The sequence below is a fragment of the Flavobacterium succinicans genome (genome assembly GCF_001662485.1).
Taxonomy (GTDB): domain Bacteria; phylum Bacteroidota; class Bacteroidia; order Flavobacteriales; family Flavobacteriaceae; genus Flavobacterium; species Flavobacterium succinicans_A.
Genome location: NZ_JMTM01000046.1, coordinates 57672 through 173014, shown reverse-complemented (window position 1 = coordinate 173014; position 115343 = coordinate 57672). Strand labels below are relative to the sequence as shown.

The following is a 115343-nucleotide window of genomic DNA, read 5'->3' as shown; positions in this document are numbered from 1 at the left end:
CCCCCAAGGATTATTTTCCGGATTTAACTTACCATCAATTAAATTGGTTACCATTTCGGGTGCAATTGCTGATTTTCTATTTGCTATATAAATGCCTTTAACTGCTAATTTTCTGCCCGAATAATCAATGGTTTTATTCATTGGGTCTTCATTTCCAAATAGTTTTTTGGCAACCGCATCTGAAATAGCAACACTAGTTTTAGAAAGACAATTCTTTGGATTTCCTTTTATAAACTCAAATGGGAAAAAATCAAAGAAGTTATTTTGCGCATCAGTAATTACAAATTTTTGCTTTTTGTTTTTGTACTGAACACGTTCTTCATAATAACCTAAATTCATATAGCAATGTGAGGCGATTTCGGTGGTGTTTTTTTGCAAACTAGCACCAACTGGCCCTGGCGAGTTTGCCCAAACAACATCATCTCCAAGAACATTAACCACTAGAAAAACACTTTCCTTATTAGGATTCCAATCGTTATAACTGTGTTCATCGTTCCAATAGAGAATCGCAAAAATCAATCCTGCAATGCCAATACTCAATCCCAAAACATTTAAAGCGGTAAAAAGCTTGTTGTTTTTGATATGGTATAAAAATATGTTTGTCCAATTTTTTAGCATGATGTATTCGTTTTTTGATTGATGATTGATGATTTTAGGAAGTAAAGACAGCTACATTTTTGTGATTTTCTTTTTCAGAAAGCACCATTCCGTCTTTCATTAAAATTGTTCTTTGCGAAAAAGAAGCATCGTAATCCGAATGGGTTACCATTACTATTGTTGCTCCCTGTGCGTGCAAATCAGTAAGCAACTCCATTACTTCGTTACCATTTTTACTATCTAAATTTCCTGTTGGTTCATCTGCCAAAATAATTTTTGGATCATTAATTAGCGCACGTGCAACAGCCACTCTTTGTTGCTGCCCTCCAGAAAGTTGTTGAGGATAATGCTTTAAGCGATGTGAAATGTTTAATCGCTCAGCAATCGCGGCTACTTTTTTCTTTCTTTCAGCTGCCGAAACATTATTGTAAATCAATGGCAATTCGATATTATCAAAAACGGTTAGTTCATCAATCAAATTAAAGTTTTGAAAAATGAAACCAATGTTCTGTTTTCTCACTTTAGATTTTTCTTGTTCTTTTAGCCCTATCATTTGTTGATTAAGCAACTCATAACTACCACTTGAGGCACTATCCAAAAGCCCTACAATATTCAATAATGTTGATTTGCCGCTCCCAGAGGCTCCCATTATGCTGACAAATTCGCCCTGATTGATTGTCATTGAAATGTCGCTCAACGCTTTGGTTTCTAATTCTTCTGTTCGGAATATTTTCGAAAGATTGGTAATGTGTATCATAGTGTTTTTGATTATTGATTTATTTATTTTTATTGACTAGTATTATTCTATGTTTAATATTTCAGCTTCAAGATAATCCTTATAGGATGATGTAATTACTTGCTCTCCAGGCTGAAGCCCTTTTAGAATTTCAAAATACAAAGGATTTTCTCTACCCATGGTAATTTTTCTTCGCTCTGCTTTATTGCCGTTGACAACAAATATCCACTTTCCTGCGGTTTCTTGGTTAAAACTTCCTTTCGAAAGTACTATAGATTTTGTCTTTTCAGATAGCGTTAATCGCACGCCAAAACTCAATCCCTGACGCAAATCCATTTTCTCCGCTTGGGCAAAATTCAGTTCCACCAAAAATTGTCCATTTTTTATTTCTGGTATCACTTTATTAATGACAACTTCAACCTCTTTACCGTTAAAATCTACTTTCCCCTTTTGCCCTTGATTAATTTTCGGAAGATAGAACTCATCTACTTGCGCCATCAGTTTATAGCCTTTCATAACATCGATTTTGGCTAATGTTTGCCCTTGCTGATAGGTTTGTCCCAAAACAGGTTCAAACGAAGACAACCGCCCTGAAACTGGCGCAATTATTAAAAAGTTTTTCTTGTTGGACCGCAAAACAGCAAGGCTTTTTTCCATAATTCCAATGGACTGATTAAGGTGCACGATCTGTATTTGATTGGCTTGTTTCTCTTTGGTCATACTTTGCTTTATAATACTGATCCGCTCTTTTTGAAAACGATAATTCTCTTGTGTTTTTTCCCATTCGTTTTGGGATAAAATATCTTGTTCAAACAACTTTTTATTCAAATCGTACAAGTTTTTTGCATCTTGAAAATCATGACTTATGGCCACCAAATCTTTGGCGAAATTTAATTCTTGATTTCTCAAATCTAATTTGGCTTTGTTCAAATTATTGATTTGTTCTATAATTGCCGTTTCTTGCTGCATATAATTCAGTTCCGTATTGGGATTATATAATCGGGCTAAAGCTTGTCCCTTTGTAACATTATCTCCATTACTCACAAATATTTCTTGAACCGAACCTCCTTCTACTATGTTTACCAACATAGAATTCATAGGCTCCACCCGAGCTTGAAAAACCAAAAAATCTTCAAAAAAATCTTGTGTCACAGTCTTAATCGTTATCTCTTGTTTTTTTACATTCAGACTTCTTTTTTTATTGATTATTGAAAAAGCGACATAACTCAAAATTACAATTCCAATTACTGCAAGGGTTAGATACTTTTTTTTGTTATTTTTACGAGTGATGATTGTGTCCATTATAATTTTATTTGTCTGGTACATCAACAATTTCGTGCCATATTTTTAAAAATAGTCAAAGCGTTGATTGTAGTGGTTTTTGAAAAAACTCAAAAACAAGTGGTGTTCATTAACGAACAGTGTTCGGTCGGAAATGAACACTTGCACCATATCAATTTTTATAAAATTGGAACTAAAAACTTTGAAACAGTAGCGTTTTTAACCGTCAAAAATGCTAATAGTAGCTTAAAATGAAAAAAACAACTGCCCGAATTTTGGTTATCGATGACCAAGAAGACATACTTTTCGCTGCAAATATGCTTTTGAAAAAACATTTCGAAACCATTTACACGGCCAATAACCCAAAAAACATTCTAAAACTACTTGCCGAAAATGAAATAGAAGTGGTGCTTCTAGACATGAATTATCGTATTGGTTTTGAAGATGGTCGTGAAGGAATCTATTTTTTAAAGGAGATAAAAAAAATTTCACCTCATACTATTGTAATTCTAATGACCGCGTTTGGCAAGGTCGAGACCGCTGTTGAGGGCTTAAAATCGGGTGCTTTTGATTATGTTTTGAAGCCATGGGAAAATGAAAAATTAGTACAAACTGTAAAACAAGCCGTTGAAACCTCACGCATTGAAACTCGAAAAAACAAAAAGAAATTAGTAAGTGACGTGACCAATAATCCCTTTTTTATTGGCCATTCAACGCTTATTAAAAAAGCCTATTCCTTGGCCGAAAAAGTAGCAAAAACAGAAGCTAATGTTTTAATTCTTGGCGAAAACGGCACAGGAAAATTTGTTTTAGCACAGTACATTCATCAACAATCCGATAGAAGGAACAATGCCTTTGTTCATGTTGATTTAGGTTCACTCAATGATAATTTATTCGAAAGTGAACTTTTTGGTTATGCCAAAGGGGCTTTTACAGATGCCAAAATCGATACCGCGGGTCGGTTTGAAAAAGCACAAAACGGAACCCTCTTTCTAGATGAAATTGGCAATGTTCCCAGTCATTTACAAGCAAAATTATTGCAAGTCATTCAAACCAAAACCGTCACCCGACTTGGAGAGTCAAAACCAAGAGCACTCGATGTTCGAATTATTACGGCTACTAATTTAGATTTAAAACAAGAAGTGCTTACCAAACAGTTTCGGGAAGATTTATACTATCGTATTAATACTATGGAAATCAAACTCCCTGCTTTACGTGAACGCCTTGAAGATAAAATTCCGTTAGCTGAATTTTTGCTAAACAAAATGATTCTTAAATACGAAAAAGGAAACATCACTTTCGACGAAAAATCCCTTCATCAAATCAAAGAACACGCTTGGCATGGAAACATTCGTGAAATGGAAAACCGAATTGAGCGCGCCATTATTCTTTGTGAAAATGACATCATCAAAGTCTCAGATTTGGATCTTGAAATGATTACTCGTTATGAAGAAAATCAGGAAGATTTACACTTATCGGAAATTGAAAAGATAACCATCGAAAAAGTATTAACCAAAAACGAATGTAATATAAGTAAATCAGCAGAAGAATTAGGTTTATCAAGAGCCGCTTTATATCGAAGAATGGAAAAATATAATATTAATAATTCGTAAATGTTCAAAACACAAAAAACACATCACTATTTATTCTTACGACTACTCGTTCTTTTTTGTGGAGTAGTTCTGAGTTTTTTTCTTTATTCAAAAAACTTAGTTTATTCTTGTTTTTTGTCCTCTCTTCTCAGTTTTTTACTCCTGATGGAACTGTATTTTTTTCTTAAAAATGCTATGCAATTTTATGACAGAATCATTTCATTAATGCTGAATAACGATTTCACCTCAGATTTCTCCAAAGTATCCGCCAACACCAACCCTAATGCTATCTACAAATTATATGAAAAACTAAAAAACAAAGAGAACGATACCTTCTCCAAAGACATAGTATATAGCAGCATTTTGAACAACATAGAAAGTGGCATCCTTATCTTAGAAAAAAGCGAAAACGATTGGAACGTTTTCTTGATGAACAACTATTTTTCCAAGCACTTTCAGGTGCCTAAAGTTACCAAATGGCACTATCTTGCAACGCTATTACCTTCACTATGTGAGTTTATCGAAGCCCAAGAATTTAAGGAAATGAAAAGTCCGATACAAATACAAGTTGACAAAAAAGAAACCCAAACTTTTGTCATTCAAACTTCTGTAACCAAAACGCTAAACAAAGAATACTATGTCATTTTACTAGATAGCATACAAAAAGTAGTCGATAAGAAAGAGAAAGAAGCTTGGATCAACCTAATGAAAGTCATTTCGCACGAGCTCTTAAATTCACTCACTCCCATACGTTCCCTTTCTCAAAACTTAAATGAACTCATTCAGCAAGATAGTTTATCCAACGAGGATTTAGAAGATATCAAACAGAGTGTAATCACAATGCATAATCGGAGCAATCATCTTCAGGAATTCGTTGAGAGTTATAGAATACTAGCCATGTTGCCGACACCTAAAAAGGAAAAAACGGAGCTCTCAAAACTAATTAACGATGCGTTACAAATCATGCTTCCTTTATTCAAAAAAGAGAACATAACCGTAAACAACACGCTACATCAAACCCTTTGGATACTAATTGACAAAAACCAAATAGAACAAGTTTTTATCAACTTACTAACCAATTGCATGTATGCGTTAGAAAACAAAGAGAATAAAGAAATAAGTATAAATGTAGAGAGGTTTGAGCAACGATTGTATGTAATAATTACAGATAATGGTAGCGGAATTGAAGCAGAGATTCAAGATAAAATTTTCCTTCCTTTCTTTACTACACGAAAAAAAGGAGCAGGAATTGGACTTACCTTATCCAAAAGTATCATTGAAGCTCACGGTGGTTATTTATCCTTTGAATGTGAAGAAAACAAAACTCAATTTAAAATTTGCCTCTTAGTATAAAAATGTTTCTTTTACTTTCTCACTTCGGGCTCCCAAAAATGAGCTTCGAAGTCCACAATTTGATTGTCTTTAACTACAACACCTTCACTTTCTAACAATTGTTGCATTAAATTCGTTCCATCAAAGTGGTGTTTACCTGTTAATAGCCCTTTTCTATTCACTACACGATGTGCTGGAACATCTTCTACATGATGCGAGGCATTCATGGCCCAACCCACCATTCGAGCAGAACGCGCAGTTCCTAAAGCTTTGGCAATGGCTCCGAAGGAAGTAACTTTGCCATAAGGAATTTGCCTTACCACAGCATAAACACGCTCAAAAAAATTGGTTTCTTCCATTTTTTATTCAAAGAGATAACAAACCATAATGCTTCATGATGTTCCAAAAAGTAACCAGCGTTACCAAACCCGTGATGGTTCCTATGATGCGATTCATATTTTGAATAAAGAAATCGGCTTTGGATTCAATTTTATTAAAAAAAGCCACATACCCATAAAACACTAAAAAAGCACCTGATACTACTCCCAAAACAAAGATAAAAATAGAAAGCAAATCAAAGGTAAATAATTGATAGGATGCAAAGGTAATTCCTAACAAAACATAATAGGGAATAGGAAAAAAATTCAAGGCAGAAAGTAACATTCCCAAAAAGAAACGCGAACTTTTACTGTACTTTTTAATCTTTTCTGCTTTTCGTTTAGGCTTTTTCGCGATAAAAAGAAAATAAATGGTGAGAATGGCAAAAATTACACATCCTATTTCTCTTAAAAGCAATATAAGTGATGGACTTTTATCAAGCACCCTTGCAAATAAAAGTGCTAAAAATGTTTGAAAAAAGATGACAACAACCGCTCCAGAGACAAACCACATCGCTACTCGTTTTCCTTCTTTTAGGTTCACTTTTACCGCAGTCATATTAATCAACCCTGGTGGCGAAATACCAACAAAAGCGCTAATAAAACCGAGAAAAAAGAGACCTAATATCTGCATAGCATGAAAGGAAAAACTAGATTTAATTAAAAATCTAGTTTATGATTTTATTTTAAAACGAATAAAAGTAATCGCTTTATTGATGGCTAAATATTGTTTTTCATAAAACGTTTGAAAAGCCGTAACCTCCTCTGGACTTCCTTCGTTTTTATAGACATTATGATTCGCATACAGCACCTCATGTCCTTCGCCATGCAAAAGGCCTAAAGTGTAACCGTGCATGAATTCCGAATCGGTTTTTAGATTCACGATACCTTCTTTTTTCAAGATTTTTTTATACAATTGCAAGAACTCTGAGTTCGTCATACGATGCTTCGTTCTCTTGTATTTGATTTGTGGATCTGGAAAAGTAATCCAAATTTCGCCAACCTCATTTTCGGCAAAAATATGATTGATCAACTCGATTTGGGTTCTTACGAAAGCTACATTGTGCAAGCCTGTTTCTACAGCCGTTTTGGCTCCTCTCCAAAAGCGCGCACCTTTAATATCAATACCAATAAAGTTCTTATTAGGATAGCGCTCTGCTAAACCCACCGAGTATTCACCTTTTCCACAACCCAATTCCAAAACCAAAGGGTTGTCATTCTTGAAAAATTCAGCATTCCATTTTCCCTTTAGAGGAAACAACTCCCCTACCACTTCTTCTCTTGTTGGTTGAAACACATTATCGAATGTTTCGTTTTCTTTGAACCTTTTTAATTTATTTTTACTTCCCACGGTATTTTTTGCTATTTCGTGCAAAAATAAGCAATTAAATTTGAAGGCTCGCTTTAGTTCACAAAAAACAAGGACCTACACTTATAAAATTTCCGCCACGAATTCACTAATAAATCAAGAATTACAATGTGTTTTAATGACACGAATTATTATAGTTGATGGTATTCGTGTCATTCAATATCAATTTCGATAGCAATTAGTGACAAATTGTGCTATTGCTTCGCCTATTCGCTATCGCTCGGGTAGTGGCTAACTTTTTTAAATGCTAATACGCTGACAAAACGTTTTATTCTTTGGCGGTTAGTTGCTTCATCACTCCATCTTCTATAGGTGTTTTGATTTTTACTACTTCGTCTACGTTTTCATTTGGAATCGTCATAGAAAGCACATAATGTTTGATTTTCCAATCCTTTCCTATTTTTTCTAGTACACCTGACCCTCTACAAATTTTCATTTGTGTACTCAACAACTCATCAAACCAAGCCAATTTGCCTGTGGCGTCCAAAAAAATATGACGCTCGATTGCGGTAAAATTCCATGCTTTTCCTTTATCGAAATAAGGCTTTGCAAAAGCTTGAAAAGCGGTTTTGTTCCAATTCTCCTTCGCGTCGGTACCAATAAAGATGGCATCATGGGTCATTAATCCAAAATAAGCATCAAATTGAGCTTGCGCAGCTGCTTTGTGCCAAGCATCGAGAGTAGTGGAAATTTTTTGTTCTTCAGAACGCTGAGCATGAGCCATAGTGGAAAAAAGTCCAGCTACCAAAAGGAGCCCCATAGAAAGTGTGGTTTTCATAGATTGTGTTTAGGTTAATTGAATAACAAAAATAACTACTTTATAGCAAGTTTTGTTTACTACCATAGTTTGAAAGTTAAAAAAACAATAAGAATCGCGCTTGGTCACTCTTTTTAATATATTTTTGAAATGTGAAACAAATCCATCAAATTATGAAAACAATCCCCACTCTTTTATTTGCTTTCCTTGTATTTTCTCTATCGCAAAGTTCATTTGCACAAGGTTTTGGTGTTCGTGCAGGAGCTAATTTTTCTTCGGCTAGCGACGGAAATTTTGGTAAAATAAAAAGCAACAACGGCTATTATCTTGGCGTTTACAAAGAAATGTCTATAGTTCCCAAATTACTTTATATTCAACCAGAGATTCAATTCTCCAAACAAGGTTTTACTACCAGCACTTCTGATTTTGATTTAAACTATGTACAAGTGCCCATTTTGGCTAAGTTGTATGCACTAAAAATTGTTAGTTTTGAAACAGGTCCACAATTTGGTTTTAAAGTCAGTGACAAAATTAACGGTTCTCAAAATCCAGATTTCAAAACTTTTGATAGTGCATGGGCGTTTGGCATGTCATTAAATTTACCTTTCGGATTAGCGATCAACGGAAGATATATTGGCAGTTTTAAAGAAGTGATCAAAGACAGTGATTCTAAAAACCAAGTCATTCAATTGGGCGCATCATTTACGTTCTAAAATCTATTTTTTTTGCATAAAAAAGGGCAATGTTTGATGACATTGCCCTTTTATTTAGAATTAGCTCAAAGCTAAAATTATTTTAATGTGCTTTTTGCTTTTCGATAGTAGACGTTAGCGAACGTTTGATTTTGTCTAATGCCCCATGAAATGCTTTTTCGATGCTACTGGCGTGTTCTGTAACCGCGAGAGGATGACTGTTGGCCACACGAACTTCAATTAAACAACGTTTGTCGTCTACACCAGATTTATTACTGTTTTCATCACCAAAATGCACTTCTACTCTAGTAATTTTATCTTCGAATCGAGCCAATGATTTTTCTAATTCACCAGAAAAGTAAGCTTCTACTCTTTCGTGCCCTTCGATATTTTTGTCGGTGTTGATTTGTACTTTCATCGTTACAATGTTTTTGAGTTATATTTCAAATTTAAATCATTCAGAAGAAAAAAGCTACTCTTTTAGCAAAAGTTTAGGACTCCGAAAACGTATTTTATGTCTTTTAAATTTATGTGTTTTTTTATTTTTAAAAAGTATTGAAAACAATGGATTCTCAGTATCTAACCTTCAAACCCTTAAAAAAAAGCGCTGCAAGAAGCAACGCTTTTTAGCATTCTATATGGACAAATGACTAGTTCACTACCTTAACTGGAAAAGTAACTGAAGCATCTGTGGCTCCACCAGCATTAGTGATGTCTCCTGTAGCCACACCTGAAGCACTTTTAGCTGGTAGGTGTCTTAAAACTACGGTAATATTACCTGTAGTAGCCGCTGTACCTGTTTTCAAAGTAAAAACCAAACCAATTGGTTTTCCGTTTTTATCAGTATCTCCGTAAGTGAAAGTTCCAACAGCTGCTGGCGCTTGATAAAACAATTGGTGGTCATCCCCTTCTTCTTTTACCTCAGCCGTAATATCGTCAGCAGGTTTAACAGTTTCGTTTAAGAAAGTAGTCGCCCCGTTATAGGTAGTATTGATTTTTAAATCTCCTGAAGCGGTCACTACTGGTGCATTAGGGCCATCACCATCTAAATCTCTTGAGGTTAGCGTAATAACAGAGCTCCCTGCAGTAAGTGTTGTGGTAACCGTAGTGATTACTTCTTCTTCATTTACTACTTCCGGATCATCATTGTTACAAGAAGAAAAAGAAAGTACCGTAAGTAAGGCTAAAGCTAAAATTTTTGAATTTTTCATTGGATTTAAATTAAGTTGTAATTAGTAATTAAATTTGATTTGTATTTGAAAATTGCGCCCTACTTCATCTGCGAAGAAGCGTTGGCGGTTGAGATAATCCCTATAATTTGTATTGAATATATTTTGAACAGAAAACCCAAGTGTAGTCGTGGTTTTGTAAAACGTATGGAATTTCATTTCACTGTAAAAATGAAGCAAATGATACCCCGCTGGCGGCGTGCTGATATCTAATAAAGCTGGCGATAGATTCCCGTCGCTATCCACTAAGTTAATGTCGAAATTGTTGTTGGGAAACGACTGTTGTCTCATCACAACCTCACTCTTTAACTCCAACAATAACTCATGCCATTCTTTTTTCTTGAATTCGATGGTATTGGTAAAATGAAAAGGAGGCATATCGATCAACGGCTCGTCATTGTCTAGATCATTCCCTTTGATGTAAGCCATTGTAAAACGATGTTGCCATTGCGAAGAAATAGTCCAATTGGTTTGTACATCAACACCACCTAAAAGCGCTTTGGTTTGTTGGTATTCCCAAACGGGAAAGGCACCACGAATAGTCGTTTCGGCACCAACAGGACGAAGGAACATATAGTTTTGTACCGTATGGATGTAGGGATTGATTTCGAATGAAAAAGCTGTCCAAGCTTTTTGCAATGTAGTGGACAATTTTAGTGATTGCTCTTTCTTTAACGCCAAATCCCCCAATTCAATGATTCCTGTAGAGTGATGCAATCCATCACTGAAAAATTCCGATGGATTTGGGTTACGGGTCGCCAAACTAATATTGGTATACCAATCCCATTGCTTGTCAAACGTTTTTCTAAAACCAAGACTAGCCGATAGGTTATGGAAGGTAAAATTAGGGTGCGCCAAAATTTGGTCTCCCACCTCTCTTACCACAAATTGTGGAAAAAGAACATCATAACCTCTTTCGGTCCATCTACTTTTGAAATAAAACTTTTTGGCATCTACTTTTGAAAAGTCATAGCGCAAACCACCATCTAAAACCAAACCGTCTGATAAAGAAACACTCGCAATTCCGTAAATTCCAGCATCTAGCTTCTCATAATTTGGAATCAACGGACGAATACCCGTGGCAGGACTGGCAAAGTTATTTTGGAAACCTGCATTTATTCCTGATTTCAAATGCCAATCGTGGTAGGTTTTCTTGAAATCTACATTCAAATTGTGTGTAGACAATTCCAAATCCAAAGCCGCTAGATTATTAAAGGAACCTCTTCTTACATCAAATTCCAATCGTTTATTGAATTGAAAAGAATATTGCGAAGAAAGAGAAGCCGTTTCATCAAAATAGTACTGATAATTCAACTTTGCCAAATGGTGTTGCACCTCTTGTTTTGGATTGTCGATAGTATAGGTAAAATCATTGATTACCGAAGGTTTTTGGTTATTGATTGAGTTATACAAATCATTGATACTTCCCGTATGCGAAGCGCTCAAAATTCCAATAGTGGCATTGTAATAACTATAAAATCCTGACAGGAAATAGTGTTTTCCAGTATACTTTACATCGCCCGTAAAATTTGATTCACGGTTGCCTGTATTCGACAAAACATAATCGGGTGCTTCACGATCTCCCATATATTTGAAGGTGCCGAGTACGTTCCAACTCCAACCTAGGTCATTCCCTTTGTGTAAACTTGTAGTGACCGACCCACCTCTTCCGTTGGAAGCCAAATTGAGCATCGTTCTTCCAAACAAGGTGTCTTTTCGGACTTGAATCGGTTCTAAAATTACCAAACCTCCCACAGCGTCGCCACCGTATTGTAAGCCTGAAGCGCCTTTAATCACTGTTATTTTTCCCGCAGCATTGATGTCAAAATTGGGAGCGTGTTCTGTTCCCCATTCTTGGTCTTGCATCCGGACATTGTTATTAATGATTGGCACTCGGCTTCCGAACATACCATTTACAATAGGTTTCACCACGGTGCTTCCTGTCTTTAAACCTGAAACTCCTGCTACTTCTTGCAAAACATCGCCCAAGGACTGATTACTAAACTTCTCAATCGTGGCTGCTTTTACTTTTTGTTCCAGCACCGACTGATTGGGTGTCGTGTTTTTTTGTTTCACCAAAACTTCATACAAAGCCTCTGTATTTTGCTTCATAACAAAATTCAATTCCCTATCAGATGTCAATGTAATCACCGTGTCAATAGTTTGATAACCCACAAAGGACAGCGAAACCTTCAACGTACCAGAAGGCACGTCTTTGATTTCGTAAAACCCATTTTTGTTGGTGTTTACCGTTTTATTTCCAATGTGTACGTGACAACCTTCAAGGTTTTTTTTCGTTTCAGTAGTAATGGTACCGCTTAGTTTGTTTTGTGAAAAAACCAAAGCCGTAAACCAAAAGAACACGAAAACACTATAGCTTTTTGCTCGCATTTTGATATTCAAAAAAAATTAAAATAGGATTATCGCCATTCTCTAGTCTCGAAAATGACGTTTTGAAGTGAGATAAACGCTATTGAATTGACTACAAAATGTGCTTTAATCACAAATTATAGACTACCAAAAGGTCCGTTCACTTCCTAAAAAAGCTATACTACAGGCGGTGCCCGTAACGCAAATAAACTTCCTGAATAGAAAGTAAAGGTTGAAGATAGATAAAACTTAGTCGTTTTACTATAGGTTACAGCCTCGCTATTTTCCCAAAAAAAGGAAGAAGGCGGTAAGAAACTGTTAACAGAATAAGCACAAACCGAACAAGGTTGCGCATAATGGTGCGCGTGTGTGATTTGTTTTTTTGAAGTCGTGTTTTCGTGATGACAAATTGGAGCTTCTAGCTGCTCTATCAAATGGGCATAACTGTGCTTGGTTTGAAAAACCATCGTCGCCAACAAAATCAGCAAAAAGATCCTCGATATGAAAGCTTTGTTTGTCATCTGTTGCAAATGTAAAGAAAGAAACACGAATTTCAAGAATTGACACAAATTAAAATTAAAAGCTTGCGTCATAGCGCTAAAAAACACGAATTTCACGAATTAAACCCTTTCGTTCTTTGCAGTTAAATGACACAGATTACACAAATTTCACAGATAAAACTTTGCGCCTTTGCGGTAAAAAGACACAGATTTCACAGATTTACACAGATTAAAACTTTGCGTCCCTTGCGTAAACCTTTGCGCGCTTTGCGGTTAAAAAAACTATTTCAATCGAAACACCACCCTCACCAACGCCTTAAGAAAAGGCACTTTTGGGCATTTCCAGATTACTTGTAGGTCCTCGAAAAAAGAAGTCTCTTCATCCAAAAATTTAAAAATCAAATCGGGTTTTCCTTTTTGGAACAGCTTTGAAAAAATGACACTTCCCAATTCGTTCGTGCGGTCCAGAATATCCAACAACAACAAATCGTACCACCAAAATTTAGTTCTTTTTCCCAAGGAGGTAAAAGGCAAATCGAGTTGCAAAAAGCGTACTAACGCATCCGATTTTTTGTCCGAATTCCTAAAAGTATAGCCCGTACTCGCTTTGGTCCAACCTCCAGCCGTGCCGATGTTCAGGACATTCTTGGTATTCGCTTTCCAAAACGGATAACAAGTCATTGGAATGCTCCCCTGCTCTTTTTCTTGTATGGTATAACTCGTCACACCGAGTTGCTGTAAGTAGTCTTTGATGGCGGTTTCATATTCGGCTTTGGGCAAGAGGTTGGCCGAAAAAAGCGTATATTCCACCAAAGCCTCGGTAGCCGAAGTCGGCAACACATACATAAAACGCGTATTCCCTTTTTGCGCCACCGAAAAATCCATAAACGTCGGTTTTTCAGCCGTAAAAACGGGCTCTTTCGTTTGCACAAACCACCCCACAAAATGCTGTTGCAGCACAGGATATTCGTTTTGATGCGCCACCAAAGTAGGATTGTAAATACTGTTCAACACGCGCTTTCCGAAATAAACCGCTTCCGTAGTTTTTACAAAAATTTGCTGTTCGGTTTCTTCTATGTCGGTTACTTTTTCCTGCACAAAAGTCACCCTCGGATGTTGCTGCAACAAAGCGAACACTTGCTGGTAAAAATCAATGCCGCGAATCATTTGATAGCGATACGGCTGCAAAGGCAAATCCCGACTGTACGCTTCCGAAGCAAACCAAGCCACGTCCCAATGTTTCGCCACAGCGCCATCCCAAATACTGGGCGAAGTACTCCAAAAACACCAAGTACGATCATTCGCCTTTTTGGCATCTTCGTCGAGTAACAAAAGGGTTTGGTCTTGGAAAGCAGGAGACGACACCATTTTGTACGCCGTCATCAAAGCCGCCAAGCCCGCCCCAGTAAAAATATAATCGTATTGAACCGTAGCCTCTGAAGTCATACGCCAAAAATAAGGAAAATAACCGCAATTCACAGCAAGCGCCCAACGGCTATTTTATCGACCTTACAAACTCTAATGATTGTTTGAATTTTTAGGAGCAGCCACACCGACTTTCCCACACGAGTCGTCCCGCTGTACGCTATATCTTGCTAGGCGAACCCCGCCTAGCAAGGATGCCGCTCCCATCGGGGCTAAGCGAGAACGTTTGGTTTTCAGAACAGAAAAAAAACAACATCAGTTACACAATAGTACTGTTTTAATGAACCGCGTTGCAAATACTATGGCTTGCGTTTAAGAACTTTCCATTTTGAAGACTTCAACTAAAAATAAACCTCGCTTAAATATTCTTAAACGAGGTTGTTTTTTAAGTTATCTTGAAATTTTACTTTTTGAAGAGAGTTGTGCAACTGCTATAGCTGTTGTGCGTTCGTTTTCAATTTTACCAAGGCCCATTTCTGTTTACATTTATAAAAGTATTGTTCTCTAAGCGATAAGCACCTTTAAGACCCACAAACCAAATGCGTTCTTGTTTATCTTGATAAATAGTAAATGGGAAAGGTTTAAATTCACCTTCTTTACTTTCAATTTTAGTGAATACTTTGTTGCTGTAACTATAAATATCACGTTTGTTGGCATTAAACCAAAGTGTACCGTTTTTATCTTCAAAAATGCAACCAATACCAATATCATTTTGGTTAAAAAGATTTTCAGTTACATTTATAACAGTCTCTCCATTGTATTTACACAACCCTTTGGAAGTCGAAATCCAAAAGTAGCCCTCTTTACTTTCAATTATTTGACCCACAAAATTAGATTTGAGCCCTTCTTTTTCAGAAATGTTGGTTAACGTAGTTCCATCATAAATATATACACCTCCGTTGGTTGCAAACCACATTTTACCTTTACTGTCTTCTATAATGGAATGAATCATTTTGGTTGTACTAATTCCCACATCGGGATTTATCTTTCCTTCAGGAATTTCAAACGGAGAAAATTTCTCTCCATCAAAGCTATAAACACCTTGAGTAGTTCCTACCCAAAGTATTCCTTTTTTATCCATTGTCATACTCCAAAGACCACCAATTCTCTTGGTTCCATTTTCATAATACATGGTAAAATAGTTCCCATCAAATTTTGCAATGCCACGATCATAACCTATCCAGATATTTCCAATTTTATCTTCAAGAATAGCATAAACTACTACTTTTTGTCCAGTAGAATCTTTAAGTACAAAATAAACAAGTCCATTCTTATCATAACGACAAAGACCATTTTGTGTGCCAAACCAAAAATTTCCTTTGCTGTCTTGAAAAACAGTTCGAATAACACCACTTATTTGGTTTCCTTGGTAATCTTTATCATGTACACTATTTCTATATTCAGGTTGCATTTCTGCCTTTAGACTAATACTATCTTTATGAATTCTTGTAATGTTAACTGGTATTGATTCTGTAATTTGTCCAATACACGAATTAAATAAAAATGATAAAACAAGCATTAAATAGTTAGCTTTGATTTTGTTATATTTAATCATAATTATTTTTTTTCTTTTTCCACGTTTCGTCAAAATGACGCACAACGTTCTTGAACCTCAGTGGATTTGGCACTAAAGTAAGCCCTATTTTCGAGTTTGTCAAAAAAAACAATTTCAATTTAAGCCTATTGCCAAAATTCGTTTTTGTTGCTGATAACTGGCACTTATTCGCTTATTATTTTTCTGTTTTCATTTGCGTTAAGAAGTAAAACTAAGCCTAAAGCAAAAACAGCACAGCTTAAAAGCATTAAATTGCCGTTTTTTAATATAAAAAATGAAAAACCGACTAATGGAGCTCCTATAATTACCATTAACGAACTTAAAGTGTGCGTTTTTATGAAATTCAATGCGTGAGCAGCCAATCCCACAAAAAGCAATGACGGACCAATAATAACAAAAGGATATAAAATTGATGGCGTATTACTTATTTGATTGCTTAATGCTGTTTTAGCCATTTCGTTATTTCCAAAACTCCACATTATGAAGTCAATTGTACAGAGACCTATATGAGCAATAACTCCTAAAGTGGTTACAAAAGACGCTACCGTATTGAGATTATTCTTTGGAAAAACTTTGTTAAAAGAAATCAGCAATACTGCTCCAATTAAGTTAAACCAATGTGCAAAATCTACTGGTTTTTGAAAGTATTCTAATCTAGACCCTTGAGAAAATAGTATATAACTTATAACAAAAAAAGACAATCCGAGTAAGCAACTATTTTTTGGCTTCATAATATATTTTTAATGAAAGACGCTTATTTTCAGAATGTGTTACATTTCTAATTTTAGTGCTGCGTATCGCTTGCTGCCAAGGTTCTGGTACCTCAACGGTTTAGAACTAAAGTAAGCCTTGTTATAGATGTACCAAAACCAGCCTTTTTTTTAGAAACTACTGTTTTGCGTTCTTTTTTTACCTACACATTGCATTGAGGTAAAAACTCATACTTTGTCCACTTTTACTCCAACTATCCATTGCTTTTTCTCTGTAAAAACTGGTTTCAGTTATTGACTTTGCTGTTGAAATGCCAAAGTATTTGCTTTTCTCATTTGCCTTTTTGCTTTCCACCCATTGAATGGTAACTGCTACATCTGCTGTTTCTTTATCCAAATATATTTCATACGGTTTCAAGTCTACCTTAAACCAACCTTTAAACTCATCTTTGATTTCAAAAACGATATCTTTTTCTACAATACGATTTGATGGCAATCCATTTTCAATTTTATAAAAATTCAACCTAAATTTTAGGGAGCTGAATTCATTTGAAGTGATGTTAAAATTCAAATCATTTATTTTGCAATCTTTCTTTAGTGTAAACTTCATTCCAACTTCTTTACTCAATCGGTCGTCAACATCTTTTTCGTAATAGGTATAAAAATTAGTATGCATTAGTCCAAGACCTTTCGAATTTCTTCCCAATACTTTAGGCTTTGGTTTTACAAATTTGACCACCACTTCATCTAATTGATTCTTCAAAGGCGTTAATTCAATAATGTTATTCGGAAGAGTAAGTTGTGATACGGCTACTGTTTTTGATTGATAACCAACATAAGAAAAAGTGACTACATCATTTTCATTGACACTTTCATCCATTTTTAAAGAAAATTTCCCCTCAGAATTTGATACCGTTCCCGTATTTTTATTGGCAATTCCAATATTCGCGTAGTGTAAGGCAGCTTTATTTTCTATATCCTTTATTTCACCGTTGATTACTTTTACTTGAGCGAAAGAATGTAAAGTAATAGCTAAAAAAAGATAAAAAGGCACTTTCATATTTTGTTTGTTTTCTGTTTTGTTTAAATGATGTAATTGTAGTAGTTCCAAAGTGTATTTGGGGCTACATCAAGCCCTGACATCAAATTTGGCAAAACTTACAAATAAAACCAACTTTCTAGCCAACCAATTGTCTTCATTCGTTGATTTACCTTTATCCCTTCGGTTTTTTAATTATTCCAATTTTCGGTTTCGATTCCCCACTTGATACTTTTGCACTATTCAACACCTTTGGAGTATGAAAAGAATCAGGTTTTCTTTGGTTTAAAATGTAAGTTTGGGTATTGTTTGTTACCAATCCCATTTGTTCCTTTTTTGTGTCTTTAACTTTTGTACTTTTTTCACTTCTGAGGCTATTTGCAAAATTATAAATACTTAATCCAAAACCAATTAGTGCAAAAGTAAAAAACCACCAAAAAGTGTAGTATTTAAATTTAGAAACCTTAAAGTCAAAAGTGTCTTTTCTGTTTTTGATTTTCTCTTCATTTTCAATTTTTTCAAAACCTCCTTTCTTTAAGAACGGTTTAGCAAACATAATTTTAGTAGAATATGTAGTAGTTATTCCAAAATAGAATTTAACTAATTCAGGATTATGCATTTCTATTTCTTTCAACAAAATAGTAATATCCTCAATAGAACATTCTGGAAGTACATCGTTTTGAATTTCTTCTGATGAAACACCTTGCGGTTGACTTCCTCGTTCTCTTTCAATGATATATTCTAAAATTAAGTCTTTCTTTTTACCTTCTGATATTTTCATATATAAGATTCTTTTTATCGGTTCTTTAAATTGAGGTATAACGGTTGGCCGCTTAGCGATGTGGCGGATTAAGAAAGCCTAAACTTTCGGTTAATGACAATTTTTCAAATACAAAACCATTTTTAAATTAAGCCTAATCCCGCCATATTGCCAAACGGCGGTTTCAGGCAGGTGTTTTTATCTTACAAGTATCTCAATAATTCTTCTGCCAACTTAAATACTGTTGTTGACGATTCTTCTTTCGCTGGATTTTTATGGTCAAATTGGTTAAAGTTTCTAGTAGCTCTTGTGATAGCTAAATCAATTCTTTTCTTTTTTGTCTTTTTATCAAATCCGTCTAATAACTCAAAAAAATGTTCGTTGACTTTTTTATTGCCATTTCCTTCATAAGTTACGCCAAAAGGTTTAAGTAATTCATTTATTTTATCGTTGTAATCTTTTCTGTGCATTCCCCCTCCTTGATGGTCGTCAAAATGAAGAATTAACCAATATTCAAAAGATTGATTGGAATATGCTACTTTAAAATTTTGAGCTTCTGCTATTTGAATTGCGTTGTTAAAATCATTTTCATCAAAGTCATCTTTGTCAAATACACACCAAACTTGGTCGTATTGTTTTTCGTTTGATAATTGTATGGCTCTATTTACTAAAGAAGTTGTGTTATATCCTTCTCCCACAGACTTTACAGTAGCAGAAGAAAGTCTGAATTGATTGAAATATGAAGGCTCTGTATTTTCGCCTTCACAGACAATCAATATCGAGGGTTTCTCAATTAATTCAGCATCGGGTCTCTCTAAATTTGGTTCAGTTCGTCTTTTAGCTATTAGTTGTTCTTTATGTTTTTGTTTAGCCGCAATTTGTTCAGCTTTTTTGTTTTTCATTTTCATATTGCGACATATTAAAATTTAAGTTATCAAAAAAGCCTAAATATGGAATAGCACCATATTTTCCTCTTATGTAATTATCTTCAAAAGGCTCATTTTTCTTAACTTCATCAGATTTAAAGTTAGCCAAAGAATATAGTTTTGCCTCACCATATTTGTCTTTATTTGTAAACCAAATCTGGTCTCGTCTAAATAAACCCGAACTTAATAAATTAGTATCGTGAGAGTTGAAAATTAATTGAGCATTTTTTGTATTGAATTCTTTTGAGTTAAATAAAGAGACAATTTTACACACTAAATTAGGATGTAACTTTGAATCAAGTTCATCAACAACTAAGATGTAGCCATTTTGAACAACATCTAAAATAGGTCCAGTTAAAGCAAAAAACTTTCTTGTTCCTGAAGATTCATCATCGTCAAGAGAAAAGTTTACTTTATCAACCACTTGTTTGTTCAAGTCGTATTTTGTATGTGTTGTTAATACATCAGCAATAAATTCTGCGTTTTCTTCTTTTACTTCTTTTAGAATTTTATCTCTAATTTCTTTTGGCATTCCTTTAGGTAATTTTTCAATATCCAATTTTTGGAGTTTGATATCTTGTATCCCAAAATCAGCCGCTTTTAACAGTTCAAGAATTTTGATTTTTTGTGTTGGATTTTCTGTTTTACTTAGCGTAAATCCTTGGTAACCTGACTCATTTAGACCTGATAAAAATTTAAGTCTCTTAAACCAATCAGTAACTGTAATTGCCGTTTTTTCATTGAACTGAGCAGCAACGGAAACTAAAAGAGCGTTATCTCTTACTAAACCTTCTTTTGCTACCGTTGTACCTTTTGCAAAATTCCTTTCGTGAGTATCAAAGTGATTTCCGTCACGATAAAATAATTCAATTTCTTTTGTTTTGGGTTTATGATATAACCATTCAGAAATAATTTTTTCTTCAGTTGCTTCAAAGCCATAACGAAATAGTTCTCCTTTAAAAAGAAAAATTATTTCAAATTCAGATGGTTCATTTTCCGTTTCTTTGCTTAAGCGGAAAGGTTCAACTTCAATACTTTCGCCTTTTTGACTTTCTTTTGAACTATTAATTACAAAATGTCTCATAAAGGCAACTGCTTCCAAAAGTTTACTTTTTCCACTAGCGTTTGCACCATAGATGACAGCACTTTTGAGCAGTCTATAGTTGAATTTTTTATCTTCAAAGACGTTTTCGACCTCTCGTGTGTCTTTGTCGTAATTTGAGGCAATTAAACTTAGAGTTGCTTTATCTTTAAAGGTTCTAAAATTTTTGATTGAAAATTGTAAAAGCATAATAATCGTACTTTTTGCTAAATTTTACACAAAGGTAGTGTTTATCTTGTAATGATAGGAAAAATAAAGGCAATTTTTAAATGGATACAGCTAAAAACAGTATTTATTTTGCTTTTAAAAATTAGTAAATTTGATTTAATTGTTTTTTGGGTGTCGTTTGGACGTACTATTTTGTACACTTGCCTGTAACTAGCAGATAGGTCTTACAAGAGTCAGACTTTAGTTTTCTCAAATATATACAATTTTCACTACAAACCTTTTACTAGTATATCGTTTGTTGTTTTTGGTTTGAATGGTCTCCCCAATTTTGGGATAGAATTCGACAAAAACACACCACCAGCCCCTATAACTCCCTATTTTATTTATTTATCGGAGTCGTTGAATCTTCGATTTCAAGAGGGGAGCAGTGCACCCAAAAATTTGGAATTTTGCCCTTCGACTGCGCTCAGGGTGACCTTCTATGGGTATTTTCTCGTTCTAACGTTCCTAGCCCTGATGGGAGTGGAAATCCTCTGGCTCGGGTGGCTATTTTGGGCAGGGCGGAAAGAGCGACTAAAAGAAGCTCCTTTGCGGCCTAGCCCAAAAAGCCACGCGAGGCGGAGATTATAACGGACAGCAGGATTAGCTCCTAAAAAATCAATACCATCACTTTAGGAGACGCTATCCCAAAACACAAAAGGCCGCCGAAGCAACCTTTTGACTAACAACAACAAAATAAAAAAACTTAACTACAATTTTAGACACTTATAGCTTGTGTTTACTGTAATTTGGCATACTCGAACGTAGGATTTCCTCTTAGTCCCGCTTCGTTGCTCATCGCGAGGAAGCGCACTTTGTAGTAGTTGGAAGCGGCATCTTTGACCACATAAAAACGGTCGGTTCTCACGCTCGGCAAGGTAGTTGGTCCGCCTCCGCTTCTCCAGTTGGAGCCTATCATTCTTTGGTCGGTTTTGGAGGTTGTCAATTTATCTTCGACTACTTTTGACAAGGTAAAATCAGCATAGCTACCACCATCGGCAACCAAAACTTGGTAGACTTGAGTGCCGCCCAATCTGTTCGTCACAATAAAATCGGAATAGCCATAGGTTACATCAGCGGTTCCTGTTGGCAAATAATTGGTGAAAGGCGTAAAATTCAAATCCCACTTGGTTTTTTGTGGCTCAACCGTTACTGTTTTGCCTTCGGCCAAACTGAAAAATGCAAAATTGAAATTGCTGTCTTTGGCAATTGTTTTTTCTGTAAAAGTAGTGGCACTCAAGTCCGCATATTGGATTTTGTAGCCGTTTCCGTTGCGTAGAATTCTGATTTTTTTCCAGCCTCTCGCTTCGCCATCAAGACTCACCGAGCCAACGCCTGCCGTGGCCGTCGAAACCGCAAAACCTAGATTGAGCAAGTAGACTTTGTTCTCAGCATCGTTGGCAGCCACCGCGGCGATGGCCGTTCCAACTCCTGCTCCCGCTCCTTCCAAAACTCCCGTTGGATTATCGACAAAACCATTGCTGGCCAAAGTTGTTCCCCCGCCAACTGCCACGGCAGCATCAGCCGTTTGAGGCAAGGTAATATCAGCTGTTTCTAGTTTTTTCACGGCCATTTTTAGAGCACCGTTGAGGATTACTCGGTATTCTGCACCTGTTGAAAATCCGAAATCCCAAGACCCTCTCGGAATCGCATCGGTTTTGCTGGTACTCAAATCTACATAGACTTGATTCGGCTGATTTGGCCCACCCACTGCAGGTTGCAAAATCGCTCCTAAGGAAGGAATTTCTGGTTTGTTTCCCTCGTCATCGTTGGAACAAGAGCTTAAGGTAGCTAAGGCTAAGGCTAAAATTAAAAAGGTTTTTTTCATTACAATTTGATTTATATTAAAGATTAAGGTTATAGGTCAGTTTTACAAAAAAGGAACGTCCGTAAGCCAGCATTACTTGGTTGGACGTGGCGTGTCCTGCGCCTTCTCCGGTTCTAGTTTGATTGATATTTTTGATGTCGAACAAGTTTCTCGCGCCTATAGTAGTTTCGAGTGTATTGCTGAAAAAATTCTTCTGAATGGTCGCGTCCAACCAATGGCTGTCGTCTATTTCGGAAATCACAAACGCAGCACTACTTTCTATGAATTGCTGGGTTTTTCCGCTGTATTTGTAGTAGGCCGAAACAATCGTTTTCCATTTGGGTACAGTATACGATACACTGGTATTGGCATTGAAGGTGAACAAAAACCGATCATCTGACACAAAAACTTGATTGTCGATTCTTTGGGAAACGCCTACCAAAGAAGCCCCCAAATTGAACAACCAATTCTTGCCCTTGAACTGATTCGTGGTCGCAACATTCCACATTTGATAACGACTGATGTTGATGTACTCGTATTCGGGATTACCCGTCTCGGTATTGAAGCGCGCCAGTGCCATATCGATACGGTCGTTGACTTTGAGATAATTGGCGGTAAACGTATGCGCCACTTGTAGCCCCGAATCCAAAAATGCCGTTTTCTTTGCACTCATTTCGTAAGACCAACTGGTTTCTGGAATCAAATTTTCATTGCCCGTAAAATGATGTCCATCAAAAATTTGTTTGGTGTACAATTCTTCGAATGTTGGCGTTCTAAAAGATTGCCCTAAAGAAGTACGCAGTTCTATTCCTTTTGGTAACAAATAACGCAAGCCCAAGGAAGTTGCATATTGGTTATCAAATTGCGATTGAATAGAATATCGAACTCCGGGACGAATAGAAAAAGAAGGCGTCGCTTTGATTTCGGAACTCATAAACCAATCGTAATTGTTCAAGCGTTTCGCTATCGGGACAAAAAGATTGTTGCCCTCTTGCACCAAAGAATAGCCCAAATTACTCACCACTTCATAACCCAATTGCACATCTATTTTCTTGCTTTTGAAAAAATTACTAAGCGTTCCAGTGCTATACAACACTTCCATAGCTTGGTCTTTTTGTCTCACGGATTCATTTTCTTGCTGTGTGAATAGATAGTACCTAAAGTTTTCGGTGTCGCGTTGTTGTTTTTGATGCGAAAGCGAAACAGTATAACTCATTCCGCTTTCTAGTTTTCCAGAAGCATTCCAATTGTGGAAAAATCGTTGCGTCCAATACCTTTTGTCCATAGCATAGCGGTAAGAACCAAGCGTTGGTGAATAGCCCGACTGCACCGTGCTGTTGTAAAAATCAACACGCTCGTTGAGCCATTGGAATTTATAAAACATTCGAAAAGCGTTCTTTTGGTAACCCAACATCGTGGTAGCATTCCATTGTTCTTTGGGCAACCAGCGATAGCCGCGTGTGGCATCATTTTCGAAATAATCCTTCCCTTTTTTACCATCCAAAAAACCCTGAAAATCATTCCGATTCAACGATGCATTAAAAAACCATCTTTCGTTGGGTGCATAAGAAAGTGCCAAAGCCTGTATATGTCGTCCTTTGTCAAAAAGAGAGAATTCGTTGTGTACCGATTCTTCTTGAGTCGTGGCACGCAAACTCCATTTGTAGCGCGACCCTTTTTTGGTAATAATGTTGAGCACACCGCTTACGGCATTGGCACCGTGCGTCACGCCCATAGAGCCTTCAATGATTTCGATTTGTTCGATGTCGTCTAAATTAATCTGAGACAAATCGGCGTTATTCCCCAAACCCGCCTCTCCGATTAATGGAATATTGTCGACCAATATTTTGAAGTATTGTCCGTCTAAACCAAATAAAGAAACGGTAGAACGCCCATCAGAACTACTAGGCCTTACGGTAATGTTCAAATATTGATTCAAGACATCGGCCAAGTTATTCGCCGCTAAATTCTTGATGTCCTGACTCGAAATCACCCGAACATTGAAAACCGATTTTCGCAAAGACTGGGGTTCTATTTGTCCGGTCACCACTATTTCTTGTAGTGGATTAACCCGAAGCGAATCTTGCACCTTTTGCTGGGAATAGCCTGTAAACACTGGCAATGACAAGATAATAACCGCTATACTCTTTTTCATTATTTAGAATTAATCTTAATTATTTTCGGCAAATATATACTTTATTTTTATTTATTCTAAATTAATATAGTATTTTTGTCCGCATAATTTTAACCCTTACTAATTAAAAAATGAAAACAAAATCAATGCTTATCTTAGGCACACTTGCACTAAGTACGACCCTAAGTTTTGGACAAAATGCCAAGAAAAAAGAAGACATCAAGGCCATACAAGCGATGTGTGGTTGTTATGAAGTACAATTCAATTTTACCGAAACCTTTGACTATCCAAAAGATAGCGCTAGTTACAAACCCTCAAAAACCAAACACGAAACAGCTTTAGAATGGGTAGAATTGGTAGAAAACACGCCCAACAAATTGGTTTTGCAACACCTACTCATTACAGGCAACAAAGAAGAAGACATTGTAAAACACTGGCGACAAGACTGGCTCTACGAAAACACCGATTTGTTGCAGTTTCACAAAGACCTTACTTGGAAGTATAAAAAACTTGACCCCAAAACCGTAAAAGGCCAATGGACACAGAAAGTATACCAAGTAGACGACAGTCCAAGATACGAAGGCTCTGCTTCTTGGGCTACGGTAGATGGCGTGACGTCTTGGAAAAATACAACCGATGCGCCTTTGCCTAGAAGAGAACATACAAAACGCAATGATTACAATGTTTTGAAAAGAAGAAACATACACGAAATCACTCCAAAAGGATGGATTCACGAACAAGACAACGACAAATTGATTCGTACAGAAGGAGGTTCGGATGTGCTTTTGGCACAAGAAAAAGGAATGGATATTTACACCAAAGTACCTGATGAAAAATGCCAATTGGCACAAAAATGGTGGGCAAAAAACAAAGACCTTTGGGCAAAAGTACGCAACGAATGGACAAAAATTTACGGCCAAAACAAAGACCTAAACTTGGAGAAAAAAGTGGATAAAAAATCATTATTCAGCATCCTATTCGATTTAAAACCCGATGCTACACAAGAAGAAGTAGCCAAAATCATTAACGCATTTGTAATTCGCTAAAACCAAAAACGATGTGCACCCTAAACATTTTAAATAGAACCAATAACGGACTGTTATTTTATTGTACGCATAGTTCGCTGTACAATCTTTCGTTTAACAATTTGACCTTCAACTTTGATGCGGTGGAATTTGATAGATTTAGGGTGTACCTCAACTCCATAGACAGTGCATACTGGGAAAAGGAATACGAAAATTCTATCTATGAAAAGAAAATTCCCATTCCAACCTTGCAAAACAACTTCATCATTTTGCTGAATCGCCACGAATTGGAGGAACTCAAAATTCTAGTCGATTTTAGTCATCGGGCTCGTTTGTTAGCCCCCGAGGAAATCAACTATAAAATGATTTACAATTAAAACCAAAAAGTCCAGCAACCACAAACAATTGCTGGACTTTTCACATATAATTTCATCCTATTTCAACAACTTCTCAAAAGCCTTTCGTGGCGCACCGCGAACCACAATCTCACCACAATAAGTATAACCCAATTTTTCGAGAATTTTCAACATCGGAAAGTTATCAAAGTTGGTATCTACTTTAATGCTAAACACCCCTTTGGCTTTACTCAACTCCTCAATTTTCTCAAATAAAAGCGTGGCAATTCCCTTTCCTTTGTACTCAGGTGCCGTAGCCACACGATGCACCACCACATAATCCGAATGGCTCAACCACTCCCCTTGCAGGTTGTTATAGGTCGGTTCCTCGCCAAAAATGATGGCCGCATAGGCTACCACCACCTCATTTTCGACCAATACGTGTGCATATCCTTTAACAAAATCATCGGTCACCGTTTCCAAATTCGGATAACCGTCTTGCCACTGTGTGCTACCGTCTTCTTTGCGTTGGGCAATCGCCGCTTGCAAAATATCCCAAATCACCGGAATATCCGCCAGACTTGCTGTTTTTAAAATCATACCTCGCTCTTTTTAACCGTAAAAATAACTTTTATCCCCAAAAAAAGAATACTTTTTTGCATTAGTTCGAGGAGCACCATCAACGTGCTCACCAGATGAGTCGTCCTGCTGTCCACTATATCTTGCTTGCCGAACCCCGTCAAGCAAGGATGCCGCTCCCATCAGGGCTAGACGAGAACGTTCCGTTTTCAGAACATAAAGAAAGAAAAAATGATGGTCTGCTAATTTCAAAACAATACATTGTATCTCGCTTCAGCGAGTGGATATAAGAATAAAATGCAGAGGTTTTAGCCAAAACTACAATAGATTTTGGCTAAAGCCTAATGTGAAACTCATTGTAAAGAATGAGCTAAAGCCCATTCCTATTGAATTTTTCCAAAAAAATAGATTCCTTAACCTGCAAGGTCTTTTTCCAGACCTTGTAGGTGTTTTAACAGAGCATACCTACAAGGTTAAAGGAAACCTTGCAGGAAATCCGATAATACATCCTTTTTTCGTAAACAGGAATGTCATAAACTTGTAATGATTTAAGATGTTTTCCTGCAAGGTCTTTTTCCTGACCTTGTAGGTATTTTAACAGAGCACACCTACAAGGTTAAAAGAAACCTTGCAGGAAATCCGATAGTACATCCTTTTTTCGTGAAGAAGGATGTCATAAACTTGTAATGATTTACGATGTTTTTCTGCAAGGTCTTTTTCCAGACCTTATAGGTATTTTGAAAGTAGCCTAAACCTACAAATCGGATATGAAATTATATCGCATCAATAAATAATGCTTATTAATTGATTGCACTAAAATCAATTGCCTCTCGCTAAAGCGAGAGGATACAATTATGAAGATGTAGAGGCTTTAGCCAAAACTACCATAGATTTTGGCTAAAGCCTCAAACTGAACTAACATTAGCAAATGGGCTAAAGCCCATTCCTATTGAATTATTTGAAATACAAAAAACAGGAATTGAACTAGATTTATAAATCCTTAAGCCCAACTTGCTTCATTATTTTGCGCGCTTCTTTAAATTCTTGTGGTGTTTTCACCTCAACCAAATCGCGTTTTTTTCCATTATTGAGTACAATGGCCAAGCGTTTTTTTCCAAAAAAGGAATATTCCTTTAGCCCTTTGATTGCACTAACAGGAATTTTTTCTAAAGTGGTATTCTCTACCGTCAAATTATACAACACCACTACCGATACCAATCCCAGAAAAAGCCAAACCAATTGCATAAACCCTACATTGCTTATACTAAAAGTCGAGACATTCAGAACCGCGTTAAGTAAATTCAAAATCATCAAAAGTTTCAGTAAAAAATGGTGATTTTTCAATCCATCTTGAATGACTAGGGTTTCATCTTGGGTGTTGTAGTGTAATTTCATTGTTGATATTTATTTTTTTAATCCTGAAGAAGTTTTCTAAAAGTTTAGAAAACTTATAATTAAGCACTTCGTTTAGAATACAAAACTAACTTTTCTTAGTATACTTTGGAGAAAGCTAAATTAGTTATCATTATTATTATTGTTGTTGTTATGGCTTAGCTGTTCTGTTATTTATAACTTCTTCTTTTAAAATTGTAACCTTCACTAAGTTTTTTATCATAAATGTATGGCGATGTTTTTGAAATAAGTAATGAATCTGTAATGTAAAATTTCTCGTTTTTTAGAATTACATAACCTGTATTTGGCTTACAATTTTTTATTCTCACACTATAATTAGAGACTATACTTGAGGTTGTATCTTTTGGAGGTTTTACGACAAAGCTTTCTATAAAATAACATCCTTTGGGCTGAAAACTATTCAATACTAAAGTGTCATTGGTAATTTTCCATTTCCCTTTTGAAATAGATTTCGAAATACAATTGTTTCGACTGTATTCAAATGTATTGTTGGAATTGATGGTTAATTGTCCGTCCAATGAATGCCATTTATGAATAAAATTACTTGAGACTACTGCATCTTTCTTTTCACAACTCAAAAAAGTAATTGAGAAAAGGACAAGAATATTTAAGTATGTTTTTTTCATTTCATCCGGTTTGGGGCTAAAGTAAGATTTATATTTCTATGAGCGATGGACTACTAAATACAAAAGCACCTTTTCATTAAGCCTTTTGTCTAAAACCATTTTATGGCTATTAGCTGAAGTGCATATTTACTGTTTTTTCCAATTATAATTTTTAGACCAATCATAAAATCTATCAAGTTCATCTTGATTTTTTTTGTACCATTTTGAAACATCTTCGCTACTTGAATCAACAAAAACAATGTATGCAAATGGTTCAATTAATTTTTTATTTTTCATTTCGATGAAATAAGGTGCAAGAAATTCCCAATAGAAACCAAAATTATCCTTTTTAGATTCTTCTAATGAAGAACAAATAGTTTCAAATTTTCGAATAAATTTCTCAACGTCAGTTTTATTATTATTTTTTTTATCGAAATCTTGAGAAGCGTCCATTGACAAAATTAAATCTGTCATTGAGAAATTATTTTCCTTCTTTTTTCCTGTATCGGTAGAATCGTTAAGCATATTTGAATCTATATTAATCGAAACAGATTGCTTTGTTGTTTCTGTTACACCTTGCATAAGCAATTTTCGCATATATTGAAAATTCTTTTTTGATCTTGCCGTCTGAGGCTCAATAATAAAAAATCTTGAAAAAGCTAAAATTGAAGGAATTCTATTTTGCTCCATTTCAAGAATTCCTATTGCATTTAACGAACCTGCGTGCTTAGGATTAATCGAAATAGAATTTTTAAAACAATTAATGGCATCATCATATTTCTTAATACTTGAATAAGTAATTCCTTTGTTAAAATGTAACTGATAATAATTAGGAAATAACTTTATTCCTTCGCTATAAACTTCCAAAGATTCATCTGTTTTTTTTAAATGATCTAAAGCATTTCCATAGCTCACATATACGTTTTTAACATCTTCTCCAGGGTGCGCTTTAATGGCTAGTTTGCATATCTCAATTGCATCATCATATTTTTCCAATGAAATTAGTGAAAATGCTTTTTCAGATAAAGCTAATAAATTGTCTTTATCTAGTTCTAATGCTTTATTATACTTATTAATTGCTCCTGAATAATCTCCTTTATCGTGATATGGAACTCCTTCAGCCACTAATTTTTCTGCTTCAATTTTATTTTGTGCAAAACTCGATAGGTTTGATATCAATAATAAAAATAATAAAGATGTCTTTTTCATAAAATAGGTTGGGTTTTAATTGTTTGTTTCTGCATTTCAGGTAACTAGTTAATAGTTCTTACAAAAATCAGACTTTATTCCCTCAAATATATACAATTTTCACTACAAAAACTTCAATTCTGTTTGTTGTTTTGGAAGTATGAGACGCTTAATTTCAAAGTCACATGATTGGAATTTAAAAAACACACCCCCATCCCCTCTCTAGAGGGGAGAAGTACCCGCAATCATTGGAATTTGTCCTTCGACTGCGCTCAAGGTGACGCTTTTTGGGATTTGGAATTTAAAAATTGGGATTTCCTCGTGCTAACGTTCCTAGCCCTGATGGGAACGGCATCCTGTGGCTCTGGGGTTCAGAGCCACAGATATAGTGGACAGCAGGATTAGCTCCTAAACATTAATCCAAATGCCATCGCAAACCCACAAAAGCACGGATGCCTTGATTGGATCCGTAGGCGTAGGTCGGGTCGAAGGTCAGCGCATAGGGATTGTCGGGAGTGGGTTGAGCGATGCCATTACTATCGAAGGTGACTTGTTTGTCGAAAGGGTCATTGGCACGCGCAATCAAAAAAGGATTTCCTCGATTGGGTGTCCAATTCAGGAGATTTTTGACCCCGCCAAACAACTCCACGTTGTGGAATTTCTTGTAGGTGATTTGGATGTTTTGAATACTGTACGGCAAGGAATACTCTCGACGCGGATCGAGTGGCGACAACAAGGGCAAACGCATACTGCCAGTATAACTCCCTGTATAATCCAAACTCAGGAACCAATTGGGGATTTCGTAGCTCAAGGCCCAAGTCAGACTTGCTTTTTCGGTAAACAGAGGTACAAAACGACGGCCTTCTTGCTCGGTCAACGGATGGAAATAACTACCGCCCAAAGTCCCTTTCACCCCAAACGGACTGACCCAATCCAAGGAAATACTACTGCCGAAAATTCTAGAAAAACCATCGAGATTGGCATAAATAATTTGGTTGGGATTCGTATCATAGTCGGCAATGATGCGGTTTTTGAAATGGGTGTACCAAGTCGAAGCTTCGAGGGTGAGCACGCCCGCTGTGTTGGTATCGAATTTTTTGAGGTAATTCAGGTTGGCGGTATACGAAGTTTCGGGGTCTAGATTGCCTTTGAGTACGACTTCCCGAGCTCCCGAAAGCGCTTGATGGTCTTCGGTAAACAAATTCACCACTCGGAATCCCGTTCCTAAATTGAGTCGTAAAATATCGGTGGCGGTGGGTTTCCATTTCAAGGCTAGACGAGGCGTGACAATCGAGCCGTGTGCTGGGTGATAATCGTAACGCGCGCCCAACAGCAAGCCCGTTTGCTTAGAAAGTTTGATATCGTCTTGGATAAATCCACTGTAAATAGCGGTTTGGGAGGAAGTGGCCGTGGCGGGCGTGTTGTCGTTATACCAAGTAAAGCGCGCCGCCGCTCCGAACAAAAGCGAATGATTTTTGAGCTCTTTGTCCCAAAGGTATTGCCCAAACGCAATTTTTTGGTTCGCCAAAAAAACGGAAGTACCATACACCGAATTTTGGTCGTGGCCCACCATCGAGAATTGTAAGCTCATTTTCTCCTCCAAAGGCAATTGGTACTTCCCTAAGATTTCGTAGCGCGAAGTGTAAATACTTTCTGCATAGACTTGATCGCCTCCGCGAAAGCTGGAATTCCACTGCATTTCGCCACCCCAACGGTCTTCATACAAATAACGGGCGACGAGGCTCATTTCTTTTTTGGAACGGCGTTCAAAATGCCAGCGGCTAAAAAAGGAAACTCTTTTCTGCAAAGCAATATCCGTAAAATTATCACCGTTGTTATCGACAGTATTGTCGTTATAAAACGTACTGAGCCCAAAAAGGGCATTGGTATTTTTGCCAATATTGGTACGATAACCCAAATTGAGACTGTTTTCCAGCCAAGAAGTAGTCATCAAGTCAGCAGTAAATTGAGGAGCGTTTTGTGGTTTTTTGGTAATGATATTAATCAATCCTCCTACTGCCTCGCTCCCATACAAACTCGAAGCGGCGCCTTTGATGATTTCGATTTTGTCAATCATCGCATTCGGAATTCCAGACAAACCATACACTGTTCCCAAAGCACTCACTATGGGCATTCCATCGATAGTGACCATCGTGTAAGGGCCGTCCAACCCATTGATCCGAATATCGCCGGTGTTGCAAACATTACAATTGTTTTGTGGACGTAAACCGTTGACGTTTTGCAAGCCTTCAAAAACAGAAGCGGTGGGATTTTGTTTCAAAAAAGTAGTCGAAATAATTTCTACTGGCACTGGATTTTCCAAACGGCGAACGGCTTTCATTGTACCCGAAACCACAACTTCGTCGAGCAGTTGCTCGTTCGTCACTACATTTATTTTTAGTAAATGCTTAAAATCCGCACCGCTGATGGACTGCGTATGTGTTTTGATTCCGATAGCAGCAACGCGAAGCGTGTAGCGTTGTAGCGGCAATTGAGGAATTTCAAAAAAGCCCAAACTATCGGTTTGAGTTTCAAAAGTAGTGCCTATAATTTCTACCTGAACTTGCGGTACGGGTTGCTTTTCGGAGATGACTTGTCCCCGCAGGGTGGCTTTTTCTTGTGCCAAAGCAACAGTTAACGAAAAGAAAAACAAATAGCTATATAATAATTTCATTAGAGTAAATAATATTTTAGACAAAGCTAAAAAATAATTTTATAATAACTTAAAAAAAAACGGCTCAATAAAATTGAGCCGTCTGCTTACCCAAAAATTAACCAAACATTCAGGATTTACAACAAAGAATAAATTATGATTTTAATGATCGCCACTATTTTCAAAACCAACAATAGATAGGCGATAAGGAGTATTGGAAACTTTTATTTTTTTGGTGGTTGCACTATTTTTTGTGCTAAAAATTTGCAATTCGCCTGTAGCAGGCGCTGTGATGTAAATGAAGCGTTGTGTAAACTCCATTTGAGGTTTTTGAGTAGAAGCTTTGTCAGTAGCTGCAATTAGATTTCTCTCAGAAGTAGCAACCGCAAGAGTTGCAAGATCATAAGCAATGAAATTACCCGAATGCAACAAGATGCCAAGCTTCTTAGTATCGTAGCTCACTTTACACTGCATAATATCTGTACTCTCAAAAATAGGCTTTACTGTTTTATTCAATACATTGATGATATAAGCTCCTTTTGCAGCTGTGTAGCCTACAAAATTTCCTTTGGTTGCCGTTTCTAAAATTGTTCCAAACCAAGCTGTTCCAAAACCATCAGGATGAGGAACAAGAAATTGTTGCCCTTTACTATCTACTACAAGAATCCCACTTGCAGAACCAAAAACAGCATAATCACCATCTGACGCATTTCCATGAATTCCTTTAGTAGCAATGCTTGATGCAAAAAGTTCTTTTCCTGTTTTATCTATAACTTTAACACGTTCTGGCAACACTCCTGGAATAGAATTGTCTTTCTCAGTGATAGCGTAGCTTCCATTAGAGAAAACGGCCATAGCCCCATGATGTGCTTTTAAACCTGTATTAATAATTTTCATTTTGGCGCCGTTAGTATGAATTTCTGATTCACTACCTACGGCCAATGTGCCATCTCCATCATTAAAAGTTAAGATTTCGCCATAATTACTTTTGAAATGGGTCGGTTTTGAAGCAACTCCCGTTAAGGCTCCAAACTTTGGAGTTCCTTTGACATCAACATGATCGCCATGAAACTCAAGACCAGTATCAAAGGTTTCTGTCAGGTCATTTTCTCTGTGAATGATACCCGCAAAACGACCCGACTCGGTTGTGTACAATGCCGACTTAGGAAATTTAGCTTCAAAAGAAGTAGTAGTATTCAAAAAAGGATTGACCAAAGTCAAAGCTTTGCTCGTTTCATCAGAAACTAGAATACGCAAATGTTTGTATTCTGTTAAGGTTTCATCTACTGTTTCAGAACTATCGTCATCTGAACAAGATTGAGCAAAAAAGGACAAGGCTACAACAAATAAAAAGCGAAATACATTAATTTTTTTCATTACAATTGATTATTTAAAATAGATTAAGGTTGATTATTCGACGGTTATATTAAAATCGACTTGAGCGTCTGTGGCTCCTCCAGCATTGGTTATATCGCCATTGGCTACATTGGGAGCACTCTTATTGGGACCATGTTTCAGTGTAACCCGAAGTACACCAGTTGCTGACCCTGTTGTTTTAAAAACAGATTGCAGACCCAGCGGCTTTCCTTTTGTATCAAAATTTGATTGAGTAGTTGCATAAGTCAACGGATTCAAATTGCCGGTGGTTTGATAAAACATTTGGTGCTCAAGCGCTTCTTGCACAATCTCGCGCGTTATGTCTATGGCGGGATTGACCAACTCATTTTTAAATGTTATTACTCCATTATAGGTTTTTGCCTTTTCAAAAGCACTGCTCACGGTTACAATTGGTGCGTTAGCCCCTTCTCCATCTAAATCTTTGAATTCTAAAACCACATTCTTTCCGCCATTTTCAGGAGTAAAAACTAAGCGTACTGTTGTTATAAATTCAACTTCATTTACGGGTACAATTGGATCATCAGTAGTACAGCCTACCAAAAGAACACTACTTAAAAAAGCAAATGCTTGTCTCAAAAAACGTTTTGTATTCGTATTCATTTAATTCAGATTTTCGTTAAAATAGCTGTAGGCGAATTACTGGTCGTGGTTCTTGGAATGGGAAAAGGGTCTTTGCTAGAGAAAAAACCATCTTGCAAGTCTCTAAGTTCATCGGGAGTACACAAACAACTGTCTAATTCTTGACGAATTTCAGTTTCGTTCAGACCTATTCCAATAAAAACCAATTCATTCAAACGGTCTCCATAGGCTCGAGTCCATCGTTCTTCAATAACCTCTTGAAATTCGACAAAATTTGAAAACGTCATGCGCTCGCTCAAAGGCATACTCGCCCACCAAACTCCCGCACCTTCGGCTTTAAGAGAACCACCCGCTTGACTCCAATTGATGGCTTGATCGGGTCGCGAAGCCATCCAAAACAATCCTTTACTTCGAATGATGCTTTGCGGAAAACGATTGGTCATCCATTCCCAAAAACGATAGGGATGAAAAGGTCGTGGGTCTCTAAAAACGAAAGACGAAATCCCGTATTCCTCGGTCTCTGGCGTGTGAATGCCTTCTAATTCTTGCATCCAACCCGCTGATGTTTCGGCTTCTTCAAAATTGAACAAACCGGTATGCAGAATTTCATGGGGTGCAATTTTCCCCATAGTCGATGTTATGATTCTTGCCACAGGATTCAACTTTTGAATGGAGGCTTTCAAAATTTCGAGTTGTTTTTGGGTAACCAAATCGGTTTTATTCAACACAATCACATTCGCAAATTCGACTTGATCTACCAGTAAATTCACGATTGTTCGTGTATCATTTTCAATATTAGTGGCTTTGATATCTTCTAAGGTTTGGGCAGAGCCAAAGTCTTTGAAAAAGTTAAACGCATCAACCACAGTTACCATAGTATCAATATAACTGAAACGAGACAAATCAATATTTTCATCCTCATTCACAAACGTAAATGTCTGCGCCACCGGAATGGGTTCACTAATTCCTGTACTTTCGATTAACAAATAATCAAAACGATTTTCTTTGGCTAATTTTTCTACTTCGAGCATCAAATCCTCACGAAGCGTGCAACAAATGCATCCGTTGCTCATTTCGACGAGTTTTTCTTCTGTTCGAGAAAGCGTCATTTCGTCTTTGATTAAACGGGCATCTACATTGACCTCACTCATGTCATTGACAATTACAGCGACTTTCAGTCCGTCTTTGTTATGCAAAATGTGGTTAAGCAAAGTGGTTTTACCTGCACCCAGAAAACCTGATAATACCGTAACCGGAAGTTTTTTCATTTTTATCATTATTGCAATTATGTTGCAAATATAAAAATAAAATCTTCTAATGCAATATTGTTGCGCTTTATTTATTAGGCATAAAAAAAGCCTCTTTTACAAGAAGCTTTTGTTAAAAAAAGAATGGTCTTTATAATTCTTCGTATACGATTACTCCAATACCCGTTTCTTGCTCGTAATTGATTTCGATAGCACCAGCCTCAAAGTCAATGGTAACAAAATTACCAACTGTATATTTCTCATCAATCTGAGATTGCATCTTCAACAAAGGAGTTTTAATGTTTTCTACCCACAATGGAGCAGAAGAAACATTAACTCGTTTTAGAGAAAGGGCGCCGTCAAATTGAGCAGCTAATGCAGCTTGCTCCTTTTCAAAATCATACTCTTCCAAAATAATGAATCCAGTATCTTCTTCATTTATTTTAAAAAAAAGTACACTTTGGTCTTCAAAATGAAGTTCTACTGTATCAATAAAAATAAATTGCTTTTCTGGTTGTACACCATTAACCCATAAATGATAAAAAACAGCCGTTACAGTTTTCTTTTTACTGTAGTGCTCCAATAAAGTATTTTCTTCCTTTGAAAAACGATAGGGTGTATTCATGTGTGATGCCATTAATTAAATAAACGACAAAAATACAGCTTGAAAGACAAAGAATCCACTAAAATCATTTTTTTTGATGATAAAAGTAATGCAACAGATGACCAACGATTATTCCAAGCCCTCCAATGGGAACCAAATAGGTTTCTTCATGCAACGCAAAATCTAAAAGCATCCCATTAAATACCAAGAACAAGGAAAACAGTAGGGTTAATATGATATAGAATGGTGCTTCCCCTTTCAGGATAGAAAAAATCAAAACAGCCGCTATGCCAAAAAAGAAAACATCAATCCAAGGGTTATGCGCAATTCCCAACGGCAATACCGAAAGCAATGGAAAAACAATACAATGTACCAAACAGATACTAGCACTCGAAATTCCCAAAACGTCTTGAACAATCAAAGTTTGCTTCTTCATTTTTTTGTATTTTTGTGATTGGCAAAGATAGCCTCTTTTTTATTTATTGCAACAATGTTGCGTTATTTATTTTTTTATGAAAACTACCCGTAACACAGCGGCCAAAACAGCCATTGCTTCTCTTTTATCCGAATCAAAAGTAGCGCTATCGCATATTGAAATTCAGCATCAGCTGAACGGTCTTTGTGATCGCGTCACTATTTATCGCGTTTTGGATCGTTTAGTAAACGAAGACAGTATTCATAAAATCGCTACTCCTGAAGGCACTGTAAAATATGCTAGTTGCCATCATACCCACACTCATGACAACCATCCGCATCAGCATAACCACGTGCACTTTCATTGTGAAAAATGCCAATCGGTGAGCTGTTTGGATGCTGTAGTCCCTCAATTTGAAATTCCTTCAGCCTATGTGGTGAAAGAAACTAATTTCACCGTAACAGGAATTTGTCCCAATTGCCAATAAACCTCTAATTATTTAGACAAGTCTAAAAAAATATTTAAAGTGAACTTTTTTGTATATATTTGGGTTTTAAAACACTATACAATTGAGTCATTCCTTAGAAGAAGTCAACCAATCGGTGACTACACAAAATAAAAAATCAACGTTTAGAAAAATCTTGGCTTTTCTAGGCCCAGCCTATCTCGTAAGTGTAGGCTACATGGATCCTGGCAACTGGGCTACTGATATTGCGGGTGGAAGTCAATTTGGCTATTCCCTATTATGGGTATTGCTGATGAGTAATCTTATGGCGTTGCTATTGCAAAGTTTGAGTGCGCGTTTAGGGATTGTCACCCAACGCGATTTGGCACAAGCCTCACGCGAAACCTATTCGCCTTTTGTGAATTACATTTTATATTTTTTGGCCGAAATTGCCATTGCTGCTTGTGATTTGGCCGAAGTACTCGGAATGGCAATTGGGATTAATTTACTGTTTGACATTCCGTTAATTGAAGGCGTTTTGATTACGGTTTTGGATACTTTTTTACTCCTCTTCTTAATCAACAAAGGCATCCGAAAAATGGAAGCTTTTATCATAGTTTTGGTAGCCATAATAGGATTTTCGTTCGTATTCGAAATGTTTTTTGCCCAACCAGAACTAGACAAAGTGGTCTTAGGATTGATTCCCTCCATTCCAAATGAAGCTGCGCTTTATATTGCCATTGGAATTATTGGAGCCACGGTAATGCCCCACAATTTGTACTTGCATTCGTCTTTGGTGCAAACCCGAAAATTTGATCGCAGTCCCAAAGGCATCCGTCAAGCCCTAAAATATAACCTAATTGATTCTACGATTGCCCTAAATTTGGCTTTTTTTGTGAATGCCGCAATTTTGATTTTGGCTGCCGCCACCTTCTACAAAAACGGACTATTTGAAGTAGCCGAAATTCAAGATGCACACAAATTTTTAGCCCCAATTTTAGGCACCAAGTGGGCTTCTATCTTATTTGCCGTGGCTTTGATTGCTGCTGGACAGAGTTCAACAATCACGGGGACTTTAGCAGGTCAAATTGTAATGGAGGGCTATTTGAATTTACGCATTCAGCCTTGGGTACGTCGTATTATTACCAGAATAATAGCGATAGTTCCAGCAGTTATTGTAATCTTGATTTATGGCGAAAGTGTCACGGGAAAACTACTTATTTTCAGTCAAGTGATTTTGAGTTTACAATTGGGTTTTGCCATTATTCCATTGATCCATTTTGTAAGCGATAAAAACAAAATGAATGGTTTTCATATCAATACACTAACGAAAATAGCCGCTTGGACCATCGCTTTGATTATTGTGTCGCTCAATGCCAAATTGGTTTTTGATGAGATTCAATGTTGGTTAACGGAGTCTCAAAACCCAATCGTGTTATGGGTAACTGTAGTTCCTCTTGCTATCGGATTCTTAATTTTACTACTTTATATTGTTATAAAACCATTCTTAGCTAAGACAAAATATACCATACAAAATCATTCACCACATAATATGGCCTTGCAATTCAATGCTACCGAGGCACATCTCCCTCAAAAAATTGCTATTGCTGTCGATTTTTCTTTTGCCGATGAAACTGCCATTAACTACGCCTTTAATATGGGTGGAAAAGAGGCTAAATATACGCTGATTCATGTGGTAGAAACTGTTGGCGCTATGATGTACGGCAAACAAACCGACGATCACGAAACTACGATCGACGAAAAATTGTTATTAGAATACAAGGAAATGTTTCAAGAAAAAGGTTTCCATGTCAAAACCCTACTTGGTTTTGGGAAGCCCAACAAAGTACTTCCAAAATTGGTTAATAAAGGTAAATTCGATTTACTTATTATGGGTACGCATGGCCATACTGGATTTAAAGATTTACTATTAGGAACCACAATCGATCATTTGCGCCACAAGATTTCCATTCCATTAGTATTGATTAATAATGCTAAAAAATAAAATACCTCATTCTGGCTTTAAAAGCTGAAAGAGGTTAAAAATTCCATTTCATATGATGACCCACTCCGAAGAAAATTACCTAAAAGCCATTTATCATTTGACGGTGCAGCTTGAAGCCGAAGTGCCTACGAACGCCATTGCCGAAATGATGGAAACCAAAGCTTCTTCGGTAACCGATATGCTCAAGAAATTGGCTGATAAAGCATTAATCAATTACATCAAATACCAAGGCGTTTCCTTGACCGATAAAGGAAGGCACGCTGCCAAAATGATTGTACGCAAACACCGTTTGTGGGAAGTTTTTTTGGTTGAAAAATTGGCTTTTACTTGGGACGAAGTACACGACATTGCCGAACAATTAGAACATATCAAATCCGAACAACTCATCAACAAACTCGATGATTTTTTGGGCAACCCCACCGAAGATCCACACGGCGATCCCATTCCAGACGCACAAGGGAAAATTGCTAAAACCGAAAAACTATTGCTCTCGGAATTGGCTGAAAGCGAAACTGCTATTTGTGTGGGAGTAAAAGATTCCTCCGCCGATTTTTTACAATACTTGAACAAACAAAAAATTGCTCTAGGAGCCGTTATCAAAGTATTGGGGAGAGAAAATTTTGATGCCTCTTTACATTTGATCATCAACGATACACCACTTACCGTTTCGTCAAAAATTGCAGGAAACTTGTACGTGAAGCGGATTTAACTTAGCGTAAGTGAATTAGCTTCTTCCATATGATTATTAGTGATATACTGAACCAAATAACGCTGGTCTCTTTGGTCAAAAAAGACATACCAAGAAGTTTTGTTATTTAGCGAAACTACTATAAAGTAGCTCCCATATTGACTCAAAAATTTAGGCGTTTTGTAGTGTTGCCTTACATCAATATATTTTTCGATTTCATCTCGAAGCGCAATTACATATTTTTCTGCATTTTCTATATAACTGAAATACTCTTCAAAAAATAGAATCGTAATTAAATCAATCAAATAGTTTTCAAATGATGGAGTATAGACTATTCTTTTTTCCAAGGCAAGGTGCGTAAATGGGTGTGAACACGTTTTACCAATTCCTCTCCTGAAATGCCCTCAGACCATTTTTTTTCAAAATTTTCTTCTTCGGATAAAGCGCCTACTTGCTCTAAAAAAAACTGCAAGGCTTCTCCGTGTTTTTGTAAATCTATCGTTACCGATTTTGCTTTACCAGAAACATCTCTTTTAAATTCAACACCTGAAATATTTTTCATTTGTAGATTGTTTAATTGTGATAGTTGACATCATTTAGAGAAACTTTCATCAGAATCTTACTTATAAGACTGCCCTTCAAGTCATTTGAATACAATACTGAGAATTGTTTTGAACAAATGACATACAAATATAGGGATTTAACCACACCCACAATTCCCGTCTCCACAGTTTTTTTTGGACTTCTTTTTCCAGAAAAACTTTCGAATGAGGAAACCAATGGCAATAGCCAATAAGGAAAAAGCGATGATTTCTTGTACCAACATAGTAGATTCACTTTAAAGAATTAAAGGTAGGCTTTATTTAAAATTTGGCACCAATACTAATGTAAAAAGTACGTCCATCATTAGGCAATACGCCAGGTCCAGGATAACCTCCAGCACGACGTGTAGCATAACTAACATTCGTAAGATTATTAATTCCCGACTTGATATTGTAATTTCCTAAAAAGTCATATTTCATAGAGAAATCATAGACGCTAAATCCTGCTAATGCCCCAGTTACACCGTTTGCTGTTGGCGTTTCGGTGTTGTTGGCATCGGTATAAATCTTACTGGTTCTACGATTTTGAAACGTGGCAGATATATTTTTGAAATCCCAACTAATTCCAAAATTATGGATGTAGCGCGGCGCGTTTTCCACTTGTTTTCCAGCCAAATTGCTTTGTGTAATCACAATATTTGGAGCCGTTCCCGATACTTGAGTCAGTCTAAAATCAGAATAAGTTGCATCAATAAAAGACATAGTCGCAAAGAAATTAATATCACCAATGGCTTCATTTACCTGAAACGCTTTGGTCACATTCACATTTACAAATCCTTCAAATCCTTTGTGAATGGTCTCTCCTAAATTGGTTCTGAACAAATAAGTGCTTTGCGTTGGATCGTTATTGGTATATTGACGAATGCTTCCCACTCGGTTTTGATATAATAAATAAAAATAAGACACATCGAAATTAACAAAACCAAAAAGCGAACCACGATAGCCTAAGTCCAAATTATATCCTTTTGCATCTTTCAAATTAGGATCAATCACATCGGTGGTTGCAGAAGGTGTCAAATCAGAGAATAAAACTGGGCGAAAGGCTTGCGAAAAATTACCGTAAAAATTGGTTCTTTCCCATTTGTATTCTACCCCTAAACCAAACAAAGCTACATTTCGGGAAATGTCTTGCGGAGTCGCTATAACATCATTTCCATTAGTAATATTAATTCTTCCCTCACTAGTAGATCGAATCGATTCGAAACGCACACCAGGAGTCACACTTAATCTTGGGGTAATTTTGAACTGATTTTCGGCAAAAGCGGCAAAATTATCTGTAGTAAAATCTAAATCGCGATTGTAACGACCTTCAATACTCAAATCAAAATCGGAACCCGTTGTGCCTCTTCCTTGTTGCACACGGTTCATATTGGCTTGGTACAAACGAACACCGAAGGCTAATTTTTGTTCTTCCTGACCTAATGTATATTTGAAAATACTTCTGGTTTCTAAACCAAAGTTTTTGTAGAAATCACGGTCCACCTGACGATTAGCATAAGCATTTGTTGCGGGATTAATTGCGTCTTCAACATTTGGAGCTGCTAGAAAACCTACTGAATTACGTTCTCCGATTAATCCAAAAAGTTTCGCATTAAAAGTCAAACGGTCACTGAATTGGGTATCCAAAATCAAAGCGCCTACATTCCAAGGCGTACCAAACCAGTTACGACTGCGAAGAGACTGTTGCGGATTAGCTTCAAACTGTGCGTCCGTCAGCCCTCCCGCTTGTTGCATATCATAATCCATATTGGTATATTCAGCAGAAAGTTTGGTTTTTTTGTTGAACTTGTACGCAAAATAAGCATGAGTATTGCGCACCGCATAGCGCCCGTTTTCTCTCCAACCGTCCCCATTCCTGGAATGATTATATACGTAATAGTCTATTTTTTTTGTGGTGCCACCAATGGCGTTATAGGAACTAAACAAGCCGTAACTCCCTACTGTGTTTTGAGTTTCGAAAGAGAAAGCCTTTTCGTTTTCGCGTTTCAATTCGTAGTTGAGCATTCCGCCAAACTGTGATCCAAATTGTAGTGAAGCGCCACCGCGAACCAATTGAATATTGGCTACCGCTTCCAATGGCGGATTGTAATACGCTTCTGGATAGCCAAATACATCCGATGAAATATCATACCCATTCTGACGTGTATTCAATTCCCAACTTCTGTTAGGACTTAACCCACGAACCCCCACATTGATTTGTATTCCAGAACCCTCATTTTCCCAAATCGAAACACCTGGCACTTTCGCAAAAATCTCTCTTGCGTTGTTGGTCACCACATTTCCGTTGGTATTTAATAATGAAATCACTTCGTTTTTCTTTCCAGAAAACAAACTATTGCCTTGCACTTCTTTCAAACGCTCTACAGGTTGTTTCTTGTAATAAACGGTTACGGGATATAGCTTTTTTACAGTATCGTTTAAGGCAACATCATTAGTGTCTTGTTGTCCGAAAGCCAAACTGCTTGTCACTAGTACAAGCGCAGAAAAGAATAATTTCATTTTTATTTAGATTAATTCTAGACTACAAATGTAAGTTCGGATTCTTATTTAGACAAATTAAAAATTACTTTTAACATTTGTTCCGCTACTTTAACTCAATAATTGATAGGTTACTAAAGCCACCGTATAAGCAAAAGCACTCATGAAAATAAGTTGACCAAGCGGCCATCTCCAACTGTTGGTCTCCTTTCGAGTGACCGCTAGTGTACTAGCACATTGCATCGCAAAAGCATAAAATAGTAGTAAAGAAATCCCAGAGGCAAAATTGAAGACTTTTTCGCCTGTCAAAGGATTGATTTCGGATTGCATTTTATTCTTGATGGTATCTTCATTGTCGGTGTCGCCAACGCTGTAAATGGTTGCCAAGGTACCTACAAAAACTTCTCGAGCTGCAAATGAACTGATAATGGCTATTCCTATTTTCCAATCGTAACCTAAAGGTGTCAAAACGGGTTCAATCGATTTACCCATGATTCCGATATAGGAATTCTCCAATTTTTGTGAAGCGACTTCGTTCTCTAACTCGGTTGCTGAAAGCGGTTTATCGGCGTGTTTGCTTACTACAATTTGCTCAGCATTACTGAAGTTTTCACCGGGACCATAGGAAGCCATAAACCATAAAATAATCGAAATCGCCAAAATGATTTTACCAGCGCCAAACACGAAGGCTTTGGTTTTTTCGATCACGTTGATACCTACGTTTTTAAACAACGGCAATTTATAGTTAGGCATTTCGACAATGAAATAAGACTTCCCTTTAATCTTCAATATTTTATTCAAAACATAAGCCGAAAAAATGGCCATTCCAAATCCCAACAAATACAATAACATTAGGGTTAATCCTTGCAAGTTGAAAATCCCCAAAATCCTTTGATCTGGAATCACCAACCCAATAATGATGGCGTAGACTGGCAAACGCGCCGAACAAGTCGTAAACGGAGTCACTAAAATGGTTATTAGGCGTTCTTTCCAATTTTCGATATTACGAGTCGCCATAATCGCCGGAATAGCACAAGCCGTTCCCGAAACCAAAGGCACGACACTTTTACCCGACAACCCAAACTTACTCATAATTTTATCCATCAAAAACACCACACGACTCATATAGCCACTTTCTTCTAGTATCGAAATGAACAAAAATAAAAAGGCAATTTGAGGGATAAAGATTAAAATACCGCCAATTCCGGGAATAATTCCCTGCGAAATCAAATTGGTCAAAACCCCAGCAGGCAAGACTTCGGCAGACCAAGCGCTCAAACTAGCAAATGAGCTATCAATAAAATCCATTGGGACTTCGGACCACACAAAAATGGATTGAAAAATACCAAAAAGGATACAGAAGAAAATCACATAGCCCCAGAATTTATGCGTCAACACACGATCCAATTGTGCTCTAAAATCTTTAGCAATAGATTGATCGATGGTCATTCCTACTTTCAACACATCATTGATGAATTGGTAGCGCTTAATGGTTTCTTTTTGCTGCAATCGTTTCAAATCCGAATGCGATTTGGTAAAAGAACTCTGGATTTCTTTGCGTTCTAAATTCAAAAAATTCACATCTTGCGTAATCACCAACCACAACTTATACAACAATTGATTCGGAAACGCTTTGCGAAGATTTTCAAAATATTCCGTGTCTATAACCGAAGCATTCATACACGGTTCATTAGAAATGGATTTGTATGAAACGATTAAATTTTTCAATTCTTCTATTCCAAATCCTTTTCTAGAACTCACCAAAGCAATTTTGGTTTTCAGTTTTTCTTCCAGATAAGGAATATCCAAACTAATCCCCTTGTATTCCATTCGATCCGCCATATTGATAACCAAAATCGTGGGAATTTCAAGGTCTTTGATTTGGGTAAAAAGCAGTAAATTACGCTTTAAATTCTCCACATCGGTAACCACAATAGCTACATCGGGATAGAGTTTGTCATTTTTGTTAAGTAATAATTCAATCACCACATTTTCATCAATCGAGCTGGCATTCAAACTATACGTACCCGGTAAATCCAGAATATTGGCTTTGAAATTATAAGGCAACTTACAAAAACCCACCTTTTTTTCTACCGTAATTCCAGGATAATTCCCGACTTGCTGGTTCAGCCCCGTTAATTGATTAAAAACAGAGGTTTTCCCCACATTCGGGTTCCCTATCAAAGCGACATTGATGTTGTGATTGCTGGTCATGATCTTTATTGGATTCGTTCCACTTCTATTTCCTGAGCCGTTGCTACTCGAATGGCTACATGCGATCCGTTAATATTCAAGTACAAAGGATCTCCGAAGGGAGCGATTTGCAGCAACTCTACTTCATTACCTGGTAAACAGCCCATTTCGAGCAATTTTAATGGAATGGCATCAATATCAAAGTCTTTGATAATGGCTTTTTCTCCTTTTTTGAGTGAATGTATCGTTGTTGACAAACCTTATTTAGATTGAATTAAGATTGCAAAAATACATATTATAATAGAAATTCAAATGATAATTATCACAATTGTAAAAGAAGTAGCCACGAATTCACGAAGCGTATCAAAAAAACTATCAAAGTAGAAATGAAGTTCCATAAATAATACAACTCGTAACTATTTTTGACTTGAAAAGGCAGAGCAAAAAAACAAAACTGAATTAGTGAAAATTAGTGAAATTCGTGTTCCCTTTTTACCAAACTAATTAGCGCACAAAAAAGTAATATCTTCTATCAATCGCGCCATATCCTCTTTTTTGGTTCCATCATAAAAACCACGAACGCGTCTTTTTTGGTCCACCAACACAAAATTTTCGGTGTGTACCATATCGTACAACTCTTCAGGTTTTCCCAACTTAACTGCCAAATACGATTTTCGAGCCATTGTATAAATTTCCTTTTTATCGCCAGTAACCAAGTTCCATTTGCTGTCTATCACGCCGTGTTTTAGCGCATATTCTTTTAAAACTGGCACACTATCGGTCTCTGGAAAAACGGTGTGCGACAACAGCATCACTTTGGGATTATTTTTGATAGCCGCTTGCACTTCGGCCAAGTTCTTGGTCATTTTGGGGCAAATAGAACCACAAGTCGTAAAGAAAAAATCGGCCACATACACTTTCCCTTCATAATCCTTTTGGGTAATCGTTTTCCCGTTTTGATTCACAAACGAAAAATCAGCAATCGTATGCGCCTTACTCACATATTGCACCGTACTGTCCACCAATTCAGGATTCACATCGGCAGGATTGTAAATAGGCAAGGTCTTTTCAGGTTTCAACGCATTGTAAAACAAGCCAATAGTAATCGCCGAAAACACCAATAAAACACCAAAAAATATACGATACTTATAAAAGAAAGCTTTCATTTGTAGGTTTTTAAAATAAAATAGAAAGACAACATTTGAATTTCGCGCAAAATTACAAAACAACGGTCTGCCTTTCACTACGCTTTTCAAAATAATTTGGGCGTGCCCCTTCGCCTCGTAGAAAAACGAGGCAAAGGGTCGGGTCTCCGTTCCCGCTTTTTTTTATCCCGCGAAAAAACGGGATAAAAAAAGAGCTCCACTCCACCCCTCACGCAAAAAAAAATAGTTATTAGACAGTAGCCATAAGTGCAATGGTAGAAATCTCACTTTTTATCAATACTTTTATAAAATCACCAAAAAATCAATAACTTATACAGAATTCCCTTAATAATGCATTTATTTTTGCAAAAAACATATCTTTTTATGTAACATTGCCTTATTTTAAAAGACCTATACCCGTAACTAATTCAAATTGTAATATGAATCCAAAACAATCCACAAGCTTATTTTTGGCTTTGCCTGCCGTACTAAGTTTTGGCTGGTGTCAAGCACAAACCGCTTCGGCCACCAAAGAGCCCGGAATCAACATCCAATACATGGATAAAACCATCAAACCAAGCGATGATTTTTTCCGCTATGTAAACGGAACCTGGTTGAACACTACCGAAATCCCAAGCGACAAAACCCGTTGGGGAAGTTTTGACGAGTTGCGTCAACGCACCGATACTGACGCTTTGGCGATTCTAAAAGAAGCCGCCAACAACCCAGCGTACAAATCCAACACCGACCAAGGTAAAGCCATCAATTTGTACAAAACCATGTTGGATACCGTAAGCCGTAACAAATTAGGTATTGCTCCCCTAAAACCTTATTTGAAAAAAATCAACGCGGTGAAAAACGTAAAAGATTTACAAGCTTTATTAATCGAAATGGAACCCACAGGAGGCATTGGTTTCTTTGGCGCTGGTGTAGGAACCGATGCTAAAAACAGTAATGTCAATGTAATTAATTTAGGACCTGGAGGCGTAGGCTTACCAGACCGTGATTATTATGTAAGTGACGAAAAGGATTCTAAAGAAAAAAGAGAAAAATACGTACTTCACGTGGCTAAAATGTTGCAATATTTAGGCGACAAACCTGAACAAGCGAAAGCCAATGCGGAGAAAATTTTAGCTTTAGAAATCGAAATGTCTAAGCCTCGTTTTGACCGTGTAGAAAGAAGAGACCGTCGTAAATCATACAACCCAATGACCGTTGCGGAAATACAAAAACTAACGCCATCTATCGATTGGACTACGTATTTTACTAAAATTGGTTTGCCTACGAATCAAACGATTATCGTGTCGCAACCAAAATATATGACGGCATTAGAAACGCTTTTTAAAGAAAACAAAGTAGACGACTGGAAAGCCTATATGCGTTGGTCTTTATTGAACAGAGCTTCTGGCCAATTATCGACAGAAATTGAAAAAGCTAACTTTGAATTTTATGGCAAAACCTTAACAGGTGCTGTAAAACAAAGACCTTTTGAAGAAAGAGCTTTACAAACCGTAACCGGTTCGGTGGGTGAAGCCTTAGGAAAATTATACGTAGAGAAAAAATTCCCTGCCGAAGCTAAAGAAAAGGCAGCAAAAATGATTAAAAACATTTTCCGTGCTTACGAAAACCGCATCAACAACTTACCTTGGATGTCTGCTGAAACGAAAGTAAGTGCGATTGCCAAATTAAACAAACTAAGAGTTAAAATTGGTTATCCTGACAAATGGAAAGACTACTCCGCTTTGACCATCAAAAGTCCAGCAGAAGGAGGAACGTTTTTCGAGAACGTAAAAAATATAGCTATTTGGCGTAATAAAGAAAATTTGGCTGAATTGACCAAACCCGTAGACAAAGACCGTTGGGGTATGGCACCACAAACGGTGAATGCGTACTACAATCCATCGAACAACGAAATTGTATTCCCTGCCGCTATTTTGCAACCACCATTTTACAATTACCAAGCCGACGAAGCCGTAAATTATGGTGGAATCGGAGGGGTTATTGGTCACGAAATCTCTCACGGATTTGATGATTCAGGAGCACGTTACAATGCCGACGGTAATTTAGTAGACTGGTGGACACCAGAAGATTTGAAAAAATTTGGTGCTTTGACGGGTGCTTTAGCTGCTCAATACAGCGCTTTGCAACCGCTTCCAGGAACGTTTGTAGATGGTAAATTTACTTTAGGTGAAAACATTGGAGATTTAGGTGGTGTGAATGCTGCTTACGATGGCTTGCAATTGTACTTAAAAGAAAACGGCAACCCAAGATTGATTGACGGGTATACACCAGAACAACGTTTCTTCATTTCTTGGTCGACCATCTGGCGTTCTAAAATGAGAGACGAAGCCCTGAAATCGCAAGTAAAAACCGATCCGCATTCGCCAGGTATGTACAGAGCCTATGTGCCTTTACAAAACGTTGATGCATTCTACGATGCCTTCAACATTCAACCGAATGACGGGATGTATATCGCTCCTGAGAAAAGAGTAAAAATCTGGTAAGATTTTCTGATCTAATAATACCAAAACCCATCAGCTAAAGCTGATGGGTTTTTTGTTGGGGTAAAACAAATCGAACTACATAACAAATGTTCCGTTCGTCCTGTATAAATACTATGTTACTATATCAATTGAAATAGCAGCTTAGACAAACTACTATACTATCGCTTAACAATACTTACAGCAGTGCCAGTTACAGTAGCAGCAATTAAGTACTCACTACTTTTTACTTCAATATCCACAAGTATCCCTACAACAGCATTCGCGTATATTTTTTCAGCATTTTGTCTGAGTTGTTCCAAGGCTTGCTCTTTAACCTCTGCAATACTCTGACTTACTCCATCGTAATATTTTTGCATATTAAAAGTCATAGTCATTTTTTGGACATTTACAGCAGTTCCTGAGACAATACCCTTGTAATCAATTATTTTATAATCTTCTACAGAGTTGGTGGTTGTTAAAATCATTTTTTTTTATTTAAAATTTAGTTACTCTGTTTGAGTACAGAATTACTATTTCGTTACACGATGAGATGTAATAAATTGGTCATTATTAGAGGAATAAGCATCCACAGATATTCAAATGATTCATCTTTTTGCAATCATTTTTATTTTTACTCAAAGTATGAACACTTTAATTTATAAATTATTAAATTTTGTAAGGTATTTATGCGAAAAAATGAATGACTTTTATTAGATTTACTTTTCAAAAAATATTTAATTGATAGCTCAAAATCAGAAGAATTTGATACAAGTTTAGCTAGTAACATTACCTTAAATTAACAAACCAAAACAATGTCAAAACCTATTTTACTTTTTTTCTTTCTTTTTTTCATCAATTTTTCTTTTGCTCAAACAATTGATGCTTCTCTCCTCGAAATTAATTTTCATGAAGATAGCGATCCACAAAAGCTGACTTCTTATCAAACCGGATTTTTTTTCACAGCGACAGATGGCTATAATAAACCATTTGGTAGAGAATTATGGTACTCTGAAGGTAAATCTGCTTCTACATTTCTAGTAAAAGACATATACCCAGGAGGAAATTCATCAAATCCATCAAATTTATTGGAAGTGAATGGCATACTTTATTTTACTGCAAATAACGGCGTTAACGGTGTGGAGTTATGGAAAAGTGATAAGACCGAATCTGGGACTAAAATGGTTAAGGATATAGACCCTGCTAATAAAAGTGAGTATAGCAGGCTCTTTAATTTTACAAACAATAACGGAATTTTATTTTTTACAGCTAATGATGGGGTTAATGGATTTGAGTTGTGGAGAAGTGATGGTTCCGAAAGCGGAACATTTATGGTTAAAAATATCAATTCTACAGGTGATAGCACACCTCAAGAATTGTTTGTCTTTAACGGAATTCTTTATTTTACAGCAGATGATGGCATTAATGGAGTGGAATTATGGAAGAGTGATGGGACTTTAGTTGGAACAACAATGGTAAAAAACATTAATCGCTTCAATTCAAGCTTCAATTATCCAAATCATTTTTTGACGTTGAAAAACCATTTTTATTTCTTTGCCAATGACGGAACAAATGGTTTTGAGTTATGGAAAAGTGATGGTACCGAAGCTGGAACAGTAATGGTTAAAAATATTGCAGCAGGATTTAATTCAAGCAACTATGGATTGAGTGGAGCGGTAATAAATGATATGATAGTCTTTGAAGCTAATGATGGCATCAATGGCTTTGAAATTTGGAAAAGTGATGGAACAGAAAGTGGAACTTCAATTATAAAGAATATTAACAATACGTCTTTAAACAGTCTCCCCTACGATTCTAAATGCACTGTTTTTAATAATCAAGTTTTTTTTATTGCTAATGATGGTATTAATGGATTTGAACTTTGGAAAACGGATGGAACTGCTTCTGGTACCTCTATGCTAAAAGATATAAGTCCAGGAAGTTATTCGATTTCAATCAATACGATTCATTTCGACAAAGTAAATAATAAACTTCTATTTTATATTGGTGACAAGTTATGGAGCAGTGATGGAACTGAACAAGGGACTATTGTATTGCCTAATGTTACTAAAAGTAATATTTCAGGTATAGAAGAAAGTTTTGTTACTACTCCTTTCGGCACTTTTTTTACAGGGCAAAATGAAAGAAATGGAAATGAACTTTGGATTACTAATGGCACGCCCAATGGCACTTCTTTATTTACGGATTTAAACTACTCGAACAGTAGTAACCCTGCAAGATTTACGGATGTAAATGGAACTTTGATAATTAGAGCTGGGGATAAAGGGTATGGAAATCAATTATATAAAAGTGACGGAACAATTAAAGGAACTACGTTGTTAAAAGACATAAGTCCATACAACAATTGCATAGATGATATTTCTGAAATTAAGGTGATGAATGGAACTATGTATTTTAGTGCGGTTAATAGTGCAAACGGATATGAACTTTGGAAGAGTGATGGTACAATATCTGGAACTAAAATGGTCAAAGACATTTTCCCTGGTTCAGGAAGTAGCATGTATAATGAAGGTATAAAGCAAAATTTTACCATAATAAATAACATACTGTACTTTTCTGCTAGAGATTCACATGGAACTGAGTTATGGAGAAGCGATGGAACTGAAGAAGGTACGTATTTAATTAAAGACATTTTTAGCGCAGGAAGCAGTCACCCTCATAACTTTGTTTTATTTAATAATGTGATCTATTTTATTGCTCAAGATGCAGAAGGTAATAATTTATGGAAAACAGATGGTACAAATGTAGGCACTACAAAAGTTATGTATTTACATGACACAAGCATTTTAAAAAAGGTAAAAAATAAGTTATTCATAGTAGCTGAAACTTCTGGAACAACATACGGACCACACGACGTTTGGATATCTGATGGAACCAGTGAAGGAACAAAACATTTAAAAAGTTTTGGTGATCATTTTAATAGCGATATTAGGATAACTACCATTTTAAATGATGAAGTTTATTTTGTAGCTAAAAACCCTGATAGCTTTCGTAGTGCTGTATATAAAACTGATGGCACTCTGAGTGGAACAGTTCTATTATTTGATGCGGCTAACCATCCAACCAATCCTGAATATAATGTATATGAACTGATTACATGTGGAAATTATGTTTATTTCACTATTGCAAAAGATTATTATTCATATGGAAAAGAAGTTTGGAGAACCAATGGAATTGTTACAGAAAAAATAGCAAGTTCCGGACCAATGGATTATAATTATTATAAAAATCTTACATTATATAAAAATAATTTATTGTATTTAGAGGGAAAATCGCTAAAAAAGATATGGGTTATTAATGATACAATGGCAACTCCTGCCAGTGTAGAAGTAAATGTAGTAAACGGTAATCAATTTGAAGAATATGAAGGTATAGAAGAATTAGGGGCAACGTCCAATAAACTATATTTTAGAGCTAGAACAGCAAAAAGCGGCAATGAATTATATGTTACTAACTTTGATTTTTCAACGTTAAGTATTGCTGATAAAGAAAACTATGAAACTATTAAAAACAAAGAAATAGTCGTATATCCTAATCCAGCAGATAAAACGGTTAACCTACAATCATTAACCTCAGACACTATCCTTAGTTATCAAATCATTGATAATGCAGGAAAGGTAGTAAAAACTAGTGTTCAAGAACCTGTAAACTCGGAAATTAATATTGACACTAGTAGTTTAACTTCTGGAATTTATTTTGTTAAAGTAAGAACTACCAAGGCTAATGTTACTACATTGAAACTTTTGGTAAATCATTAAAATTTTCAATACAAACAGATTGCAAAATCTAATGTCTTCACAAAGTGAAATACTAATCACATTACAAAATCCAATTTCATACTTTTTAACAATGTTCCTGCAAGGTCTTTTTTTGACCTTGTAGGTTTTTGGATTCAAAGAACATACCTATAAGGTTTTGAAGACCTTGCAGGAAAACAACTGGAAAATCATTTAAAAAACACGATTTTAATTAGCAGTGCTTGGCTAATGAAAAACAAAACGTTCTAGCCTAGCCCCGATGGGAGCGGCATCCTTGCTTGGCGGGGTTCGCCGAGCAAGATATAGCGGACAGTGGGACGACTCGTGTGGTGGGCAGGTCACGGGTGCTCCTTATCATACTATTACATTTACCGTTACCTTCTCCTAATAAAAAACCCACTCACTAGGAATGGGTTTTGTTGGATTATTTTAAAAGGTACTCTTGCATAAATCGGATGACGGCCAGTCGCTGGTAATCGACGTTGGCTTTTTTCTTGAAGCCGTGACCTTCGTCTTTGGCCTCGAGGTACCAAACCGTATTGCCTTGTGCTTTAAGTTTGTCACGCATTTGAAGGGCTTCGGTCACGGGAACGCGAGGGTCGTTGGTGCCCTGAATGATGAATAACGGTTTTTTGATTTTATCGGTATTGTTTAAAGGCGCCATTTTATCAAAAAAAGCGGCCATTTCGGGGATGCGTTCATCGCCATATTCTACTCTTCGCAGGTCGCGACGGTATTCCTCGGTGTTTTTGAGGAAGGTATTGAAGTTGGAAATCCCCACAATATCTACCGAGCATCGGATTTTGTCGGCATAGTGAAAGGCCGTGGCCAAAGTCATATAACCGCCATAACTTCCGCCCATAATCATAATGCGGTCTTTGTCGAGTTCGGGTTGTTGGGCAATCCAATCCAATAGCGCGCCAATGTCTTTTACGGAATCTTCGCGTAACATCCCGTTGTCTTTGGCCAAATAGGTTTTACCAAAACCCGCAGAACCTCGCACGTTCGGGAAAATCATCGCAACGCCCATTTCGTTGGTGTAAAAATTGCTTGCGCCCAAGAAAGATGCTTGCGATTGTGCCTCTGGTCCACCGTGAATCTGAATCAGCACCGGTCTTTTTCCTGTGAATTTTGAAGCGGCTGGGTAATAAAATCCTGAAATGCCCAAGCCATCAAAACTTTTCCATTCGATAAATTTTGGCAATGCCATATCAGAAGCTTGCATTTCGCCCAATTCGCTCGCGGTCCATTGCTCGATTTTGCCATTTTTTAGCGAAAGGCGGTACACATCCGAAGCCGTTTGAGCTGTTGATTGGGTGAAAAACAAACTTTGGTTGTCCTTGGTAAACTCCGCTCCGCCAATCAATCCGGTTGGAATATTTTTGACTTCGCTATAGGATTGGTCTTTGGTATTCATCAAATACATTTTGTTGCGACCCGCTTCGTTGGTGATAAACACCAGTTGTTTTTTGTCTTCAGAAAAAGAAAAGTTTTCTACATTCCAATTGATTTTAGACGTTAGATAGTTGACTTTTTTGGTCTTTACATCCAAAATAGCCAAACGCTCAAACTCATTGTCTTTATCGGTCAAAAACCAAATTTCGTTGGTCGAATTTCCAAATTTGGCACTGGTTTGAATCACGCCTTTGGTTGCTCTATCGGTTACTTCGGATAATTTGCCAGAAGCGATATCCAAAGACCAAATATGAGATTCATTGGCAGAAATATATTCGCCAATCAAAAGTTGTGAATTGTCTTTGGAAAGATCCAAAATACCCCAACCGCCTCCTTTTACTTGCAGCACCATTTTGGCTGCTGAAGGATTTTTGGGATCCATATAATAAATATCACGATCACCGCCGTTGCGTTTGGTCGAGGAGAAATAAAACCCTTTCCCATCGGCTCTCCAAGTAATGCCTCCGTTTTGTGAACGGCCGCCATCAGTCAGTAAAGTCGATTGTAGCGTTTTAAGGTCTAATTGGTACAATTGCCCAAACTCATTACCGCCCACGTCTTTGGAATAAATCAAATAATCGCCTTTGGTAGGTTCGTAGCTCACGCCACTAACAGGTTCGTCGAAAAAAGTGATTTGCGTTCTCGCGCCCAAAGGTTGCACCACACGATGCAATTGTGCTGTAGAACCAAAACGAGTCGTGATGATAATATCGTTTTTTACGGGATGAATTTCTGCCAAAGAAGCACCACGAGCCTCGGAGTATTTTTTTACCTGAACGGCTAACTCTTTGGGAATGGAAGCAATGTTCTCGGTAATCAAATTTTCGTTAGGCAAAATACCCGTGTTTTTTTGCTGTGCTTGTACTAAAGTCAAGCCGAGCAACGTCGGGATTAAAATAAATGCATTGAACTTCATATTATTTTAGTTTTTGATTAGTATTCGTTTTCGTTGGCGTTGCATAGCAAAATTAATGATGTACAAGCCCGTTAAAGTGACCGTTCCGCCAATAATGATGGCAGCTGTGAGGATTTCGTCAAACAAAAATGCCCCTAAAAGTACCGCCACAATCGGATTGATATAGGCATAGACACTACTCAATTCGGTAGGTAAATGCTGCAAGGCATAAATGAAAGCAATGAATGTCAACACCGAACCAATACCCACCAAATAGGCAATTGCCCACCAAGAAGCGGCAGGAATTTGCGTCAGCGGAATATTAGTGCCTGTAGCTCCTGTGAAAGCAAAAAGGCATACGCTAGAAATCAACATTTGTAATCCTAGACTAAAATAGGGATTAAAACTCGCAGCTTTTTTCTTGGTGTACAAGGTACCAAAAGCCCAAGTAATGGTAGCAGCCACAGACAAGACAATTCCGAACTGAAAATCCGGTCGAATAAAATCAGCCAAATGTTCGTAGAAAATAACGCATACTCCTGCAAAAGCAATGGTGATACCAAAAACAGCCAATCGGGTAATGCGTTCTCCATTGAAAAAGCTAATCATCGCAATCCAAATGGGCACCATTGCGCCAATAATCGCTCCTAACCCACTGGGAATAAATTTCACGCCCCACGTACTTAGACCATTGCTCAGCGCAAAATTAAGCATACTCAAAATCAAGATGGATTTCCATTGTTTGCCTTTGGGCCACGGTGTTTTTTTAATCAAAAAGAAGCCCACATACAAAGCACCACCCAAAAACTGACGGATGGCAGCCAACTCAAGTGCAGGCATATGCTTTACGCCTTCTTTAGACGCCAACCAAGTCGTGCCCCAAGCAATACTTACCCAAGCCAAGGCCAACATAGGCAATCCCAAGGTAGTAAATGGAGCCGTAACGGTATTTTTAATTTTTGTTCTCAAAAGATTATGGAGTTTCTACAAAAGTATACTTTAAAATCGTTTGTAGTTTATCACTACTAATCCTTTTTCCGGTTCCCGAAGAAGTTGAGTCAAAAGTTGGTGCTACCAACTGCCATTCGAGCGCTTTCTTAGTATAATACTCAGCCCTGGTAGGATGATAAGGCGATACCGCATTGAAGGTTTCGTTCCAACAATCCAATGCTATAATTTTTTGAATGATGCTGATACAATCCGTTTGGTGAATGAAATTAATAGGCGCCTTGGCATTGGGTAGATTTTCTTTGCCCGATAACATCCGTATTGGATTTCGATCAGATCCTACGAGTCCACCAAAACGAAGAATGGTGGTTTGAAAATGAGGATTGCTTTGCAAAAGTTGCTCTACGATTACCAATTGGCGACCACCTTCGCTATCGGGATTCAAAGGCGTGGTTTCGGTAACCACATCATTATCTTCTCCGTAGACTGAGGTAGAACTTACAAACAATACATTTTGAACCTCAGATTGTTCGATAAACGGAATCAAGGTTTGCATTTTACCCACAAAATCCTCGCTGTTGTTACTTCTTAATTTGGGCGGAATATCAATAATCAATATTTCGCTTCCCTTTAGAAACGTAGTGATATCGCCAGCAATGGCATTAGGTTGCAATTCCATCAAAAACGGAAAGATGCCTAGCTTTTCTAAATGAGCTAGTTTTGAAGAAGAAGTTGTGGAGCCTTTCACCAAAAAATCATTGCTTATTAAGGCTTTCGCCAAAGGCAAACCGAGCCAACCGCAACCAAGAATACTAATTTGTGTCATAGAATGTAGTTTAGAGCAAATAAAGCTCGAAAGAATTTTAAAAAGATAACTATTCAGCTTGTCTTGCTTTCGATTGCTCCAGCATTAATTGGAGTTTTGGGATTTATTGCATTCGTTATAGCCAAATAAAAGGAGCTAATTTTGGCTAAAGCCTTTAAAACTTTCAAATTTCACCCCTCCAACTAAAGTTGGAGGCAATTAATGTCCAAAAAAACCTGAATAATCACTAAAAAGATAACTTCAAAATCTTATCGCAGCTTAGTTTTTAAACTATCTTTTGCCACGGTCAATGAATCCGTAACAGGAACCACTAATTCCTTGGGAATAATCTGTTGCCCTTTTCTAATTTTTTTACGAATGACTACAGCATCGTTGAGTACAAAGGGCGTTGGCATCATCCAATTGTCTCTTGGTTTGATGTTGAATAATGGATTTTGCAATAAATCAAAAGAAGATTCAAGCAATTCCATATCAATTACGGCTGAAGCATTGATACTAAAATCAAGTACCAAAGGAGCATTGTTAACCACATAATAACTCACTATTTTCTTGCCTTTTCGTTCTAAGGTCGAACTGGTATCGCCTAAATTTCTAGCACCATTGGCTCTAAAATCATAAAACGTCATCGCTTCATTGGCAAAAATATCATAGCGATTGACTTTACGATTCGGTATAATTTTAATTTGAATATGTCGCAAATTGCCTACAAGACTATCTTTTGTAAATACAACTAAAGGTTTCTTTACACCCACTACATCCGTTGTTTCGGCATAAGTAAAACCCGAATTGTATTTGCTAAACAACGGCATATCGTTAAGCGGTCTTGCACTCTTTGGATTGGCACCCAAATAGGTTTTGGTCCAATCATCAAGATTTACATCATACGTTACCCAAAACGCTTGGTTGGTATCTGCATTGTACAAGTACACCAAACTATTGGATTTTGCCTCTCCTGCTTCATAACCCGAATTGTAATGGCCTTTAGCAAAAAACAACAACGATAACACAAACAGTCCTAAAGCCCAACTTCCTTTGCGATTGAACGCGCCAAAAACAGGCAACAATAATCCGAAAGTGAGTACCGTTAGGATAGCGCTACCAAAAAGAATTTTTAATCCCAACCCAACGGGGAACATTTGAATAAATGGCGCCAAAAGTAAAACTGCTGGAATCCCACAGATTAAATTTAATACCCAATTCGAGCGTTGCGTTAAGACAAAAGCACCAAAAGCAATCAGTCCAAAATAAACTGGGATAATCAAAAATCCAGCACCTGTTAGAGAATTAGCAATAAATCCATTAATGACCATCCAAACCAACAAAACCATTACATAATGGTTCATCGTCACTTTTTTGGCGGAGAACCAATGGTACATCAAGAAACAAATCGACAAACTCAACAGTACAAAAGCCGCTATATAATCGTGACCATTGTAAGTAAATCCGTTGAGTAAATCGTTATATTGCGGATATGCCCAAAGCAATCCTTTCCATCCAAAATACGTCAATCCGCCCGCGATACCCAAGGCACCCAAAAGCGGAATCAGTCCTTTGAACAATTCTCTAAAAGTAAAAATGCGTTTGGCTTTGCCAATGAAAAGGAAAAACACAAAAAACACTCCCGCAATAATCGTCATCGGCAATACCCAAGAAAACGGATAACTGATAAACGTAAACGGAATCGTAAAATACACCTCATCTTCGGTAGCTTTTACCGCATCTAAATTGGCATTCGAAAAATACGTTAGCAAAGGCATTAAGTAACGGCCTTGATGCGCCAAAGTGTTTTTGGCCAAATGTTGAGCGTCATCCTGCTGAGTGTGGTAATTATAATGATCGTCGATAAACGCAAAATTCAATCCCTGAATGTTTCCTTTTTCTCTAAAAACGGTCAAGTCCGTGTCGTTAGGCAACATTTTGTAAATACTGTACATCAACGAATTCGAAACAGGATACGTCACCCCAGCTTTTGAAAATTCGTTCACCAAACCAGCATTCCCCTTGTTGGTTTCCATCAACATATAACTCGGTCCCGATGAGCCACGCGCTTCAAAATTGAGTGCCAATCCCACCTCTTTAGCCCAAGGATGCTGGGTCACGAACAAAGCAGCTCCGTTTAGTCCCAATTCTTCGGCATCCGAAAAAACAATAATGATGTCGTTTTTATGCTGTTTTTTGGATTGCAAAAAAGCACGAACGCCTTCAATAATAGTAGCTACTCCAGAGGCATCATCACTTGCTCCGTGTGAAAATGAATGCGGCGCGCTATCGTAATGCGAGAGCAACAACAACGCTTTTTTTGAATTCGTTCCCTTAATGCGACCAATAATATTTTTAGACTGTACCAAATTTCCCCAATCGCTCATCGTGTAGCCTTCTTGCACTTGAGTAGCAATACCCATCGTTTTCAATTCTTGTACTAACATTTGTGCGACCACCTCGTGGTTGGCAGAACCTACATAATGCGGTTCCTTCGTCATCTTTTCCACCATTTTGAAAGCCCGCTTGGTCGAAAAATTGGCTAGATTTTGTTCTTCATATTCTATGGTTTGCGGCATTTGCAGAAAGTAACCTGCTGCCAAAACGAGCAACAGCACAAAAACCGAAAGTAAAGAGGCGTATTTTTTCATAGCAATGGGGATGTGGTATTTAAATATCTTTTTTGACTAGCATATAATAGTCATTCTCTAAAATCATATAACCTTGGTCGTACAAGAAATAGTAGGTATTTCCTGTTTTGGTATTCAAAATCGAAGTGAAAAATTCAAAGTCAAAACCCTTGCTCATCAACTTGGCTCGAGTCGTTTTCGTTTTACCTTCTACATTCAATTCTGACAAAATTCGGTAATTTTTGCGCAACTTATTGTTAATATTCCGCATATAATTAGTACTATCCTTATTTATTTTATTGTTGTAGGCATTTCGGCAGCTATCGCTACAAAATTTCTTATCCTCGCGACCTACAATTTTTTCACCACATTCTAGGCAAGCTTTCATTAGTTTACGATTTAGGTTATCACTCTATCTATTTTGAGCCCAGCAAAAGGCTTTATTGGTTATCATTAGTTCCTGCTGTCCTTCCTATCTTTTTTGCTCCGAAAAAAATCGGGTCAAAAAAGGATATTCCCTCCCATCAGGGCTAAAGAGGGAACAGGGGATTTGTGTTTGTTTTGGTTTCTTAATTTATACCTACAAGGTTTGAAAAAGACCTTGCAGGAAATCCAGTGACAAAAACTTGTTCTAGCACTACTCGACCTGCGAGGTTTTCAAAACCTTGTAGGTCTTATTGTAATCTGCGTTTCTACACCTAAAAACCAAAGTTCTATTACACATTTTTTGCGAAATTTGAATAGGAATGGGCTTTAGCCCATTCTTTACATATCGTTTTGTATTGGGCTTTAGCCAAAATTATTATACATTTTGGCTAAAGCCTATCTATAATTTACAATCATATCATCTCGCTAAAGCGAGACGCAATTGATTATTCATAATCACTCATCAATCGTTTCTTGCTACTAATCATACCTACAAGGTTTGAAAAAGACCTTGCAGGAAATCCAGTGACAAAAACTTGTTCTAGCACTACTCGACCTGCGAGTTTTTCAAAACCTTGTAGGTCTCATGGTAATCTGCAATTCTAAACATACCTTCAAGGTTTGAAAAAAACTTGAAGGAAAACCAGCAATAAACTTGTTCTAGCACTACTCGACCTGCAAGGTTTTCAAAACCTTGTAGGTCTTATTATACAATCAAAATGCTCATTCCAAAAAATCCCCTTGTTACTCTCTAACCCCGATAGGAGCGGCATCCTTTTTTTCACCTTTCGGGTGGAAAAAAGATATAGCGGATAGCGGGACGATGTTTCCTGAAATACCTTTTGTGCCTGTTCCTAAATAATCCCCTTCACTATTTCTCTCCGTTTTTTATCTTTTTTATTTCGTATAAATCGGTTCTTCGGTCTTTGAGGATGCGCACGCTGCCGTGTTCGTGCAGCTCTTTGAGCAAATCCAAATCGACGTCGACAATCAGTGTCATCTCGGTATTGGGCGTGGCTTCGGCTTTGATGCCATTGCTCGGAAACGCAAAATCCGAAGGCGTAAACACCGCCGATTGCGCGTACTGAATATCCATATTGTTGACCTTGGGCAAATTGCCCACACATCCCGCTATGGCAACAAAACACTCGTTTTCGATGGCTCGGGCTTGGGAACAATGTTTGACTCTGGTGTAGGCGTTTTGCGTATCAGTCAGGAAGGGTACAAACAAGATATTCATCCCTTCATCGGCCATTAATCGGGAGAGCTCTGGGAATTCGACATCGTAGCAAATCATTACGCCTATTTTTCCGCAATCGGTATCAAAGGTTTTGATTTCTGAACCGCCTTTCATTCCCCAATGTTGTACCTCGTTGGGCGTAACGTGAATTTTGGCATACATTTCTGAAGTCCCGTCGCGCTTGCACAAGAAACCAACATTATACAAATTTCCGCCTTCTAAATATGGCATACTTCCCGTGATGATATTGATGTTGTACGAAATGGCAAACTCCTGAAAACGCTTGCGAATTGGGTCTGAATATTTGGCCAATTCGCGAATGGCTTCGGCCTCGGTGAGGTGATTGTAATCGGCCATCAAAGGCGCGGTGAACAGTTCTGGGAACAACGCAAAATCGCAACCATAACCCGAAACCACATCGATAAAAAATTCGGATTGTTCAAACAAGGCGTCGAGATTGGAGAGCGAGCGCATTTGCCACTGAATAAGCCCTAACCTAATCACCGATTTTTCGGTGTTGATGAGCTTGGGACTTTCGTCATAATAAATGTTATTCCACTCGAGCAAAACGGCAAATTCCTTCGAATCTTCGTCGCCTACTAAATAATTTTTGATGACGCGCAACACGTGAAAATCGTTGCTCAACTGAAACGACAATACAGGGTCATGTAGTTGTTTGCTTTTGATTTTGTCGATGTATTTTTTGGGCGACATTTTATCGGCATACTGCCCATAATTGGGAATTCGTCCCGCAAAAACAATGGATTTGAGGTTGAGTTGTTCGCACAATTCTTTGCGAGCGTCATACAAACGGCGTCCCAAACGCAAGCCGCGATAATTGGGATGAATAAACACATCGATGCCATACAAAATCTCCCCAAACGGATTGTGGGTCGAAAACGAATAATTGCCTACGACCTCCAAATAATTATGGCGTTTGTCGACCAACTTTTCGTCTACAATCAACGACAAGGCCGAACCCACCACTTTTCCATCGGCCAAAATCACCAACTGTCCCTCGGGAAAAATGGCCAATAAGCGCTCAATGTCCTCGGAACGCCAATAGGAATCGGCCATTTCGGGATAGGATTCCACCATCGAGTTCTTGAGTTGCTTATAATCCTCAAACGCCAAATTGCGCAATTCTACTTTTTTGATTTTGGTTTGCATAGGGTGTGGGGTTTTAGGGGGTTAGTGAATTGGTTTTTTATAGCACGGAGTTTATGGATTAGACTACTTCAAAAAGTCATTACTTAAAATATTTTACAATGCTTTGTTTTTTTTGATATGGTGGTTTATGGGAAAAATTGGCTCTAGGTTATTAAAATATAAAAATCATCTTTTCATTAAGTTTAATCCTAAGATAAGTTGTTAAAGATGTATTTATTAATCTTAATACTCTCTAAAGTTACAAAGCTCTTCTATTGTCAATATTTGTTTTTGATACAACTCTTCAAATTCTTTATTTGTGATTCTTAATCGAATATTACCATATTTGTCAAATGGATGTGCTTCTGTTTTTTGATTTCGTTTTTCATTTATTTCTGTCCAATATCTGTTACAATGAGGTAATTTTTTTTCAATAATATTACTATTCAAATTAACTCCATATTCAGGAGAAGGCTTTGTAAAACCAAGTTTGTCGCAAAATTTATTGAACACTAAATTGTTAAAGACATTTAAATTTAATAGTGCTTTAGACGGATCTATTTTATATGATTTTATAAATAATAAAAATGAAATTTTTAATTCCTCGTATTCTAATTCATCTGTCCAAATACTTCTATTAAAAAAAGTGTCAGGATCGTTAATTTTCCATTCATATTTTAGTGTATGAATTATAATGTCCGAAGGCTGTTTAGTAAATAGATATTTTACATAATTATTTTGGTCAGAAGTTGTTTTAAAACCTTTAAATAAAACTGGGTCGTGGAATAGAAGATTTAAGCCTTGAAGAGCCAATAAGGAATTTGAATTATCTAATAATTTTGTTGAAAATATTTTTCTATAAGTTTTGTCAGCAGATGAAATATATTTATAATTATTTAACTCACGTTGAATGAAATAATTTTCATTATTTACATCAGTCAATATCAATTCTTTTTTGTCATTGCTATATAGCCAAGAAATCATATAAAAGTTTACTAGCCAATGTCTATGTTTTTCAAAAGTATAACGATGATATACTTTCTCATCAAAAGGTAATTCTGGAAAATTTTTAAATATTAATGCAACTAAATGATGAAACAAAATATCATCATCATTTAGTATTGCTTTTAGAAAGTTTAAAACATCTGTATCTTCATTAAAATGTCTTTTAAAATAATATAGAATTGCTTCGAAATGAGTTAACAAAATATTACTTTTTTCTAAGATTTTCTTTTTTACTTCTTCGTCTTTATTTAGTTTATATAAAGAAAAACCAATTACAGTTTTATCTAAATAAACCTCTTTCGAATTTTCATCAAAACAATTAATAAATCTTTCTTTAAGATTTTTATGTGTTTTAGATTTTAAAGTACCGGCTGGTTTTCCTTCATTCTCTTTTTTATATTCTTTTGTTATTTCAGAAAATTTGCTATTTTGAATTTTTAATTCACTATCAATGTCGATAATTTCTTTAATTAAAATTTTACTTCCTTGAGGAATTAAACCTAAATCTCTAGATATTAAGTCTAACGATGCAATAATTTTTTGAGAAACTAATTTTTCTTTAGTAAAAATTCTGATGTCATCAACATATCTTGAATATTTAAAATCATATTTTTTGTTTAATTTTTTAATTTCAGTATCAACATAGAATAAATATAAATCAGCTAAAAATGGTGAACTAATTGGACCTTGAGGGATACCGTGTTTGCTTTTAAAAGTTTTATGATTTGAATCTGCTGTCCAAGTTTCTAAACATTTTGAAAGTAATTCAAGAATATTTGCTTCAATTTTAAAAGTATTAGCTAAAATTTCACATAGTATATTGTGGTCAATTGTATCAAAGAAAGACGCAATATCAAATTCACTTAAATATTTATATCCATTTTCAAAATTTTCTTTAGAAACTTCATTAAACCTTTTCCATTTTCTTTTCCAAGATTTAAAGAAAAATTCTCTATCTAAAACATTAGCTGTTGAAGGATTAACTATATTTCCAAAAATTAGATTATCGTAATATGGAGCAATAACATCATAAGAGTTATCTGCAATGACGTTAGTCATCGCTTGATAAATTAGTAAATCTATAAAAGTTAAAATAGATAATGGTCTAACCAAATTATCTTTCTTTGGAATAAATATTTTATGACTTTTTTCTGGTTTGTAAATTTCGTTTTTGACTTGATTAATCGTTGATTCAATATTTTCATCAAGATATAAACCAAAAATTCGTAAATCTTCATAATAAATAGTTTTGTATAAATTTCTAGATGAAGTTTTGAGTCTTACAAAAGCAAGCTTAAAATTTTCAGGAGTTAAAAATTGTTCGTATTGTGTCATATTTAATTTATTCAACGAGATAGTTAATGCTAATTGGCAAATTTACTCTCAAATATACTCAAAAATTTCCATTTACAAACGGTTACAAACAATTACAACCGAAAGTAAATGGGATGCAACCGACTAATTATCAATCGGCACCGCATCTTTGCCCTGTCGAAATGAAACAACGACCTTGTGGCTCATCCGACACGAACTTTTTAATTATATGCCTAACTTTTAAATTTACACGCCATGAATGCAATGAAAAACAGAGTACAATTAATCGGTCACGTAGGAAACGAACCAGAAATCAAAACCTTCGACGGAGGTAAAAAACTAGCCAGCCTTACTATCGCTACCAACGACACTTACCGCAACGACAAAGGTGACAAAGTAGAACAAACCGAATGGCACAAAGTAACTGCCTGGGGAAAAACAGCCGACATCATCGAGAAATACGTGACCAAAGGCAAGGAAGTAGCCATCGAAGGCAAACTCACTCATCGCAGTTACGAAGACAAGAACGGGGAAAAACGCTACATCACTGAAGTGATAGTGAATGAAATCCTTTTGATTGGTAAATAAAATCCGAGGCTATGAATGTACAAGTATTTTCCGTTCGGGTAGATGCTCCTCATTTGGCGCAAGACCAGCAACAGCTTAATGATTTTATAGCCTCGGTAGAATTGGTTCAGTCCGATACCCATTTCATAGAATCCGATGCTAGTTATTGGTCGGTTTTGTTGCATTATAAAGAGAAAATCAATCTTGCGCCCCGTGAGAAAGAATCGCTCACCGACTTGACCCAAGACCAAGTCGATAGGTTTCAACATTTGAAGAAATGGCGCAACGAAAAAGCCAAAACGAATGGTGTGAAACCATTTATAATTTGTCACAACAGCCATCTGATTCAAATAGCGGTGCAACATCCCAAAACCATTTCCGATTTTCAATGGATTAAAGGATTTGGAGAAAAACGAACGCAACACTATGCGGATGAAATTGTTGAACTATTAGAAAACATTTATCTTAATCAGGAAGAAATACTTTAAAACATATAAGCCATTTGAGTTTTCTATAAGCAGCAGAATTTTTCAAAACCATAGAAGGTATTTAAGGACATAAAAGGCTTTGTAAAAGTTTGAGTGTTCTGAATGCCTTTTTGGTTTAATACTTTATGCTTTGTGAACTTAGCGGTTAAATTTTGGCCACGGATGTCGCGGATAAAACGGATGAAACGGATTTTCAATAGAACTTAAATGTCCTTATATGATTTATTATTTTGCGAACCTTGCGCTTGCTTTGTGAACTTTGTGGTTAATTTTTGCACTCGGAAATACGGATGAAATCAAGCAACTATTAGAGAACATTTATCTTAATCAGGAAGAAATACTTTAAAACATATAAGCCATTTGAATTTTCTATAAGCAGCAGGTTTTTTCAAAACCATAGAAGGCATTTAAGGACATAGAAGGCTGAGAAAAGCTTGAGTGTTCTGAATGCCTTTTGGGTTTAATATTATGTCAGTATAAATAAAGGGGGAGAAAAAAAATTAAGCTACTTTGTTGATCAAATCAAACATAGGACAACGGCCACAACGTTTGTTTTCGCCTTTCTCGTATTTCCCGCAACACTTTGACTTGCAGTTTTCGGCAACTTTGATTTTGGCCAAAAGCGCTTTCTTCTTTTGGTCTTTCTTTTCTTTTTTGCCTTTCTTTTTGTCCTTTTCTTTGTCTTTCTTACTCATAATTTTGAGTGTAAATTTCGCAGACAAAGATATGTTGTTTTTATCTATTCTAAATAAACTTTAACATAAAAAAGTATAAAAAAACCCGAATAACATATTCAGGTTAAAAGTCTTAAAGAAGTTTTACTTGGTTGCAGCAGCTGCGGCAGCACTGGCAACAGCAACTTGCTGAATATCGCGATCAAATAAATACAAGCCACCTTTATCGTCACCAATTAAATTGATCTTATCTAAAATTGATTTTGCGGTAGCTTCTTCCTCAATTTGCTCAGCTACATACCATTGCAAGAAATTGTGTGTTGCGTAATCTTTTTCAGAAAAAGTAATGTGCACCAATTCATTAATTGAATTAGATACAAAAATCTCATGTTTATACAATTCTTCAAACATATTTTGAAACGTATCATAAGATGATTTTGGCGCTTTCAAATCGGTGATTTGGGCATGTCCGCCGCGTTCGTTAACGTATTTAATCAGCTTTAACATATGAGCACGTTCTTCATCAGACTGGGCATACATAAACTGTGCAATGCCCTCGAGTCCATTCACTTCAGCCCAACAAGCCATTGACAAATAAATCTGTGAAGACTCTGCTTCTATTCGAATTTGATTGTTCAATGCGACTTCAATATTTTTAGACAACATGATTTTCTTTTTTAAGTTAATGACAATTATAAAAACAGCTTTCGGGAAATACTAAGATAACAATTAGATCACAATTGTAACGACAAAAAATTAAAAACCATCATAAAATTTCTGCATCACAAATTGCTTTAACTTGGTATCATAATACCCATTAATATAATAATTCTTATGCCTGAAAGTGCTTTGCAAAACGGCTTGAGGATTTTCATATGAAAATTGACTTATAAAATCGGTGGCCAAAGGCTCTGGTTTTGAGTGGAAATGATTCCCTTTTTTATCCAAAACACTTTCAAAATAAACATTCAACGGAATAAAATAAGAGTTGGTTACGAAGTCACCCCCATTAGGTGCAAACCCTGTAGATACTTGCTCAACTTCTTGATTTCCGCCTATGGTTAGCAACAAGTTTTTGGGTGTTTTATACACCGTAACTCCCAAATCAGATGATGATAATTGTTTCAAAAACTTGGCAGTAGCTTTGATTGCTTTTGGTCGTTGGTTCATAACTTGAGCGAACAAAGGGGAGTTTTTGAAAGTGATCGTGTCATTTTTTGTTACCGTATATTCTTTGATCACAGTATCGGTTTCAAAATCTTTGTAACCAAAATGGAGTTCTTCATCATTAGCCGTAAGCTGATAGATTTTGTTTTCGTGATAATAAGAATTCGACAATCCATTAAGGCGTTTCAACGGAAATTGTGGAATGTTACGCTCAATGAGTTTTAGTGTTTTAAAATCCAATTGAAACAGTTGCGTTTCATTTAAATTATGATCGAACGTGAAGAGTATATCATTTTCACGAACATAAAATTTTGATTTACTAGTAGCTTTGAACAACGGATTATAGGCACGGGTTTCTATTTTTTCTAAAGGCAAAACTGCTAAAATTAGAGACAAATTGATGGGTTCTTTTTTACTATTTAAAAACTCAAAACCAGTAAAATCAAGAAGGTACTGTGATTTTTTACCATCCTTAAAAATATATAGGACTAAAGCTTCTGCATCATTTTTTTTTGTAAGTACATAAAAATTATTGTTTTCATTAAAGGCGTGTAGTAACGTTTCACGTTGTAAGGGCAACTGAAAATAGTTAGTTGATGTGGTCTTTCCCACCATATCATAATGAACTGCAATTATGCTTTTAAAATTAGAATCGGACCAATATAGCGTAGGATTTTCATCAGCTCCAAAGGAATACCCCGCCATCAATTTGTAACCAATATCGGGTCTTTTGGTCACCATACTGTCTTTGAAAAACAAGAAAGGACTGTACTTTAGAATCGTTGTTTTTTCTTTGTCGGTAGCAAAGACAAAGACATTATCATTTTGCCTATCAGAGGTGTTGATGATTTGATGGTACTCTTTTGCTTTTTTTAATTCTAAAGGATGAGAAGCTAATCTAATTTGACCAAAAGTCAAAAAAGTACTTCCTAGAAATAAAAGAACCCATACTTGCTTCATAATGATTTATATTAAAAATAGTACAATTTCTTCCGCAAAGAGCATACCAAAAATTCGCTACTTACTCGTTCATAATTTGCTGAAAATAATCTACAAATTGTCCCACATGCAAGCCATCCATTAAACCGTGATGTACGTGCACCGACATATTCATTCGTTTACTTCCATCCTTTTCAACAACCATTTTTCCAAAAGAAATCTTAGGACAACTATCAGGAAAAGTAAAGCTACGAGCATGAGACAAGGAAGTAAAATCCAACCAAGGCAAAGCCGAAAAATGGATTAAATTATCCGAATCAAAAGAACGAGTAAACAAGCCCGTTGTGTTTTGAATGCGTTCGATTTCTTCCAGCGCATTTTTTTCAAAAACAGAAAAATCGGGATGAAATTCAATTAATGAAAATCCAAAAGTTCCATCGGGACGACCAATAGTCGCAGAACCATCAATTCTATCGTAAACCACAATGGTTTCGTTATCAATTCGGTATCTAAAATTTTCAATCGCATTGACCGCTTGTAAGGTTTTGTGCAAATAATAAATAAAGAAAGAAGATGAAATGGATTTGGCTTTTTCGTATGCCTTAGTGCAATCTATAGCCACTGTAACACCAAAAAAAGGTTCACTCATTTGTCTAAAAAAATGAAAATGCTCTTTTCTGTTCCAATTTTCAAGGTCAAACGGCTGCTTCATTAGGTTAAAAGTGGAATTATATCGGTTAATTGTTGCAAAGTCGTAAAGTTAGGATGCTCTACTTTGTGGTCTATTTTCTCGTGTGCCCAAGTCGTGTGAAACGGAATGTGTGCAGCAAAACCACCAATAGAAAGCACCGGCAAAACATCCGATTTTAGAGAATTACCAATCATATAAAACTCATCGGGTTGTATCTCCAAGCGTTTAATCAAATCCAAATAATCGGTTTCTTGTTTGTCTGACATTACTTCAATATGATGAAAATAAGGCCCCAAACCCGAATTGTGTAATTTTCGTCTTTGGTCTAATAAATCTCCTTTGGTCGCTACAACCAATTTATATTTTCCACTCAAAGCTTCTAAGGTTTCGGTTACGCCCTCTAGCAAATCAACCGATTTTTCTAGTAAATCTTTTCCGTATTGTACAATTTTTTCAATCGCTTCAATGGAAATCGTATTGTTCGAAATTTTCATAGCAGCCTCAATCATCGATAAAATATAGCCTTTGATGCCGTAGCCATACAACTTTAAATTGGCAATTTCTATTTGAAACAATTCAGAAGAAATGCCTTGATGCGAAAGATAATCTTCCATCAAACCGCAGAATTTTTTTTCGGTTTCATCAAAATACATTTCGTTCCCCCAAAGCGTATCATCGGCATCGAAAGCAATTACTTTAAGCTTTTTCATCATCTTCAATTAAAATTTAAAGTTTAAAAGTACAACATTTCATTGGGGTTGCGCTGCTTTTGAAAGTAAAAAAAGCATAAAAAAAACCGCCTCCAAGTGAAGCGGTTTAGGTTGTGTTGCGGGTTATAGTGTTTTAAACTAAGTTCGCTGCGATTAAGTATTCTGCAATTTGAATCGTGTTCGTTGCAGCTCCTTTTCTCAAGTTATCAGCAACAATCCACATATTCAAAGTGTTGGCTTGGCTTTCGTCACGACGAATTCTACCTACAAAAACTTCATTTTTTCCTTCAGCATAACGAGGCATTGGATAGGTGAACGTATCCAAATTGTCTTGCACAACAATGCCATCTGTATGATGTAAAATACTGCGTACTTCAGCCACATCAAAATCATTTGTGAACTCAACATTCACCGCTTCGCTATGACCGCCAACTACCGGTACACGAACAGCAGTAGCAGTTACTTTAATAGAATCATCGCTTAAGATTTTTTTGGTTTCGTTTACCAATTTCATTTCTTCTTTGGTGTACCCGTTGTCTTCGAAACTATCACATTGAGGGATACAATTGCGATTGATTTTGTATTTGTACACCATTTCGCCTTCAATTCCTGCTACTTCATTTTCGAATTGTTGTACTGCTTTTACACCCGTACCTGTAATGGACTGATACGTTGAAACAATTACACGTTTGATGTTGTATTTTTGATGCAAAGGTGCCAAAGCCAATACCATTTGGATAGTTGAACAGTTTGGATTCGCAATGATTTTGTCTTCTTTAGTCAATTGACTAGCATTGATTTCTGGAACCACTAATTTTTTGGTTGGGTCCATTCTCCAAGCCGAAGAATTATCAATTACGGTAGTTCCTGCAGCTGCAAATTTTGGAGCCCATTCCAAAGAAGTTCCTCCACCAGCAGAAAACAAAGCAATATCTGCTTTTAAATCTACTGCGGTTTGCAATCCTACCACTTTATATTTTTTTCCGTTGAATTCTATTTCTTTTCCCACTGATTTTTCTGAAGCAACAGGAATTAACTCTGTAACTGGAAAATTACGTTCTGCTAATACTTTCAACATGATTTCGCCTACCATTCCGGTAGCACCTACAACTGCTATTCTCATTGTATATAAATTTATAGTGTCTTATTATTGAGCCACAAAAGTACGTAATCTAATAAAGAAAACAACACGGTTCACAATTTTTAACAAATTGTTACATTTTAAACAATTTAATTGTTTTTTACTTTTGAGCCACAAAAAAAACCGCCTCGTTTTGGGAAAAGAGACGGTTAAGTTAGACACTAGTGTAGCGGTATTATTTCTTTAATAAATCTCTAATTTGAGTCAATAATTCTTCTTGAGTTGGTCCAGCTGGAGCTGCAGGGGCAGGCGCTTCTTCTTTTTTCTTCATACTGTTAATCGCTTTTACCATCAAAAAAATCACAAAAGCAATCACCAAGAAACTGATTACCGCAGCTAAAAATTTACCGTATAAAATACCTCCATCGGTTTTTAGATCCGCTAAATTTTCTACTTGAGCTGCTTTTAATGCTGGGTTTAATAAAGCTGGCGTGATAACATCTGCTACCAATGAGTTCACAATAGCACCAAAAGCACCACCAATGATAACTCCTACTGCTAAATCCATTGCGTTGCCTTTAGCAATAAAATCCTTAAATTCTGAAATCATTCCCATATTTATAATTTTAGTTATTTGATTAGAAGATAAAGATATTTAAAAATTTCCAAAACTCTAAAATTTATTCCCTGTAAAACACCCTTTTAACGCGTTGGGAAATACTAGTCAAGATTTCATACGGAATTGTATGTAGCTTTTCGGCCATTTCGATTACGGTTGGGCTTTCGCCAAAAATGATTACCGCATCGCCTTCTTGACAATCAATAGCCGTTACATCTACCATCAGCATATCCATACAAACGCTTCCAATAATGGTAGCTTTTTGATGATGAATCATCACATATCCTACCCCATTTCCCCAAAGCCGTGCGATTCCATCGGCATAACCAATGGGAATTGTAGCTACTTTGGTAGATTTCTCAGCCATAAAACGACGACCGTAGCCTACAGAATCTCCAGCAGGAATAGTTCGGATTTGGGATATAACGGATTTAAGCGTACTCACATTTTCTAATTCTTTTTGTTCTTCAGCATCATTAGAAACTCCATACAAACCAATACCTAAACGTACCATATCGTATTGCGATTTGGGAAAATTACTAATCCCCGAAGTATTCAAAATATGACGAATGGGCTGAATATTCAATTCCGCCATCAATCGGCTGGATAAATTTTCGAACAGCTCAATTTGAGATTCAACAAAAGCTTGATGATTCAAATCATCACTGGTAGCCAAATGCGACAATATACTTTTTACTCGCACCAAAGTAGTGTCTTTGAGTATCGCGATTAATTCCTCGACAGTATCTTTTTCAAAGCCCAAACGATGCATACCCGTATCAATTTTGATATGAATCGGAAAATGCTTTAGTTTCTTTTGTTCGGCTATTTTCAAAAAGGAATGCAAGCCTTTTAAACTATAAATTTCGGGTTCTAATTGATGTTGTATTATCGCTGAAAAACTTGTCGACTCGGGATTCAATACCATAATGGGCAGATGAATTCCTGCTGTTTTCAAGGCAATTCCCTCATCGGCGAAAGCCACGCCTAAATAATCTACTTGGTGGTGTTCTAATAATTTGGCAATTTCAAAACCTCCATTTCCGTATCCAAATGCTTTGACCATCACCATCATTTTGGTAGACGGTTGTAACTTAGAACGGAAGAAATTAAGATTGTGACTAATGGCATTGAGGTTGATTTCTAAAACCGTTTCGTGTGTTTTCTCCTCGAGCGCCACAACAATATCTTCGAAATGAAAACTACGTGCGCCTTTGATTAAAATCGTTTCATTGCCAAAAGTAGCATTATCCAACTGTGCTAAAAAATCGGCAGTAGTAGGATACGTAATGCAATTGACAAATTTGTGTTTAAAAGCGGTTATGGTCGTACCGATGCCAATCACGCGGTTAATTTTGTTAGAAATAACAAGCTGCGATACTTTGGAATACAATTCTTCGTTCGACAATCCACTCTGAAAAATATCCGATAAGATTACTGTTTTTTTCTTGTACTGTTTTTGACTTTCTAAGAAATCCAATGCAATTTTTAAAGACTGAAAATCAGAGCTATAACTATCGTCAATAATTGTGGTGCTATTGATACCGTCTTTAACCTTTAGACGCATTTCGACAGGATACAACAAATACATTCGGTGTTCGATAGTCACCCTATCATATCCCAAATGCAAGAGAACCATTAAACAATGAATCGCATTCTCGATAGAAGCATCATCTTGAAAAGGAATGATGATATCAAAAGCATACGATTCTAATTGAATATGCAGTTTGGTTTTATCTAAAATACTTGATTTTTGAATAAAAACATCGGCAGTGGCATCTTTAAAACTCCAAGAAAAGGTTTTCAATGTCGGTTTCAAAAATGCATCGATGGTTTTATTTTTATTATAAATCAATAAATCACAGTGCTTAAAAAGCTGTAATTTTTCTTTAATTTTTTCACCAATAGAAGAAAATCCTTCGTCGTGAGCCGAACCAATATTTGTCAAAATCCCAAGCGTGGGCTGAATGATTTTTTCTAAATGTCCCATCTCATTTACTGTAGAAATTCCAGCTTCGAAAATTCCGAAATTGTGTTGCTTAGCAATCGCCAACACAGACAAAGGAACGCCTACTTGTGAATTGTAACTTTTGGGACTACGAATGATAGAATAATCGGGGCTTAGCAAGAAATTGAGCCATTCTTTTACAATAGTTTTCCCGTTGCTACCCGTAACTCCTATTACTGGAAAATGAAACAAACTACGATGATAACTCGCCAATTCTTGCAAGGCTGTTAAGGTGTTTTGTACCACCAAGAACTGTGCTTTTCCTTCACAATGCTCAGGAATGTATTGCACTACGAAATGAGTAACGCCTTGTTGAATCAAATCATTGATATACAAATGCGCATCGTTATTGGGACCAATTAAAGCAAAAAACAAAGTATGTGGTCCGTTTTGCAAGGAACGGCTATCGATAGAAATAGCATCAATAAGTAAGGAAGCATCACCTTCGAACGAGGCATTTATATGTTTTGAAATCGTAGCAATTGTAAGATTCATCAGGCATTGGGTTTGAAAGTAAAATTAGTAAAACACAACTAATCCGAACCGTGGTTTTAATTTTATTTAACGAAGTTCTCTCATATTTCTTGCTACGTTAAAAAAAAGAAGCAAAAAGCTATTTTAGATATATTTGTAAATGAAAACCCAAATGCTTTGAAAAAAATACTTCCTTTCTTTTCGTACCTATTCCATCCGGTCTTTATTCCGCTGATGGCGACGTTGTTTTATTTCTATTATAACGAAACACTATTTCAACTAAAAGAAAAAGGATTTGTTTTACTGCAAATTACTATTTTGACTATTGTGGTTCCTATTCTTATCTATTTTTTACTCAAAGCACTCAAAAAGATAGATTCGGTGATGGCTTACGATTTGGACCAACGTAAAATTCCTTTAGTCTTGCAAAGTTTTTTATTCATTCTATTGGTAAAAAGAAGCATCACGATAGATCGTTATTTTGAATTGCATTTCTTCTTCTTAGCCGCCTTATTGAGTACTTTAATAGCGCTTTTGTTGCTTTTTGCAAAAATAAAAGCGAGTATTCATATGCTTGCTTTTAGTTCATTGACGGTATTTGTCATAGGATTGCATTTACATCATCCTAATCATTTTCCGCTACTTGTTCCTTTTTTAATTTTTATGAATGGCATTATCGCTTCTTCAAGATTAGTGATGAAAGCACATACCCCAAAGGAATTAATTATTGGATTTTTCTCTGGTGCTATACCACAGCTATTGCTTATGGTAGTTTGGTTATAAAATATAGAAAAGCAATCCAATATTTAAACTTCGTAATTGCACTTTTTCAGTACCTACCTGCCCAGTTTGAAATAAAGAATTCAACCCATATTGAATATAAACATTGAAGGTATTGTATCCGGAAGCCAAATATACTCCATAGCCTAACTTGTTTAAATCAGCATTACTCTTAATTGTAACGTTTTCAATATCATCAGTGTATACACTACGATCGTAGACTAAATAACTCAACTTGAAACCTGCATGAATACGCCAAAACTTAGTGCTTTCATAAGTTGAAGAACGCCACCTGAATTCGATAGGCAAATCGGCGGTAAGGGTAGTAAACCTATTTTTGCTATAGGTTCCACCTTCTAAAATAGCATAATTGGGTTGCTGGTTGGTGCCAAATACTCCGAAATTATTATTGTAATTATTATAGGTCGCTCCAAGTCCTACGGCTATAGCATACGTTCTGTTTTTATTTATCGGCATATCTCTTAAGACCCCTCCTGTAAAACCAATAGATATTTTGTCTTTTGAATAGTCATTGGGAGTGCTGATGAAACTATTGTAGGTAAGCCCAATATAAAACTGATCTTCTCTATACAAAGAATCGATTTTGGTTTTGGGTTTTTCTTCATTATTAGTAAAATCTTGAGCAAAAGCCAGACTTCTAGAAAAAAAAATAAAAAGAAAGATAAAAACACGCATACCTAAGGAATTAAAATGAAGACCAACATGAATCTTTGGCTTTGCCGAAGAACAAATATACTACTTTGGATTGAAAATGAATGCGATGCAAAATCATCCCCTTTTATTGGTTTACCAAAAGTTCTTTTTGTTCAAATAATCAACACTATTACATTCGGTTACCGTTTGCGTTATTTGAAATTATGGCCTACAAGTATCGTTTATTTGTTGTTCATCCCCTTGATTTGAAGTGCGCATTACATCGATTACACTTTAATTATCCTATTGTTCTTGTATAGAAAATACAGAATGCCATGCAAAAAAACAATAAACACCAACGCATGCGCTAAAGAAGCATTCATAGGAGTATTGAATAGCGGTTCTAAAAAAGTAGTATAGCAATATTTTTGGACACCAATGGTAACAGATTTATTTTCTATGCTTTCTATTTGAATCATCGCTAAAGTTCTCGGAATTATCCCCGACAGAAAAAAAACGATCATTGGATTAACCCCCCAAATTACTAATGGAGAAAACATTTTTTGAAGATTTTTAAAATCGGCTAGGTAATACAATCCGTTAAATAGTAAAATTGCTATTCCAGAAGTATACAAAACATAAGAACTAGTCCAAATGGATTTGTTAATTGGGAAATAAACCGCCATGATAACGCCTAGAAAAACTAAGACCGATCCAATGACCAATAGATTTTTCATCCGTTGGATAGCATTTGAAGTATTTAAAAGTAATTGACCAATCAAAGCCCCCATAATTCCTTGCGCTATGGCAGGTAAAGTAGAAAGAATCCCCTCAGGATCCCATGGTTTTGTTCCTGCATACACATGCTCTTTTAAAATAACTTCATCAACCCATGCTGCTAAATTGGTTCCAATTTCAAAATTTGCAACCCCAACACCTGGAACAGGAATGAGACTCATCATCGCCCAATATCCTAATAAAAGACTTAGCACTATGCCTATTTGAACTTTTGTTGTAAAAAATGTATAGGTTAAAGACGCTAAGAAATACACAATACCGATACGCTGTAGTACACCAAGGAGACGAACTTCTTGGAATTGAGCAGTTCCAAATGCCAAAACCATAAAGCAACAAAACAGCAGGATGGTTGTATATTTTTTTGTTCTGAAATTATAATTTCCCATTAAGGCAAAACCAATAATCAGGGTTAATAGTATTCTGAAAACAACCAAACTAGTTCCTTCTAAATTGAAGATTGTAATGGTATTAAAGAAGTTTAGGAACAAGCCTAAGCAAATGATTCTTAAAGAACGAATTAAGTATTTAGTACCATTTTTAACTGATTTTTCTTTGTTAGGGTTCGCCAATGGAATTGCTATTCCTAAAATAAAAATGAAGAATGGAAAAACAAAATCAGCAAGTTTACAACCATTCCACTCTGCATGAAGTAACGCAGGATAGACATTGTCCCAATCTCCAGGATTATTGACCAATACCATTGTCAAAATTGTAATTCCACGAAGTAGGTCTAAAGAAATAAGCCGTTTATTTTGCATAACCTGTCATATAAATTTTGAACTGTTTTAATCCGGAAAAGATATTTTGCCCATTGTTACCGATGGAATTCCGTTGTTCGTGCCAAAATCAGTGCCTCCTCCAGCCACGGTTTCATTAGCCAATACTGCAAAAAGAATGGCTTCCTTCGCATCGCCAGAAATGCCAATTTCATTTGTATTCTTAAACGAACAAGGCACTAGTTCTTTTAAATAATCCATCAAAAGCGGATTGTGCATTCCTCCCCCAGAAACATAAACGGTAAAATCAGCAGTCGTTGTACCAGTTTGTTGGATGGCAAATACTATTGCTTCGGCAGCAGTTTCGGCACTAAAGCGAGTAAGTGTTGCCAATACATCTTCGATTGAAAGCTGTTCTGTTTGGCTTTCAGTAATCGCTTTTTGAACATACTCTAAATTAAAAAGCTCTGGCCCTGTTGATTTTGGAAAAGGGGCTTCAAAAAAAGGATTGTTTTTTAATGCTTGTAACAAATCAGGATGTACCGTTCCTTTACGAGCTATTTCGGCATCCTTATCGAAACTTTTTTTAGGAAAATTTCGTTGTACAAACGCATCTATCAAGGTGTTTCCTGTACCTGTATCGGTGACAAAAACGCCTTCAGGATTTTGATTTTTTGGTAAAAAGGTAAAATTCCCAATACCGCCTAAATTCAACATGATTCGGTTTTCTGTCTCACTTCCAAAGAGAAAATAATCGCCATATATAGCCAAAGGAGCTCCTTCTCCACCAGCCGCAAGATGTTTTTGTCTAAAATCTGAAACGGTAGTAATCCCGGTTCGCACCGCAATATGATCACCGTCGCCAATTTGTAAAGTAGCGTTTGGAAATTGCGCTTGCTGGTGCAGTATTTTGGGAGCATGCATTACTGTTTGCCCATGCGAAGCAATCAAATCAACTTCAGTAGGAGTACAATTCCATTTCTTTAGGCAATCCAAAATGAGATCCGCGTGTAAATTTCCAATCCATTCGTTTAACAAAGCTAAATGTTGAAAATCGATGTTTTTTTTGGCAAATACTTTTCGGATTTCAGCTTTAATCGCTTCAGAATAGGGAACCGTTGTAAACTGTTCAAGAGAAACAACGGTCTTTTTTCCTGATCCCGAAATGTTGCAAAGCGCAATATCTAATCCGTCTAACGAAGTTCCCGACATTAACCCGATAATGGTTCGTGTTGGTTTTTGTGCCAATTCATATAGGGACTTGATATTCTTATTCATCATGTAGGAATTTAAAAATTATATTCTTCAGCAACGTTTTTGCTGGTCAACCACAAACCAATAAATGTGATTACAGTATTTAAAATAATTAATTCATTATCAAACACATAACCCCCAAAAAGAGTTACTGAATTCTCATTAATAAGTAAGGTTAATGCGGGAGAAAGTACGCAAACAAAAGGTACTAACTTGTCGTTTACTTTTTTGGATTTCATAAACAATCCAAAAGCGTACAATCCTAAAAGTGGTCCGTAGGTATAGGATGCGACCTTAAAAATCATTCCAACTACAGAGCTATCATTGATTGCATTAAAAACTAAAATCACTAAAAAAATAAGGGCAGAAAAACCAAAATGAACGAGATGTCTTGTTCTAACCAAATTCTTTTTCTGACTGTTTTCAACCTTATCCATGCCTAAGAAATCTACACAAAAAGAGGTGGTAAGTGCTGTTAATGCTGAATCGGTTGTGGCAAAAGTAGCAGCAATCAATCCTAATAAGAATACAATTGCTGGAATAGTAGCTAAATGATGTAGCGCAATTTCAGGAAAAAGCAAATCCGTTCGCGGTTTATTAGTAGCCAAATCCAATGGAATTTGAATATTATTTTTAGCCGCAAAAATATAAAGCAAAGCGCCTACGCTCAAGAAAAATATGTTAATGATTACGAAAATCGTGGTAAAACTGAACATGTTTTTTTGAGCTTCGCCAATGTTTTTACAACTTAGGTTTTTTTGCATTAAATCTTGGTCCAAACCTACCATGGCGATAGTGACAAACATTCCTCCTAAAATTTGTTTAACAAAATGGAATTTACTTCCCATAAAATCATCAAAGAAAAATACTTTGGAGTAGTTACTGTTCTTTACTTCTTCAAATGCGCCAACCATACTCAAATCCAAACTATTGCAGATAAAATATATGGTCATAAAAACCGAAGCGACCAAGAAGAACGTTTGTAAAGTATCGGTAATGATAATTGTTTTTAATCCTCCTTTGTAGGTGTAAGAAAAAATTAAAAGCAACGAAATTAGCACCGTAACAGCAAACGGAATTGAATAATAATCAAAAACATAGCGTTGCAATACGATTACCACAAGATACAATCTAAAGGCTGAGGAAATGGTTCGACTTATCAAAAATATGGAAGCCGCCGTTCGATAACTGTAAAACCCCATGCGCTGTTCGATATAACTGTAAATCGAAGTAAGATTCATGCGATAATAAAGAGGCAAAAGCAATTTGGCCACAATTATAAAACCAATCGCATTTCCAATTATAAACTGGAAATATTTGAATTGCTCCCCATTAGGCGAACCTACTTCACCAGGTACCGAAATAAAAGTAACTCCAGAAAGCGCAGTTCCTATCATCCCAAAGGCTACCAAGTACCATTTGGAATTTTTATTGGCGGTAAAAAAGACATCGTTGCCGCTGTCATTTTTGCTTACAGTATACGAAATAAAGAATAAAATTCCGAAATAGGTAAAAATTAAAAGTAGTATTATACTTGGAGTCATTGTATTTTTTTAAAGGTTAAAGGGCAAAAAGGATGTCTTATTTCATCTTAGTAAGTACAGCGCGTACACTTTTGTATTTTTTAAGCAAATCAACCGCTTTTTGTTCGTCGATAGCTAATTCGTCCATAATCATTTTGATGCCTCTATTCACTAGTTTTTCGTTCGACAATTGCATATCTACCATTTTATTTCCTTTTACTTTACCAAGTTGGATCATTACAGCAGTAGAAATCATGTTGAGCACTAATTTTTGAGACGTTCCTGCTTTCATTCGGGTACTACCGGTCAAGAATTCAGGTCCTACTACTAGTTCAATGGGATAATCCGCTTCTTTGGAAATTAAACAATCACTATTGCATGAAATACTTCCTGTAATACAATTGTTTTCTCTAGCTTTTTTAAGTCCACCAATCACATAAGGTGTATTTCCGGAAGCAGCTATTCCAATTACTACATCGGCACTTGAAATTGCGTGCTTTTTTAAATCTTCCCAAGCTTGATTTGCATCGTCTTCGGCATTTTCAACGGCTTTTCGTATAGCGGTTTCTCCACCAGCAATAATGCCAATCACTACGTTGTCCGAAACCCCGAAAGTAGGCGGGCATTCCGAAGCGTCTAAAACCCCAATTCTTCCAGAGGTACCAGCTCCAATGTAAAACAAACGACCTCCTAATTTAAGTTGTTGAACAATTGCATCAATTAAGGGTTCAATTTTAGGAATTTGTTTTTCAACGACATTAGCAACTTTTTTATCCTCTGCATTAATTCCTTTAAGAATTTCTTCGGTGGACATTTGATCCAAATTGGAATAATGAGATTCTTTTTCTGTATCTGGCTTATCTTTTTTCATTTGATTGAATTTAGATGAATAAAATTAAAGTCAGTTGTAGCTATTCTATCTAACAAAATTTAACACGAATGAATACAAACTTTTATGGTAGTAAAGTACTCCTTTTTTCGCGAAAATTAGTGCAATTTTATTTGCCTTTTCTTTAAATCAGAACAGGCTGAATAGTTACAATGAGTTTAAAAAAACAAGGAAGATAAATGTATACCTTCCTCGTTTTTAATATAATAGTTAATTTGCGGGGTCAGCAGGGGTATTAGGATTATTGAACCTTTCAGAATCTGGATAAGGATACCAATTTCTGTTTCTTTCTGTAGCAGGGCGATTAAAACGTCTGCTGTCCTCTAATCTCAAACCTGACATGTATAATTCAATACAGCGATTTTTGTAAATTTCGGTTAAAATACTTGCCTGATCCAACGTTCCTGCATAAGCAGGTAAGTTAGCCCCAACGCCAAAAGCATCGCTACTAGCTGTTTTGGTCAACACTTTGTTTAGCTCAGTTACTGCTCCTGTCAAATCGTTTTTACGGGCTAGAACCTCAGCTTTTATCAAGGTAATTTCACCAGGAAGGTAAAGAGGAATTGATTTCAAACTTGTATCAAAAAAACCTAAAGCTTTGTTATCTGCTGTTACATAAAAATTGATTCTCGCATCTGCTGAAGCCGGTGTAAGCGCAGAGGGCAATCCTAAGTTTCTGTCTCTAGGCTGGTAGTTATTATTTGTAGCAATAGAGTTAAAGGCGATAGGATTGTTTGTTAAGGCGTCAAATCTAAACTCTGATTTTACGGTTACATTAACCAAGTTTGCATACGCCAAGGCGTTGTCATTATCTCCAAGCATTAAATAATAACGTGCCAATAATGCATTAACCGTATTTTTATAACTAATTCCTGGAACCAATCCAGTAAAACCGTTTGCTGTATTTAAATAAGGTTCGGTCGCTTTTAAGGTACTTATAACTTTGGCTAACACATCCGCTCTTGATTTGAAATCAGCGCTTTTACTGGTTTCAGTAGGCACTTTTTCATAAAATTGAATCAGGGTTCCTAACGCCATCGCTTTGAAAATAGAAGCGTGAGTAAATACACTTGCTTTTTCATTTTCAACGGTCAAAACATTGATGTTATCCAATATTTTTTGGGCCTCAGAATTGATTACCATACCATAAGCCCAAAGGTTTTTGGCCACTGCATTGTTTGCGGTCAAAGAAGTTCCACCAGCTTCAAGAAAACCTTCGTCAACATTACCAGCATTAACTACTCTTAATTCTCTTGTAGTCAAACCATTTGCTGTTATTGAGGTATAAAGAACACTTGCTCTTCCATTTGACCATAATTGTTGTAACCCATTTGTTGCGCCAATTAATCCTGATCTAGTTGACAAAACCTCTTCTTGAGAAGGCTTTGTTGGGTCGAGAAATTCATCGTTGCAAGACACTAAAAATGCGCCTGCCACTACGATTGATAAAAGTATTTTTTTCATATTCGTTTTATTTATTAAAATTGAAATTTCACCGCCAAAGAATAAGTTCTTGGAATTGGCACCGTACCAAAATTATATTTCGCTACAGAAGACTGTCCACCTGAATTGGTTTCTGGATCAAAACTTGGAAATTTATCCCATGAATACAAGTTTCTACCACTAGCAGTTACAGTCATATTAGTAAAGAAACTATTTAATTTACCAAAATCATAGCTCATAGAAACTTCTCTTAATTTCAAATAACTACCATCAACTACTCTAAACTCTTCAATATTGTAAATTGACCAAATGTACCCTCTTGGTAATTCTCCGTTTAATTCTTTGGCAACAAGCTCTCCATTACCAACACCTTGACGCGTTCTGTAATCCGCATCAAAAACATCAACCCCTTGAACTCCGTCAAACAAAACAGACATTCCGAATTTTTTGTAGTTAAAATTAGCCCCAAAAGCAATGATATAATCCGGGTTTGGATCTCCAATTTTTTTGCTTAACACAGATCCCGTTGGTTGTCCGTTTGCATCTCTCGAAGGTGTTCCTGTTGCTGCATCTCCTCTTTCGGTTTGTGGGTATCCCGCTGGATTTAACAATAAACTACCATCTGCATTTCTGGCATAATAAGTTCCATAATAAATTCCTATTGGCTGATCCTTTTCTGCAAATACTGGAGCTCCCGCAGGATTATTATCTAACTGAAAACGTTGCTGAGGAAGATCTGTCACTTTGTTTCTGTTTCGGCTATAATTTACAAATACATCTAAATTTAATCCTTCTTTTTTAATGACATCATAGCGTAATCCTATTTCAATTCCTTTATTGTTCATTAAACCTACATTCTGTATGGTATTCGTTGCTCCTGAGGAAGGCGCTAATTGAACTGGTAATAATAAATCTTTGATATCGGCATTGTAATAATTGAATGACAAATTGATTCTATCTTTTAAGAAACCAAAATCAGCACCAACTTCGTAAGTAGAACTTCTTTCTGGTTTTAAATCTAAATTCCCTTGTTTTAGTCCTTCTAAAGTAAAGGCAGAATTTCCAATTAATGTTCCTGATGCATAATTGGTAAAACGTGCATAAGGAGTAATTGCTGTTAAACTTCCTGATTCTCCCCAAGATGCTCTCAATCGAGCAGAGCTTACAAATGAATCTTTCATGAATTTTTCGTCAGACAAAACGTAACTTGCGCTTACTTTTGGAAAAAATTGAGAACGATTATCTTTGGCAAAAATAGTAGAGGCATCATTTCTTGCTGCCACGGTCACAAACAATTTGTTCTTAAATGCAATTGTTTCTTGCAAATAAAACCCCCAAAGATTGTAACTCGATTTACTAGCAAGTGGAGAACCCGGAACCAAAGTATTAAAGGCATTAATTGTTTCAACAAAAGGTTTTAAATCTCTTCCTTCTAAGGCAAATAAATTATCTCTGTACGTTTGGATATTGTACCCCGCATAAGACGTTAATTTTAGATTTGAGTTAATATCCCAAACATAACGTAAATTCAAATCATTATTTAATTGCACTACTCTATTGGTCGCTTCAGAAACATAACCATCATTATAATAGGCCGTATTTACTCCTGCATAAGGGTATCTTGGTATAAAAACATTACCACGTTGATTGTAATTATCCAATCCAAAAATAAAATCAGCATTGAAATTTTTGAAAGGTTTGTAGTTCAATTGCAAGTCAGCAATCATACGATCTGTTTTTTGGGTGATGTCAAACGTTTCAATTACAGATAGCGGATTTACCCTAACTGGATCTACTGCCATCAAGTTACCATTTGAATCTCTTTTATTCAAATCATATATGTTATTGGTAATGGTAACTGAGTTGATTGGACTCCAGAAAACATTCCCATCTGGTTTTTCATTAGAACTAGAGTTAATATAATTTAACCCAACAGATGCCGATAGTTTATCATTAAATTCATGTTGCAATCTCAATTTTGCCCCAATACGGGTAAAATCGGTGTTTTTGATAATCCCTTCGTTTTTCAAATACCCCACAGAGGTAAAATACTTCGTCTTATCATCACCGCCTCGCATAGAGAAATAAGTGTCATTTCCTATACCAGTAGTAAAAATATCATCTTGGTAATCATAGCGCTGAATACCTGATATTGTTCTGGTTTCAAGATTTCGGCCAGCTACACTTACAGTAGTTGCACTAGCTGGTTGATTTTGTATTGGAAATAAAGCTGCTGAACTATTAACAAATTGCTTGTCAGATTTATTCACATACACTTTTTTACGCAATGAATTAGATGTTATACTTGTTGAAAAATTAAATGTTGGTTCACCAGATTTTCCTTTTTTGGTAGAAATTAAAACAACACCATTGGCAGCACGAGATCCATAAATTGCAGCTGCTGCGCCACCACTAAGGATTTCAATACTTTCAATATCATTAGGATTGATGTCTGAAGATCTGTTTTGTCCAATTTGTAAATTTGAATTTCCTTTACTTACATTTAAATTAGTAACATTGGTTGTAGCATTGTTTAATACTACTCCGTCAATAACATACAATGGATCAGACGAACCCAATATAGAGGAAGTTCCTCGTAGTTTGATAGTGAATCCTCCAGCAGGATCTCCAGAATTCTGAGAAACTTGCGCTCCAGCAATTTTTCCCTGAATGGCCGAGGATAAATCTACAGGCTTTGCCTTATTTAATCCTTCGGATTTTATGGTTGTTACAGCGTTTCCTAATTCTTTTCTGGTAACGCGAACTGTTGAACCAAGAACAACTACTTCATTTAATGTTCTCACCTCTTCAACAAGAACAATATTGAATGAATTTTTGTCGCCTACATTTACGGATTGAGATGTAAATCCAACAGAACTAAAAGTAAGAACGTCCTTTTCAGAAGCGCTTATGCTATAACTTCCGTCAAAATCAGTAACACTACTTTTAGTTGTTCCTTTTATAATTACAGATACTCCGGGCAAAGGAAGCCCATCTGTTTTGCTTTTAACAATTCCACTTACTGTTTTGTTTTGAGCGAGTGCAAATTGCACAAACAACAACATTAAAAATGGAATTAATTTGGTTTTTTTCATTTTCATAATTTGTTTTTTTATGATTAAGTCGCTAATATAAATATAATTTTAAAACACACACCATTTTATGCGTTTTTTTTAATAAAAATAGTTAAATAATGCACAATAACGCAATTAATTACAGTTTACTCCCTATTTAAGTTGTCTTTATATTGTATAAGGGTAGTTATATTTCAGTAATTAGTATAATAATGCATCTTGTTGTATCTTTGTTTCAATTACAAATAACTACAAACATGCTAAAAGCCGAAAGACATACGTATATACTGAAAAAAATTCATGAGGAATTAAAAATAAACACCATTGATTTAGCCAAAGAACTACAAATATCCGAAGATACTGTTAGAAGAGATTTAAACGAACTACACAATAAAGGAAAACTTGTTAAGGTTTATGGAGGTGCTTTTCTAGAAGAAGAAAAATCAACCAATATTTTTGATATTCAAATCTTAAACGAGGATAAAAAAATAGCCCTTGGCACAAAAGCACTTTCTCTTTTATCTGATGGTCAAGTTATTATAATGAGTGGAGGAACAACCAATTTGGCCTTTTCAAAACTAATTCCATCTGAATTAAAGGCAACTATTTACACTTATAGCCTGTCGATTGCCATGCAATTATCTCAGCATCCTAATATAGATTTAATTTTTATCGGGGGCAAACTGCAAAAAAACGCGATGGTCACCATTGGTATGGATGTAGTACAAGTATTATCAAACATTAAAGCCGACATTTGTTTTATGGGCGTGAGTAGTATTAATGTTAAATCTGGTTTAACCGAAAAAGGATATGAAGTTTCGATTGTAAAAAAAGCAATGATTCAAGTTTCTGATAAAGTGGTAGCTATGGTTGATTCAAGTAAATTAGATACTAAAATGCCTCACGCAGTTTGCGAATTAAATCAACTACATAGCATCATTACCGATCTTTCACCAAAAGACCAAAAACTAAAGGAATATACTACTTCTGGAGCTCATTTGATTTAATTTTTGCGTTTTCTTGCGTTTTTTAATTTTATTTTGTTAAATTATTGCATAAAAAAGCATTTCGTTTTTTCGTTTTCATATATTTGCGATAATAATTTATTATAATCTCAAAACTATATGACCGCACAACACAATATATCTTACGAAAAACCCGGAAAATATGAATCCTCTCGATTAGAAAAAATACACAATGTAATTTTTGAAAATTCTATCTCTGGCTCTATTGCTGTAGCTAATGAAATTGCGGCTTTGATTAAAGCAAAACAAAAAACCAACTCTTTTTGTGTAGTAGGACTAGCCACTGGCTCTTCCCCTATTAAGGTATATGAGGAATTAATTCGTTTACATAAGTCAGAAAATCTAAGTTTTAAGAATGTTATTACATTTAATTTAGACGAATATTTCCCTATGAAACATGATGACATTCAAAGTTATCATTATTTCATGAACGAACATTTATTCAAACATATTGACATTTTACCAGAAAACATCAATATTCCAAACGGAGATTGCACTATAGAAGAAAGCCTTATTGAATGTGCTCAATATGAAGAAAAGATAAAGCGTTTAGGAGGCTTAGATTTCCAATTATTAGGAATAGGTAGAACGGCTCATATTGGTTTTAACGAACCGGGTTCACATCAAAATTCTTCTACACGCATGGTCACTTTAGATCATCTTACTCGATCTGACGCCGCAAGTTCTTTTTTAGGATTAGAAAATGTACCCAAAAAAGCAGTAACCATGGGTATCGCAACCGTTTTGGAAGCCAAAAGAATTGTATTATTAGCTTGGGGACATAACAAAGCAAAAGTTATTCAAGAAACTATTGAAGGATGGATCACGACTAAAAAACCAGCTACCTATTTGCAACATCATCCAAATGTTACTTTTATTTTAGATAAAGAAGCCGCCTCTTTATTGACGCGAGTGAATACGCCTTGGATCGTTGATAGTTGCGAATGGAATCCAGAATTAATTAGTAAAGCCATTGTTTGGCTTTGTGAACAAACTCAAAAATCCATTTTGCACCTTACAGACAAGGATTATTTTGAACATGGGATGGAAAGTTTGCTAGCCATTGAAGGCACTGCGTATGATTTGAACATCAAAATGTTTAACAAGTTACAACACGCTATAACGGGTTGGCCTGGTGGAAAACCCAATTCCGACTTTCAAAAACGACCTGAGCGCTCGACTCCTGAGAAAAAAAGAGTTATTATTTTTAGCCCACACCCAGATGATGATGTGATTTCTATGGGAGGCACATTTGATCGATTAGTCGAGCAAGGGCATGAAGTTCATATCGTCTATCAAACCTCAGGAAACATTGCAGTTTCCAATGATGAAGCTTTAAAATTTGCCGAAATAGGACGCGTTTTTAATCCTGAAAATGAAACATATTCAAAAATAATTGAATTCGTTAATCAAAAAAATAATGCCAATGCGGATATTATTGAACTCCGAAATTTAAAAGGGCAAATCCGTCAAAAAGAATCCTTAGGCGCTACTCGTTTTTTGGGGTTACCCGACCACCAAGTTCATTTTTTAAATCTTCCATTTTACGAAACGGGCACGATTAAAAAAAGTCCCTTATCACAAACAGACATTGATCTGATGATTACTAAAATTGAAGAAATTCAGCCGCACCAAATTTTTGCAGCAGGAGATTTAGCAGACCCACATGGCACCCATAAAGTATGTTTGGATTCTTTATTTATGGCCATAGAGCAAATAAAACACCAACCTTTTATGAACGATTGTTGGGTGTGGTTATACCGTGGCGCATGGCATGAGTGGGAAATACATGAAATTGAAATGGCAGTTCCAATGAGTCCCAATCAAGTATTAAAGAAACGAACCGCCATTTTTTATCATCAATCACAAAAGGATGGCGTTATGTTTCAAGGAGATGATTCCCGTGAGTTTTGGGTTCGCGTTGAAGAACGCAATAAAGACACAGCAGAAAAATTCAAAGCTTTAGGCTTAGCAAGTTATGCAGCAATGGAAGCTTTTAAACGCTACCATTATTAAAAAAATTGTTAGTTGGTTTTAGTTTTTTTTATTCCCTCTAGCGCTTTCTAAATTGAATATTTTTTCAATCTAAAGCGCTAGAATTTTTATTTTGTAAACCAAGGTTGAAAGTTCAGCAATTACCCCCTACCATGTCACAAATACTCCCCTTAGAACAATTATCCAAAGCACTTGAAGGCGATCTTTTTTATGATGAATTGCATAGAGTTATTTATGCAACTGACGCTTCGGTGTACCAAATTAAACCACTGGCCGTAGCACAACCTAAAACAGTAGCCGATATTCAAACCCTTGTACATTTTGCTAATCAACACCAAATTCCATTAACCCCAAGAACAGCTGGCACATCATTAGCTGGACAAACCGTGGGTAGTGGCATTATTGTAGATGTTTCAAAATATTTCACCCAAATTGTTTCTTTGGATCAAGAAAATAAAACCGTTACCGTTCAGCCCGGTGTGATTCGCGACGAGCTTAATTTGTTTTTGAAGCCATATGGTTTATTTTTTAGCCCCACTACTTCGACCTCCAATCGGTGCATGATTGGTGGAATGGTTGGCAATAATTCTTCTGGAACTACCTCAATACGCTATGGAGTAACAAGAGATAAAATTGTAGCACTTCAAACCATTCTGAGTGATGGTTCGGCTACGGTTTTTAAATCACTGACATCAGAGGCATTTATTGAAAAAACAAAAGGAACTACTTTAGAACATCATATTTACAGAACGCTGTATGAAGAGCTGTCGAATACTGAAACGCAAAATGAAATTATAAAAGAATTTCCAAAACCAGAAATCCACAGAAGAAATACAGGTTATGCCGTGGATTTGTTGTTAAAATCCGATCTGTTTTCTGGTGCTGAACCCACAATAAATCTAGGCACCTTGCTTTGTGGAAGCGAAGGAACTTTAGCCTTTACCACAGAAATAACGCTCAAAGTAGATGATTTGCCGCCCGCATACAATATTATGGTGGCGGCTCATTTTCACAGTATTCAAGAAAGTCTAGAGGCCGTAATGATTGCCATGAAACATCATTTGTACACATGCGAAATGATGGATGACACTATCTTAAACTGTACCAAAACCAACAGGGAACAAGCAAAAAATCGTTTCTTTATTCAAGGAGAACCCAAAGCTATTATCATGCTAGAAGTCGCGGCCGATACTATCGAAGACGCTGAACGTCAAGCCGAAGCTTTAATCGCTGACTTAAAACAAAATAACTTTGGCTATGCCTTACCTAAATTATATGGCAAAGAAATTGACAAAATTAATGCCTTACGAAAAGCTGGTTTAGGTCTTTTGGGAAGCATTGTTGGCGATGATAAAGCTGCTGATTCAATAGAAGATACTGCGGTAGAATTGAGCGATTTGCCAAATTACATTGCAGAATTTGCCGCAATGATGAAAAAGTACGGACAAGAGGCTATCTATTATGCTCACGCAGGGGCAGGTGAATTGCATTTACGCCCAATACTGAATTTAAAAAAGAAAGAAGATTTACAATTATTTAGAACCATTGCGACCGAAGTTGCCGTTTTGGTAAAAAAATATAGAGGTTCGCTTAGCGGTGAACATGGAGACGGCATTGTTCGAGGCGAGTTTTTACCCTATATGATTGGCGAAAACAATTATGAATTACTAAAACGTATCAAAAAAGCATTTGACCCCAACTCTATTTTCAACAAAGGTCGCATCACGGATACTCCAAAAATGGATGAAAATCTCAGGGTCGTATCAGGCAGAGAAGAACCTACAATTCAAACCATTCAGGATTTCTCTGATAGTATGGGGATTTTACGTTTAGCAGAAAAATGTAACGGCTCAGGTGATTGTAGAAAATTACCTTCAGCTGGAGGCACTTTATGTCCGAGCTATCGCGCTACTCGAAATGAAAAAGATACCACAAGGGCTCGTGCCAATAGTTTACGACAATTTTTAACAAATTCAGAAAAAGACAACAAGTTTGATCACGATGAGCTGTACCAGGTTTTTGATTTGTGCGTAAGTTGCAAAGCTTGTGCAAGTGAATGCCCGAGTAACGTTGACATTGCTTCACTCAAAGCAGAGTTTTTGTACCAATACCAAAAGGCTAACGGTTTTTCGAAGCGAAATAAGATTTTTGCCTACAATGCTAAATTGAATACCTTAGGAAGTTTAACCCCTACATTTACCAATTGGGTTTCTAATTTAGCTTTGGTAAAAAAAACCATGGGAATTGCCCCTCAACGCGTAGTACCACATTTAGCCCCCACAACCTTTCGAAATTGGGTAAAGAAAAATCGTAAAGACAAAGCAACTCCTTTGTATCCAAATGGACAAGTCTATCTATTCTGCGATGAATTCACTAATTTTTACGATGTTGGCGTAGGCGTTGACACTTATGAATTATTGACCCAATTAGGCTACCAAGTCGTAATAATTGATCATCAAGAAAGTGGTAGAGCTTTTATTTCGAAGGGATTTTTGGAACAAGCCAAAGCTATCGCGACACGCAACGTAGCAATTTTCAAAGACATTGTTTCGGCAGAAACGCCCTTAATTGGCATCGAACCCTCGGCTATCTTAACGTTTAGAGACGAGTACCTTCGACTTGCAGAGGACAAAGCTGGTGCAGAGCAATTAGCCAAGCATGTATTTACCATTGAGGAGTTCTTCAAACGAGAAATCGAGAAAGGCGCCATACGAGCCGAACATTTTTCAGATCAAGCCAAATCAATTAAAATTCACGGTCATTGTCATCAAAAAGCATTGAGTGCAGTTGAGGCAACTTTTGTAATGTTGAATCTGCCCAAAAACAATACCGTTACCATCTATAATTCTGGTTGTTGCGGAATGGCAGGTTCTTTTGGATACGAAAAAGAACATTATGAAATTAGTATGCAAATGGGAGAAGATACTTTGTTTCCAAAAATCAGGGCAACTGATACAAATACTATTATTTCTGCGGCAGGCACAAGTTGTCGCCATCAGATTTTGGATGGAACAGGAAGAGAAGTCCAGCATCCCGTTACGATTTTAAAAAGCTGTTTAAAGTAATAGAACATTCCGTAACTCGCAGGAAAAACTTAAAGCATTGAAACATTCACTACCTCTCGTCTTCCAAATGTACATTCAGCAGAAACGTAGAGAATTGAAAAAAACTTACAAAAACACAATACCACATCAATACCTCAACAAACACAACGTTTTAGAATAGAAGCTAGTATAAATCTTGAAGATAAAAATTGGAAAGAATACTAATTAAAAAACCCTTTAAATCATAGGATTTAAAGGGTTTTATTTGGATTTGTGAATGAATCAGCAGAGAGGAAGGGATTCGAACCCTCGATACAGTTACCCATATACTAGCTTTCCAGGCTAGCTCCTTCAACCACTCGGACACCTCTCTAATTGGGATTGCAAATAACATAAAAAAAATTGAGTTAGAAAAGGAAAAAGTAATTATTATCCCATTTCCCCTCGGATTGCATTTTCGAAGCTATTTTTAAAATCAGAAGTTGGAATGTTCTGCCCTAAAAGATGCATTAATTTAGTAATGGCAGCCTCTGTGGTACAGTCTTTTCCAGAAATAACGCCAATCTTTTTCAGCTCTGAACTCGTTTCGTATTTCCCCATATTAACACTTCCGCCAGAACATTGCGTAACGTTTACAATATGTATACCTGAAATAATGGCTTGTTGTAGTAACTCAATAAACCATTCCTCGGTAGGTGCATTTCCAGAACCATAAGTCTCTAGAACGATGCCCTTTAGATCAGGAATATTTACTAGCGTTTCCAATACTTTTTGATTGATCCCTGGAAACATTTTCAAAATCATCACATGGGCATCAAATAGCTTATGTACACGAAAAGGTTTGTTCGCATCCAACGGCAACAGCAAGTCTTTATTGACCTTTAAATGTACTCCTGATTCAATTAAAAAAGGATAATTAGGTGAAGTAAAAGCATTAAAATGTTCTGCACTTATTTTGGTTGTACGATTACCACGGTATAATTTGTATTCAAAATACAAACCAACTTCTGTAATTACTGGTTTTCCATTTTCTTGTAAGGAGGCAATTTGTATGGCTGTAATCAGATTTTCTTTAGCATCGGTTCTTAAATCACCTATAGGAAGTTGAGAACCAGTAAAAATCACTGGTTTTCCTAAATTTTCCAACATAAAACTCAAGGCCGAGGCTGAATAGGACATCGTATCTGAGCCATGTAAAACAACAAAACCATCAAAAGCAGTATAATTTTGCTCAATCACTTCAGCAATAGCCACCCAGCTTTCTGGACTTATGTTTGAGGAATCGATAGGATTTTCAAAAGAAATTGTTTCAATGGCACAATCCAATAACTTCAACTCAGGAACGCGCTGCAAAAGCTTGCTAAAATTGAAAGCCTTTAACGCACCCGTTTCAAAATCTTTTTGCATACCAATGGTACCTCCGGTATAAATCAAAAGTATTTTGGTACTAGAGCGCATCAGTGTATTTTAATTTATTAACTACAGGATTCGCATACATCGCCAAAAAACCTTCTAAAAGCTTTGGGTTATCATGATCGATTCGCAATTCTAAACGGCGCTCGAACAAGGATTTTTCATTTTCGGTGTACTTGTGTGCATATTGATTGGTTTTGTGCAATAGATCATAGGCAATAAAATTTGTCGGCCATAATTTATAGTTGGTCAAAACCGCATCGTCTATGGTTTGCGCCAAGGCTAAAACTTGTTTATTGGCGTTTTCCTCATCGGCAACAATCGCATCAATTTCTGAATCGATAACTTTACCCACATGAATATGAATACGCTTTTTTTGTCCCAAAACACCACTCAAAATGTTTTGAAAATCTTCATTTTTCTCTTTAATGTAAATCTCGTTATTGGCCTCAGCCATTAATTGCGGCATCTTGAGTACATCGGTCGGATCGTATTCATACGAAATAGAAACGGGTACAATTTTAATTTTCTTAAAATAATCCATAACTTTTTTCTCATCCGAAGCCATGCCTAACATTTTTAGCACCCCAGGATTCGTAGCATCATTGCCGTCTTTGGTTCTACCTTCACGTTGTGCAATCCAAACCGAACGATTTTCATGCATCAACAGCTGCCCTATATATTCTGAAAGTAACTTAGAGCTTTGCAACATTTCTCTAGGAGATAGTCCTCGAAGCACTAAGAAATTTCGATTGAGTTTCGCTAATATTTTCAGAAAAGATTTCTTAACGAGATTATCTCCAATAGCCGATGCTGTCATGACTAATCCGTGTTCGAACAAAGTAGCATTGAGCAAAGTGGTGTCTAATAAAATGTCTCGGTGGTTAGAAATAAACAAATAAGACGTGTTTTTTTCTAAATGTTCAAAGCCAGAAGTCGTTAATCCTTCGGAGCTTTTTTCTAAAATTTTGCGTGCGGATTGATAAATAAAATTACATTGAAAATCACGAATAGAATGCGTTTTCATCAGTTGGCTTTTCCATACTTCATCAGGGACATCTGGAGCAGAAAAATTCATTAATGCCTTCATCATCGGATGCTGAATCACATCGGATAGCGCATCGTTTACTTCGGAATCATAAAATGGCCGAATGGAGTCAAATTTTTGCATTTTGATTTTCATTTTTAATGGGAACAAAAGAACAAAAAAAAACGGAAACTTAAGGTACTTTTAGGCTTAAATCCCAAATACCCGTTTGGAATTCTCAGTTGTAATTTGGGCTATTTCTGCAACACTTTTATTGTAAATTATAGCCAACTTTGCTACGACATTCACCACATAACTGCTCTCGTTTCTCTTGCCACGAAAGGGAATCGGAGCCAAATAAGGCGAATCGGTTTCGAGAACGATGTGTTGCAAATCAATGCGGTCTAGGAACTGGTCAATTTTTCCATTCTTAAAAGTTACTACACCTCCTATTCCCAACAACATATTGTAAGAAATCGCCTGTAGCGCTTGCTCATAGGTTCCCGAAAAACAATGAAAAATCCCAAATAATTCAGGGCTTTTCTCTTCTTCTAGAATTTCGAAAATTTCATCAAAAGCCTCACGACAGTGAATCACAATCGGTAATTTGTACTGCTTTGCCCATTGAATCTGTTGTCTAAAAGCAATTTGTTGCTCCTTAAGATGCGTTTTGTCCCAATACAAATCAATACCTATTTCGCCAATGGCGTAGAACTTTCGCTTAGTTAGTTCGGAAGCTACGTGCGCTAACTCGGCTTCGTAATTGTCTTTCACATAAGTAGGATGCAAGCCCATCATCAAAAAAACATTTTCAGGAAAATCTTGCTCCAAATCATACATCGCCTGCGTACAAGTCGAGTCGATAGCTGGAATAAAAAAACGAGAAACACCAGCATTGATAGCACGTTGGATCATTTCGCCACGGTCTTGATCAAATTCTTCGGAATATAAATGGGTATGCGTATCGGTAATTGTAATAGTTGTTTTCAAGTGTAAAGTTTAAGGATGCAAAATTACAAGAATAATAATTGTTGAAAAAATACAATTTAAAGAGTTTCGGACAGAAAAACAGATTCGTCAGGGTATTCGTTTTTTAGATTTATCATATTAGTTCCATTTAACACTACTTAGTGGCTACCTTTTTTTGATACAAATGCGCTCCAGATTCGCACAATTCCTTCAGTAACTCGATGTATCTTTGTAAAACAGAAAAAAAACACAGAAATAGATATTGCACAAATGAAAAACCTACAAGATATCCTTAAAAAAGAAAACTACAAAAAAGTAAAATTTAAGATTACTAAAACACAGCATCTTCTGATAAAAGCAAAAATAAATGGTGTTTCTGGAAATTTTATTTTAGACACAGGCGCTTCAAACAGCTGCGTAGGATTTGAGAGTATTGATTGGTTTGTACTAAAAGCCAAAAAATCCAAAACCAAAGCCTCTGGAGCCGGCGCTACTGGAATGTTTACACAAATTGCCACAAAAAATCAATTGCAACTAGGTTCTTGGAAAGACAGCAGTTTTGATATTGTAATTTTTGATTTGTCACACGTGAATGAAGCTTTGTTGCAACACAAAGCAAAACCTGTACATGGAATTATAGGTGCTGATATCTTGATGAAAGGAAAAGCGATTATAGATTATTACAATCATTATTTGTATTTGTTGAAATAAAAAAAGAGCGTATCGATTCCCGACACGCTCTCTATTACGATTGTAAAAAAAATTAATTCTTTATCATCTTAGCACAAGTCACTTTTCCGTCCACTACTGCTTTAACAATATAAACTCCTTTTTGAAGCTCATTTGTTTGAAGGGTTGTGGAATTAGTTTTTGGACTTTTAACTAAAACTTCCTGACCTAAAAGAGTATAAATACTCACTGTATCAATCGAACCATTGGATTCAATTGTCACGTTATTAGTAACTGGATTTGGATACATGACAACTTTTGACATTTCAAAATTAGTAACTCCTAAAGTAGAAGCCGTTTTACTGAAATAAACATTGTCAATATAAACGGTTCCTGCTGGCGCTCCAGATAACACCAATTGAGCAATATGTCCCTTGGTAGTTAAACCTGTAAATTCTGACAAAGGAATATCATAACGGTTCCAACCTGATAATGTTGGTGTACGCGTCACTTCAAACTCCACGTCATCGCCTCCTTGGTACACACCATTTGCTCCAAAATCAACTAATTTAACCTTGAATGCTGTTAGATCAGGTGTCCAAACATCAATATGAAAATACAACATTGCTGCAACGTCTATTGTACCCGTTATATCTACCCCAAAATAATTCAAATTAGTATATTTTTTAATATCATTTCCAGCAATTTGAAGATCTGTCAAAGTACTACCTACTGACCAGTCCGTTCTCCAAGAGGTAACAGGAACGTTTGTATAAGCATTGCTAAATAATGAAATTACATCCCCAGCTGCTATAGTTGGAGTAGTTGCCGCTACAGTTGGTGCAGTTGGCACAACCACAGCACTTGATTTATAAAAATAAAAGTTGTCCAGATACACTGTTGTCCCTGTTGGAAGCGAAGACAAACTCATTTGAAACACTGTACTTAAGTTTATCCCAGGAAAATTGGTAGCGTTTAAAGCCATGTCAAAACTATTCCATCCAGCTGCAATTGTCAATGTCACGCCTGATTCTACAGGACCTTGATTGATAAGATTAATTTTAACTGATGTTGCAGTAGAAGACCATAAATCTACGTGCATTGTCGTCATATCCGAAAGATCAAAAACTTCAGTACCTGGTAATGTGACCCCTTGGTAGTTGAAATTGCTTAATTTTCTTGTAGCATTCCCAACAATAGCTTCATCGGTAACATCTGTGGATTGACCCCAACATTTACACCAGTCACCTGCTTTATATACAGCATAAGCATCACTAAATATAGACTTTACATCTGAAGCTACTCGTGTTGGAGGAATGGGTGCCGCTACAGTTGGTGCAGTTACAACTACAGGAGTCGTAGTTTTAGCAGAAAAAGTAATATTATCTATATAACAAACATGATCTGCTGTTCTTGTTGTTCCTTCGGGAATAAAATCAGGAAATATAATAATTTGATCTATACCCGTTGAAGCCCCTTCCCCAATTTTTCCTGCAAAGTTGAAAGTCAACTCTTCCCATTCGTTTATTTTAGTATTAGAAACCGTGATTTCACCAGTAGAACCACCATCGGGGCGTGCAAATTTAATACCTACCTTACTAATCACATCTTTGTACACCATCATTTTTATAGTACTGTTGGATTCATTCAATGTAAATGTTCCAATTCCATTCGTACCAGAAGCATGAGCAGTTTCAAAACCGGTATACCAAGCGCCCGCTACCAATGCAGTAAATTTAACGGCTGTATTTGAAGTATTAATTCCTGTCTTATTAGGATTTGTAGCCAACAAAGAAGCTGTTGATGCACCCGATGGATTATCAAAAGAAGTCAACGTCCAAGTAGAACCATATTCTCCCGTTTCAAAAGTAACAGGAGCATTCGGAGCTGCTGTTGGTGGAGTAATTGTAGCCACCTTATTAAAATACACATTATCTATAAATATGGTTCCTGCAGATCCCGAGAAAACAAATTGCGCAATATTGGCTTTTGTTGTCAATCCTGTAAATTGAGAAAGAGGAATTTCTATACTGTTCCAACTATTTAAAGTCAAAGTACGCGTAATTTCGAACTCCTTATCGTCACCGCCTTGATAAGCACCATCAGCTCCAAAATCGACTATTTTGATTTTAAAAGTGGTTACATTCGGACTCCAAACATCAATATGAAAATTAAGCATTGCTGAAGCATCAATTTTTTTAGTTTCTGTGATGACTCCAAAATAACTTAAGTCTGTATATTTTTTAGTATCATTTCCAGCGATTTGAATATCAGATACTACATTTCCAGATTGACCCCAATCTGCTCTCCAATTATCCACAGGAACGTTTGTGTAAGCATTGCTAAACAATGAAATAACATCTCCAGCAGCTACAGTTGGTGTAGTTGCAGCTATTGTTGGTGCAGTTGCCGCAGGTTTAGCTGAAAAAGTTATGTTGTCAAAATAACTAGTAGTTTCAGCCGTTCTAGTATTAAAATCTAAAAAAATAATAATTTGATCGATGTTAATAGTCTCAAATAGTCCTATTTTTCCAGAAAAGTCAAAAGTTAATTCTTCCCACTCATTGATCTTAGTATTAGGCACTTTAATTTCTTGTTGGGCACCGCCATTAGCAATTGCAAATTTGATACCCACATCACTAATTACCGATTTGTATACCATTATTTTGACAATGCTATTAGAAGCGCTCAAAGTAAAAGTTCCAATACCATTTGCACCTGAGGCATGGGCTGTTTCAAATCCAGCATAAGGAGCGGCAGCCGGACTTGCTCCAGCCACAAATTTCCCTACGGTCGCTGAGTTATTGATTCCACCAGGAAAAGGATTAGAGACTTTGGAATATCCTGCGCCGGTTCCGTTTTCAAAAGTAGTAAATGCCCACGTCGAACCGAATTCTCCGTTCTCAAAGGTGACTGGTGCATTTTGTGAAAATCCTGTTGAAAAATACAACAGAAAAATAAATAAAGTAAAATTCTTCATAATGTTGAGGTATTTATTATCCTCAAATTTATGAATGTTATTATGTTGAAATTTAAAACAATACCTATCTAAAAACTATACAACAGTGTAAAGAAATTTGACCAGTAGAAATAACCAAAAACACTACTATAACTGGGACTTACCCTTTAGATTGTATCAAATAAAAAAAGAAGCCAACTATATCAAAATCAATAATGTTGTGGTAATGTTATGGTAAATAGTCAAAAAATTATTTTCATTTTTAATTAAATCATAATTTATTAAGTAATAAAAAATAAAAATCTCAATAAAAAACACAAATACATAAACTTTTTCCAATCAAAAATCTACAAACAAAAAAAAACACATTAAGAAGCGTGCAACTGAGCTTTTTGACCCTTGAAATTTGCCCCTTGTCCCTCACTAGCCCCGATTGTAGTGGAAATCCTTTTGGAGCTGGGGTTCAGCCCCAAAAGATTATAACGAAGAGCGGGACTTTGCTTCCTGAAAAAGCCCCATCTTTCTGCTCCTAAAACAACTCATTCTGTGACTTTTTTCCATAAAAAAATCCCAAAAACCAATATTGGAATTTGGGATTTTGTGTATTTAAAATTGTATGGACTACAACTCAAATGCTTTTTTAGGATTGTTATCGCAAAGCAATTCCACTGGATTTTCTAGTGCTTCTTTCACTGCTACCAAAAAACCAACTGACTCGCGTCCGTCGATGATTCGGTGGTCATAAGAAAGGGCTACGTACATCATTGGGTGAATTTCTACTTTACCATTTACAGCAATTGGACGCTCAATAATATTGTGCATTCCTAAGATTCCTGACTGTGGAGGGTTGATAATTGGAGTTGACAACATTGAACCAAAAACACCACCGTTTGTGATTGTAAAAGTTCCTCCTGTCATATCATCTACAGTGATTTGTCCGTCACGTGCTCTCAAGGCCAAACGTTTGATTTCGGCTTCAACTCCACGGAACGTCAAGTTTTCTGCATTACGAACTACTGGCACCATTAACCCTTTTGGTCCAGAAACTGCGATGGAAATATCACAGAAATCGTAGGCTACTTTGTAATCGCCATCCATCATAGAGTTTACGTCCGGATACAATTGCAACGCTCTAGTTACCGCTTTGGTAAAGAAAGACATATAGCCTAAACTTACCCCACCGTGTTTTGCTTTGAAGGCATCTTTGTACTCGTTACGCAAGTTGTTGATAGGCGTCATGTTTACTTCGTTGAAAGTAGTCAACATTGCCGTATCGTTTTTGGCAGCTACTAATCGCTCAGATACTTTACGACGCAACATAGATAATTTGGTACGCTCTACACCACGTGAACCTCCTGTTGGAGTTCCCATAGATGGTACTGCATTAACGGCGTCTTCTTTAGTGATTCTTCCTGCTTTTCCAGTTCCAACAATGGTTTCTGGAGCTATATTTTTCTCATCTAATATTTTTCTAGCTGCTGGCGATGGAGTGCCTGCTGCATAACTTGGAGCTGCTGGAGCTGCTTTTGGCGCTTCAACTTTTACCTCAGCTTTTGGAGCCTCAGCTACTGGCGCTGGTGCTGCCACAGCTGCTGCACCTGATGGTTTTGCTGCTCCAGTATCAATTAAACAAACAATAGCACCTACTGCTACTGCATCGCCTTCTTCGGCTTTTAGGGTAATTACACCGCTTGCTTCTGCTGGCAACTCTAAGGTAGCTTTATCTGAATCTACTTCAGCAATCGCTTGATCTTTTTCTACATAATCACCATCTTTTACCAACCAAGTGGCTATTTCTACTTCTTTGATGGATTCCCCTGGTGATGGGACTTTCATTTCTAAAATCATACAATTTTTTGTTTAAAGTTTAAAAAGTTTAAAGTTTAAAGCTGGAAAACACCATACTTGAAACTTCAAACCTGAAACAAATTTTCTTATCTAAATAATTTTTTATCAAATACCATTCTAATCGCATCGGCGTGGCGACGTTTAGCACGAGTATAACTTCCTGATGCTGGCGCTGCATAAGCCTTAAGCGAAGCTAATCTCCATTTTACCAAATCAAAATTAGCTAACATGTACGTGTAAGCCCCCATGTTTTTAGGTTCTTCTTGTGCCCAAACATAATCATCCACATTTGGATATTGAGCAATAATCGCTTCTAACTGCTCAATTGGTAATGGAAATAATTGTTCGATACGGACTACTGCCACATCGTTTCTACCATTATTAGCTCTTTCAGCAGTAATGTCATAGTAGAATTTACCCGTACAGAATACCAAGGTTTTCACCTCAGCTTTGTTTACTGTAGCATCATCAATAGTTTCTTGGAAACCGCCATTAGTGAATTCTTCTATTGGAGACACACATCTTGGGTCACGAAGTAAACTTTTTGGAGAAAAAACAATTAATGGTTTACGGAAATTCGTTTTCATTTGTCTTCTCAATAAATGGAAGAAGTTGGCTGGTGTAGTACAATCGGCTACATACATATTATGACGCGCACACAATTGCAAATAACGCTCCATTCTAGCAGAAGAGTGCTCTGCTCCTTGCCCTTCGTAACCGTGAGGCAATAACATTACAATTCCATTTTGGTTGTTCCATTTATCTTCTCCACAAGAAATATATTGGTCAATCATAATTTGTGCACCATTAGAGAAATCTCCAAATTGTGCTTCCCAAATCGTTAATGATTTAGGATTAGCCAAAGCGTATCCATAATCAAATCCTAGTACTCCGTATTCCGAAAGGAAAGAGTTGAACACATGGAAATTCCCTTTTTTGTTCTCGATATGATTTAATAATACCACTTCTTCTTCTGAATCTTCAACTTTCACCACAGCGTGACGGTGTGAAAAAGTACCACGCTCTACGTCTTGACCAGAGATCCTAACATCAAAACCTTCGGTTAATAATGTACCATAAGCTAGCGTTTCGGCGGTACCCCAATCTATAGTGTTGTTATCATAGCCAGTTTTTCTATCGGTAACAATTTTTGTGATTTTGTTGATGAACTTTTTATCCGATGGCAAACTAGAAACCGTCCCAATGATAGAATCTAAGGTGTCTTTTGCAACAGTTGTGTCTACTTTTTTCAACATAACATCATCAGAAACCTGTTCAAAACCAGCCCACTCATTTTGCATAAATGGTGTAATGATGGTCAAATCTTTTTTACGAGATTCTTCCAAATTGGTTTCTAAAACGGCTTTGTACTCTTTTTCTAATTGATTTACATAAGTAGCATCAATCACGCCTTCTGACAATAATTTTAAAGCATAAATATCTCTTGGATTTTGATGCTTAGCAATAATTTTATATAAAACTGGTTGTGTAAACCTTGGCTCATCCCCTTCGTTGTGACCATATTTTCTATATCCTAATAAGTCGATGAACACGTCGCGTCCAAATTCCATTCTAAAGTCTAAAGCAAAAGACATGGCATGAACTACCGCTTCAGCATCATCAGCATTTACATGTAAAACTGGGGAAAGAGTTACTTTGGCGATATCGGTACAATAAGTAGAAGAACGAGCATCTAAATAATTGGTCGTAAATCCTACTTGATTATTAATTACAATATGAATAGTTCCTCCTGTTTTGTAACCATCTAATTGCGCCATCTGAACGATTTCATACAAGATACCTTGTCCTGCGATAGCGGCATCACCATGCACAGCGATAGGTAATACTTTCGAAAAATCATCAGCATAATATTTATCTTGTTTCGCTCTTGTGATCCCTTCGATAACTGCTCCAACTGTTTCTAAGTGAGATGGATTAGGAGCTAAGTTGATATTGATTTTCTTTCCTGAACGAGTTACCTTATCAGCAGTTAAGCCTAAATGGTATTTCACATCACCATCAAAATACTCTTGATCGTAATCTTTACCATCAAATTCGCTAAAGATATCTTGCGTAGATTTTCCAAAAATATTGGCTAATACATTCAAACGGCCACGGTGTGCCATTCCCATCACGAACTGTTCTACGCCTTTGTCTGCTGCTTTTTCAATCAAAGCATCTAAAGCAGGAATAACAGATTCACCTCCTTCTAATGAGAAACGTTTTTGACCTACATATTTAGTATGCAAAAAGTTTTCGAAAGAAACCGCTTGATTTAATTTCCCTAGGATCAATTTCTTTTCGTCGGCAGAGAAGTTAGGTTGATTGTCATTAACTCTTAATTTTTGACGAATCCATTCCACAATTTCTGGCTTACGAATATACACGTACTCGATACCGATGTGTTGACAATAAATCCTGTCTAAATGTCCGATAATTTCACGCAGTGTACAAGGCGCTACACCAATTACTTTGGCGGCATCAAAAACCGTATTCAGATCAGCAGAAGACAGTCCAAAAGTCTCAACATCCAAAGTTGGGTCATAATGACGTCTATCACGCACCGGATTTGTTTTGGTAAACAAATGCCCTCTAGTACGATAGCCTTCGATCAACTTAATAACTTTAAATTCTTTTTGTAATTTCTCCGAAACTTCAGCATTAGAAGCCGAACAAGAATCCCCTGAAGCCTGAACAACTGTAGGAACACTTTGCACTAAGGCTTGTTCTTCATTATAAGTAGTCATTCCAAAGTCGAAACCTTGAAAGAAACTTCTCCAACTTGGCTCTACGCTATCTGGATTCTCTAAATACTGATCGTATAATTGTGCAAAAAATTCGGTATGTGCTGCGTTTAAAAATGAAAACCTATCCATAATATTATTTGAATGTATTTTTAAAATAGTCCGACAAAAGTACAATAAACAGTTATAACTAATTCATTTTTTTGTTTACTTTTACGGCTATTTTTGTTAAAATAAACCTAATATCATGAAAAAAAATATTTTTTTTACGGCTTTCAAAGCCATTTTGGTTTTCGTTTTATTTGCATTTACGAAATCGATGTATGCGCAACAGTCCAATTCGAATACTTTTAGCAAAAACATACAATTTGGAGGAGGGCTCGGACTTAACTTTGGATCAGGTTTTACTGACATATCTGTTTCGCCAAGTGCTATTTATAACCTAAACCAATATGTGGCCTTAGGAGCAAGTTTGCAATTTGGATATATAAAAGTCAAAAACAGCTATGAAACCTACACTTATGGCGGAAGCTTGATCGGATTAGTAAATCCCATTCCTGAAATACAACTATCAGCAGAATTAGAGCAATTGCGATTCAATACCGATTATAGAACTATCAATGGCAACTCAGCCTCGGATAATTTTTGGAATACAGCCTTATACCTTGGTGCGGGTTATAGAAACAACAACGTTACTTTTGGGGTTCGTTATGACGTATTACACGACAACAACAAGAGTATTTATAGCGAAGCCTTTATGCCTTTTGTAAGGGTTTATTTTTAAGAAACTTAATACTGGGCAACAAAGAATCTAAGTTTTTCTTTGTTGAAAGGAATTGAGAAATGAAAAAAGGTAGTTTTTGAGGAGAAATTTCACCCTTAAACTCAACGATAATAATTTCTAAACCATACCTTTTGCCATTCTCTTTTTAGAATCAAAAAAGAAACTTGACCTGATAATGTTATAATATCAGAACCATCGAGTTGTTTAATCTCGTTTTCTGGCACATCAATAATATAGAGCAAATTTAGATATTCGGCAAACTTATATTGAATGAGTCGATATACTTTTTCTTGCAATTCAATTTTGAGTTGATTAGGCGACACATTTACAGGAAAATCAACACCTTCATTGGCTAAATTAAAATCTTTATTGATTTGAGCCACCAATTTTAGATACAAATTTTCTTTTTCTGCCTCCGAAAGTAAATGATCTGTATTTAAGGGCGCTATATACATAAGTTGGCTCAAAATTAAAGATTGAAAAGGCAAATTACCTCAAGAATATCATTAAAAGGATTATTTTTTTATACTTTTCTACCCATGAGGTTTTCGCCAAAAGTTTTTAATAAAGCTTTTTTATCGGCATCAATATTCATTTTATCTAAGGTATCAAAAGCTTGGTGTGTATAGTCCTTTATCGCTTCTTGGGTAGCCAATGAAGCGCCGCTCTCCATAAAAATCTGTTTTACTTCTTCGATTTTGGCCTCCGAATTTTCAAGGTTTTCTGAAAACAAATGCAACAAACGAGATTTTTGGGTTTGAGTTGAAAATTCCATTGCTTTCAAAAACAAAAAGGTCTTTTTATTCTCAATAATATCGCCTCCAACTTGCTTTCCAAAAGTAGCAGGATCACCAAAGGCATCCAAAAAATCGTCTTGTAACTGAAAGGCAATGCCTAAATTCAATCCAAAATCATAAATCAACTTGGCGTTCGACTTAGATGTTTTGGCTATAATTGCACCCATTTTCATCGCTGCAGCTACTAAAACGGCAGTTTTAAATTCGATCATTTTCAGGTATTCAGGAATCGTAACATCGGTTCTCGTTTCGAAATCAACATCCCATTGTTGTCCTTCACAAACTTCGAGAGCCGTTTTACTGAATAATTTGGCTAGTTTTCGAAACGTCTTTGGCTCATATTTTTCAAAATATTGGTAGGCCAAAATCAGCATTGCATCGCCAGATAAAATTCCGGTATTGATATCCCATTTTTCATGCACCGTCACATTGCCTCTACGCAAAGGAGCCGCATCCATAATATCATCATGAACTAAAGAAAAATTATGAAAAACCTCAACCGCCATAGCTGCTGGAAGTGCTTTTTGATAATTGGCATCAAAAACTTCGGCACTCATTAATGTCAACACAGGTCGCATTCGTTTTCCGCCCAACGATAAAATATATTGAATAGGTTCATAAAGATTTCGAGGTTCTTTATGAATTACTTGCTTTTCTAAATAAGCGATAAAATACTCCTGATAAGCTGAAACTGAATGCATAACTAATTAAAATTCGATTAGGAAAGGCTCAAAGATACAACTCGAGAGCATAAAATCACTACAAAAAAGCCTCCCATTCATTAAATTCCTGTGTAACAATTGTTAAATTTTGATTATCGAAAACGTTTTAGATTGTTAAATTCAGTAAAAATCAAAAAAACACTGGAAACTTTTTTGGTGCTTAACGTTTCCTTTCTATATTTGCCTCGTCAAAATGTTAACCTTTTGACAAAATACCAAAAAACAAAAATTTCCAAAAACAAATTAAACCAAACCTTTATGAACTCAAAATGGGTGATCAACTCAGATCAATCTGATGTTTTAATAGAAGCAAGACATTCAGTAATTGCGTATTTGGGCGGAAACACAAATTCCTTTAGCGGCTATGTAGTCATGGCCAATGATGATATAGAAGATGCCTCTGTAGAATTTTCATTGGATGTAAATAACAACTACAACAAAATTGAGCACATCGATTCACATACAAAATTAAATGATTTTTTTGATGTTGAGAAACATCCAATGATTCGATTTAAGTCGACTTCTTTTCAAAAAATAAATAAAAATATTAACTTTTTAAAAGGAGATTTGACCATCAAAAATGTGACCAAAACCTTAGAATTGGATACCGAATTTATGGGCATCAATAACTATGATGGCCTTCAAAAAGCTTCTCTTGAAGTAACAGCAAAAATTAAACGCAGTGATTTTGACCTTTCTTACCATACCAATCATCATCAAAGCGGTGTTTCGATTGGACAAGATATAAAATTGGTTGCTAATCTTGAATTTGTAATTTAAATTAATTATCTATTTCTTACCTAATACAGAAGATTTTTGCCCTAAATCACCTTTAGATAAATGATAACAGTAAATTTTAGAAAAAATTTATACTACTTATGAAAGAAAAAATTATGGCCAAAGCAAGTGAGTTGTTTTTGAAACTAGGGTTCAAGAGCATCACCATGGATGATATAGCCGGAGAAATGTGTATTTCTAAAAAAACTATTTATAAATATTTCTGCAACAAAGAAGTATTGATTGAGGAAAGCACCGAGATTATGCATAAAGAAGTGCATCAAAGTATTGACGCCATCGTACAAAAAAATTACAATGCCATTCAAGAGAATTTCGAAATAAGAAAAATGTTTAAAGAAATGTTCAATGCTGGTGATACTTCGCCCATGTACCAATTAAAAAAACATTACCCAGAAATTTACAACAAGTTGGTTAACAGAGAAGTTAATGATTGCAATACGGTTTTCAAACAAAACATAGAGAAAGGCATTCAGGAAGGGCTCTACCGCAGCGATTTGCCAATTGAAACCTATGTGAAATTTTATTACACTTTAATTTTTGATATAAATGGCAATACCGTTTCAGAAAAAGAAGCCCAGCAATTAGAATTGGATGCCTTAGAATACCATACAAGAGCAATGGCAACCTTAGCAGGAATTATCGAACTGGAAAAACACTTACAAAATCACAATATCATTCAAAATACTAACTGAAATCTTTCATCAAACAAAAAAGACATTTAAATCTACCCAATCCAAAAAATCACTCTTATGAAATATCAATTTTCCTTACTTACTATCCTACTGCTTGTAGTAAATCTTCAGGCGCAAGAAGTAAAAAAACTAACCCTTAAAGATGCTTTGATTTATGCACTTGAAAATAAAGCAGACGCAAAAAAAGCAAAATTAAAAGTAGAAAACAGCGAGTACCAAATTCAAGAAGTTCGCTCGAGAGCATTGCCGCAAATTTCGGCCAATGGAAGTTTGACTTACAATCCCATTTTACAAACTAATGTTATAGATGGCGCTTCTTTTGGACAACCTGGCACGACCATTCAAGCCGTTTTTGGACAAAAATGGAATTCAGTAGGGGGCGTTAGTTTATCCCAAGCATTGTTCGATCAAACCGTTTTTACTGGCTTGAAAGCAGCAAAATCAACTAGAGAGTTTTATCAAATTAACGATCAATTAACCGAAGAACAAGTCATTGAAAGGGTAGCCAACAACTACTACCAAATTTATGTTTTGCGCGAAAAATTATCGCTCTTAGAAAGTACTTTTAAGATAACCGAAAAGGTACGCGATATTGTAAAAGGGCAATTTGAAAACGGTTTAGCAAAAAAAATTGATTTGGATCGTATGAATGTGAAAGTAACCAATGTTGCTACCACCAAATTACAAGTAGTCAACTTGTTACAATTACAAGAAAATGCCTTAAAATTCTATATTGGTATGCCTATTGAAACACAAATAGAATTACCAAATTCAGAATTTCAAATCACTCCATTAGCCCTTACTGAAGCGCCTAATCCAAGTTCTAGAACTGAATTTTTGTTGTTAAAAAAACAAGAAGAGTTATTAAATTATCAGAAAAAAGCAGCTATGGCAAACTACTATCCTACTTTGTCATTGGCAGCTAACTATAATTTTATTGGTCAGGGCCCACAAATGCCTTGGTTCAAAAAACCTGCAGATGGGATATACTGGTCTGATTTCTCCTCAATATCATTAAACGTAAGAGTACCCATCTTTACTGGATTTGGTACCCGTGCTAGAGTAAGACAAGCAGATGTAGAGTTAAGATCTGTACAAGAAGATATTAAGGACACAAAATTAGCTTTGGATTTAGATTATAAAAATGCTACTACTCAAATTACAAATAGCATTATTACCATTACCAATCAAAAAGAAAATATGCTCCTATCTAGTGAAATCTTGAAAAACACCAACAATAATTACCTACAAGGATTAGCATCGTTAACGGATTTATTAGATGCTGAAAACGCAGCTACAGAAGCACAAAACAACTATACCGCAGCTATTTTAGATTACAAATTAGCAGAAATAAAACTAGTAAAATCAAAAGGAGAACTAAAATCATTAATAAATAACTAAACCTATGAAAAAAAATATAGTAACCATCATAATCATCTTAGGAGCATTAGGCTTAATAGGCTATATCTTAATGAAAAACAAAGAGTCAAATGCTGAAAAAATTGCCATAGTTGCTGAGAAAAACGCTAGCATTTCTGTTAAAGTGGCTCAAGTAAAAATAGAAGAAGTGAATTTGGATTTTGTAGCCAATGGAAATTTTGAGCCCACTCAAGAATTGACCTTTTCAGCAGAGCACTCCGGAAAGGTAATTAAAGTTTTAGCCAAAGAAGGAGATCGCGTAAGTGTTGGACAAACTTTAGCTATAGTAAGAGGAGATGTTATCAATGTAAATGCACAAGCTGCAGAAGCAGCCTACATGAATGCGAAATCTGATTACAACCGTTTTGAGAATGCTTTCAAAACAGGCGGGGTAACTAAGCAACAATTAGATCAAGCCAAACTAGGATTATCTAACGCAGAGGCCAACTATAAGCAGGCCAAAATCTATGTAGGCGATACCCGAATAAAATCACCAATCAACGGCATCATCAATAAAAAGTACATCGAACCAGGTTCTATGCTTTCGGCCATGCCAGCAACAGCTTTGTATGACATTGTAAACGTTAGCAAATTAAAATTAAAAGTCACCGTTAGCGAAGGACAAGTAGCCAGCCTAAAAGTAGGTAATACTATTGGTGTAACAACCAGCGTATATCCTGACAAAGAATTTAGCGGCAAAATCACATTTATTGCAGCAAAAGCAGACAGTAATTTAAATTTCCCAGTTGAAATTGAAATTGCAAACAATGCCAATAACGATATCAAAGCGGGTATGTACGGAACTGCTTTATTTAAATCGGCACAACAAAAACAAACTATGACTATTGTACCAAGAAACGCCTTTGTTGGCAGTGTAAGCAGTAATCAAATATTTGTAGTCGAAAACGGATTGGCAAAACTAAAAACCGTAACTGCTGGAAGAATTTTAGGTGACAAAGTAGAAATCTTAAAGGGTTTGACCAATGGAGAAACAGTAATTACAACGGGTCAGATTAATTTACAAGACGGTAATTCAGTAGAAATTATTAAATAATTGATTGGAACGATCAAGAACCACTTACTATGAAATTAGCAGAAATATCCATAAAACGTCCGTCGTTAGTGATTGTATTGTTTACAATCCTAATTCTTGGTGGACTATTCAGTTACAGCCAATTAGGCTACGAATTGATTCCGAAATTTGAAACCAACGTAATCACCGTTTCTACAGTCTATCCTGGAGCTTCTCCGAGTGAAGTAGAAAACACCGTGACCAAAAAAGTTGAAGACGCTATTGCTTCACTCGAAAATATCAAGAAAATTGATTCCAAGTCGTATGAAAGCCTTTCTATTGTTTCCATCACACTAACCTCAAATGCTGATGTAGACATTTCGATGAATGATGCCCAACGAAAAATCAATGCCGTTTTAAGTGATTTACCAAAAGATGCTGATCCACCATCTTTAACAAAATTCTCTTTGAGTGATTTACCAATTATGACTATTGGTGCCAATGGAAAAATGGACGAAGCCGAATTTTATGATTTGATTGATAAAAAAATCGCACCTGTTTTATCGCGTGTAGAAGGCGTAGCACAAGTAAACATTATTGGTGGCCAAGAACGTGAAATACAAGTAAATCTTGACGCAGTAAAAATGCAAGGATACAATTTGTCTGTACCGCAAGTACAACAAATGATTTTAACATCCAACTTAGATTTCCCTACTGGAAACATCCAAACGCGTGAACAAAAGATATTAATTCGTTTAGCAGGTAAATACAAAAATGTTGAGGAATTAAGAAATCTAGTCATCTCATCACAAAACGGAATTCAAATTCGTTTAAAAGATATTGCTGATGTACAAGACACTCAAAAAATTGCCGAAAAAGTAGCTCGTGTTGATCAAAAAAGTGCGATCGTACTTCAAATTGTAAAACAATCCGATGCAAATGCTGTAGCGGTAAGTGAATTACTAGTAAAAACTATACAAAAGTTAGAAAGCGAATACAAAACCAATGCATTAAAATTAGAAATCGCCAAAGATAGTACGGTATTCACATTAGAAGCTGCAGATTCTGTAATTCACGATTTATTGATTGCGGTAATTTTAGTAGCCTTGGTAATGTTGTTCTTCTTGCACAGTGTAAGAAACTCATTGATCGTAATGGTTTCTATTCCGGCTTCTTTAATTGCTACTTTTATTGGAATTTATCTATTAGGCTATACACTAAACTTAATGAGTTTATTAGGTTTATCTCTTGTTGTGGGTATTCTGGTCGATGATGCCATCGTGGTTCTCGAAAATATTTATAGGCACATGGAAATGGGGAAAAACCGTGTTCGTGCAGCCTACGATGGAACCGCAGAAATTGGAGGAACAGTAACCTCAATTACATTAGTTATTGTAGTAGTATTTTTACCTATCGCTATGAGTACTGGTTTGGTATCTAATATTATTACGCAATTCTGTATGACAGTAGTTATCTCTACTTTGTTATCCCTTTTGGCTTCGTTTACAATCATTCCTTGGTTGTCTTCAAGATTTGGAAAATTAGAACATATTCAAGGAAATAACCTTTTCGGAAAAACGATTTTAGCTTTCGAAAGCATGCTTACCAGATTCACGAATTGGGTTACTGGAATTCTAGAGTGGTGTTTGAATAATTACATCAAAACCATTGGAGTCGTTTTAGTTCTATTTTTTGCCTCTACCATTGGATTATTAGGTGGTGGTTTTATTGGTGGTGAATTTTTTGCTTCATCTGATAGTGGAGAGTTTTTGGTACAAATAGAAATGCCAAAAGATGCTTCACTAGAACAAACCAACTTTATGACGCAAAAAGCTGAGGCTTATTTAAAAAATCAAGAATATGTAAAATCTCAAATTACAACTGTTGGACAAACCTCTGAAGGTATGGGAGCTTCTCAAGCTACTGCCTACAAAGCTGAGATTGACGTAAAAATGATTGATCAAAAAGATCGAAAAGACGACGCCTCAGTTTATGCTGCAAAAATCAAACGACAATTAGAAAAAGTCTTGGTGGGTTCAAAAGTAAAAACGGTACCTGTAGGGATTTTAGGAACTGCTGAAGATGCAAAACTTGGCCTTATTGTTACAGGGTCGAATGTAGAAAGTGCCATGAAATTTGCTAAACTGGCCGAAGCTGAGTTAAGAAAAATCCCAGGAACTACCGAAATCAAATTAACAGTTGAAGATGGAAATCCCGAAGTCAACGTTAAAGTAGATCGTGATAAAATGGCGGCTTTAGGCTTGACACTACAAACGGTAGGGTTAACCATGCAAACCGCGTACAGCGGTAATACCGATGGTAAATTTAGAGCTGGAGAATATGAATATGACATCAACATCAAGTATAATGCTTTCGATAGAAAAGACATTACCGATGTAAGTAACCTAATCTTTGTAAATAGCGCTGGTCAACAAATAAAATTGTCACAATTCGCTACCATTACAGAAGGTTCTGGACCAAGTCAATTAGAGCGTAGAGATAAAACAGCTTCAGTAACCGTTCAAGGACAAAACGTAGGGGTTCCTTCAGGAACTATCGTTACTCAATGGCAAGAAAGATTAGATAAATTAGAAAAACCTGTTGGGGTAAATTACATTTGGGGTGGTGATCAAGAAAATCAAAGTGAAGGTTTTGGAACTTTAGGAGTTGCTTTATTGGCTGCTATTATTTTGGTTTACCTGGTTATGGTAGGGCTGTATGACAGTTTTGTACATCCATTTGTGGTACTGTTTGCTATTCCGCTTTCGTTTATTGGAGCCATGCTAGCCTTAGCTTTGACAAACAATTCATTGAATATATTTACCATTTTGGGGATTATCATGTTGATTGGTTTGGTTTGTAAAAATGCCATTATGCTTGTCGATTATACCAACCAAAGAAGAGCTGCTGGCGAAACCATTCGTACGGCATTAATTCAAGCCAACCATGCTCGCTTACGTCCTATCTTGATGACTACCATTGCGATGGTTTTTGGTATGTTTCCAATTGCCTTAGCTTCTGGTGCCGGTGCGGAATGGAAAAATGGTTTAGCCTGGGTAATTATTGGTGGATTAATCAGTTCGTTGTTCTTGACTTTGATTATTGTTCCAGTGATTTATGAAATCATGGAGAAAATCATCCACAAGTTTAGTAAAGAAGAAAAAACGGATTATAATGCTTTAATGACCGAAGAGTATGTACACAAAGAATTGAGCGAAGATGGTATCAATCCAAAACATACGCTATAACCTCGTAACTTGAATTCCATTTACTACCTAATCTGTAAGAATTCATTCTGTACTTGTTAGGTATTATTCTAATCTAATAATAAAAAAACCTGCAAAGGCTGACTAAAGACTTTGCAGGTATACTTTCAAATCCTATTTATCTACAGATACCTTTTGTAAGGTAGCAATAATTCAGTTTGTTTTTAGTTCTTAATTTGTTTAACAAAAAAGGGCGTCTAATTTTTTTTAGACGCCCTTTTTTAAATTAACTAAAAAGAGAATTAATTCTTAACCGCGATTGCTTCTTGTTTCCAAGTTTTTACTGCTGCGATAGCATTATTGGAATAATCTACTTCGCTTAAGTTTACATCTTTCCAAAAAAACCATTTCCCTACTTTTACACCTTCTTTGTAAAATCCAGAAGCTTTTTTGGTTCCATCTTCATTATAAGAAACCCAGTACCCTTCTAACTTACCATTTTCGAAAAAGCCTTCTTGTTGTACTTGTCCATTATCATAGAAATAAGTAGCTTTTACTTTTTTTCCAAAAGGCTCCAAAACTGGCTTAGCGTCTTGCGCATATATCATTCCTGAGAACACCAATGCTAGTGTGATTAAAAATTTTTTCATATCGTTAGTTTTTAATGATTTATATTTTACTTTCTCAAAAGTATAAAATACTTTACATTAAAAAAACTTTTTGGTAACAATTTCATAACATTAGACAAAAGCTTAACATTGGAAATTTAAAATATAAAAAAAATCAGACATAAATGCCTGATTTTATTGTTTTTTACTATCCAAAAACTATTTTAAAATTGTATCCAATAATGCGGTTAACTCCTCAGAAGATGGTCGCGGCGCATCAGCTTTTACAATATTTCCATTTGGATCCACCAAAATAAACCTTGGAATACCCGTAATTTTATAGTCTTGCACAAACTTAGAATTCCAATCATTGTCTGCAAAAACTTGAACGCCTCCTAGCTCTTTTTCTTTGACCATCGTTTTCCATTTTTCTAAATCTTTTACTTTATCAATAGAAATACTAACAAAAACGATATTCTTGTCATGGTATTTTTCCTCTGCTTTTTTCAAAAAGGGTATTTCTTGACGACAAGGACCACACCAAGTTGCCCAAACATCAATATAAACATATTTACCTCTAAAGTCTTCCAGCTTCGTTTTTCCACCTTTATAATTGTCATATTCAAAAGTTGGAGAAGGTGAACCATTCAGTTTATTACTCTCAACTATTTGCTGATGGTATTGTTTTAAAGAAGCCAAATTCATATCGATACTTTGCTTTTGTAACGCAACAAACTCGGGATCTAATTTTTTACCTTCTAAACTAGCCAAATCAGCCGCTTTTTTCTCTTCGATACGTTTTGCAAAATCAACTTCGTTGGCTGCTAAAAGAGCATTGTAATCAAATTTAGATTCTGTAACAGTATTTTGCGCCAAGAAATTATTTTCAACTGCTCCCACTCCGGTGTAGACAATGGATTCATCAAATTGTTTGGCATCCATTTTTAATTTCAAGTTGAAATTATTCTTCAAATACAATTGTGTGTATTCTTTGCCATCAAATAACATATAGAAACCTTTTTCAACTGGAGCACTTCCTTTGAAAAGGCCTTTCTTATCAACCCCAATTTTTAAAAGTTCTTTTCCGTTGTTTCTATTTAAAATTCGAATCGTATCACTGTTTCGATTTGCAATTTCGGCTTGAAGGGTAAAAGCTTCTTTTTTTTGTGCCTGACTTCCGTGTATTCCCAAAGCCAAAAGAGCCACAATACATAGTTTTTTCATAAAGTTATTTTTTGTGTTAATGCATACCAAACATAGGAGTAAAAAAACAAGTAAAATAAAAAATTAACATATTTTTAAAAATGAAAAGGATGTTGCAAAGTTTTGGCGTTAATTTAATTTTTGTGTTTACTTTTGCAGTCTAAAATTTGGAACATGTATAGAAGTCATAATTGTGGCGAATTGAACGCCTCACATAGTAATCAAGAAGTAACGCTAGCGGGATGGGTTCAAAAATCTCGTGATAAAGGATTCATGAATTGGGTGGACCTAAGAGACCGTTATGGAATTACACAATTAATTTTTGACGAAAGTCGTACCGAAAAATCTGTTTTTGAATTAGCCAAAACCTTAGGAAGAGAATTTGTAATTCAGGTCAAAGGAACTGTAATTGAACGTGAAGCCAAAAACAAGAATATCCCAACAGGTGACATCGAAATTTTAGTAACAGAATTAACTATTCTGAATGCAGCTTTAACCCCTCCATTTACTATTGAAGATGAAACGGATGGTGGCGAAGACATTCGAATGAAATACCGTTACTTAGACATTCGAAGAAATCCAGTAAAAAACAGTTTACTTTTCCGTCACAAAGTAGCGATGGAAGTACGCAAATACCTTTCAGATTTAGATTTTTGCGAAGTAGAAACTCCATATTTAATCAAATCTACTCCAGAAGGCGCAAGAGATTTCGTAGTTCCTTCTCGAATGAATGAAGGACAATTTTATGCTTTACCTCAATCTCCACAAACCTTCAAGCAATTATTGATGGTAGGTGGAATGGATAAATATTTTCAGATTGTAAAATGTTTCCGTGACGAAGATTTGCGTGCCGACAGACAGCCTGAGTTTACACAAATCGATTGTGAAATGGCATTTGTAGAACAAGAAGACATTTTAAATGTATTTGAAGGACTTACACGTCATTTACTAAAAGAATTAAAAGGCATCGAAGTTGAGAAATTCCCAAGAATGACATACGAACATGCCATGAAAACCTACGGAAACGACAAACCAGACATTCGTTTTGGAATGGAGTTTGGCGAATTGAATGCTTTTGCACAACACAAAGAATTCCCTGTTTTCAATTCGGCAGAATTAGTAGTAGGTATTGCTGTTCCAGGTGCAGGAAACTATACTCGTAAAGAAATTGACGCTTTAATTGATTGGGCAAAACGTCCTCAAGTTGGCGCAAGCGGAATGGTCTATGTAAAATGTAACGAAGACGGGACTTACAAATCATCGGTAGATAAATTCTACGATCAAGACGATTTAAGCAATTGGGCAAAAACTACGGGTGCTAAAGCTGGTGATATGATTTTTGTCCTTTCTGGTCCTGCCGATAAAACAAGAGCACAACTTTCAGCATTACGAATGGAATTAGCTACACGCTTAGGATTAAGAAATCCAGCAGAATTTGCACCACTATGGGTAGTTGATTTCCCCTTATTAGAATTTGATGAAGAAAGCGGACGTTATCACGCCATGCATCACCCATTTACCTCGCCAAAACCAGAAGACTTACATTTGCTTGAAACCAATCCAGGAAAAGTAAGAGCCAATGCTTACGATATGGTTTTGAATGGAAATGAAATTGGTGGAGGATCTATCCGTATTCACGA

Annotated in this window: 95 protein-coding genes and 1 tRNA gene (2 of these 96 cut by a window edge); 24 read left to right on the top strand and 72 right to left on the bottom strand. The window is 36.2% G+C overall.

Going from position 1 to position 115343, the window contains the following annotated elements; all coding sequences use genetic code 11:
- The 3 genes in view from FLB_RS08030 to FLB_RS08020 are tightly spaced (at most 42 nt apart) and all read right to left on the bottom strand, a layout consistent with a single transcriptional unit that may run on beyond the window.
- Positions 1-618: the beginning of an ABC transporter permease gene (locus FLB_RS08030; protein ID WP_064715439.1), read on the bottom strand. Its footprint begins 1812 nt before the window's first position; 618 of the gene's 2430 nt are visible here — the first part of the coding sequence; the start codon lies at positions 616-618; its stop codon lies off the left edge, out of view.
- A gap of 34 nt (positions 619-652) precedes the next feature.
- Positions 653-1354: an ABC transporter ATP-binding protein gene (locus FLB_RS08025; protein ID WP_064715438.1), complete on the bottom strand. Its 702-nt coding sequence runs from the start codon at positions 1352-1354 to the stop codon at positions 653-655.
- 42 nt (positions 1355-1396) lie between these two features.
- On the bottom strand, positions 1397-2635 hold the full coding sequence (locus tag FLB_RS08020) for an efflux RND transporter periplasmic adaptor subunit (protein ID WP_064715607.1): 1239 nt from the start codon (positions 2633-2635) through the stop codon (positions 1397-1399).
- 230 nt (positions 2636-2865) lie between these two features.
- On the opposite strand from FLB_RS08020, the gene FLB_RS08015 reads away from it, so the two are divergent.
- Positions 2866-4227: a sigma-54-dependent transcriptional regulator gene (locus FLB_RS08015; RefSeq protein WP_064715437.1), complete on the top strand. Its 1362-nt coding sequence runs from the start codon at positions 2866-2868 to the stop codon at positions 4225-4227.
- A gap of 144 nt (positions 4228-4371) precedes the next feature.
- On the top strand, positions 4372-5559 hold the full coding sequence (locus FLB_RS08010) for a sensor histidine kinase (protein ID WP_231891063.1): 1188 nt from the start codon (positions 4372-4374) through the stop codon (positions 5557-5559).
- An 11-nt stretch (positions 5560-5570) separates the two neighbouring features.
- Here FLB_RS08010 and FLB_RS08005 read toward each other — a convergent pair whose 3' ends face one another.
- The 4 genes from FLB_RS08005 to FLB_RS07990 all read right to left on the bottom strand — a co-directional run bounded on the left by FLB_RS08005 (position 5571) and on the right by FLB_RS07990 (position 8062).
- Positions 5571-5897 (bottom strand): MGMT family protein, encoded by a 327-nt coding sequence (locus tag FLB_RS08005; protein WP_064715435.1) that lies wholly within the window; start codon positions 5895-5897, stop codon positions 5571-5573.
- A gap of 7 nt (positions 5898-5904) precedes the next feature.
- Positions 5905-6549: a LysE family translocator gene (locus tag FLB_RS08000; protein WP_064715434.1), complete on the bottom strand. Its 645-nt coding sequence runs from the start codon at positions 6547-6549 to the stop codon at positions 5905-5907.
- A gap of 39 nt (positions 6550-6588) precedes the next feature.
- A complete protein-coding gene (gene trmB, locus FLB_RS07995) occupies positions 6589-7266 on the bottom strand; it encodes a tRNA (guanosine(46)-N7)-methyltransferase TrmB (RefSeq protein WP_064715606.1) in 678 nt (225 codons plus the stop codon).
- Positions 7267-7552: 286 nt separating this feature from the next.
- Entirely contained in the window at positions 7553-8062 is a 510-nt protein-coding gene (locus tag FLB_RS07990; protein WP_064715433.1) for a nuclear transport factor 2 family protein, read from the bottom strand.
- Positions 8063-8214: 152 nt separating this feature from the next.
- Between FLB_RS07990 and FLB_RS07985 the strand changes: the two genes are divergently transcribed.
- Positions 8215-8754 (top strand): outer membrane beta-barrel protein, encoded by a 540-nt coding sequence (locus FLB_RS07985; RefSeq protein WP_064715432.1) that lies wholly within the window; start codon positions 8215-8217, stop codon positions 8752-8754.
- An 82-nt stretch (positions 8755-8836) separates the two neighbouring features.
- Here the strand turns inward: FLB_RS07985 and FLB_RS07980 are convergent, their stop codons facing one another.
- The 13 genes from FLB_RS07980 to FLB_RS07910 all read right to left on the bottom strand — a co-directional run bounded on the left by FLB_RS07980 (position 8837) and on the right by FLB_RS07910 (position 24518).
- On the bottom strand, positions 8837-9151 hold the full coding sequence (locus tag FLB_RS07980; RefSeq protein WP_064715431.1) for an HPF/RaiA family ribosome-associated protein: 315 nt from the start codon (positions 9149-9151) through the stop codon (positions 8837-8839).
- A gap of 232 nt (positions 9152-9383) precedes the next feature.
- Positions 9384-9944 carry a hypothetical protein gene (locus FLB_RS07970; protein WP_064715429.1) on the bottom strand — a complete coding sequence of 187 codons (561 nt, stop codon included), beginning with the start codon at positions 9942-9944 and terminating at the stop codon, positions 9384-9386.
- A gap of 21 nt (positions 9945-9965) precedes the next feature.
- The gene (locus tag FLB_RS07965) at positions 9966-12353 is read right to left on the bottom strand and encodes a TonB-dependent receptor (RefSeq protein ID WP_064715428.1); all 2388 of its coding nucleotides are present in this window, start codon (positions 12351-12353) and stop codon (positions 9966-9968) included.
- Between the two features lie 155 nt (positions 12354-12508).
- Positions 12509-12853 carry a hypothetical protein gene (locus FLB_RS07960; protein ID WP_064715427.1) on the bottom strand — a complete coding sequence of 115 codons (345 nt, stop codon included), beginning with the start codon at positions 12851-12853 and terminating at the stop codon, positions 12509-12511.
- Between the two features lie 261 nt (positions 12854-13114).
- Positions 13115-14278 (bottom strand): lycopene cyclase family protein, encoded by a 1164-nt coding sequence (locus FLB_RS07955; RefSeq protein WP_064715426.1) that lies wholly within the window; start codon positions 14276-14278, stop codon positions 13115-13117.
- Between the two features lie 439 nt (positions 14279-14717).
- Entirely contained in the window at positions 14718-15812 is a 1095-nt protein-coding gene (locus FLB_RS07950; RefSeq protein WP_064715425.1) for a two-component regulator propeller domain-containing protein, read from the bottom strand.
- 164 nt (positions 15813-15976) lie between these two features.
- Positions 15977-16543 carry a hypothetical protein gene (locus tag FLB_RS07945; RefSeq protein WP_064715424.1) on the bottom strand — a complete coding sequence of 189 codons (567 nt, stop codon included), beginning with the start codon at positions 16541-16543 and terminating at the stop codon, positions 15977-15979.
- Positions 16544-16721: 178 nt separating this feature from the next.
- On the bottom strand, positions 16722-17633 hold the full coding sequence (locus tag FLB_RS07940) for a carboxypeptidase-like regulatory domain-containing protein (protein WP_064715423.1): 912 nt from the start codon (positions 17631-17633) through the stop codon (positions 16722-16724).
- 103 nt (positions 17634-17736) lie between these two features.
- Positions 17737-18342, bottom strand: coding sequence for a hypothetical protein (locus tag FLB_RS07935; protein ID WP_064715422.1), 606 nt, complete (start codon positions 18340-18342; stop codon positions 17737-17739).
- Positions 18343-18524: 182 nt separating this feature from the next.
- Positions 18525-19229 (bottom strand): RloB family protein, encoded by a 705-nt coding sequence (locus FLB_RS07930; RefSeq protein ID WP_064715421.1) that lies wholly within the window; start codon positions 19227-19229, stop codon positions 18525-18527.
- Entirely contained in the window at positions 19204-20538 is a 1335-nt protein-coding gene (locus tag FLB_RS07925; protein ID WP_064715420.1) for an AAA family ATPase, read from the bottom strand. Before FLB_RS07925 ends, FLB_RS07930 begins: the two co-directional genes overlap by 26 nt.
- Positions 20539-21295: 757 nt before the next feature.
- Positions 21296-22384 (bottom strand): HmuY family protein, encoded by a 1089-nt coding sequence (locus FLB_RS07915; RefSeq protein ID WP_064715418.1) that lies wholly within the window; start codon positions 22382-22384, stop codon positions 21296-21298.
- A 16-nt stretch (positions 22385-22400) separates the two neighbouring features.
- Complete coding sequence (locus tag FLB_RS07910; protein ID WP_064715417.1) at positions 22401-24518, bottom strand: TonB-dependent receptor plug domain-containing protein; 2118 nt, start codon at positions 24516-24518, stop codon at positions 22401-22403.
- A 110-nt stretch (positions 24519-24628) separates the two neighbouring features.
- Here FLB_RS07910 and FLB_RS07905 point away from each other — a divergent pair, with 110 nt between their 5' ends.
- Together FLB_RS07905 and FLB_RS07900 are read left to right on the top strand one after the other, a co-directional pair.
- Positions 24629-25543: a DUF6607 family protein gene (locus FLB_RS07905; RefSeq protein WP_064715416.1), complete on the top strand. Its 915-nt coding sequence runs from the start codon at positions 24629-24631 to the stop codon at positions 25541-25543.
- 11 nt (positions 25544-25554) lie between these two features.
- On the top strand, positions 25555-25899 hold the full coding sequence (locus FLB_RS07900; RefSeq protein WP_064715415.1) for a DUF6686 family protein: 345 nt from the start codon (positions 25555-25557) through the stop codon (positions 25897-25899).
- Positions 25900-25956: 57 nt separating this feature from the next.
- On the opposite strand, the gene FLB_RS07895 is transcribed toward FLB_RS07900, so the two are convergent.
- From FLB_RS07895 to FLB_RS07845, 11 genes are all read right to left on the bottom strand, one after another.
- Entirely contained in the window at positions 25957-26457 is a 501-nt protein-coding gene (locus tag FLB_RS07895) for a GNAT family N-acetyltransferase (RefSeq protein ID WP_064715414.1), read from the bottom strand.
- A gap of 12 nt (positions 26458-26469) precedes the next feature.
- Positions 26470-26688 carry a hypothetical protein gene (locus tag FLB_RS14265; RefSeq protein WP_157490579.1) on the bottom strand — a complete coding sequence of 73 codons (219 nt, stop codon included), beginning with the start codon at positions 26686-26688 and terminating at the stop codon, positions 26470-26472.
- A gap of 738 nt (positions 26689-27426) precedes the next feature.
- Complete coding sequence (locus FLB_RS07885) at positions 27427-27831, bottom strand: hypothetical protein (RefSeq protein ID WP_064715412.1); 405 nt, start codon at positions 27829-27831, stop codon at positions 27427-27429.
- 167 nt (positions 27832-27998) lie between these two features.
- A complete protein-coding gene (locus tag FLB_RS07880; protein WP_064715411.1) occupies positions 27999-28475 on the bottom strand; it encodes a hypothetical protein in 477 nt (158 codons plus the stop codon).
- A 126-nt stretch (positions 28476-28601) separates the two neighbouring features.
- Positions 28602-29663: a tetratricopeptide repeat protein gene (locus FLB_RS07875; protein ID WP_064715410.1), complete on the bottom strand. Its 1062-nt coding sequence runs from the start codon at positions 29661-29663 to the stop codon at positions 28602-28604.
- A 394-nt stretch (positions 29664-30057) separates the two neighbouring features.
- Complete coding sequence (locus tag FLB_RS07870) at positions 30058-32316, bottom strand: TonB-dependent receptor (RefSeq protein WP_064715409.1); 2259 nt, start codon at positions 32314-32316, stop codon at positions 30058-30060.
- Between the two features lie 141 nt (positions 32317-32457).
- On the bottom strand, positions 32458-33672 hold the full coding sequence (locus tag FLB_RS07865) for a hypothetical protein (RefSeq protein ID WP_064715408.1): 1215 nt from the start codon (positions 33670-33672) through the stop codon (positions 32458-32460).
- 33 nt (positions 33673-33705) lie between these two features.
- Positions 33706-34293, bottom strand: coding sequence for a hypothetical protein (locus FLB_RS07860; protein ID WP_064715407.1), 588 nt, complete (start codon positions 34291-34293; stop codon positions 33706-33708).
- 5 nt (positions 34294-34298) lie between these two features.
- Positions 34299-35540 (bottom strand): GTP-binding protein, encoded by a 1242-nt coding sequence (locus tag FLB_RS07855; RefSeq protein ID WP_064715406.1) that lies wholly within the window; start codon positions 35538-35540, stop codon positions 34299-34301.
- A gap of 130 nt (positions 35541-35670) precedes the next feature.
- The gene (locus FLB_RS07850) at positions 35671-36144 is read right to left on the bottom strand and encodes a hypothetical protein (RefSeq protein ID WP_064715405.1); all 474 of its coding nucleotides are present in this window, start codon (positions 36142-36144) and stop codon (positions 35671-35673) included.
- A gap of 64 nt (positions 36145-36208) precedes the next feature.
- The gene (locus tag FLB_RS07845; RefSeq protein WP_064715404.1) at positions 36209-36559 is read right to left on the bottom strand and encodes a MerC domain-containing protein; all 351 of its coding nucleotides are present in this window, start codon (positions 36557-36559) and stop codon (positions 36209-36211) included.
- A 76-nt stretch (positions 36560-36635) separates the two neighbouring features.
- Between FLB_RS07845 and FLB_RS07840 the strand changes: the two genes are divergently transcribed.
- From FLB_RS07840 to FLB_RS07830, 3 genes are all read left to right on the top strand, one after another.
- Positions 36636-37025, top strand: a complete 390-nt coding sequence (locus FLB_RS07840) for a Fur family transcriptional regulator (RefSeq protein ID WP_064715403.1) — start codon at positions 36636-36638, stop codon at positions 37023-37025.
- Between the two features lie 82 nt (positions 37026-37107).
- Positions 37108-38988 carry an Nramp family divalent metal transporter gene (locus FLB_RS07835; protein WP_064715402.1) on the top strand — a complete coding sequence of 627 codons (1881 nt, stop codon included), beginning with the start codon at positions 37108-37110 and terminating at the stop codon, positions 38986-38988.
- A 55-nt stretch (positions 38989-39043) separates the two neighbouring features.
- The gene (locus tag FLB_RS07830) at positions 39044-39697 is read left to right on the top strand and encodes a metal-dependent transcriptional regulator (protein ID WP_082923255.1); all 654 of its coding nucleotides are present in this window, start codon (positions 39044-39046) and stop codon (positions 39695-39697) included.
- Here the strand turns inward: FLB_RS07830 and FLB_RS07825 are convergent.
- The 7 genes from FLB_RS07825 to FLB_RS07800 form a co-directional block, all read right to left on the bottom strand.
- Entirely contained in the window at positions 39694-40023 is a 330-nt protein-coding gene (locus FLB_RS07825; RefSeq protein ID WP_064715400.1) for a hypothetical protein, read from the bottom strand. The genes FLB_RS07830 and FLB_RS07825 overlap by 4 nt on opposite strands.
- Positions 40008-40238, bottom strand: a complete 231-nt coding sequence (locus FLB_RS07820) for a hypothetical protein (RefSeq protein ID WP_064715399.1) — start codon at positions 40236-40238, stop codon at positions 40008-40010. The genes FLB_RS07825 and FLB_RS07820 overlap by 16 nt, the downstream gene beginning before the upstream one ends.
- A 138-nt stretch (positions 40239-40376) precedes the next feature.
- Positions 40377-40502 carry a FeoB-associated Cys-rich membrane protein gene (locus FLB_RS14140; RefSeq protein ID WP_082923242.1) on the bottom strand — a complete coding sequence of 42 codons (126 nt, stop codon included), beginning with the start codon at positions 40500-40502 and terminating at the stop codon, positions 40377-40379.
- Positions 40503-40539: 37 nt separating this feature from the next.
- Entirely contained in the window at positions 40540-42777 is a 2238-nt protein-coding gene (locus FLB_RS07815; RefSeq protein WP_064715398.1) for a TonB-dependent receptor family protein, read from the bottom strand.
- A 90-nt stretch (positions 42778-42867) separates the two neighbouring features.
- Positions 42868-44970 carry a ferrous iron transport protein B gene (gene feoB, locus FLB_RS07810; protein ID WP_064715397.1) on the bottom strand — a complete coding sequence of 701 codons (2103 nt, stop codon included), beginning with the start codon at positions 44968-44970 and terminating at the stop codon, positions 42868-42870.
- A 5-nt stretch (positions 44971-44975) separates the two neighbouring features.
- A complete protein-coding gene (locus FLB_RS07805) occupies positions 44976-45206 on the bottom strand; it encodes a ferrous iron transport protein A (protein ID WP_064715396.1) in 231 nt (76 codons plus the stop codon).
- 243 nt (positions 45207-45449) lie between these two features.
- Positions 45450-46115: an SCO family protein gene (locus FLB_RS07800; protein ID WP_064715395.1), complete on the bottom strand. Its 666-nt coding sequence runs from the start codon at positions 46113-46115 to the stop codon at positions 45450-45452.
- A gap of 419 nt (positions 46116-46534) precedes the next feature.
- Here FLB_RS07800 and FLB_RS07795 point away from each other — a divergent pair, with 419 nt between their 5' ends.
- Positions 46535-48598: a M13 family metallopeptidase gene (locus tag FLB_RS07795; RefSeq protein WP_064715394.1), complete on the top strand. Its 2064-nt coding sequence runs from the start codon at positions 46535-46537 to the stop codon at positions 48596-48598.
- A gap of 158 nt (positions 48599-48756) precedes the next feature.
- On the opposite strand, the gene FLB_RS07790 is transcribed toward FLB_RS07795, so the two are convergent.
- Entirely contained in the window at positions 48757-49062 is a 306-nt protein-coding gene (locus FLB_RS07790) for a heavy metal-binding domain-containing protein (protein ID WP_064715393.1), read from the bottom strand.
- Positions 49063-49389: 327 nt separating this feature from the next.
- Here FLB_RS07790 and FLB_RS07785 point away from each other — a divergent pair, with 327 nt between their 5' ends.
- Positions 49390-52353 (top strand): ELWxxDGT repeat protein, encoded by a 2964-nt coding sequence (locus FLB_RS07785; protein WP_064715392.1) that lies wholly within the window; start codon positions 49390-49392, stop codon positions 52351-52353.
- 424 nt (positions 52354-52777) lie between these two features.
- Here FLB_RS07785 and FLB_RS07780 read toward each other — a convergent pair whose 3' ends face one another.
- The 7 genes from FLB_RS07780 to FLB_RS07750 form a co-directional block, all read right to left on the bottom strand.
- On the bottom strand, positions 52778-54724 hold the full coding sequence (locus tag FLB_RS07780) for a S9 family peptidase (protein ID WP_064715391.1): 1947 nt from the start codon (positions 54722-54724) through the stop codon (positions 52778-52780).
- Between the two features lie 6 nt (positions 54725-54730).
- Positions 54731-55672, bottom strand: a complete 942-nt coding sequence (locus FLB_RS07775) for a DMT family transporter (protein WP_231891062.1) — start codon at positions 55670-55672, stop codon at positions 54731-54733.
- A 4-nt stretch (positions 55673-55676) separates the two neighbouring features.
- Complete coding sequence (locus FLB_RS07770) at positions 55677-56477, bottom strand: SDR family oxidoreductase (RefSeq protein ID WP_064715390.1); 801 nt, start codon at positions 56475-56477, stop codon at positions 55677-55679.
- 248 nt (positions 56478-56725) lie between these two features.
- Positions 56726-59107: a M28 family peptidase gene (locus tag FLB_RS07765; RefSeq protein WP_082923241.1), complete on the bottom strand. Its 2382-nt coding sequence runs from the start codon at positions 59105-59107 to the stop codon at positions 56726-56728.
- A 19-nt stretch (positions 59108-59126) separates the two neighbouring features.
- Positions 59127-59474 (bottom strand): hypothetical protein, encoded by a 348-nt coding sequence (locus FLB_RS07760; protein WP_064715389.1) that lies wholly within the window; start codon positions 59472-59474, stop codon positions 59127-59129.
- A 909-nt stretch (positions 59475-60383) separates the two neighbouring features.
- Positions 60384-61922, bottom strand: coding sequence for a carbon-nitrogen hydrolase family protein (locus tag FLB_RS07755; RefSeq protein WP_024980694.1), 1539 nt, complete (start codon positions 61920-61922; stop codon positions 60384-60386).
- Between the two features lie 222 nt (positions 61923-62144).
- Entirely contained in the window at positions 62145-64241 is a 2097-nt protein-coding gene (locus FLB_RS07750; RefSeq protein WP_064715388.1) for a reverse transcriptase domain-containing protein, read from the bottom strand.
- Positions 64242-64475: 234 nt separating this feature from the next.
- Between FLB_RS07750 and FLB_RS07745 the strand changes: the two genes are divergently transcribed.
- Entirely contained in the window at positions 64476-64808 is a 333-nt protein-coding gene (locus FLB_RS07745) for a single-stranded DNA-binding protein (protein WP_064715387.1), read from the top strand.
- 11 nt (positions 64809-64819) lie between these two features.
- Entirely contained in the window at positions 64820-65275 is a 456-nt protein-coding gene (locus FLB_RS07740; RefSeq protein WP_064715386.1) for an HRDC domain-containing protein, read from the top strand.
- A gap of 500 nt (positions 65276-65775) precedes the next feature.
- On the opposite strand, the gene FLB_RS07735 is transcribed toward FLB_RS07740, so the two are convergent.
- The 8 genes from FLB_RS07735 to FLB_RS07700 form a co-directional block, all read right to left on the bottom strand.
- Positions 65776-65970 (bottom strand): hypothetical protein, encoded by a 195-nt coding sequence (locus FLB_RS07735; protein WP_064715385.1) that lies wholly within the window; start codon positions 65968-65970, stop codon positions 65776-65778.
- Between the two features lie 123 nt (positions 65971-66093).
- The gene (locus tag FLB_RS07730; protein WP_064715384.1) at positions 66094-66615 is read right to left on the bottom strand and encodes a ferritin; all 522 of its coding nucleotides are present in this window, start codon (positions 66613-66615) and stop codon (positions 66094-66096) included.
- Positions 66616-66705: 90 nt separating this feature from the next.
- Positions 66706-68076, bottom strand: a complete 1371-nt coding sequence (locus FLB_RS07725; protein WP_064715383.1) for a hypothetical protein — start codon at positions 68074-68076, stop codon at positions 66706-66708.
- Positions 68077-68137: 61 nt separating this feature from the next.
- The gene (locus FLB_RS07720) at positions 68138-68767 is read right to left on the bottom strand and encodes a chloramphenicol acetyltransferase (RefSeq protein WP_064715382.1); all 630 of its coding nucleotides are present in this window, start codon (positions 68765-68767) and stop codon (positions 68138-68140) included.
- Positions 68767-69459, bottom strand: a complete 693-nt coding sequence (locus FLB_RS07715) for an HAD family hydrolase (RefSeq protein ID WP_064715381.1) — start codon at positions 69457-69459, stop codon at positions 68767-68769. The genes FLB_RS07720 and FLB_RS07715 overlap by 1 nt, the downstream gene beginning before the upstream one ends.
- Positions 69460-69589: 130 nt before the next feature.
- On the bottom strand, positions 69590-70579 hold the full coding sequence (locus tag FLB_RS07710; protein ID WP_064715380.1) for an aspartate-semialdehyde dehydrogenase: 990 nt from the start codon (positions 70577-70579) through the stop codon (positions 69590-69592).
- Positions 70580-70772: 193 nt separating this feature from the next.
- Positions 70773-71153, bottom strand: a complete 381-nt coding sequence (gene mscL / locus FLB_RS07705) for a large conductance mechanosensitive channel protein MscL (protein WP_064715379.1) — start codon at positions 71151-71153, stop codon at positions 70773-70775.
- Positions 71154-71217: 64 nt separating this feature from the next.
- Entirely contained in the window at positions 71218-73659 is a 2442-nt protein-coding gene (locus FLB_RS07700) for a bifunctional UDP-N-acetylmuramoyl-tripeptide:D-alanyl-D-alanine ligase/alanine racemase (protein WP_064715378.1), read from the bottom strand.
- A gap of 156 nt (positions 73660-73815) precedes the next feature.
- On the opposite strand from FLB_RS07700, the gene FLB_RS07695 reads away from it, so the two are divergent.
- A complete protein-coding gene (locus tag FLB_RS07695) occupies positions 73816-74421 on the top strand; it encodes a hypothetical protein (protein WP_064715377.1) in 606 nt (201 codons plus the stop codon).
- On the opposite strand, the gene FLB_RS07690 is transcribed toward FLB_RS07695, so the two are convergent.
- From FLB_RS07690 to FLB_RS07660, 7 genes are all read right to left on the bottom strand, one after another.
- Positions 74416-75114 carry a porin family protein gene (locus FLB_RS07690; RefSeq protein ID WP_064715376.1) on the bottom strand — a complete coding sequence of 233 codons (699 nt, stop codon included), beginning with the start codon at positions 75112-75114 and terminating at the stop codon, positions 74416-74418. The genes FLB_RS07695 and FLB_RS07690 overlap by 6 nt on opposite strands.
- A gap of 245 nt (positions 75115-75359) precedes the next feature.
- Positions 75360-76628, bottom strand: a complete 1269-nt coding sequence (locus tag FLB_RS07685; RefSeq protein ID WP_064715375.1) for an acyltransferase family protein — start codon at positions 76626-76628, stop codon at positions 75360-75362.
- A 27-nt stretch (positions 76629-76655) separates the two neighbouring features.
- Positions 76656-77864 (bottom strand): anhydro-N-acetylmuramic acid kinase, encoded by a 1209-nt coding sequence (locus FLB_RS07680; protein ID WP_064715374.1) that lies wholly within the window; start codon positions 77862-77864, stop codon positions 76656-76658.
- An 11-nt stretch (positions 77865-77875) separates the two neighbouring features.
- Positions 77876-79384 (bottom strand): sodium:solute symporter, encoded by a 1509-nt coding sequence (locus tag FLB_RS07675; protein WP_064715373.1) that lies wholly within the window; start codon positions 79382-79384, stop codon positions 77876-77878.
- A gap of 37 nt (positions 79385-79421) precedes the next feature.
- The gene (gene murQ, locus FLB_RS07670) at positions 79422-80234 is read right to left on the bottom strand and encodes an N-acetylmuramic acid 6-phosphate etherase (protein ID WP_064715372.1); all 813 of its coding nucleotides are present in this window, start codon (positions 80232-80234) and stop codon (positions 79422-79424) included.
- Positions 80235-80462: 228 nt separating this feature from the next.
- Complete coding sequence (locus FLB_RS07665) at positions 80463-81716, bottom strand: RagB/SusD family nutrient uptake outer membrane protein (RefSeq protein ID WP_064715371.1); 1254 nt, start codon at positions 81714-81716, stop codon at positions 80463-80465.
- Between the two features lie 14 nt (positions 81717-81730).
- A complete protein-coding gene (locus FLB_RS07660; RefSeq protein WP_231891061.1) occupies positions 81731-84796 on the bottom strand; it encodes a SusC/RagA family TonB-linked outer membrane protein in 3066 nt (1021 codons plus the stop codon).
- A 230-nt stretch (positions 84797-85026) separates the two neighbouring features.
- Here FLB_RS07660 and FLB_RS07655 point away from each other — a divergent pair, with 230 nt between their 5' ends.
- The 3 genes from FLB_RS07655 (at position 85027) to FLB_RS07645 (ending at position 90854) form a co-directional block, all read left to right on the top strand.
- The gene (locus FLB_RS07655; protein ID WP_064715370.1) at positions 85027-85776 is read left to right on the top strand and encodes a DeoR/GlpR family DNA-binding transcription regulator; all 750 of its coding nucleotides are present in this window, start codon (positions 85027-85029) and stop codon (positions 85774-85776) included.
- Positions 85777-85893: 117 nt separating this feature from the next.
- Complete coding sequence (gene nagB / locus FLB_RS07650) at positions 85894-87810, top strand: glucosamine-6-phosphate deaminase (RefSeq protein WP_064715369.1); 1917 nt, start codon at positions 85894-85896, stop codon at positions 87808-87810.
- A 131-nt stretch (positions 87811-87941) separates the two neighbouring features.
- A complete protein-coding gene (locus FLB_RS07645) occupies positions 87942-90854 on the top strand; it encodes an FAD-binding and (Fe-S)-binding domain-containing protein (protein WP_064715602.1) in 2913 nt (970 codons plus the stop codon).
- A 265-nt stretch (positions 90855-91119) separates the two neighbouring features.
- On the opposite strand, the gene FLB_RS07640 is transcribed toward FLB_RS07645, so the two are convergent.
- The 4 genes from FLB_RS07640 to FLB_RS07625 all read right to left on the bottom strand — a co-directional run bounded on the left by FLB_RS07640 (position 91120) and on the right by FLB_RS07625 (position 94251).
- Positions 91120-91206 (bottom strand) — tRNA-Ser (locus FLB_RS07640).
- Positions 91207-91262: 56 nt separating this feature from the next.
- Entirely contained in the window at positions 91263-92291 is a 1029-nt protein-coding gene (locus FLB_RS07635) for an asparaginase (RefSeq protein WP_064715368.1), read from the bottom strand.
- On the bottom strand, positions 92281-93417 hold the full coding sequence (locus tag FLB_RS07630; RefSeq protein WP_064715601.1) for a 1-acyl-sn-glycerol-3-phosphate acyltransferase: 1137 nt from the start codon (positions 93415-93417) through the stop codon (positions 92281-92283). The genes FLB_RS07635 and FLB_RS07630 overlap by 11 nt, the downstream gene beginning before the upstream one ends.
- A 66-nt stretch (positions 93418-93483) precedes the next feature.
- Positions 93484-94251: a TatD family hydrolase gene (locus tag FLB_RS07625; RefSeq protein WP_064715600.1), complete on the bottom strand. Its 768-nt coding sequence runs from the start codon at positions 94249-94251 to the stop codon at positions 93484-93486.
- A 261-nt stretch (positions 94252-94512) separates the two neighbouring features.
- Here FLB_RS07625 and FLB_RS07620 point away from each other — a divergent pair, with 261 nt between their 5' ends.
- Positions 94513-94953, top strand: coding sequence for a retropepsin-like aspartic protease (locus FLB_RS07620; RefSeq protein WP_064715367.1), 441 nt, complete (start codon positions 94513-94515; stop codon positions 94951-94953).
- Positions 94954-95005: 52 nt separating this feature from the next.
- On the opposite strand, the gene FLB_RS07615 is transcribed toward FLB_RS07620, so the two are convergent.
- The 3 genes from FLB_RS07615 to FLB_RS07605 form a co-directional block, all read right to left on the bottom strand.
- On the bottom strand, positions 95006-97891 hold the full coding sequence (locus FLB_RS07615) for a T9SS type A sorting domain-containing protein (RefSeq protein WP_064715366.1): 2886 nt from the start codon (positions 97889-97891) through the stop codon (positions 95006-95008).
- A gap of 600 nt (positions 97892-98491) precedes the next feature.
- Positions 98492-99718, bottom strand: coding sequence for a 2-oxoglutarate dehydrogenase complex dihydrolipoyllysine-residue succinyltransferase (gene odhB / locus FLB_RS07610; protein WP_064715365.1), 1227 nt, complete (start codon positions 99716-99718; stop codon positions 98492-98494).
- Between the two features lie 86 nt (positions 99719-99804).
- Entirely contained in the window at positions 99805-102594 is a 2790-nt protein-coding gene (locus FLB_RS07605; protein ID WP_064715364.1) for a 2-oxoglutarate dehydrogenase E1 component, read from the bottom strand.
- Positions 102595-102709: 115 nt separating this feature from the next.
- On the opposite strand from FLB_RS07605, the gene FLB_RS07600 reads away from it, so the two are divergent.
- Entirely contained in the window at positions 102710-103246 is a 537-nt protein-coding gene (locus FLB_RS07600) for a hypothetical protein (RefSeq protein ID WP_064715363.1), read from the top strand.
- A 101-nt stretch (positions 103247-103347) separates the two neighbouring features.
- Here FLB_RS07600 and FLB_RS07595 read toward each other — a convergent pair whose 3' ends face one another.
- Positions 103348-103701, bottom strand: a complete 354-nt coding sequence (locus FLB_RS07595; protein WP_064715362.1) for a hypothetical protein — start codon at positions 103699-103701, stop codon at positions 103348-103350.
- A 68-nt stretch (positions 103702-103769) separates the two neighbouring features.
- Positions 103770-104744, bottom strand: coding sequence for a polyprenyl synthetase family protein (locus FLB_RS07590; RefSeq protein ID WP_064715361.1), 975 nt, complete (start codon positions 104742-104744; stop codon positions 103770-103772).
- A gap of 279 nt (positions 104745-105023) precedes the next feature.
- On the opposite strand from FLB_RS07590, the gene FLB_RS07585 reads away from it, so the two are divergent.
- The 5 genes from FLB_RS07585 to FLB_RS07565 all read left to right on the top strand — a co-directional run bounded on the left by FLB_RS07585 (position 105024) and on the right by FLB_RS07565 (position 111934).
- Positions 105024-105545 carry a YceI family protein gene (locus FLB_RS07585; RefSeq protein WP_064715599.1) on the top strand — a complete coding sequence of 174 codons (522 nt, stop codon included), beginning with the start codon at positions 105024-105026 and terminating at the stop codon, positions 105543-105545.
- A gap of 98 nt (positions 105546-105643) precedes the next feature.
- A complete protein-coding gene (locus FLB_RS07580) occupies positions 105644-106255 on the top strand; it encodes a TetR/AcrR family transcriptional regulator (RefSeq protein ID WP_064715360.1) in 612 nt (203 codons plus the stop codon).
- Between the two features lie 57 nt (positions 106256-106312).
- On the top strand, positions 106313-107656 hold the full coding sequence (locus FLB_RS07575) for a TolC family protein (protein ID WP_064715359.1): 1344 nt from the start codon (positions 106313-106315) through the stop codon (positions 107654-107656).
- Between the two features lie 4 nt (positions 107657-107660).
- Complete coding sequence (locus FLB_RS07570; protein WP_064715358.1) at positions 107661-108728, top strand: efflux RND transporter periplasmic adaptor subunit; 1068 nt, start codon at positions 107661-107663, stop codon at positions 108726-108728.
- Positions 108729-108757: 29 nt separating this feature from the next.
- On the top strand, positions 108758-111934 hold the full coding sequence (locus FLB_RS07565) for an efflux RND transporter permease subunit (RefSeq protein ID WP_064715357.1): 3177 nt from the start codon (positions 108758-108760) through the stop codon (positions 111932-111934).
- 260 nt (positions 111935-112194) lie between these two features.
- Here the strand turns inward: FLB_RS07565 and FLB_RS07560 are convergent, their stop codons facing one another.
- Both FLB_RS07560 and FLB_RS07555 read right to left on the bottom strand, forming a co-directional pair.
- Entirely contained in the window at positions 112195-112542 is a 348-nt protein-coding gene (locus tag FLB_RS07560; protein WP_064715356.1) for a toxin-antitoxin system YwqK family antitoxin, read from the bottom strand.
- 177 nt (positions 112543-112719) lie between these two features.
- Complete coding sequence (locus FLB_RS07555; protein ID WP_064715355.1) at positions 112720-113724, bottom strand: TlpA family protein disulfide reductase; 1005 nt, start codon at positions 113722-113724, stop codon at positions 112720-112722.
- A gap of 153 nt (positions 113725-113877) precedes the next feature.
- On the opposite strand from FLB_RS07555, the gene aspS reads away from it, so the two are divergent.
- Positions 113878-115343: the 5' portion of an aspartate--tRNA ligase gene (gene aspS / locus FLB_RS07550; protein ID WP_064715354.1), read on the top strand. 286 nt of this gene lie beyond the right edge of the window; only the first 1466 of its 1752 coding nucleotides appear in the window; it begins with the start codon at positions 113878-113880; its stop codon lies beyond the right edge, outside the window.

Coding starts and splice junctions, on each gene's coding strand:
- FLB_RS07735 (WP_064715385.1), bottom strand. CDS start 65,970: ATGAGTAAGAAAGACAAAGAAAAGGACAAAAAGAAAGGCAAAAAAGAA.
- FLB_RS07750 (WP_064715388.1), bottom strand. CDS start 64,241: ATGACACAATACGAACAATTTTTAACTCCTGAAAATTTTAAGCTTGCT.
- FLB_RS07815 (WP_064715398.1), bottom strand. CDS start 42,777: ATGAAATTATTCTTTTCTGCGCTTGTACTAGTGACAAGCAGTTTGGCT.
- FLB_RS07630 (WP_064715601.1), bottom strand. CDS start 93,417: ATGCAAAAATTTGACTCCATTCGGCCATTTTATGATTCCGAAGTAAAC.
- FLB_RS07960 (WP_064715427.1), bottom strand. CDS start 12,853: ATGACAAACAAAGCTTTCATATCGAGGATCTTTTTGCTGATTTTGTTG.
- murQ (WP_064715372.1), bottom strand. CDS start 80,234: ATGAAAAAAGATAAGCCAGATACAGAAAAAGAATCTCATTATTCCAAT.
- FLB_RS07950 (WP_064715425.1), bottom strand. CDS start 15,812: ATGATTAAATATAACAAAATCAAAGCTAACTATTTAATGCTTGTTTTA.
- FLB_RS07915 (WP_064715418.1), bottom strand. CDS start 22,384: ATGAAAAAAACCTTTTTAATTTTAGCCTTAGCCTTAGCTACCTTAAGC.
- FLB_RS07575 (WP_064715359.1), top strand. CDS start 106,313: ATGAAATATCAATTTTCCTTACTTACTATCCTACTGCTTGTAGTAAAT.
- FLB_RS07925 (WP_064715420.1), bottom strand. CDS start 20,538: ATGCTTTTACAATTTTCAATCAAAAATTTTAGAACCTTTAAAGATAAA.
- FLB_RS07885 (WP_064715412.1), bottom strand. CDS start 27,831: ATGAAATTACACTACAACACCCAAGATGAAACCCTAGTCATTCAAGAT.
- FLB_RS07620 (WP_064715367.1), top strand. CDS start 94,513: ATGAAAAACCTACAAGATATCCTTAAAAAAGAAAACTACAAAAAAGTA.
- FLB_RS08010 (WP_231891063.1), top strand. CDS start 4,372: ATGGAACTGTATTTTTTTCTTAAAAATGCTATGCAATTTTATGACAGA.
- FLB_RS07965 (WP_064715428.1), bottom strand. CDS start 12,353: ATGCGAGCAAAAAGCTATAGTGTTTTCGTGTTCTTTTGGTTTACGGCT.
- FLB_RS07900 (WP_064715415.1), top strand. CDS start 25,555: ATGTGCACCCTAAACATTTTAAATAGAACCAATAACGGACTGTTATTT.
- FLB_RS07880 (WP_064715411.1), bottom strand. CDS start 28,475: ATGAAAAAAACATACTTAAATATTCTTGTCCTTTTCTCAATTACTTTT.
- odhB (WP_064715365.1), bottom strand. CDS start 99,718: ATGATTTTAGAAATGAAAGTCCCATCACCAGGGGAATCCATCAAAGAA.
- FLB_RS07830 (WP_082923255.1), top strand. CDS start 39,044: ATGACCCACTCCGAAGAAAATTACCTAAAAGCCATTTATCATTTGACG.
- nagB (WP_064715369.1), top strand. CDS start 85,894: ATGACCGCACAACACAATATATCTTACGAAAAACCCGGAAAATATGAA.
- FLB_RS14140 (WP_082923242.1), bottom strand. CDS start 40,502: ATGTTGGTACAAGAAATCATCGCTTTTTCCTTATTGGCTATTGCCATT.
- FLB_RS07985 (WP_064715432.1), top strand. CDS start 8,215: ATGAAAACAATCCCCACTCTTTTATTTGCTTTCCTTGTATTTTCTCTA.
- mscL (WP_064715379.1), bottom strand. CDS start 71,153: ATGGGAATGATTTCAGAATTTAAGGATTTTATTGCTAAAGGCAACGCA.
- FLB_RS08000 (WP_064715434.1), bottom strand. CDS start 6,549: ATGCAGATATTAGGTCTCTTTTTTCTCGGTTTTATTAGCGCTTTTGTT.
- FLB_RS07755 (WP_024980694.1), bottom strand. CDS start 61,922: ATGCAAACCAAAATCAAAAAAGTAGAATTGCGCAATTTGGCGTTTGAG.
- FLB_RS07570 (WP_064715358.1), top strand. CDS start 107,661: ATGAAAAAAAATATAGTAACCATCATAATCATCTTAGGAGCATTAGGC.
- FLB_RS07605 (WP_064715364.1), bottom strand. CDS start 102,594: ATGGATAGGTTTTCATTTTTAAACGCAGCACATACCGAATTTTTTGCA.
- FLB_RS07875 (WP_064715410.1), bottom strand. CDS start 29,663: ATGAAAAAGACATCTTTATTATTTTTATTATTGATATCAAACCTATCG.
- FLB_RS07745 (WP_064715387.1), top strand. CDS start 64,476: ATGAATGCAATGAAAAACAGAGTACAATTAATCGGTCACGTAGGAAAC.
- FLB_RS07910 (WP_064715417.1), bottom strand. CDS start 24,518: ATGAAAAAGAGTATAGCGGTTATTATCTTGTCATTGCCAGTGTTTACA.
- FLB_RS07715 (WP_064715381.1), bottom strand. CDS start 69,459: ATGATGAAAAAGCTTAAAGTAATTGCTTTCGATGCCGATGATACGCTT.
- FLB_RS07565 (WP_064715357.1), top strand. CDS start 108,758: ATGAAATTAGCAGAAATATCCATAAAACGTCCGTCGTTAGTGATTGTA.
- FLB_RS07690 (WP_064715376.1), bottom strand. CDS start 75,114: ATGCGTGTTTTTATCTTTCTTTTTATTTTTTTTTCTAGAAGTCTGGCT.
- FLB_RS07710 (WP_064715380.1), bottom strand. CDS start 70,579: ATGAGAATAGCAGTTGTAGGTGCTACCGGAATGGTAGGCGAAATCATG.
- FLB_RS08025 (WP_064715438.1), bottom strand. CDS start 1,354: ATGATACACATTACCAATCTTTCGAAAATATTCCGAACAGAAGAATTA.
- FLB_RS07980 (WP_064715431.1), bottom strand. CDS start 9,151: ATGAAAGTACAAATCAACACCGACAAAAATATCGAAGGGCACGAAAGA.
- FLB_RS07740 (WP_064715386.1), top strand. CDS start 64,820: ATGAATGTACAAGTATTTTCCGTTCGGGTAGATGCTCCTCATTTGGCG.
- FLB_RS07585 (WP_064715599.1), top strand. CDS start 105,024: ATGAACTCAAAATGGGTGATCAACTCAGATCAATCTGATGTTTTAATA.
- FLB_RS07555 (WP_064715355.1), bottom strand. CDS start 113,724: ATGAAAAAACTATGTATTGTGGCTCTTTTGGCTTTGGGAATACACGGA.
- FLB_RS07730 (WP_064715384.1), bottom strand. CDS start 66,615: ATGTTGTCTAAAAATATTGAAGTCGCATTGAACAATCAAATTCGAATA.
- FLB_RS08015 (WP_064715437.1), top strand. CDS start 2,866: ATGAAAAAAACAACTGCCCGAATTTTGGTTATCGATGACCAAGAAGAC.
- feoB (WP_064715397.1), bottom strand. CDS start 44,970: ATGACCAGCAATCACAACATCAATGTCGCTTTGATAGGGAACCCGAAT.
- FLB_RS07685 (WP_064715375.1), bottom strand. CDS start 76,628: ATGCAAAATAAACGGCTTATTTCTTTAGACCTACTTCGTGGAATTACA.
- FLB_RS07560 (WP_064715356.1), bottom strand. CDS start 112,542: ATGAAAAAATTTTTAATCACACTAGCATTGGTGTTCTCAGGAATGATA.
- FLB_RS07680 (WP_064715374.1), bottom strand. CDS start 77,864: ATGAATAAGAATATCAAGTCCCTATATGAATTGGCACAAAAACCAACA.
- FLB_RS07660 (WP_231891061.1), bottom strand. CDS start 84,796: ATGAAAATGAAAAAAACCAAATTAATTCCATTTTTAATGTTGTTGTTT.
- FLB_RS07945 (WP_064715424.1), bottom strand. CDS start 16,543: ATGAAGCCAAAAAATAGTTGCTTACTCGGATTGTCTTTTTTTGTTATA.
- FLB_RS07845 (WP_064715404.1), bottom strand. CDS start 36,559: ATGAAGAAGCAAACTTTGATTGTTCAAGACGTTTTGGGAATTTCGAGT.
- FLB_RS07655 (WP_064715370.1), top strand. CDS start 85,027: ATGCTAAAAGCCGAAAGACATACGTATATACTGAAAAAAATTCATGAG.
- FLB_RS07970 (WP_064715429.1), bottom strand. CDS start 9,944: ATGAAAAATTCAAAAATTTTAGCTTTAGCCTTACTTACGGTACTTTCT.
- FLB_RS07595 (WP_064715362.1), bottom strand. CDS start 103,701: ATGTATATAGCGCCCTTAAATACAGATCATTTACTTTCGGAGGCAGAA.
- FLB_RS07770 (WP_064715390.1), bottom strand. CDS start 56,477: ATGACACAAATTAGTATTCTTGGTTGCGGTTGGCTCGGTTTGCCTTTG.
- FLB_RS07855 (WP_064715406.1), bottom strand. CDS start 35,540: ATGAAAAAACTTCCGGTTACGGTATTATCAGGTTTTCTGGGTGCAGGT.
- FLB_RS07865 (WP_064715408.1), bottom strand. CDS start 33,672: ATGAAAAAAATTAATGTATTTCGCTTTTTATTTGTTGTAGCCTTGTCC.
- FLB_RS07675 (WP_064715373.1), bottom strand. CDS start 79,384: ATGACTCCAAGTATAATACTACTTTTAATTTTTACCTATTTCGGAATT.
- FLB_RS07935 (WP_064715422.1), bottom strand. CDS start 18,342: ATGAAAATATCAGAAGGTAAAAAGAAAGACTTAATTTTAGAATATATC.
- FLB_RS07990 (WP_064715433.1), bottom strand. CDS start 8,062: ATGAAAACCACACTTTCTATGGGGCTCCTTTTGGTAGCTGGACTTTTT.
- FLB_RS07720 (WP_064715382.1), bottom strand. CDS start 68,767: ATGAAGCAGCCGTTTGACCTTGAAAATTGGAACAGAAAAGAGCATTTT.
- FLB_RS07905 (WP_064715416.1), top strand. CDS start 24,629: ATGAAAACAAAATCAATGCTTATCTTAGGCACACTTGCACTAAGTACG.
- FLB_RS07580 (WP_064715360.1), top strand. CDS start 105,644: ATGAAAGAAAAAATTATGGCCAAAGCAAGTGAGTTGTTTTTGAAACTA.
- FLB_RS07850 (WP_064715405.1), bottom strand. CDS start 36,144: ATGAATACACCCTATCGTTTTTCAAAGGAAGAAAATACTTTATTGGAG.
- FLB_RS07635 (WP_064715368.1), bottom strand. CDS start 92,291: ATGCGCTCTAGTACCAAAATACTTTTGATTTATACCGGAGGTACCATT.
- FLB_RS07860 (WP_064715407.1), bottom strand. CDS start 34,293: ATGAATACGAATACAAAACGTTTTTTGAGACAAGCATTTGCTTTTTTA.
- FLB_RS07615 (WP_064715366.1), bottom strand. CDS start 97,891: ATGAAGAATTTTACTTTATTTATTTTTCTGTTGTATTTTTCAACAGGA.
- FLB_RS07765 (WP_082923241.1), bottom strand. CDS start 59,107: ATGAAAAAATACGCCTCTTTACTTTCGGTTTTTGTGCTGTTGCTCGTT.
- FLB_RS07840 (WP_064715403.1), top strand. CDS start 36,636: ATGAAAACTACCCGTAACACAGCGGCCAAAACAGCCATTGCTTCTCTT.
- FLB_RS07795 (WP_064715394.1), top strand. CDS start 46,535: ATGAATCCAAAACAATCCACAAGCTTATTTTTGGCTTTGCCTGCCGTA.
- FLB_RS07820 (WP_064715399.1), bottom strand. CDS start 40,238: ATGAAAAATATTTCAGGTGTTGAATTTAAAAGAGATGTTTCTGGTAAA.
- FLB_RS07785 (WP_064715392.1), top strand. CDS start 49,390: ATGTCAAAACCTATTTTACTTTTTTTCTTTCTTTTTTTCATCAATTTT.
- FLB_RS07895 (WP_064715414.1), bottom strand. CDS start 26,457: ATGATTTTAAAAACAGCAAGTCTGGCGGATATTCCGGTGATTTGGGAT.
- FLB_RS07790 (WP_064715393.1), bottom strand. CDS start 49,062: ATGATTTTAACAACCACCAACTCTGTAGAAGATTATAAAATAATTGAT.
- FLB_RS07700 (WP_064715378.1), bottom strand. CDS start 73,659: ATGAATCTTACAATTGCTACGATTTCAAAACATATAAATGCCTCGTTC.
- FLB_RS07590 (WP_064715361.1), bottom strand. CDS start 104,744: ATGCATTCAGTTTCAGCTTATCAGGAGTATTTTATCGCTTATTTAGAA.
- FLB_RS07645 (WP_064715602.1), top strand. CDS start 87,942: ATGTCACAAATACTCCCCTTAGAACAATTATCCAAAGCACTTGAAGGC.
- FLB_RS07725 (WP_064715383.1), bottom strand. CDS start 68,076: ATGAAGCAAGTATGGGTTCTTTTATTTCTAGGAAGTACTTTTTTGACT.
- FLB_RS07760 (WP_064715389.1), bottom strand. CDS start 59,474: ATGAAAGCTTGCCTAGAATGTGGTGAAAAAATTGTAGGTCGCGAGGAT.
- FLB_RS07870 (WP_064715409.1), bottom strand. CDS start 32,316: ATGAAATTATTATATAGCTATTTGTTTTTCTTTTCGTTAACTGTTGCT.
- FLB_RS08005 (WP_064715435.1), bottom strand. CDS start 5,897: ATGGAAGAAACCAATTTTTTTGAGCGTGTTTATGCTGTGGTAAGGCAA.
- FLB_RS08020 (WP_064715607.1), bottom strand. CDS start 2,635: ATGGACACAATCATCACTCGTAAAAATAACAAAAAAAAGTATCTAACC.
- FLB_RS07780 (WP_064715391.1), bottom strand. CDS start 54,724: ATGAAGTTCAATGCATTTATTTTAATCCCGACGTTGCTCGGCTTGACT.
- FLB_RS07955 (WP_064715426.1), bottom strand. CDS start 14,278: ATGACTTCAGAGGCTACGGTTCAATACGATTATATTTTTACTGGGGCG.
- FLB_RS07665 (WP_064715371.1), bottom strand. CDS start 81,716: ATGAAAAAAATACTTTTATCAATCGTAGTGGCAGGCGCATTTTTAGTG.
- FLB_RS07600 (WP_064715363.1), top strand. CDS start 102,710: ATGAAAAAAAATATTTTTTTTACGGCTTTCAAAGCCATTTTGGTTTTC.
- FLB_RS07930 (WP_064715421.1), bottom strand. CDS start 19,229: ATGAAAATGAAAAACAAAAAAGCTGAACAAATTGCGGCTAAACAAAAA.
- FLB_RS07800 (WP_064715395.1), bottom strand. CDS start 46,115: ATGAAAGCTTTCTTTTATAAGTATCGTATATTTTTTGGTGTTTTATTG.